The 111,925-nt window shown below is 68.2% G+C and carries 118 protein-coding genes, 3 tRNA genes, 1 other RNA gene and 1 pseudogene (2 of these 123 only partly in view); 78 read left to right on the top strand and 45 right to left on the bottom strand.

All coding sequences use genetic code 11. From position 1 onward, the window contains the following. On the top strand, positions 1-4 hold the 3' portion of the coding sequence (locus tag TPAU_RS14085) for a fumarylacetoacetate hydrolase family protein (protein ID WP_013127427.1). The gene continues 935 nt to the left of window position 1, outside the view; only the last 4 of its 939 coding nucleotides appear in the window; its start codon lies beyond the left edge, outside the window; it ends in the stop codon at positions 2-4. Then, the gene (gene mhpA, locus TPAU_RS14080; RefSeq protein ID WP_013127426.1) at positions 1-1,614 is read left to right on the top strand and encodes a bifunctional 3-(3-hydroxy-phenyl)propionate/3-hydroxycinnamic acid hydroxylase MhpA; all 1,614 of its coding nucleotides are present in this window, start codon (positions 1-3) and stop codon (positions 1,612-1,614) included. Before TPAU_RS14085 ends, mhpA begins: the two co-directional genes overlap by 4 nt. After that, positions 1,611-2,885: a glutamate-5-semialdehyde dehydrogenase gene (locus tag TPAU_RS14075; RefSeq protein ID WP_013127425.1), complete on the top strand. Its 1,275-nt coding sequence runs from the start codon at positions 1,611-1,613 to the stop codon at positions 2,883-2,885. Before mhpA ends, TPAU_RS14075 begins: the two co-directional genes overlap by 4 nt. Before the next feature lie 31 nt (positions 2,886-2,916). Further along, positions 2,917-3,366: an SRPBCC family protein gene (locus tag TPAU_RS14070; RefSeq protein ID WP_013127424.1), complete on the top strand. Its 450-nt coding sequence runs from the start codon at positions 2,917-2,919 to the stop codon at positions 3,364-3,366. 58 nt (positions 3,367-3,424) lie between these two features. Further along, positions 3,425-3,877 (top strand): SRPBCC family protein, encoded by a 453-nt coding sequence (locus TPAU_RS23580; protein ID WP_013127423.1) that lies wholly within the window; start codon positions 3,425-3,427, stop codon positions 3,875-3,877. Beyond that, positions 3,874-4,773 carry an AAA family ATPase gene (locus TPAU_RS14060; protein WP_013127422.1) on the top strand — a complete coding sequence of 300 codons (900 nt, stop codon included), beginning with the start codon at positions 3,874-3,876 and terminating at the stop codon, positions 4,771-4,773. Before TPAU_RS23580 ends, TPAU_RS14060 begins: the two co-directional genes overlap by 4 nt. Before the next feature lie 4 nt (positions 4,774-4,777). Continuing rightward, positions 4,778-6,256, top strand: a complete 1,479-nt coding sequence (locus TPAU_RS14055) for a vWA domain-containing protein (RefSeq protein ID WP_013127421.1) — start codon at positions 4,778-4,780, stop codon at positions 6,254-6,256. A 34-nt stretch (positions 6,257-6,290) separates the two neighbouring features. Then, positions 6,291-6,974, top strand: a complete 684-nt coding sequence (gene nadD, locus TPAU_RS14050; RefSeq protein ID WP_013127420.1) for a nicotinate-nucleotide adenylyltransferase — start codon at positions 6,291-6,293, stop codon at positions 6,972-6,974. Continuing rightward, positions 6,971-7,378 carry a ribosome silencing factor gene (gene rsfS / locus TPAU_RS14045; RefSeq protein WP_013127419.1) on the top strand — a complete coding sequence of 136 codons (408 nt, stop codon included), beginning with the start codon at positions 6,971-6,973 and terminating at the stop codon, positions 7,376-7,378. Before nadD ends, rsfS begins: the two co-directional genes overlap by 4 nt. Next, positions 7,378-8,082: a histidine phosphatase family protein gene (locus TPAU_RS14040; protein ID WP_013127418.1), complete on the top strand. Its 705-nt coding sequence runs from the start codon at positions 7,378-7,380 to the stop codon at positions 8,080-8,082. The genes rsfS and TPAU_RS14040 overlap by 1 nt, the downstream gene beginning before the upstream one ends. Next, complete coding sequence (octT, locus tag TPAU_RS14035) at positions 8,079-8,795, top strand: diglucosylglycerate octanoyltransferase (protein WP_013127417.1); 717 nt, start codon at positions 8,079-8,081, stop codon at positions 8,793-8,795. The genes TPAU_RS14040 and octT overlap by 4 nt, the downstream gene beginning before the upstream one ends. A 3-nt stretch (positions 8,796-8,798) precedes the next feature. Next, positions 8,799-9,638, top strand: a complete 840-nt coding sequence (locus TPAU_RS14030) for a DegV family protein (protein ID WP_013127416.1) — start codon at positions 8,799-8,801, stop codon at positions 9,636-9,638. 126 nt (positions 9,639-9,764) lie between these two features. Then, positions 9,765-10,598, top strand: a complete 834-nt coding sequence (locus TPAU_RS14025; RefSeq protein WP_013127415.1) for a helix-hairpin-helix domain-containing protein — start codon at positions 9,765-9,767, stop codon at positions 10,596-10,598. 1 nt (position 10,599) lies between these two features. Continuing rightward, the gene (locus TPAU_RS14020; protein ID WP_013127414.1) at positions 10,600-12,174 is read left to right on the top strand and encodes a ComEC/Rec2 family competence protein; all 1,575 of its coding nucleotides are present in this window, start codon (positions 10,600-10,602) and stop codon (positions 12,172-12,174) included. After that, a complete protein-coding gene (gene holA / locus TPAU_RS14015) occupies positions 12,071-13,051 on the top strand; it encodes a DNA polymerase III subunit delta (RefSeq protein WP_083773852.1) in 981 nt (326 codons plus the stop codon). The genes TPAU_RS14020 and holA overlap by 104 nt, the downstream gene beginning before the upstream one ends. A 130-nt stretch (positions 13,052-13,181) precedes the next feature. Here the strand turns inward: holA and rpsT are convergent, their stop codons facing one another. After that, positions 13,182-13,442 carry a 30S ribosomal protein S20 gene (gene rpsT / locus TPAU_RS14010; protein ID WP_013127412.1) on the bottom strand — a complete coding sequence of 87 codons (261 nt, stop codon included), beginning with the start codon at positions 13,440-13,442 and terminating at the stop codon, positions 13,182-13,184. 313 nt (positions 13,443-13,755) lie between these two features. Between rpsT and TPAU_RS14005 the strand changes: the two genes are divergently transcribed. From TPAU_RS14005 to TPAU_RS13990, 4 genes are read left to right on the top strand one after another with little or no spacing between them, the layout of a single operon-like run. Continuing rightward, positions 13,756-15,294, top strand: a complete 1,539-nt coding sequence (locus tag TPAU_RS14005; protein ID WP_245537927.1) for a circularly permuted type 2 ATP-grasp protein — start codon at positions 13,756-13,758, stop codon at positions 15,292-15,294. Continuing rightward, positions 15,281-16,264 (top strand): alpha-E domain-containing protein, encoded by a 984-nt coding sequence (locus TPAU_RS14000; RefSeq protein WP_013127410.1) that lies wholly within the window; start codon positions 15,281-15,283, stop codon positions 16,262-16,264. The genes TPAU_RS14005 and TPAU_RS14000 overlap by 14 nt, the downstream gene beginning before the upstream one ends. Continuing rightward, entirely contained in the window at positions 16,261-17,103 is an 843-nt protein-coding gene (locus tag TPAU_RS13995) for a transglutaminase family protein (protein WP_013127409.1), read from the top strand. The genes TPAU_RS14000 and TPAU_RS13995 overlap by 4 nt, the downstream gene beginning before the upstream one ends. Continuing rightward, positions 17,100-17,504, top strand: coding sequence for a RidA family protein (locus TPAU_RS13990; RefSeq protein ID WP_041944442.1), 405 nt, complete (start codon positions 17,100-17,102; stop codon positions 17,502-17,504). The genes TPAU_RS13995 and TPAU_RS13990 overlap by 4 nt, the downstream gene beginning before the upstream one ends. Position 17,505: 1 nt before the next feature. On the opposite strand, the gene TPAU_RS13985 is transcribed toward TPAU_RS13990, so the two are convergent. From TPAU_RS13985 to betT, 4 genes are read right to left on the bottom strand one after another with little or no spacing between them, the layout of a single operon-like run. Further along, positions 17,506-18,123 (bottom strand): type II toxin-antitoxin system PemK/MazF family toxin, encoded by a 618-nt coding sequence (locus TPAU_RS13985; RefSeq protein WP_013127407.1) that lies wholly within the window; start codon positions 18,121-18,123, stop codon positions 17,506-17,508. A 20-nt stretch (positions 18,124-18,143) separates the two neighbouring features. Further along, on the bottom strand, positions 18,144-19,721 hold the full coding sequence (locus TPAU_RS13980; RefSeq protein ID WP_013127406.1) for a GMC family oxidoreductase: 1,578 nt from the start codon (positions 19,719-19,721) through the stop codon (positions 18,144-18,146). Continuing rightward, positions 19,718-21,235: an aldehyde dehydrogenase family protein gene (locus TPAU_RS13975; RefSeq protein WP_013127405.1), complete on the bottom strand. Its 1,518-nt coding sequence runs from the start codon at positions 21,233-21,235 to the stop codon at positions 19,718-19,720. The genes TPAU_RS13980 and TPAU_RS13975 overlap by 4 nt, the downstream gene beginning before the upstream one ends. Then, a complete protein-coding gene (betT, locus tag TPAU_RS13970; RefSeq protein WP_013127404.1) occupies positions 21,232-23,367 on the bottom strand; it encodes a choline BCCT transporter BetT in 2,136 nt (711 codons plus the stop codon). Before betT ends, TPAU_RS13975 begins: the two co-directional genes overlap by 4 nt. Positions 23,368-23,442: 75 nt before the next feature. Between betT and TPAU_RS13965 the strand changes: the two genes are divergently transcribed. The 3 genes from TPAU_RS13965 to TPAU_RS13955 all read left to right on the top strand — a co-directional run bounded on the left by TPAU_RS13965 (position 23,443) and on the right by TPAU_RS13955 (position 26,764). Further along, positions 23,443-24,081: a GNAT family N-acetyltransferase gene (locus tag TPAU_RS13965; RefSeq protein WP_013127403.1), complete on the top strand. Its 639-nt coding sequence runs from the start codon at positions 23,443-23,445 to the stop codon at positions 24,079-24,081. Between the two features lie 48 nt (positions 24,082-24,129). Beyond that, a complete protein-coding gene (lepA, locus tag TPAU_RS13960; protein WP_147291095.1) occupies positions 24,130-25,983 on the top strand; it encodes a translation elongation factor 4 in 1,854 nt (617 codons plus the stop codon). 382 nt (positions 25,984-26,365) lie between these two features. After that, entirely contained in the window at positions 26,366-26,764 is a 399-nt protein-coding gene (locus TPAU_RS13955) for a hypothetical protein (protein ID WP_013127401.1), read from the top strand. A gap of 59 nt (positions 26,765-26,823) precedes the next feature. Here TPAU_RS13955 and TPAU_RS13950 read toward each other — a convergent pair whose 3' ends face one another. Further along, positions 26,824-27,933 (bottom strand): winged helix DNA-binding domain-containing protein, encoded by a 1,110-nt coding sequence (locus tag TPAU_RS13950; RefSeq protein ID WP_013127400.1) that lies wholly within the window; start codon positions 27,931-27,933, stop codon positions 26,824-26,826. Between TPAU_RS13950 and TPAU_RS13945 the strand changes: the two genes are divergently transcribed. Beyond that, a complete protein-coding gene (locus TPAU_RS13945) occupies positions 27,932-28,948 on the top strand; it encodes an NAD(P)H-dependent flavin oxidoreductase (RefSeq protein ID WP_049825997.1) in 1,017 nt (338 codons plus the stop codon). The genes TPAU_RS13950 and TPAU_RS13945 overlap by 2 nt on opposite strands. After that, positions 28,945-29,598 (top strand): pentapeptide repeat-containing protein, encoded by a 654-nt coding sequence (locus TPAU_RS13940; RefSeq protein ID WP_013127398.1) that lies wholly within the window; start codon positions 28,945-28,947, stop codon positions 29,596-29,598. The genes TPAU_RS13945 and TPAU_RS13940 overlap by 4 nt, the downstream gene beginning before the upstream one ends. A 7-nt stretch (positions 29,599-29,605) precedes the next feature. Here TPAU_RS13940 and TPAU_RS13935 read toward each other — a convergent pair whose 3' ends face one another. Then, positions 29,606-29,998, bottom strand: coding sequence for a hypothetical protein (locus tag TPAU_RS13935; RefSeq protein ID WP_115329642.1), 393 nt, complete (start codon positions 29,996-29,998; stop codon positions 29,606-29,608). A 75-nt stretch (positions 29,999-30,073) separates the two neighbouring features. Here TPAU_RS13935 and TPAU_RS13930 point away from each other — a divergent pair, with 75 nt between their 5' ends. Beyond that, complete coding sequence (locus TPAU_RS13930) at positions 30,074-32,104, top strand: M3 family metallopeptidase (protein ID WP_013127396.1); 2,031 nt, start codon at positions 30,074-30,076, stop codon at positions 32,102-32,104. A gap of 4 nt (positions 32,105-32,108) precedes the next feature. Here TPAU_RS13930 and TPAU_RS13925 read toward each other — a convergent pair whose 3' ends face one another. Next, positions 32,109-34,097: a glycoside hydrolase family 15 protein gene (locus tag TPAU_RS13925; protein WP_013127395.1), complete on the bottom strand. Its 1,989-nt coding sequence runs from the start codon at positions 34,095-34,097 to the stop codon at positions 32,109-32,111. Between the two features lie 58 nt (positions 34,098-34,155). Here TPAU_RS13925 and TPAU_RS13920 point away from each other — a divergent pair, with 58 nt between their 5' ends. The 7 genes from TPAU_RS13920 to TPAU_RS13890 all read left to right on the top strand — a co-directional run bounded on the left by TPAU_RS13920 (position 34,156) and on the right by TPAU_RS13890 (position 39,943). Beyond that, complete coding sequence (locus tag TPAU_RS13920; RefSeq protein WP_013127394.1) at positions 34,156-34,392, top strand: hypothetical protein; 237 nt, start codon at positions 34,156-34,158, stop codon at positions 34,390-34,392. Between the two features lie 155 nt (positions 34,393-34,547). Then, entirely contained in the window at positions 34,548-35,666 is a 1,119-nt protein-coding gene (locus TPAU_RS13915; protein ID WP_013127392.1) for a sulfate ABC transporter substrate-binding protein, read from the top strand. Next, a complete protein-coding gene (cysT, locus tag TPAU_RS13910) occupies positions 35,666-36,457 on the top strand; it encodes a sulfate ABC transporter permease subunit CysT (protein ID WP_013127391.1) in 792 nt (263 codons plus the stop codon). The genes TPAU_RS13915 and cysT overlap by 1 nt, the downstream gene beginning before the upstream one ends. Then, on the top strand, positions 36,454-37,272 hold the full coding sequence (gene cysW / locus TPAU_RS13905) for a sulfate ABC transporter permease subunit CysW (protein WP_013127390.1): 819 nt from the start codon (positions 36,454-36,456) through the stop codon (positions 37,270-37,272). The genes cysT and cysW overlap by 4 nt, the downstream gene beginning before the upstream one ends. Beyond that, complete coding sequence (locus TPAU_RS13900) at positions 37,262-38,260, top strand: sulfate/molybdate ABC transporter ATP-binding protein (RefSeq protein ID WP_013127389.1); 999 nt, start codon at positions 37,262-37,264, stop codon at positions 38,258-38,260. Before cysW ends, TPAU_RS13900 begins: the two co-directional genes overlap by 11 nt. Positions 38,261-38,300: 40 nt before the next feature. Beyond that, positions 38,301-39,539: a GNAT family N-acetyltransferase gene (locus tag TPAU_RS13895; RefSeq protein WP_013127388.1), complete on the top strand. Its 1,239-nt coding sequence runs from the start codon at positions 38,301-38,303 to the stop codon at positions 39,537-39,539. Further along, a complete protein-coding gene (locus tag TPAU_RS13890) occupies positions 39,539-39,943 on the top strand; it encodes a hypothetical protein (RefSeq protein ID WP_013127387.1) in 405 nt (134 codons plus the stop codon). The genes TPAU_RS13895 and TPAU_RS13890 overlap by 1 nt, the downstream gene beginning before the upstream one ends. 189 nt (positions 39,944-40,132) lie before the next feature. On the opposite strand, the gene TPAU_RS13885 is transcribed toward TPAU_RS13890, so the two are convergent. Genes TPAU_RS13885 through TPAU_RS13870 form a run of 4 tightly spaced genes read right to left on the bottom strand, consistent with a single transcriptional unit; the run spans position 40,133 to position 44,773 of the window. After that, entirely contained in the window at positions 40,133-41,410 is a 1,278-nt protein-coding gene (locus TPAU_RS13885) for a sulfate adenylyltransferase subunit 1 (protein WP_013127386.1), read from the bottom strand. Further along, on the bottom strand, positions 41,410-42,354 hold the full coding sequence (gene cysD, locus TPAU_RS13880; protein ID WP_086012707.1) for a sulfate adenylyltransferase subunit CysD: 945 nt from the start codon (positions 42,352-42,354) through the stop codon (positions 41,410-41,412). Before cysD ends, TPAU_RS13885 begins: the two co-directional genes overlap by 1 nt. Next, the gene (locus tag TPAU_RS13875; RefSeq protein ID WP_013127384.1) at positions 42,333-43,055 is read right to left on the bottom strand and encodes a phosphoadenylyl-sulfate reductase; all 723 of its coding nucleotides are present in this window, start codon (positions 43,053-43,055) and stop codon (positions 42,333-42,335) included. The genes cysD and TPAU_RS13875 overlap by 22 nt, the downstream gene beginning before the upstream one ends. Continuing rightward, on the bottom strand, positions 43,052-44,773 hold the full coding sequence (locus TPAU_RS13870; protein ID WP_013127383.1) for a nitrite/sulfite reductase: 1,722 nt from the start codon (positions 44,771-44,773) through the stop codon (positions 43,052-43,054). Before TPAU_RS13870 ends, TPAU_RS13875 begins: the two co-directional genes overlap by 4 nt. Positions 44,774-45,047: 274 nt before the next feature. Here TPAU_RS13870 and hemW point away from each other — a divergent pair, with 274 nt between their 5' ends. Beyond that, entirely contained in the window at positions 45,048-46,223 is a 1,176-nt protein-coding gene (gene hemW, locus TPAU_RS13865) for a radical SAM family heme chaperone HemW (protein WP_013127382.1), read from the top strand. A gap of 3 nt (positions 46,224-46,226) precedes the next feature. On the opposite strand, the gene TPAU_RS13860 is transcribed toward hemW, so the two are convergent. The 3 genes from TPAU_RS13860 to TPAU_RS13850 form a co-directional block, all read right to left on the bottom strand. Continuing rightward, a complete protein-coding gene (locus tag TPAU_RS13860) occupies positions 46,227-46,970 on the bottom strand; it encodes an SIMPL domain-containing protein (protein ID WP_013127381.1) in 744 nt (247 codons plus the stop codon). Positions 46,971-47,031: 61 nt separating this feature from the next. Continuing rightward, entirely contained in the window at positions 47,032-47,664 is a 633-nt protein-coding gene (locus TPAU_RS13855) for an SIMPL domain-containing protein (protein ID WP_013127380.1), read from the bottom strand. 11 nt (positions 47,665-47,675) lie between these two features. Beyond that, complete coding sequence (locus tag TPAU_RS13850; protein WP_013127379.1) at positions 47,676-48,029, bottom strand: type II toxin-antitoxin system VapB family antitoxin; 354 nt, start codon at positions 48,027-48,029, stop codon at positions 47,676-47,678. Between the two features lie 70 nt (positions 48,030-48,099). On the opposite strand from TPAU_RS13850, the gene hrcA reads away from it, so the two are divergent. The 12 genes from hrcA (at position 48,100) to TPAU_RS13790 (ending at position 58,342) form a co-directional block, all read left to right on the top strand. Beyond that, positions 48,100-49,134: a heat-inducible transcriptional repressor HrcA gene (gene hrcA / locus TPAU_RS13845; protein WP_013127378.1), complete on the top strand. Its 1,035-nt coding sequence runs from the start codon at positions 48,100-48,102 to the stop codon at positions 49,132-49,134. Positions 49,135-49,247: 113 nt separating this feature from the next. Then, a complete protein-coding gene (gene dnaJ, locus TPAU_RS13840; RefSeq protein ID WP_013127377.1) occupies positions 49,248-50,417 on the top strand; it encodes a molecular chaperone DnaJ in 1,170 nt (389 codons plus the stop codon). Positions 50,418-50,423: 6 nt separating this feature from the next. Continuing rightward, positions 50,424-51,182, top strand: a complete 759-nt coding sequence (locus TPAU_RS13835; protein WP_013127376.1) for a 16S rRNA (uracil(1498)-N(3))-methyltransferase — start codon at positions 50,424-50,426, stop codon at positions 51,180-51,182. A 28-nt stretch (positions 51,183-51,210) separates the two neighbouring features. Continuing rightward, entirely contained in the window at positions 51,211-51,927 is a 717-nt protein-coding gene (locus TPAU_RS21975; RefSeq protein ID WP_013127375.1) for an alpha/beta hydrolase family protein, read from the top strand. 113 nt (positions 51,928-52,040) lie between these two features. Then, positions 52,041-53,090 carry a PhoH family protein gene (locus TPAU_RS13825; protein ID WP_086012724.1) on the top strand — a complete coding sequence of 350 codons (1,050 nt, stop codon included), beginning with the start codon at positions 52,041-52,043 and terminating at the stop codon, positions 53,088-53,090. Then, complete coding sequence (ybeY, locus tag TPAU_RS13820) at positions 53,087-53,626, top strand: rRNA maturation RNase YbeY (protein WP_013127373.1); 540 nt, start codon at positions 53,087-53,089, stop codon at positions 53,624-53,626. Before TPAU_RS13825 ends, ybeY begins: the two co-directional genes overlap by 4 nt. A gap of 3 nt (positions 53,627-53,629) precedes the next feature. Next, entirely contained in the window at positions 53,630-54,943 is a 1,314-nt protein-coding gene (locus TPAU_RS13815) for a hemolysin family protein (RefSeq protein ID WP_013127372.1), read from the top strand. Then, positions 54,940-55,263, top strand: a complete 324-nt coding sequence (locus tag TPAU_RS13810; RefSeq protein ID WP_013127371.1) for a hypothetical protein — start codon at positions 54,940-54,942, stop codon at positions 55,261-55,263. Before TPAU_RS13815 ends, TPAU_RS13810 begins: the two co-directional genes overlap by 4 nt. Further along, positions 55,260-56,216 carry a GTPase Era gene (gene era, locus TPAU_RS13805; RefSeq protein WP_013127370.1) on the top strand — a complete coding sequence of 319 codons (957 nt, stop codon included), beginning with the start codon at positions 55,260-55,262 and terminating at the stop codon, positions 56,214-56,216. The genes TPAU_RS13810 and era overlap by 4 nt, the downstream gene beginning before the upstream one ends. A gap of 125 nt (positions 56,217-56,341) precedes the next feature. Continuing rightward, complete coding sequence (recO, locus tag TPAU_RS13800; RefSeq protein WP_041945080.1) at positions 56,342-57,145, top strand: DNA repair protein RecO; 804 nt, start codon at positions 56,342-56,344, stop codon at positions 57,143-57,145. Further along, positions 57,123-57,938, top strand: a complete 816-nt coding sequence (locus tag TPAU_RS13795; RefSeq protein ID WP_013127368.1) for an isoprenyl transferase — start codon at positions 57,123-57,125, stop codon at positions 57,936-57,938. Before recO ends, TPAU_RS13795 begins: the two co-directional genes overlap by 23 nt. After that, on the top strand, positions 57,935-58,342 hold the full coding sequence (locus tag TPAU_RS13790) for a hypothetical protein (RefSeq protein WP_013127367.1): 408 nt from the start codon (positions 57,935-57,937) through the stop codon (positions 58,340-58,342). The genes TPAU_RS13795 and TPAU_RS13790 overlap by 4 nt, the downstream gene beginning before the upstream one ends. Position 58,343: 1 nt before the next feature. On the opposite strand, the gene TPAU_RS13785 is transcribed toward TPAU_RS13790, so the two are convergent. From TPAU_RS13785 to TPAU_RS13770, 4 genes are read right to left on the bottom strand one after another with little or no spacing between them, the layout of a single operon-like run. Continuing rightward, positions 58,344-59,126 carry a class I SAM-dependent methyltransferase gene (locus tag TPAU_RS13785; RefSeq protein WP_013127366.1) on the bottom strand — a complete coding sequence of 261 codons (783 nt, stop codon included), beginning with the start codon at positions 59,124-59,126 and terminating at the stop codon, positions 58,344-58,346. 50 nt (positions 59,127-59,176) lie between these two features. Beyond that, positions 59,177-60,172, bottom strand: a complete 996-nt coding sequence (locus TPAU_RS13780; RefSeq protein WP_013127365.1) for a zinc-binding dehydrogenase — start codon at positions 60,170-60,172, stop codon at positions 59,177-59,179. A gap of 29 nt (positions 60,173-60,201) precedes the next feature. Further along, positions 60,202-60,624 (bottom strand): organic hydroperoxide resistance protein, encoded by a 423-nt coding sequence (locus tag TPAU_RS13775; protein WP_041945077.1) that lies wholly within the window; start codon positions 60,622-60,624, stop codon positions 60,202-60,204. Positions 60,625-60,660: 36 nt separating this feature from the next. After that, positions 60,661-61,086: a MarR family winged helix-turn-helix transcriptional regulator gene (locus TPAU_RS13770; RefSeq protein WP_013127363.1), complete on the bottom strand. Its 426-nt coding sequence runs from the start codon at positions 61,084-61,086 to the stop codon at positions 60,661-60,663. A gap of 197 nt (positions 61,087-61,283) precedes the next feature. On the opposite strand from TPAU_RS13770, the gene TPAU_RS13765 reads away from it, so the two are divergent. Genes TPAU_RS13765 through TPAU_RS13745 form a run of 5 tightly spaced genes read left to right on the top strand, consistent with a single transcriptional unit; the run spans position 61,284 to position 64,696 of the window. Continuing rightward, the gene (locus TPAU_RS13765) at positions 61,284-62,546 is read left to right on the top strand and encodes an alkane 1-monooxygenase (RefSeq protein ID WP_013127362.1); all 1,263 of its coding nucleotides are present in this window, start codon (positions 61,284-61,286) and stop codon (positions 62,544-62,546) included. Beyond that, complete coding sequence (locus TPAU_RS13760) at positions 62,543-62,704, top strand: rubredoxin (RefSeq protein ID WP_013127361.1); 162 nt, start codon at positions 62,543-62,545, stop codon at positions 62,702-62,704. Before TPAU_RS13765 ends, TPAU_RS13760 begins: the two co-directional genes overlap by 4 nt. Positions 62,705-62,727: 23 nt before the next feature. Next, complete coding sequence (locus TPAU_RS13755; RefSeq protein WP_013127360.1) at positions 62,728-62,916, top strand: rubredoxin; 189 nt, start codon at positions 62,728-62,730, stop codon at positions 62,914-62,916. Continuing rightward, on the top strand, positions 62,913-64,094 hold the full coding sequence (locus tag TPAU_RS13750) for an NAD(P)/FAD-dependent oxidoreductase (protein WP_013127359.1): 1,182 nt from the start codon (positions 62,913-62,915) through the stop codon (positions 64,092-64,094). Before TPAU_RS13755 ends, TPAU_RS13750 begins: the two co-directional genes overlap by 4 nt. Next, a complete protein-coding gene (locus TPAU_RS13745) occupies positions 64,091-64,696 on the top strand; it encodes a TetR/AcrR family transcriptional regulator (RefSeq protein ID WP_013127358.1) in 606 nt (201 codons plus the stop codon). Before TPAU_RS13750 ends, TPAU_RS13745 begins: the two co-directional genes overlap by 4 nt. A 7-nt stretch (positions 64,697-64,703) precedes the next feature. On the opposite strand, the gene TPAU_RS13740 is transcribed toward TPAU_RS13745, so the two are convergent. Both TPAU_RS13740 and TPAU_RS13735 read right to left on the bottom strand, forming a co-directional pair. Then, entirely contained in the window at positions 64,704-65,120 is a 417-nt protein-coding gene (locus TPAU_RS13740) for a Fur family transcriptional regulator (protein ID WP_013127357.1), read from the bottom strand. Next, the gene (locus TPAU_RS13735) at positions 65,117-65,491 is read right to left on the bottom strand and encodes an ArsR/SmtB family transcription factor (RefSeq protein WP_013127356.1); all 375 of its coding nucleotides are present in this window, start codon (positions 65,489-65,491) and stop codon (positions 65,117-65,119) included. Before TPAU_RS13735 ends, TPAU_RS13740 begins: the two co-directional genes overlap by 4 nt. A 102-nt stretch (positions 65,492-65,593) precedes the next feature. Here TPAU_RS13735 and TPAU_RS13730 point away from each other — a divergent pair, with 102 nt between their 5' ends. Further along, positions 65,594-67,009 carry a glycine--tRNA ligase gene (locus tag TPAU_RS13730; protein ID WP_086012706.1) on the top strand — a complete coding sequence of 472 codons (1,416 nt, stop codon included), beginning with the start codon at positions 65,594-65,596 and terminating at the stop codon, positions 67,007-67,009. A 52-nt stretch (positions 67,010-67,061) separates the two neighbouring features. On the opposite strand, the gene TPAU_RS13725 is transcribed toward TPAU_RS13730, so the two are convergent. Further along, complete coding sequence (locus TPAU_RS13725; protein WP_013127354.1) at positions 67,062-67,493, bottom strand: lipoprotein LpqH; 432 nt, start codon at positions 67,491-67,493, stop codon at positions 67,062-67,064. 32 nt (positions 67,494-67,525) lie between these two features. Between TPAU_RS13725 and TPAU_RS13720 the strand changes: the two genes are divergently transcribed. The 3 genes from TPAU_RS13720 to dnaG are packed head-to-tail and all read left to right on the top strand — an operon-like array spanning position 67,526 to position 71,249. Further along, positions 67,526-67,984: a cold-shock protein gene (locus tag TPAU_RS13720; protein ID WP_013127353.1), complete on the top strand. Its 459-nt coding sequence runs from the start codon at positions 67,526-67,528 to the stop codon at positions 67,982-67,984. Positions 67,985-67,987: 3 nt separating this feature from the next. Next, positions 67,988-69,304 (top strand): deoxyguanosinetriphosphate triphosphohydrolase, encoded by a 1,317-nt coding sequence (locus TPAU_RS13715; RefSeq protein ID WP_013127352.1) that lies wholly within the window; start codon positions 67,988-67,990, stop codon positions 69,302-69,304. 19 nt (positions 69,305-69,323) lie between these two features. Then, the gene (dnaG, locus tag TPAU_RS13710; RefSeq protein WP_013127351.1) at positions 69,324-71,249 is read left to right on the top strand and encodes a DNA primase; all 1,926 of its coding nucleotides are present in this window, start codon (positions 69,324-69,326) and stop codon (positions 71,247-71,249) included. Here the strand turns inward: dnaG and TPAU_RS13705 are convergent. Beyond that, positions 71,246-71,488 carry a hypothetical protein gene (locus TPAU_RS13705; protein ID WP_013127350.1) on the bottom strand — a complete coding sequence of 81 codons (243 nt, stop codon included), beginning with the start codon at positions 71,486-71,488 and terminating at the stop codon, positions 71,246-71,248. The two genes, dnaG and TPAU_RS13705, sit on opposite strands and share 4 nt — an antisense overlap. Before the next feature lie 34 nt (positions 71,489-71,522). Here TPAU_RS13705 and TPAU_RS13700 point away from each other — a divergent pair, with 34 nt between their 5' ends. Both TPAU_RS13700 and TPAU_RS13695 read left to right on the top strand, forming a co-directional pair. Further along, entirely contained in the window at positions 71,523-72,266 is a 744-nt protein-coding gene (locus TPAU_RS13700) for a YggS family pyridoxal phosphate-dependent enzyme (RefSeq protein WP_041945072.1), read from the top strand. Between the two features lie 52 nt (positions 72,267-72,318). After that, positions 72,319-72,392: transfer RNA gene (locus TPAU_RS13695), tRNA-Ile, on the top strand. An 8-nt stretch (positions 72,393-72,400) separates the two neighbouring features. Here the strand turns inward: TPAU_RS13695 and TPAU_RS13690 are convergent. Next, positions 72,401-72,754: a hemophore-related protein gene (locus TPAU_RS13690; RefSeq protein WP_013127348.1), complete on the bottom strand. Its 354-nt coding sequence runs from the start codon at positions 72,752-72,754 to the stop codon at positions 72,401-72,403. A gap of 317 nt (positions 72,755-73,071) precedes the next feature. On the opposite strand from TPAU_RS13690, the gene TPAU_RS13685 reads away from it, so the two are divergent. From TPAU_RS13685 to TPAU_RS13670, 4 genes are all read left to right on the top strand, one after another. Continuing rightward, complete coding sequence (locus TPAU_RS13685; RefSeq protein ID WP_013127347.1) at positions 73,072-73,251, top strand: hypothetical protein; 180 nt, start codon at positions 73,072-73,074, stop codon at positions 73,249-73,251. A gap of 60 nt (positions 73,252-73,311) precedes the next feature. Beyond that, positions 73,312-74,139, top strand: a complete 828-nt coding sequence (locus tag TPAU_RS13680) for an adenylate/guanylate cyclase domain-containing protein (RefSeq protein ID WP_013127346.1) — start codon at positions 73,312-73,314, stop codon at positions 74,137-74,139. A gap of 143 nt (positions 74,140-74,282) precedes the next feature. Beyond that, complete coding sequence (locus TPAU_RS13675) at positions 74,283-75,869, top strand: hypothetical protein (protein WP_013127345.1); 1,587 nt, start codon at positions 74,283-74,285, stop codon at positions 75,867-75,869. A gap of 91 nt (positions 75,870-75,960) precedes the next feature. Beyond that, positions 75,961-76,033, top strand: a tRNA-Asn gene (locus TPAU_RS13670). 108 nt (positions 76,034-76,141) lie between these two features. Here TPAU_RS13670 and TPAU_RS13665 read toward each other — a convergent pair. Further along, positions 76,142-76,504 carry a hypothetical protein gene (locus tag TPAU_RS13665; RefSeq protein WP_041945071.1) on the bottom strand — a complete coding sequence of 121 codons (363 nt, stop codon included), beginning with the start codon at positions 76,502-76,504 and terminating at the stop codon, positions 76,142-76,144. A gap of 46 nt (positions 76,505-76,550) precedes the next feature. Here TPAU_RS13665 and TPAU_RS13660 point away from each other — a divergent pair, with 46 nt between their 5' ends. Next, positions 76,551-77,336 (top strand): AraC family transcriptional regulator, encoded by a 786-nt coding sequence (locus TPAU_RS13660; protein ID WP_013127343.1) that lies wholly within the window; start codon positions 76,551-76,553, stop codon positions 77,334-77,336. A 4-nt stretch (positions 77,337-77,340) separates the two neighbouring features. On the opposite strand, the gene TPAU_RS13655 is transcribed toward TPAU_RS13660, so the two are convergent. Then, positions 77,341-79,326 carry a hypothetical protein gene (locus TPAU_RS13655; protein WP_013127342.1) on the bottom strand — a complete coding sequence of 662 codons (1,986 nt, stop codon included), beginning with the start codon at positions 79,324-79,326 and terminating at the stop codon, positions 77,341-77,343. A 206-nt stretch (positions 79,327-79,532) separates the two neighbouring features. On the opposite strand from TPAU_RS13655, the gene TPAU_RS13650 reads away from it, so the two are divergent. The 3 genes from TPAU_RS13650 (at position 79,533) to TPAU_RS13640 (ending at position 81,551) form a co-directional block, all read left to right on the top strand. Then, positions 79,533-80,354, top strand: a complete 822-nt coding sequence (locus TPAU_RS13650; RefSeq protein WP_013127341.1) for a serine hydrolase domain-containing protein — start codon at positions 79,533-79,535, stop codon at positions 80,352-80,354. A gap of 135 nt (positions 80,355-80,489) precedes the next feature. After that, positions 80,490-81,005, top strand: coding sequence for a DUF3145 domain-containing protein (locus TPAU_RS13645; protein WP_013127340.1), 516 nt, complete (start codon positions 80,490-80,492; stop codon positions 81,003-81,005). Between the two features lie 129 nt (positions 81,006-81,134). Beyond that, positions 81,135-81,551: a pyridoxamine 5'-phosphate oxidase family protein gene (locus TPAU_RS13640; protein WP_013127339.1), complete on the top strand. Its 417-nt coding sequence runs from the start codon at positions 81,135-81,137 to the stop codon at positions 81,549-81,551. A gap of 76 nt (positions 81,552-81,627) precedes the next feature. Here TPAU_RS13640 and TPAU_RS13635 read toward each other — a convergent pair whose 3' ends face one another. The 5 genes from TPAU_RS13635 to aceE form a co-directional block, all read right to left on the bottom strand. Continuing rightward, positions 81,628-82,935, bottom strand: a complete 1,308-nt coding sequence (locus tag TPAU_RS13635; RefSeq protein WP_013127338.1) for a KasA/KasB family beta-ketoacyl-ACP synthase — start codon at positions 82,933-82,935, stop codon at positions 81,628-81,630. Between the two features lie 3 nt (positions 82,936-82,938). After that, positions 82,939-83,244, bottom strand: a complete 306-nt coding sequence (gene acpM, locus TPAU_RS13630; RefSeq protein ID WP_013127337.1) for a meromycolate extension acyl carrier protein AcpM — start codon at positions 83,242-83,244, stop codon at positions 82,939-82,941. Positions 83,245-83,368: 124 nt separating this feature from the next. Continuing rightward, positions 83,369-84,271 (bottom strand): ACP S-malonyltransferase, encoded by a 903-nt coding sequence (locus TPAU_RS13625; RefSeq protein ID WP_013127336.1) that lies wholly within the window; start codon positions 84,269-84,271, stop codon positions 83,369-83,371. Between the two features lie 137 nt (positions 84,272-84,408). Continuing rightward, positions 84,409-85,698 (bottom strand): PucR family transcriptional regulator, encoded by a 1,290-nt coding sequence (locus TPAU_RS13620; protein ID WP_013127335.1) that lies wholly within the window; start codon positions 85,696-85,698, stop codon positions 84,409-84,411. Positions 85,699-85,704: 6 nt separating this feature from the next. Then, the gene (aceE, locus tag TPAU_RS13615; RefSeq protein ID WP_013127334.1) at positions 85,705-88,518 is read right to left on the bottom strand and encodes a pyruvate dehydrogenase (acetyl-transferring), homodimeric type; all 2,814 of its coding nucleotides are present in this window, start codon (positions 88,516-88,518) and stop codon (positions 85,705-85,707) included. Positions 88,519-88,787: 269 nt separating this feature from the next. Here aceE and TPAU_RS13610 point away from each other — a divergent pair, with 269 nt between their 5' ends. From TPAU_RS13610 to TPAU_RS13605, 3 genes are all read left to right on the top strand, one after another. Further along, on the top strand, positions 88,788-89,174 hold the full coding sequence (locus tag TPAU_RS13610) for a DUF3052 domain-containing protein (RefSeq protein WP_049825849.1): 387 nt from the start codon (positions 88,788-88,790) through the stop codon (positions 89,172-89,174). Continuing rightward, positions 89,171-89,668 carry a peroxiredoxin gene (locus TPAU_RS21970; protein ID WP_013127332.1) on the top strand — a complete coding sequence of 166 codons (498 nt, stop codon included), beginning with the start codon at positions 89,171-89,173 and terminating at the stop codon, positions 89,666-89,668. The genes TPAU_RS13610 and TPAU_RS21970 overlap by 4 nt, the downstream gene beginning before the upstream one ends. Then, a tRNA-Val gene (locus TPAU_RS13605) sits at positions 89,659-89,732 on the top strand. Before TPAU_RS21970 ends, TPAU_RS13605 begins: the two co-directional genes overlap by 10 nt. Before the next feature lie 43 nt (positions 89,733-89,775). On the opposite strand, the gene TPAU_RS13600 is transcribed toward TPAU_RS13605, so the two are convergent. Continuing rightward, positions 89,776-90,138: a hypothetical protein gene (locus tag TPAU_RS13600; protein ID WP_013127331.1), complete on the bottom strand. Its 363-nt coding sequence runs from the start codon at positions 90,136-90,138 to the stop codon at positions 89,776-89,778. A gap of 121 nt (positions 90,139-90,259) precedes the next feature. Here TPAU_RS13600 and TPAU_RS13595 point away from each other — a divergent pair, with 121 nt between their 5' ends. Continuing rightward, a complete protein-coding gene (locus TPAU_RS13595; protein ID WP_013127330.1) occupies positions 90,260-90,874 on the top strand; it encodes a class I SAM-dependent DNA methyltransferase in 615 nt (204 codons plus the stop codon). A gap of 3 nt (positions 90,875-90,877) precedes the next feature. On the opposite strand, the gene TPAU_RS13590 is transcribed toward TPAU_RS13595, so the two are convergent. Then, positions 90,878-92,296: a dihydrolipoyl dehydrogenase family protein gene (locus TPAU_RS13590; protein ID WP_013127329.1), complete on the bottom strand. Its 1,419-nt coding sequence runs from the start codon at positions 92,294-92,296 to the stop codon at positions 90,878-90,880. Positions 92,297-92,642: 346 nt separating this feature from the next. Here TPAU_RS13590 and TPAU_RS13580 point away from each other — a divergent pair, with 346 nt between their 5' ends. Continuing rightward, positions 92,643-93,257 (top strand): VOC family protein, encoded by a 615-nt coding sequence (locus tag TPAU_RS13580; protein WP_013127328.1) that lies wholly within the window; start codon positions 92,643-92,645, stop codon positions 93,255-93,257. Between the two features lie 14 nt (positions 93,258-93,271). Further along, positions 93,272-94,204 (top strand): cobalamin biosynthesis protein, encoded by a 933-nt coding sequence (locus TPAU_RS13575; RefSeq protein ID WP_013127327.1) that lies wholly within the window; start codon positions 93,272-93,274, stop codon positions 94,202-94,204. Here the strand turns inward: TPAU_RS13575 and TPAU_RS13570 are convergent. After that, a complete protein-coding gene (locus TPAU_RS13570; protein ID WP_013127326.1) occupies positions 94,146-95,030 on the bottom strand; it encodes an SURF1 family cytochrome oxidase biogenesis protein in 885 nt (294 codons plus the stop codon). The two genes, TPAU_RS13575 and TPAU_RS13570, sit on opposite strands and share 59 nt — an antisense overlap. Next, a complete protein-coding gene (locus tag TPAU_RS13565) occupies positions 95,023-95,490 on the bottom strand; it encodes a low molecular weight protein-tyrosine-phosphatase (protein ID WP_013127325.1) in 468 nt (155 codons plus the stop codon). Before TPAU_RS13565 ends, TPAU_RS13570 begins: the two co-directional genes overlap by 8 nt. Positions 95,491-95,556: 66 nt before the next feature. Between TPAU_RS13565 and TPAU_RS13560 the strand changes: the two genes are divergently transcribed. From TPAU_RS13560 to TPAU_RS13535, 7 genes and pseudogenes are all read left to right on the top strand, one after another. Next, positions 95,557-96,678, top strand: coding sequence for a Nif3-like dinuclear metal center hexameric protein (locus TPAU_RS13560; protein WP_013127324.1), 1,122 nt, complete (start codon positions 95,557-95,559; stop codon positions 96,676-96,678). Positions 96,679-96,683: 5 nt separating this feature from the next. Further along, on the top strand, positions 96,684-97,424 hold the full coding sequence (locus TPAU_RS13555) for a zinc ribbon domain-containing protein (protein ID WP_013127323.1): 741 nt from the start codon (positions 96,684-96,686) through the stop codon (positions 97,422-97,424). Next, positions 97,421-98,068 carry a histidine phosphatase family protein gene (locus TPAU_RS13550; RefSeq protein ID WP_013127322.1) on the top strand — a complete coding sequence of 216 codons (648 nt, stop codon included), beginning with the start codon at positions 97,421-97,423 and terminating at the stop codon, positions 98,066-98,068. Before TPAU_RS13555 ends, TPAU_RS13550 begins: the two co-directional genes overlap by 4 nt. Before the next feature lie 25 nt (positions 98,069-98,093). Continuing rightward, an RNA gene (rnpB, locus tag TPAU_RS22120) (RNase P RNA component class A) lies at positions 98,094-98,507 on the top strand. Positions 98,508-98,545: 38 nt separating this feature from the next. Beyond that, on the top strand, positions 98,546-99,295 hold the full coding sequence (locus TPAU_RS13545; RefSeq protein ID WP_013127321.1) for a DUF2127 domain-containing protein: 750 nt from the start codon (positions 98,546-98,548) through the stop codon (positions 99,293-99,295). A gap of 70 nt (positions 99,296-99,365) precedes the next feature. Beyond that, on the top strand, positions 99,366-100,355 hold the full coding sequence (locus tag TPAU_RS13540; protein WP_013127320.1) for an ATP-binding cassette domain-containing protein: 990 nt from the start codon (positions 99,366-99,368) through the stop codon (positions 100,353-100,355). Continuing rightward, positions 100,352-100,822, top strand: a pseudogene (locus tag TPAU_RS13535) (ABC transporter permease); the annotation flags it as partial. The gene TPAU_RS13540 and the pseudogene TPAU_RS13535, both read left to right, overlap by 4 nt. A 31-nt stretch (positions 100,823-100,853) precedes the next feature. Here TPAU_RS13535 and TPAU_RS13530 read toward each other — a convergent pair. The 8 genes from TPAU_RS13530 to TPAU_RS13490 all read right to left on the bottom strand — a co-directional run bounded on the left by TPAU_RS13530 (position 100,854) and on the right by TPAU_RS13490 (position 109,706). Next, a protein-coding gene (locus TPAU_RS13530) for an IS3 family transposase (RefSeq protein WP_245537794.1) occupies positions 100,854-102,046 on the bottom strand; the annotation gives its coding sequence in 2 pieces (ribosomal slippage) (positions 100,854-101,759 and positions 101,762-102,046; 1,191 coding nt in all). Positions 102,047-102,189: 143 nt separating this feature from the next. After that, positions 102,190-102,996 carry a fumarylacetoacetate hydrolase family protein gene (locus TPAU_RS13520; protein ID WP_013127319.1) on the bottom strand — a complete coding sequence of 269 codons (807 nt, stop codon included), beginning with the start codon at positions 102,994-102,996 and terminating at the stop codon, positions 102,190-102,192. After that, a complete protein-coding gene (locus TPAU_RS13515) occupies positions 102,996-104,177 on the bottom strand; it encodes an MFS transporter (RefSeq protein WP_041944433.1) in 1,182 nt (393 codons plus the stop codon). Before TPAU_RS13515 ends, TPAU_RS13520 begins: the two co-directional genes overlap by 1 nt. Then, a complete protein-coding gene (locus TPAU_RS13510) occupies positions 104,174-105,643 on the bottom strand; it encodes an FAD-dependent oxidoreductase (protein WP_013127317.1) in 1,470 nt (489 codons plus the stop codon). Before TPAU_RS13510 ends, TPAU_RS13515 begins: the two co-directional genes overlap by 4 nt. Before the next feature lie 31 nt (positions 105,644-105,674). Beyond that, positions 105,675-106,430, bottom strand: coding sequence for an SDR family NAD(P)-dependent oxidoreductase (locus TPAU_RS13505; protein WP_013127316.1), 756 nt, complete (start codon positions 106,428-106,430; stop codon positions 105,675-105,677). Beyond that, entirely contained in the window at positions 106,427-107,617 is a 1,191-nt protein-coding gene (locus TPAU_RS13500; RefSeq protein ID WP_013127315.1) for an enolase C-terminal domain-like protein, read from the bottom strand. The genes TPAU_RS13505 and TPAU_RS13500 overlap by 4 nt, the downstream gene beginning before the upstream one ends. Further along, complete coding sequence (locus TPAU_RS13495; protein WP_013127314.1) at positions 107,614-108,456, bottom strand: alpha/beta hydrolase; 843 nt, start codon at positions 108,454-108,456, stop codon at positions 107,614-107,616. The genes TPAU_RS13500 and TPAU_RS13495 overlap by 4 nt, the downstream gene beginning before the upstream one ends. After that, on the bottom strand, positions 108,453-109,706 hold the full coding sequence (locus tag TPAU_RS13490; protein ID WP_013127313.1) for a GH3 family acyl-acid amido synthetase: 1,254 nt from the start codon (positions 109,704-109,706) through the stop codon (positions 108,453-108,455). Before TPAU_RS13490 ends, TPAU_RS13495 begins: the two co-directional genes overlap by 4 nt. A 214-nt stretch (positions 109,707-109,920) precedes the next feature. Here TPAU_RS13490 and TPAU_RS13485 point away from each other — a divergent pair, with 214 nt between their 5' ends. After that, on the top strand, positions 109,921-111,180 hold the full coding sequence (locus TPAU_RS13485; protein ID WP_425358565.1) for an IS30 family transposase: 1,260 nt from the start codon (positions 109,921-109,923) through the stop codon (positions 111,178-111,180). 53 nt (positions 111,181-111,233) lie between these two features. Here the strand turns inward: TPAU_RS13485 and TPAU_RS22420 are convergent, their stop codons facing one another. Next, positions 111,234-111,386: a hypothetical protein gene (locus tag TPAU_RS22420; protein ID WP_041944754.1), complete on the bottom strand. Its 153-nt coding sequence runs from the start codon at positions 111,384-111,386 to the stop codon at positions 111,234-111,236. Positions 111,387-111,566: 180 nt separating this feature from the next. Then, on the bottom strand, positions 111,567-111,925 hold the final stretch of the coding sequence (gene qcrB, locus TPAU_RS13480; RefSeq protein WP_013127312.1) for a cytochrome bc1 complex cytochrome b subunit. Its footprint extends 1,267 nt past the window's final position; the window shows 359 of its 1,626 coding nt (coding positions 1,268-1,626); the start codon falls outside the window, past its right edge; the stop codon is at positions 111,567-111,569.

Raw genomic sequence — 111,925 nt, 5'->3', positions numbered from 1 at the left:
ATGACCGTGCCGCACGCGACCGTCGTCATCATCGGTGCGGGGCCGACCGGACTCACCGCTGCGGCGCTACTCGCCGACTACGGGGTGGCCTCCGTCATCATCGAGCGCTGGGACGACGTCTACCCGCAGCCCCGCGCCGTCCATCTCGACGATGAGGTCTATCGGGTTCTCGCGCGACTCGGCCTCGCAGAGGAATTCGCCGCGATCTCCCGTCCGGCCCATGGCCTCCGCCTGGTGGGCGGCGCCCTCGACCTCATCGCCGAATTCCCGCGCAACCCCGGGGTGGGCGTGCACGGATACCCCGCCGCGTCGATGTTCGACCAACCCGAACTCGAACGGCTGCTTCGCAGTGCGGTGGCGCAACGCAGCGGTTTGGTCGCGCTGCGCAGCGGTGCGGAGGTCCACGGCATCACTCAGAGTGATACGTCGGTGACCGTCCACGCCACCGATCGCGCCACGGGCGCATCCTTCTCCGTCGAGGGCTCCTACGTCCTCGGTTGCGACGGTGCAGGGAGCACGACGCGGTCGGTCATCGATACGTGTTGGCGGGACCTCGGATTCAGTCAGCGATGGCTGGTGATCGACATCGAGACCACCGCCGACCTCCAGCAATGGGACGGCATACAACAGGTCTGCGATGCCCGGCGTGCGGCTACGTACATGCGTATCGGAGACACCCGGTACCGGTGGGAGTTCCAACTCCTCGCCGGAGAAACCGCCTCTGATTTCCCTGATCTCGACGCAGTACTCCCGCTGATGAGCCCGTGGCTGGACGGTCTGGTCGACCCCGACCTGCGGCTGGTCCGCTGCGCGGAGTACACGTTCACCGCCCGCGTGGCGCAGCGGTGGCGTGAACGCCGCATCTTCCTACTCGGTGACGCCGCCCACCTCACCCCGCCGTTCATCGGACAGGGAATGGGAGCGGGTATCCGGGATGCGATGAACCTCAGCTGGAAGCTTGCCGCCGTCCTCAACGGAGGTGTGGAGCAGGCGAGCCTCGACAGTTACGAGGACGAACGGAAACCACACGCCGTCGGTCTGATCCGGATGGCCAAAGCCACGGGCGTGCTCATGACGGGTGGCGGGCGCTGCGGCGACCGCCTGCGACGCCATGTCGCCCCGATCCTCGCGCGGGTGCCCGCCATCGCCACTCGCCTCACCACCAGCGCCACACCACCGCTCCGGCGGTCTTACTACGTCCGTGGCGGCGCCTCGTTGACGGGAACGCTCGCTCCGAACGTCCCGGTGGACGAGGAAGGGCGTCGGCTCGACACCAGCTCGCCCGGGTTCATCATCGTGACCCGGCACGAGCCGACGGCCGAGCAACGATTCGAGATCACCCGGCGTGGCGCCGCGATCATCGTCGAATCCGAAGGCGGGCTGAGTCACTGGTTGGCAGACAACGGCGCGATCGCCGCTCTGGTGAGACCCGACGGCACCGTCATGATCGCCGGTCGCTCCCTCGGCGAGATCTACACCCACATACCTGTCATGTCCGCCGCACCAGGTCAGAGAGTCGGGAGCGGGCTCGTCCCGTCCACGAGACCGGTTCCAGTTCCCTCGTCCGTACCGCGGCCCGGCGGGATCAGCCGGACACGTATTCTCGGACCATGAGCACGCCCACCGCGCAGGACGCCGATCTCACCGTCGCGACGGAGGCGGTCCAGGAGGCGGCCCGCGCCGCCCGCGCCGCGTCCAAGCAGTTGGTCACCCTGACCACCGAGCAGAAGAACGCCGCCCTGCACGCCGCGGCCGACGCGCTGCTCGCGAACAAGGAGCGCATCCTCGCAGCGAACGCCGAGGACATCGACCGGGCTCGCGCCACCGGCACCGAGGAGTCGCTCATCGATCGCCTGGCGCTCAACGCCTCCCGCGTCGACGGCATCGCCTCCGGGCTGCGTCAGGTGGCCGGACTGCCCGATCCGATCGGCACCGTCCTGCGCGGCTCCACCCTGCCCAACGGTCTCGAGCTGCGGCAGGTCGCCGTGCCGCTCGGCGTCGTCGGCATCGTCTACGAGGCGCGGCCGAACGTCACCGTCGACGCCTTCGGACTGACCCTCAAGTCCGGCAATGCCGTGCTGCTCCGCGGTTCCAGCTCGGCGGCCTCGTCGAACGCCGCCCTGGTCGCCGTGCTCCGCGAGTCCCTCCAGGCCAGTGGCATCACCCCCGATGCGGTCTCCCTCCTCTCCGCCGCGTCCCGAGCCACCGTCACCGCGCTGATCCGCGCCCGCGGCCTGGTCGATGTGGTGATCCCGCGCGGCGGCGCGGGCCTCATCGCCGCCGTCGTCCGCGACGCCACCGTTCCCACCATCGAGACCGGCGTCGGCAACTGCCACATCTACGTGCACTCGGCCGCAGACCTGGATATGGCCGAACGCCTAGTGGTGAACGCCAAGACCCGCCGCCCCAGCGTGTGCAACACCGTGGAGACCGTGCTCATCGATTCCGCTGTGAAGGACTCGTTCTTGCCGCGCTTGCTGGGCACCTTCCAGGCCGAGGGGGTGATCGTGCACGGCGACGAGGCCGAGATGGTGCCCGCCACCGAGTCCGACTGGGCCGACGAGTACCTCAGCCTCGATGTCGCGGTGAAACTGGTCGACGGTCTCGATGCCGCGATCGAGCACATCGACCGCTACGGCACCGGTCACACCGAGGCGATCGTGACCGGCGATCTCGCCGCGGCTCGCGCGTTCAGCGCCCGCGTCGACGCCGCCGCCGTCATGGTGAACGCGTCGACCGCCTTCACCGACGGCGAACAGTTCGGCTTCGGCGCCGAGATCGGAATCTCCACCCAGAAGCTGCATGCCCGCGGCCCGATGGGCCTGCCGGAGCTCACGTCGACCAAGTGGATCGCCTGGGGCGACGGACATATCCGACCCCGCTAACAGCGGGCTCCTTGCGCGGTAGGTTGTCGGCATGGCGATCAACGAGTCCCTGGAATTCGATATCGACGCGCCGGTGTCGCTCGTGTTGGACACCCTGGCCGACGTCGAGGCGCTGCCGGACTGGTCGTCCGCACACAGCAACGTCACCGTCGTCGAGCGGGACGCCAACGGCCGGCCCAGCGTGGTCGACGCCTCGGTGGGATTGTTGATGTTCAGCGACGACCTCACCTTCGACTACGTCTTCACCGATACCAGTTGCAAGTGGGACACCCGCAACGAGGGCACCGCGGTACGCAGCCAGGGCGGCATCTACGAGTTGTCCAGCGCGGGCGATGCCCAGACCCACGTCAAGGTCACCATGTACCTCGATCCGAAGGTCAAAGCGCCCGGCTTCGTGGTGAAGAAGGGCATCAAGATCGCGATGGACATCATCAAGAACGGCCTGAGCAAGGAAGTCCTCAAGCGCAAGGCCGCCGCCTGACCCGAGATCCGGGCGGCTGCGGATGAACGGGTTCTCGACACGGGGGTAGGTTGTCGCCATGGCAATCAACGAGAAGGTCGAGTTCGACATCGACGCCCCCGCCTCGCTCGCGTACGCGACGCTGCTGGACGTCGAGGCGCTCCCCGAGTGGTCGTCCTCCCACAAGAGCGCGACGGTCGTCGAGCGCGATGCCGCGGGCAACCCGAGTCTGGTGAAGGTCGAGGCCGGACTGATGGGCATCAGCGACAGCCTCACGTTCCGCTACGAGTTCACCCCGGAGACGAAGGTGGCATGGCAGTCCGAGGGCGAGGGTATGGCGGTGAAGTCGCAGGGCGGCTTCTACCAGCTCACGCCGATCGGCGACGACAAGGTGCACGTCGTGGTCGACATGCACATCGATCTCAAGGTCAAGCTGCCCGGCTTCGTCGTGAAGAAGGGCGTGAAGATGTCCGCCGAGATCGCCTCGAAGGGCTTCACCAAGGAGGTCCTCAAGCGGAAGGCAGCGCAGTGACCGCGGCGGTCACACCCGCACCCACGGCGCTGTTCAGCAGCGTCGACGATGTGGCCGCCGCCCTGCGCGAGACCGGCTACATCCCGTCGACCGCCACCGCGACGGCCGTCTTCCTCGCTGACCGCCTCGGCAAACCGTTGCTCGTCGAGGGACCGGCGGGTGTCGGTAAGACCGAACTCGCCCGCGCCTGCGCCCAGGCCCGCGCGGCCCGGTTCGTGCGGCTGCAGTGCTACGAGGGCATCGACGAGGCGCGTGCCCTGTACGAGTGGAACCACGCCAAGCAGATCCTCCGCATCCAGTCCTCCGGCAACGGCGGTGATTGGGACGACACCAAACAGGACGTCTTCTCCGAGGAGTTCTTGCTCCCGCGGCCGCTGCTGCAGGCGGTCCGGGAGAGCGGGCCGTCGGTGCTCCTGATCGACGAGGCCGATAAGGCCGATCTCGAGTTCGAGGGATTGCTGCTGGAGGTGCTCTCCGACTACGCGGTGACGGTGCCCGAACTGGGCACCATCGTCGCCGAACGTAAACCGCTGGTGTTCCTCACTTCCAATGCCACCCGCGAGCTGTCCGAGGCGCTCAAGCGGCGTTGCCTGTACCTGCACATCGATTTCCCCGACGCCGAGTTGGAGCTGTCGATCATCCGCAGCCGGGTGCCCGATCTCTCCACCGAGGTGGCGCAGCAGTTGCTCCGGGTGATCGCCACACTGCGTGGTCTCGACCTGAAGAAGAAGCCCTCGGTCTCCGAAACCCTCGACTGGTGCCGCACCCTGCTCGCGCTCGGCGTCACCGGCTCCGCCAACGGTTCCATCGACAAGGCCGCGCTCGCCGCGACGCTCGGTGTGGTGCTCAAGCACCAGGTCGACATCGAGACCGCGTCGGCCGCATTGGGGTTGTAAAGCGATGACCACACACGCCGGGACCCCGCTCGACGGCCACCTGCACGCGTTCGTACGCGCGCTGCGCGGCAAGGGCATGTCGATCGGGCCCGGTGAGGCCATCACCGCGGCCGAGGTGCTGACGGTGCTCGACCTCGCGGACCGCAGCCAGCTCCGTGAAGGCCTCGCGGCGGTGCTGCTGCGGGAGCAGATGCACCGCAAGTCGTTCGACGTGATCTTCGATCTGTACTTCCCGGTCCGTGGGGGCATCGGTTTCCCCGCCGCCGGGAGCGGGAACGGCTCCGGGGGTGAGGGATGCGCAGGCGCGCCCGGCGAACCGGACCCGATGCGGATGCCCGCCGCCGATACTCCGCCCGACCCCGACGCGGTGCGTGAGGCACTGCGGCAGGAGGCCGTCGCGGCCCTCGTCGCGGGCGGCGATCACGACGGCATCGCCAGCCAGATCGTCGAGCAGCTGGGGGAGTACCAATCCGCCACCGGGACCGCGTTCTCCTCGTATCAGGCGCTCAAGGCGCTCAACCCGCAGACGCTGATCGCGGCCATCGCCAACGGCATGCTCTCGGCCGCGGGCGAAGACGGTGCCCAGCCGGGCAGCTTCGAGTACGAGTCCGCCCGCCGCGTCGCGCGCGACCGCGTCGCCGGTCTATCCGAGCGGGTCCGGGAGTTGACCTCCGTCGCCATGGCCGCCCGACGGGGCCCGGAGGCCGTCGTCGACTACGCCGCGCCGCAGCTGCCGGAGAACGTCGCCTTCTTCGCCGCCACCCGCAGCGAGCTGCATCGTATGGAGCAGACGGTGCGCCCGCTGGCCCGGCAGCTCTCCACCCGGCTGCTGGTGCGCCGGCGCCGCGCCCGCCGCGGCCCGATCGACCTGCGGCGCACGCTCCGCAAGTCCATGTCGACCGGCGGCGTACCGATCGATCTGGCGCACCGTCGGCCCCGGCCCACCAAGCCCGAACTGGTACTGCTGTGCGATCTGTCCGGCTCGGTCGCCGGCTTCTCCAACTTCACGCTGCTACTCACGCACGCGCTCAGTGCCGAGTTCTCCAAGATCCGGGTGTTCGGCTTCGTCGATTCCGTGGACGAGATCACCGACTACATCGACACCAGCCGCACGCTGACCGTGGACACCGTGGTCGACATGTTCGATCGGGTGATCCGGGAGACGAAGGTGGCACGGTTCGGCGGCTCGGACTACGGGAACATGCTGCGCACCTTCCTGAGCGACTTCCCCGACGCCGTCACCCACCGCGGCACTCTGCTCATCCTCGGCGACGCGCGCAGCAATCACACCGACCCCGCGCTGGCCGAGCTGAACGAGCTCGTCGAGCGCGCGCGGCACGCGTTCTGGCTCAATCCCGAACGAAAAGTGTCGTGGGGGACCGGTGATTCCGTTGCCGACAGGTACCGGACCGTCATCGACATGTACGAGTGCCGCACCGCGGGCCAGCTCGCGGATGTGATCGGTCGGTTGCTGCCGGTCTGAACCGGCGCCGTCGCACGCAATAGGATCAACTCTCATGCCCACCGCACGCGAGTCCAGCGCCGCCGGTAGCCGCCGCGCCGGTGACACCCGACGCCGCCGCGTCGGTGTCATGGGCGGGACCTTCGACCCGATCCACAACGGCCACCTGGTCGCGGCCAGCGAGGTGGCGGATCGGTTCGATCTCGACGAGGTGGTGTTCGTGCCCACCGGCAAGCCCTGGCAGAAGAGCGGGGTGACGCCGGCCGAGGACCGCTACCTGATGACGGTGATCGCGACCGCGTCGAACCCGCGGTTCTCGGTGAGCCGCGTCGACATCGACCGCGGCGGCGATACCTACACCGTGGATACGCTGCGCGATCTGCGGGCGCAGGCACCCGACACCGATCTCTACTTCATCACCGGTGCTGACGCGCTCGCATCGATCCTCAGCTGGCAGGACTGGGAGGAGCTGTTCGGGCTCGCCACGTTCGTCGGTGTCTCCCGGCCGGGCTACCAGCTGGCGGCCGATCACCTGACGAACGTGCCGCGGGATAGATTGTTCCTCGTGGAGGTGCCCGCGCTGGCCATCTCGTCCACCGAGTGTCGCGCGCGCGCCGACGCCGGGAGGCCGGTGTGGTACCTCGTGCCCGACGGCGTCGTGCAGTACATCGCCAAGCGCCGGCTGTACGAGAGCGACCCGGAGAACCCGGGCAGCACGCTGAACCCAGGAGGATCATGACCGCATCCGAGAACGCCCGCCGACTGTCTGCCGTGGCCGCGCTGGCCGCCGACGACAAGCTCGCCACCGACGTCGTGGTGCTCGACGTCTCCGAACAGCTCGTACTGACCGAGGCCTTCGTGATCGCCTCGGCGAGCAATGAGCGGCAGGTGAACGCCATCGTCGAGGAGGTCGAGGACAAGCTCCGCGAGATCGGCGTCAAACCCACCCGCCGCGAGGGCACCCGGGAGGGTCGGTGGGCCCTGTTGGACTTCCTCGATATCGTCGTGCACGTCTTCCACCAGGAGGAGCGTGAGTACTACGCCCTCGAGAAGCTGTGGAAGGACTGCCCGCACATCGAGGTCGAAGGGCTCGGAGAACGCACCGCGGCCGGGGACGCCGGAGACGCGCCCGAGGGCGAGTGATGCGGGTGGAGGACGGGCTCGACTCGTCGGTCGAGCGGCTCACCCCGACGGTGCGCCGGCTCATCCTGCTGCGCCACGGCCAGACCGCATCGAACGCCGAGGGGCGGATGCAGGGCCAGCTCGACACGGATCTCACCGAGCTCGGCCGCAGACAGGCCGTCGCCGCAGCCGGGGCGCTGGCCGACCGGGAGCCACTCACCATCATCAGCTCCGATCTGCGGCGGGCCCGCGATACCGCCGAGGCGCTCAGCGTGGCCACCGGTGTCGGTGTGGAGACGGACCCGCGCCTGCGCGAGACGATGCTCGGCGAGTGGCAGGGCCTGACCCACACCGAGGTCGACGCCTACATGCCCGGTGCTCGGCTGCGCTGGCGCGATGCCCCCGAGTGGGCGCCGCCCGGCGGCGAGGCCCGGGTCGACGTGGCTGCTCGGTCGTATCCCGTGGTCACCGAGCTCATCGACGCCCTGCCCGAATGGGGCGAGGCGGAACGCCCCGTGGTGCTCGTGGCGCACGGCGGCCTCGTCGCCGCCCTGACCGCCCGCCTGCTGGACCTGCCCGTATCGTCGTGGCCGGTGCTCGGGGGCCTCGGGAATTGCAGTTGGGTGCAACTCAGCGGTCACGGCGACGCGCCCCGCTGGCGGCTGGACGTATGGAATGCGTCTGCGGACGTCGAAACCGCCGCCCCCGTGCCCGAGGTCCAATGACGGAATCCACGTCGACGCTGTTCGTGCTCAGCGATTCGCTCGGCTTCTACGGCCCCGAGGGGGCGCTGCCCACCTCGGATCCGCGGATCTGGCCCAATCTGGTGGCCGCCGAGCTCGGCATGCGGTGCGAGCTGTTCGGACGCGTCGGCTGGACCACCCGGGACGGCTGGTGGTGCGTGAGCCAGGACCCGCGGGTGTGGGCAGCGATCCCGGGCGTCGATGCCGTGGTCCTCGCTCTCGGCGGTATGGACTCGCTACCCTCGCCGATCCCCACTGCCCTCCGCGAGCAGATCCGGTACCTGCGGCCCGCGTCGCTGCGCGCGCGTGCCCGCGACGGTTACGCGGTGGTGCAACGCCTCTTCGCGCCCGTCGGCTGGCCGATGGCGCTGCCGCCCGAGGTGACCGTCGACTACCTGGATCGGACTCACGCGTCGATCACCGCGCTCCGCCCGCACGCGAGCACCGCCGTGCTAGGTCCGGCGGTGCACCGCACGCGCGCCTACGCCTTCGCGCAGCCCGGCTGGACGCGTACCGACGCCGCCATGCGCGCGTGGGCCGACGATGCCGACGTGCCCTACGTGCCGGTCCGTGACCTGTGCGAGTGGTCGTTCGACCTGGGGATCAATAACATCGACGGGATCCACTGGTCGTTCGAGATGCACGAGCAGGTGGCGCAGCGGGTGCTGCGCTCGCTGCGCGCGGGAGGGGAGTAGGGCATGAGCGTGGTCGTCGTGACCGACGCCTCCGCGGCGATCGCACCGGAGCGGGTGCGCGAGGCGGGAATCCACATCCTGCCGCTGCATGTGCTCTCTTCCGAGGGCGAATTCATCGACCACGGCACCGGGTACGAGGCCGAGCGCTTCGTCAAGGAGGGGGTGACCACCTCGGGGCCGTCGGTCGGTGAGGTCCGTGAGGTGCTGGAGGCCGCGGTGGCCGAGGCGAACGGCGACGGCGTCGTCGTGATCACCATGAGCTCGCACCTGAGTTCCACGTATTCGACGGCGGTCTCGCAGGCCGCCCTCATCGACGACTCGATCACCGTGATCGACTCCCGTTGCATCGATATGGCGATGGGATTCGGCGTGCTGGAAGCCGCGCGGCTCGCCTCCACGGGCGCCACCGCCGACGAGGTGGCCGAGGCCGCGCACGCGGTGCTGGGCTCGGCGGAGGGCTTCTTCTGCGTCGCGACGTTGGACCACCTGCGCGCGGGGGGCCGGGTCAGCGCGCTCGCGGCACTGCTCGGCGGTGCCCTGCAGATCGTCCCGGTACTGCGGCTCGCGGATGGTCGCATCGTCTCCGAGCGTAAGACCCGCACCGTGAGTCGCGCCCGGGATCAGTTGGCGGCCTTGGCCTCCCAGCATCTCGGCGATCGCCCAGCCCGGGTGGCGGTGCATCATGTGGAGGCGCCCGATGCGGCGGCGAAGGTGGCCGATCAGGTGCGCTCCGAGTTCCCCCAGTTGGTGGAGTTGGTGATCGGGCCCTTCGGCGGCACGATCGCCGCGCACCTCGGTCCCGGCGCCGTGGGTGTGGCGGTGGCGCCGGCCCTCGCCGACTAACACGTCGGGCCGATAGCTCTTGCCGGAATCGGCGGGTTATCCACAGGTTCGGGGTTATCCACAGGCAGCATCGTTTCGCGCCTCGTGTTCGGGGGCCTCGGTGGGGGCCGGCCCTAGCGTGCGGGCATGGACGGCATACGGGATGGGCGCGACGGTGACGAGACGCGCGAGCATGCATACGCACGGCCCGAGTGGCTCGACGAGTTCGCGGACCCGCCGCGCGGTGCCCGCACCGACGATGACGACCCGTGGGATGCCGAACCCACGGGATGGCGTTCCACGGTCGACCGGGTGCGCACCACGCCGCGTGCGGCGCTGGCCCTGTGCGCAGTCGGCCTGGTCGCGGCTGTCGTTGCCGCGGTCGCGGTGTTCGGGTCCTCCGATGGCGGGAAGACGGGCGCGTACCCGGTGGTGGACTTCGCCGGGGCCTCGGCCTCGGCTGCACCCCGTTCCTCCGCCTCTGCGGCGGCTTCGACGTCCGCCTCGCCGCGGGAGTTGGTGGTGGCGGTGGTCGGTCTGGTCCGCGCGCCCGGCCTGCACCGGATCGCGCCCGGCTCACGGGTGGCCGATGCGCTCACCGCGGCACGCGGAACACTCGCCGATGCCGATACGGCGAGTCTGAACCTCGCTCAGCTACTCCGCGACGGCGACCAGGTGGTGGTCGGGGTCGCGGACGGCAAATCCCCGGTGAAGCTCCGGAGCTCGGTAGTGCCGGCGGGGACGGGCTCCGCGGCCGGTGGGGCATCGGCGAGCGGGCCGGCGCCGAGCGCGCAGGTGAATATCAATACCGCGAGCGCCGCGGAGCTCGACCGATTGCCCGGTGTGGGGCCGGCGACGGCTGCCGCGATCATCGCCTACCGGGAGCAGAACGGGCCCTTCAAGACCGTCGACGATCTCGGCAAGGTCGCGGGTATCGGCGACGCGAAACTCGCGAAGATCACACCGATGGCCACGGTGTGAGATGCGCGAGCACATCGACGTGCGGCTGGTGCCCGCCGCGGTGGTGGTCTGGCCGGCGACGGCCGTCGCACTGCGGTCAGTGGCCGCGGCGTGGGCCACGGCAGGTTTCCTGGTCGTCGTGGCTTCGGCTGCGGCGGTACTCGGCCGATCCTCGTCCACGGTTCGCACCGCCTGCCTCGTGCTCGTGGCCGCGACGGGTCTCGGCGCTGGAGCCGCCGCCGCGGTGGCGGTACGGGTGCACGATCGCGAGCGCGCTCCGATCGCTCACTTCGACGGCGCGGGAAGCGTTCTCGTGACGCTGGACATCGACGAGTGGCCGCGCCAGCGCAGCGGCGATCCGGGCGGTCACCTCGATGCGTCGCGGGTGCTGGTGCCCGCGACAGCCGTGTCGGTCCAGACATCCGCGACGGTGCCCGCTCGCGGCTCGGTGCTGCTGCTCGGATCCACGGTCGACCTCGGCTCCGTGGTGCCGGGAGAGCGGATCGCGATGCGCGCCACCGTGCTCCGCAGCACTCGGCCGGGGCTGGTGGCCGCCGTGCTCGTCGGTTCAGGGGAGCCGACGGTCCTCGAACGCGCCCCGCCGCATTTCCGAGCCGCCGCTCGGGTGCGTCGCGATTTCGCGGAGGTCTCGGCCGAGGCGCTCGCCGTCGATGCCGCGGGCCTGCTCCCGGCACTCGTGCTGGGCGACGAATCGCGCACCCTGCCCACGGTGCGCGCCGATTTCCAGGACTCCGGCCTCACCCACCTCACCGCGGTCTCGGGTGCGAACTTCGCCATCGTCGCGCTCTGTGTGTTGGGGATGTGTGCCGTGCTGGGGTTGTCGGTATCCGCGCGGGCCGCGGTGACCGCGGTGGCGATCGTCGCGTTCGTCGGGTTGGTGGGGCCGACGGGGTCGGTGGTGCGGGCGGCGGTGATGGGTTTGCTCGGTATCGCGGCGCTGGCATTGCGGCGTGGCAGGCAGCCGTTCTCGGCGCTGCTCGCGGCGATCGTGATACTGCTGCTGGTGCGGCCCCCACTGGCGCTGGACATCGGGTTCGCGTTGTCGGTGGCGGCGACGGCGGGCCTGATCGTATGGGCACCGGTGGTGCGGGATCGACTGGTGGTGCGGCGGGTTCCGGACACCCTCGCGGGGTTGCTGGCGGTGACGGTGGTGGCACAGGTGGTCACGCTGCCGTTGGTGCTGGCGTTGTCGGGGAGGGTGCCGCTGGGCGCGCTGCCCGCGAATCTGCTCGCGGGCCCGGTGGTTCCGGTGATCACGGTGGTGGGCACCGTGGCGGCGATGTGGTCGCCGGTGGCGCCGTTGCTTGCGGAGGTGGGGGCGCGGGCGACGGGGCCGGAGCTGTGGTGGGTGCTGCATGTCGCGCGATGGTGCGCGGAGTTGCCGGTGTTGGTCGTCCCTGGAGGGACGGTGGCGGGCCTGCTGCTGGTCGTAGGGTTCGGCCTCGTCGGTGCGATCTGGCAGCATGTGGGGCGTGGCAGAGAGCGCGCGGGTGCACGTGGTGGTGGGGACCGAGGACCTCCTGGTCGAGCGGGCCGTCTCCGCGATCGTGGAGGACGCGCGGGCGAACGCCGGTGACGGGGGAGGTCTGGGCGGTGAAGCCGTGCCGGTCACTCGTCTGCGCGCCGGCGATGTCGATCAGTCTGAGCTCGCCGAGCTGCTGAGCCCTTCGCTGTTCGCGGAGGAGCGGATCGTGGTGCTGGAGTCGGCGGCAGAGGCCGGGAAGGCGCCGGTCGATCTCATCGTCGAGGCGGCGCAGAACCCGCCGGACGGCATCACGCTGGTGATCGAGCACAGTGGCGGCGGTCGCGCGAAATCGATGGTCGCGGCACTCAAGAAGGCCGGCGCCACCATGGTCGAGGTGCCCGCCATCAGCAACGCCCGTGACCGTATGGACTTCGCGAAATCCGAGTTCCGGGCGCAGAAGGTGCGGGTCTCCGACGAGCTCGTCGAGCTGCTCGTCGACTCCGTCGGTAAAGATCTGCGCGAACTCGCCGCGGCCATCGCGCAGCTCGTCGCTGATACCGGCGGCCGGGTCGATCTGGCGGCGGTGAACCGCTACTACGCGGGCCGCGCCGAGGTCACCGGCTTCGAGATCGCCGACAAGGCCGTCGCCGGACAGGTGTCTGCGGCCATGGAGGCCCTGCGCTGGGCGCAGCACCGCGGCACGCCCCACGTGCTCATCGCCGACGCGCTCGCCGATGCGGTGCACTCCGTGGCCCGCATCCGGGGACTCGGTCGCACCCCCGATCAGTACCGGGACGCGGGGGAGCTGGGCATGGCCCCGTGGAAAGTCAAGAAGATGACTCAGGTGGCTCGCCGCTGGCGCGCCGAGAACGTAGCGCAGGCGCTCGACGCCGTGGCGAATGCGAATGCCGATGTGAAAGGGCAGGCGGCCGATCCGGACTACGCCCTCGAACTCGCGGTCCGCAGGGTTGCCACCCTCGCGAGCTGACGGTCGCCGTACCGAATCACAGGAGCCGCACCGTCGGCCCCGGATACGCGAAAACCGCGCCGATCCGGTCCCGGCTCGCGTGGTGCCGGGGGGACGGTTCGGCGCGGTGATACGCGCGTCTAGCGGAGGATCAGAGCTTGTTCAGCGCCAGTGCCAGGGCCGACTTCTTGTTGGCCGCCTGGTTGGCGTGAATGATGCCCTTGCTCGCGGCCTTGTCCAGCTGCTGGCTGGTGCTTGCGAGAAGGGTGGTGGCCTTGTCCTTGTCGCCCGCATCCACGGCTTCGCGGAAGTGGCGGATGGCGGTACGCAGCGACGACTTCGCCGACTGGTTGCGCAGGCGGTTGCGCTCGTTGGTCTTGATCCGCTTCATCTGGGACTTGATGTTGGCCACGCGTCAAACTCTCTTGTCACTCGAAAGGCAATAGAACAGTCGGTACTGACTGCCGACGTACCAGGTTACCAGCGCGGCGGGGACAACCCAAATCGCAGCGCTGCCGGGGCGAACGCCGCCTAGCCGAAACCTTGCCACGGCATGAACGAGTGCGCTGCCGAATCGGGCGTAGTACGGCACGATATGGCGAGTGACCCCGCAGAAACAGGCCAAGTCCCATACCCGGCGACCGGCCGCCCCCCGACTGTCCGACGACGCGCGGCTGTTCGCGGGATACGACGACGCCCCGTCGTTCGGCGCCGCCTTCGATGAGATGTTCGCCGATGACGGCACGGTCCGCTCGCCCTACAAGCGAGTCTTCGAGGCACTCTCGTCGGCCGACGAGTCCGACCTCGCCGCCCGCGTCGATGCCCTCGGTGCCGCGTTCATCGACCAGGGTGTGACCTTCTCGCTCGAGGGCCGCGAGCGCCCCTTCCCGCTCGACCTGGTGCCCCGCGTGATCGCCGCCGGCGAATGGAACCGGCTGGAGAAGGGCATCAAACAGCGCGTTCGGGCGCTGGAGATGTTCCTTGACGACATCTACTCCGAGCAGGAGATCCTGCGCGACCAGGTGGTGCCCAAACGCCTGGTCACCTCGTGCGCGCACTTCCATCGCCAGGCAGCCGGCATCCGCCCGCCGAACGGCGTGCGGATCCACGTCGCGGGTATCGACCTCATCCGCGACGCCGAGGGCACTTTCCGCGTGCTGGAGGACAATCTGCGCTCCCCGTCGGGCGTGAGCTACGTGATGGAGAACCGCCGAACCATGGCGCAGGTCTTCCCCGACCTGTTCCTGCGCCACCGGGTGCGTGCCGTCGGCGACTACAGCTCCCACCTGTTGCGCGCGCTGCGCCGCTCCGCCGCCTCGAACGAGGCCGACCCCACGGTCGTGGTGCTCACGCCGGGTATGGCGAATTCCGCCTACTTCGAGCACTCCCTGCTCGCCCGGCAGATGGGTGTCGAACTGGTCGAGGGCCGCGACCTGTTCTGCCGCGACAACGTGGTCTACATGCGCACCACCGGCGGTGAGCAACAGGTGGACGTGATCTACCGTCGCATCGACGACGATTTCCTCGACCCCATGCAGTTCCGGCCCGACTCGGTGCTCGGCGTGGCAGGCCTGCTCAATGCCGCCCGCGCGGGCAATGTGGTGATCAGCTCGGCGGTCGGCAACGGCGTGGGCGACGACAAACTCACCTACACCTACGTGCCCGAGATCATCGACTACTACCTCGGCGAGAAGCCCCTGCTGCAGAACGTCGACACGCTGCGCTGTTGGCTCGACGAGGAACGCGAAGAGGTGCTCGACCGGATCGACGAACTGGTGATCAAACCGGTCGAGGGGTCCGGCGGCTACGGCATCGTCTTCGGCCCCGACGCCAGCGACAAGGAGCTTGCGACCATGCGGCGCAAGGTCGCCGCCGATCCGCGCGGCTGGATCGCGCAGCCGGTCGTCCAACTCTCGACGGTGCCCACCAAGATCGGGGAGAGCGCCCGTCCGCGTCACGTGGACCTGCGCCCGTTCGCGGTCAACGACGGAGACGATGTGTGGGTGCTGCCCGGCGGCCTCACCCGCGTCGCCCTCCCCGAGGGCTCGCTGGTGGTGAACTCCTCGCAGGGCGGTGGCTCCAAGGACACCTGGGTGCTCGCGGCGCGATCGTCCGTCGCGGAGGCCGAGCTGGAGGGCGAGGCGCTGGTGCCCTCCCGCGATCTGGCCGAGCAGCCGCACGTGGAATTGGGGCCCGATCTGAGCCAGCAGGATCAGCAACAGCAACAGGCGACCTGGACGGAGGCACCGCATGCTCGCGCGTAACGCCGAAGCGCTGTACTGGATCGGCCGGTATTCCGAACGCGCCGACGACACCGCCCGGATGCTGGACGTGACCGCCCACCAATTCCTGGAGGACGCCACCGTCGACGAGGACCGGGTCTCACGACAGTTGGTGCGCGTGTTGGGCATTCCGGAGCCGCCCGCCGATCAACCCCTCGACCTGCGGTCGGTGACCGAGGTGGTGGCCTACAACCGGGATCCGGGCAGCGGTTCGATCGCCGCCACCATCTACGCGGCGCGCGAGAACGCCCGTGGCGCGCGGGAGGTCACCAGTTCGGAGATGTGGGAGTGCCTGAACTCCACGTACAACGGGCTCGCCGAACGTGAGCGCGCGGCGCGGCGCCTGGGCCCGCACGAGTTCCTCAACTACATCAAGAATCGGGCCGCCATGTTCTCCGGCCTCACCGACTCCACGCTCTCGCGAGACGAGGGCTATCGGTTCTTGTTGCTGGGCAGGTCGATCGAGCGGATGGACATGGCGATCCGGCTGCTGCTCTCCCGCGCCGGCGACCGCGCCAGCTCGCCCACCTGGGTCACGGTGCTCCGCGCCACCGGCGCGCACGACACCTACCTGCGCACCTACCGCGGCGTCCTGGACGCCAGCCGGGTAGTGGAGTTCATCCTGGTGGACAGGTTGTTCCCCCGTTCGGTGATCCACGCGCTCACCACCGCCGAGGATTGCCTCAGCGCCATCGAGGGCGGCCGCGAAGGTCGGCTCGGAACCCGCACCGAGGCTCAGCGTCTCCTGGGGCGGGCGCGTGGTGAGCTCGAATTCCTCGCTCCCGGTGAACTACTCGATGACCTGCAGCGGCGCCTCGTCGCTCTGCAGGAACTGGGACATGAGGCCGGTGAGGCGATCACCGCCCGCTATTTCCACGTGACGCCGTACGTGGCGTGGACCGATGCCCGCGCCCGCGGCGACATCGACACCATCCTGGAGGGGGAGCTATGAGCTGGCGTCTTCGCGTGGTGCACTCCACCGGATTCGGTTACAACGCGCCCGTCACCTCGTCGTACAACGAGGCCCGGCTCACGCCGCGCAGCGACCAGCGGCAGAACGTGATCCTCAATCGCGTGGAGACCGTGCCCGCCACGCGTGCGTATCGGTACACCGATTACTGGGGCACTGCCGTCACCGCGTTCGACCTGCACGCCCCGCACACCGCGCTGGAAGTGACGGGTGCGTCGGTGGTCGAGACCGAGGCACCCGAGCCCGCCGAGGAGTCGGTGGGCTGGGACGAGCTGCAATCGGCTCGCGTGCGCGACCGCTACGACGAGCTGCTGGGCTTCACCGATTATGTTCCGCGGCATCGCAAGCTGGGTGCGCAGGCGAAGAAGCTGGTGAAGGGGCTCAGCCCGGATGAGGCGGTGCTGGAGCTGTGTCGCTGGGTGCACGGCGAATTGGACTACGTGCCAGGTACCACCGGCGTGCATTCCTCGGCGATCGACGCCTGGGACGAACGCAAGGGCGTGTGCCAGGACTACGCCCACCTCACGCTGCTCATGCTGCGTAGCGTGGGCATCCCCGGCCGCTACGTCTCCGGCTATCTGCACCCGCATCGGGAGGCTGAGATCGGCTCGACGGTGGCGGGGGAGTCACACGCCTGGATCGAGGCATGGACGGGGCATTGGAACGCCTACGACCCCACCAACGACGTCCCGATCGGCGAACGCCACGTGTCCGTGGGTGTGGGCCGCGATTACGCGGATGTGCCGCCGCTCAAAGGCATCATCGCCGGCGGTGGCGCTTCCGATCTCGATGTGGTCGTGGAGATCACCCGCCTCGCATGAGCGCCGTGACGATGATCCGGACGGCCGCGCTGAGCGGTGTCGCCGACTACGCCTACGCCGCCACCGCGCCGAAGGACGCTCGCCTGATCTTCCTCGCGGGTGCCTGCCCGCTCGAGCTCGACGGCAGTACGGCCGCGGTGGGTGACTACGCCGGGCAGGCGGCGAAATGCGTGGACAACCTGCGCACCGCACTCGATGCGGCGGGCGCCACGCTCGCGGACGTGATCACCACCCGCGTCCTGGTGGCGTCGTCACAGCAGGCGGACCTCGTAGCCGCCTGGGAAGTGGTGCGAGCAGCGTTCGGCGACCACGATGTGCCGAGCACGCTGATGGGCGTCACCGTGCTCGGCTACGACGACCAATTGGTCGAGATCGAGGCCGTCGCGGCCGTGGTGGACTGACTCAGCTCCAGCCGTAGTCCGCACGCAGCCGGGCGGCCACCAACTCGAACCGGGTGCGGTCGAGCACCGAGCCTTCTCGGCGGATGCCGTCCTCGGGAACGTCGAGAACGCGGTCCAGGCGCACCCAGGAGGGACGCCGATCGTCGTCCCAGGTGCCGGTGCCGATCGACACCCACTCGGGGTCGCCATCGTGTTTGGCCTGGCTGGACAGCATGAGACCGAGCAGCGACGCACCCGATCGCCCGACCACCAGCACGGGGCGGTCCTTGCCCTGGCCCGCGTTGGGGCCGGTGGTCTCCTCGAACTCCACCCAGGTCCACACCACCTCACCCGGATCGGCCCGGCCATCGAGCTGCGGTGCGTAGGCGATGGCACGCGCCATCAGCTCGGTCCGCGTGGACGTGCGGGTCACCGGCCGCCCCGGGGTGAACTCCTTCGCCGGAGCGGCCGGCTGCTCCAGCCCGAGCGCCTGGTTCACGGTCTGCGTCACCACCTGCGTGAGCGCCTCGCGTCCCGCCCGCACGGGGGCGCTGTCGAGGACCTGGCCTGCGAGCCGGGGGCCGTGCTCGCGGGCGAGCTTGCGGGCTACGGCCGCGAACCTCGTGAAATCGTTCGCCATGATCCCCAGGATAGGACCAATCAGCCCGCGGTGATCAGCTCCGCGCAACGCTCGCCCACGAGCATCACCGTGATGTTCGGATTCACCGTGGTGTGCTCGGGGAACACGGACGCGTCCGCGACCCGCAGGCCCGCGGTGCCCTTGACCCGGAGCTCGGGATCCAGTGGGGAGAGCGGATCGTCGGCCGCGCCCATCCGAACCGTGCCCACCGGGTGGTAGACGGTGTTGTGCGTGCGCCGGATGTAGTCTGCCAATTCCTCGTCGGTCTGCGCCGCCGGACCGGGGTACAACTCTCGCTTGACCCACTCGGTCAACGGTGCCGACGCCGCGATCTCGCGGGCCTTGCGGATGCCGGCGATCATGACCCGCAGGTCGTGCCCCTCCGGGTCGGTGAAGTAGCGCGGATCCACCCGGGGTTTATCCCGGAAGTCCCGGGTCCGGAGCCGGACGGTGCCGCGCGAGCGCGCGTGCGTCACATTCGGGGTGAGGCAGAAGGTGTTCTCCGCGGTCGGGTATCCCTGGCGCACGGTGTGCATATCGAACGGGACGCTGCCGTAGTGCATCATCAGATCGGGCCGATCCAATCCGTCCTCGGTGGTGGTGAAGATGCCGATCTCCCACCACTGCGTGGATTCACGCACCATGGGCATGGTGGTTTCGAAGCCGATGACCCCCTCGGGATGGTCCTGCAGATGCGAGCCCACCCCGGGCGAATCGACCAATACATCGATGCCGTTCTCGCGCAGGTGATCCGCCGGACCGATGCCCGATAGCATGAGCAGCTTCGGCGAGTCGATGGCGCCGGCGCTGAGTACCACCTCACGGTCGGCGTGTACCCGGGTGGTGCGGCCGAAGGCGTTGTCGGTGATGTCCACACCGGTCGCGCGTGGTGTCTCGCCGGAGGTGTCGAACACGATCTCCTTGGCCCACGCTCCGGTGCGGATCGTCAAGTTCGGGCGGTCGAGCGCGGGGTGCAGATAACTCACCGACGACGACGAGCGGGTACCGTCGGCACGGCGGTTGATCTGGAAGAAGTTGGCGCCGTTGGTCACCGTGTGGTCATCGTTGAAGGTGGTACGTGGAATACCCACGCGCTCACAGGCATCGAGCAGGGCCACGCCGCACGGATCGTTCGGCGGTACCGTCATGATGTGTACCGGACCCGACCGGCCGTGGTGCTCACCCGGCGCGTCGTTGGTCTCGATCTGGGGATAGATCCGGTACACCGAGTCCGCACCCCAGCCGACCGCGCCGTGATCACGTTCCCACGCGTCGAGGTCCTCGCGCGGCGCCCAGAAGGCGATGCAACTGTTGTGGGAGCTGCAGCCGCCCAGCACCTTCGCGCGGGCATGCCGCATGAAGGAGTTGCCGTTCTCCTGCGGCTCGATGGGGTAGTCCCAGTCGTAGCCGGACTCCAGCAGCTCCATCCACCGGTCCAGCCGCAGGATCGCCTCGTCGCCGACGTCCGAGGGCCCCGCCTCCAGCAGGCACACGGTGACCGCGGGATCCTCCGACAGCCGGGATGCGACCGCAGCGCCGGCCGAGCCGGCGCCGATCACCACGTAGTCGTAGGTCTCGTTGGCGTGGGTCGAGCTCACAGATCATCCTTCCGCTCGGCGAACCATCCGGTCACGGACGGCCGCAGGTTCTCGTACACGTGCTTGGCCTCCAGGTACTCCCCGAGACCGGTGGGCCCGAGCTCCCGGCCGATGCCGGAGGCGCCGAATCCGCCCCATTCGGCCTGGGGCAGATAGGGCCCGAAGTCGTTGATCCACACCGTGCCGTGCCGCAGCCGCCGGGCCACACGGCGTGCGCGGCCGCCGTCGGCGGACCACACCGCCCCGGCGAGGCCGTACTCGGTGTCGTTGGCGATGGCCACGGCCTCGTCCTCCGTGCGGAAGGTCTCGACGGTGACGGTGGGACCGAAGGCCTCATCGTGGACGCAGGCCATCGAGGGATCGCAGCGATCGAGGATGGTCGGCAGGTAGAAGAAGCCGTCGTCGAGCGCGCCCGACCCCTGATCGCCCGTGGCGAAGGCCCCACCGGTGCGCACCACGGCACCGTCGGCACGGGCCCGCTCGACGTAGGCGTGCACCTTGTCCCGATGCGCCGCCGAGATCAGCGGCCCGGTCTCGGTGCCGTCGGCGAACGGTAGGCCCTGGCGAATGCCCTCGGCCCGACGCACGAGTTCGTCGACGAAGACGTCGTGCACCGTCTCCTCGATCACCAGGCGGGCGCCCGCGGAACAGACCTGGCCCGAGTGCAGGAAGGCGGCGTTGAGCGCGTTGTCGACCGCGGCGGCCAAGCCCTCCGGGGTGGCGCAGGAGTCCGCGAAGATCACGTTCGGGTTCTTGCCACCCAGTTCCAGCGCGACCTTCTTCACGGTGCCCGCGGCGTTCGCGGCGATGAGCCGGCCGGTCACCAGCCCGCCGGTGAACGAGACGAGATCGACGTCGGGGTGCGTGGACAGCGGCGCACCGGCGCCGGCTCCCGCACCGAGCACCAGGTTCGCCACCCCGTCCGGCAGGCCTACCGTCTGCAACACCTGCATCAGCAGGATCGAAGTGTGCGGGGTGAGCTCGGAGGGCTTGAGCACGAAGGTGTCTCCCGCAGCGAGGGCCGGTGCGACCTTCCACGCGGCCTGCAACAGCGGGTAGTTCCACGGCGTGATCAGCCCGCACACGCCCACCGGCTCGTACACGATCTGAGAGCTCACATCGGCCGAGCCGGCGTCGACCACCCGGCCGGCGTCCTGCGCGGCGAGCTTGCCGAAGTAGCGGAAGCAGGCGGCGATATCGGCCATGTCGATCTCCGATTCGGAGAGCCTCTTGCCGGTATCCAAGGTTTCGGCGCGGGCGAAATCCGCCACGCGGCGGTCGATCTCGTCGGCGACGCGGAGCAGCAGGTCGCCGCGCTCGGCAGCCGGAGTATGCGGCCACGGCCCGGTGTCGAAGGCGCGACGGGCCGCGGTGATCGCTGCCTCGGTGTCGACGGCGGTGGCTTCGTCGACGACGGCGACCTCGGTGCCGTCGGCAGGGCACACGATCGTGCGGGTGCCGCCCTCGGCGGCGTTGCGCCATATCCCGTCGATGAAGAGTGTGGGTTCGGTCATGCGGGTGTCCCTTCCGGTTCGGTGCTGGACTCGGGAGTGGAGTCGCTGGATTCGGAGTAGTGATCGACGGCGGACCGCCGCAGGTGGAGATATCCGAGGTGACGCTCGTACTGGTCGAGGATGTCGCCGATGATCTGCTCGCGGGTATAGCCGTTGAGCGTGTAGCCCTGCGAGCCCTCGGCCAGATAAACCTCACAGCGGAAGTACCGGTCGGCGGAGCGCTGCGCGAGCACCGCGTAGCTCGGCGCCGGCGCCGAGACGGGCCAGACGCAGTACTCGAAGTGCGGTTCACCGGCGAGATCGACGCGGAGCGTCGGCGACGGCAGCGATTCGCTGCGCCCGGATTCGTCGACGGTGGCGGTCATCCCCTCACCGTCGAAGACCGCGCGCACTTCCCGCATGGCCGGAGCCACGGTGTTCTCCAGGAAGCGTTGCGTCGCTGCGCGTCCCGGATAGTGGATGGTCGACAACAGCCGACGCCGCCAGCTTCCCGGTTCGGTGGGTCCGCGGCCCGCGGCCAGCGACTTCGGCAGGGCTGCACGGTAACTGTCCAGCTTGTAGGACTCGGTGTGCAGCGCGCGCACGAGGGACAGTCCCACCAGCCCGAGGATGAACGAGAACGGCAGGCCCATGATGATCGTGGCCTTCTGCAGTGTCTCGATCGATCCTTCGTTGCCGGCGAACAGCATCGAGAGGGTGAGCAGGCCGATCGCGAACGACCAGAAGATGCGGGTGCTCCGGGCACAGTCGGCCATGGGGTCGGACAGTTTCGAGGTGAAGTTGCCCATCACCAGTGATCCCGAGTCGGCGCTGGTCACGTAGAACAGCAGTCCCGTGAAAGTGGCGATGGCCAGCAGAATCGGTGCGCCGGGGTATTTCTCGAGCAGCGAGTAGAAGCCGACCTCGGGTGCGGAGGCGGTGGCCTCGGCGAAGTCCTTATCGCCGCGCGCCACCTCGAGAGCGCTGTTGCCGAATACCGAGATCCACACCAGGATGAAGCTGAACGGCACCACGAGTACACCGAAGATGAACTGGCGCAGAGTACGTCCGCGCGAGATCCGTGCCAGGAACAGGCCCACGAACGGCGCCCAGGCCACCCACCAGGCCCAGAAGAACAGGGTCCACGAGTTCAGCCAGCCGCGCGCATCGCCCGCGGTCTCCGGGTTGACCTGGTCCCAGGCGAAGGTGTCCATGGTGCGATCGAGGAACGTGGACAGGTAGTCGCCGGTGTTCTGCACCAGTCCGTTGAGCAGGAAGTCGGCTCGCCCGGCTACCAGGATGTACACCAGCATCGCGACCGCCATGATCACGTTGAGCTCGCTGAGCCGCCGGATTCCCTTGTCCACGCCCGTCGTCGCGGAGACCGTGGCGATCACCACCGACAGCACGATGAGACCGATCTGCGCCGCTTTGCCCTGCGGAATGCCGAACAGCTGGTGCAGACCGTAGTTGAGCTGCACGATGCCGATACCCAGCGATGTGGCGATCCCGAAGATCGTGCCGAGCACGGCGGCCACATCGACCGCGTCGCCGAACCGGCCGTGCACGCGCTTGCCCAGGATCGGATACAGCGCTGCGCGGATGGTGAGCGGAAGGTTATGCCGGAAGGCGAAATACGCGAGGGCTCCGCCCATCAGCGCGTACATCGCCCATCCGGTGAGGCCGTAGTGGAACACCGTCCAGGTGACCGCCTCGCGCGCCGCGTGGTTGGTTTCGCCAGCGCCCACCGGCGGATTCAGGTAGTTGCTCACCGGTTCCGCGACCGAGAAGAACATCAGGTCGATGCCGATACCCGCCGCGAACAGCATCGCGGTCCAGGTGAACAGGTTGTATTCGGGTCGTGATTCCTCGGGGCCCAGGCGGTATCTGCCGTACCGACTCACCGCGATGAACACCACCACGCCCACGATCACCGTGGCCAGCAGGAAGTACCACCAGCCGAACCAGGTGGTGATGAAGTCGACCACGCCGCTGATCACGCCCTCCGCGGTCCCGGGAGAGGCGAGCGCCCAGAGGGCGAAGGCCAGAACCGAGCCGGCGGCGGCGAAGAAGACTCGGCGGTTCAAGGAGCTCGTCGGTGTCGAATCGTCGTCTACTGGTTTCGATGTGTGTGAGGATTCAGGATCACTCATGTGGTTCAACGCTACCGTGGTTGGTGTGCACCCGGACCTACTCGGGGGTTCTCCCCACAGTTCAGGCGGCGCGTCGTGACGGAGATCCGCAGGTACCGTGCCTCCGATCGAGCCGCGCTCGACGCCCTCTTCCTGCGCGCCGGCGCCGGATCGCCGTCCGGGGTGCTGTGGGGCCACGCGGAGTCCGAACGCGCGGTCTATCTCGACCCGTACATCGATCACTGCGCCGACACGGTGTACGTCGCCGAGGACCGCGGCGACATGGTCGGATACCTCACTGGATGCCCACCCGGGTCGACTCTGCCACCGGAGGACGACCGGATCGTCGGCGCGCTGATGCGCCCCGCCGTACTCCTGCGACCCGCAACAATGCGCTTCCTCGGACGTGCCGCCGTCGATGCACTGCGATCCCGGGGTGAGGGGGCGTCGTCGGGTGAGCTGCGAGACCCGCGCTGGCCCGCACACCTGCACATCGACCTCCTACCCGAGGCTCGCGGGACCGGGGCGGCGCAGGCGCTCATGGACGCGTGGCTGGCACGGCTGGACGGTGCCGGCTGCTACCTCCAGACGCTCGTCGAGAACCCGCGGGCGGTGCGCTTCTTCGACCGTGCGGGGTTCGTCCCGCACGGTCCGACACCGACGGTGCCGGGCGTGCGATACCTCGGTGCGCGCGTGCACCAGCTCACCATGGTGCGGCCGTCAGGCGGGGCATGAGAAACTGGAGGGTGACCTGTGCCGGGAAACCGGCCCACCGCCCGAGGAGTGAGTCAGATTCCCAGCTTCGCCGACGAGACGTTCACGGACCCCGCACGGATCCGTAACTTCTGCATCATCGCCCACATCGACCACGGGAAGTCCACCCTGGCCGACAGGATGCTGCAGCTCACGGGCGTGGTGGAGGAACGCGCCATGCGGGCCCAGTACCTCGACCGGATGGATATCGAGCGCGAGCGCGGCATCACCATCAAGGCGCAGAACGTCCGCCTGCCGTGGAAGGTGGGGGATGAGCAGTACGTCCTCCATCTCATCGACACCCCCGGCCACGTGGACTTCACCTACGAGGTCTCCCGCGCGCTGGAGGCCTGCGAGGGTGCCGTGCTGTTGGTGGACGCGGCCCAGGGCATCGAGGCGCAGACGCTGGCCAACCTGTATCTGGCGATGGACAAGGACCTGGAGATCATTCCGGTTCTCAACAAGATCGACCTTCCCGCTGCTGATCCGGATCGCTACGCCGACGAGATCGCGCACATCATCGGCTGCGAGCCCGACGACGTCCTGCGCGTCTCCGGTAAGACCGGCGAGGGCGTGGGTGCGCTGCTGGACCGCGTGATCGAGCGGGTGCCCGCGCCTGTGGGCGATCCCGATGCGCCGGCCCGGGCGATGATCTTCGATTCGGTCTACGACACCTACCGCGGCGTGGTCACCTACATCCGTGTGGTCGACGGCAAGATCATCCCGCGCGAGAAGATCAAGATGATGTCGACCGGGGCGACGCATGAGCTGCTGGAGGTGGGCATCGTCTCACCGGAACCGAAGGCGACCAAGGGGCTCGGCGTCGGTGAGGTCGGCTATTTGATCACCGGCGTGAAGGACGTGCGGCAGTCGAAGGTCGGTGACACCGTGACCACCGCGCGGGGCGGCGCCGAGGAGGCGCTGACCGGGTATCAGGAGCCGCGACCGATGGTCTACTCGGGCCTGTATCCGGTGGACGGGTCCGATTACCCGGCGCTGCGCGAGGCGCTGGACAAGCTACAGCTCAACGACGCCGCGCTGACCTACGAGCCGGAGACCTCCGTGGCGCTCGGCTTCGGATTCCGGTGCGGCTTCCTGGGCCTGCTGCACATGGAGATCACTCGCGAGCGGCTGCAGCGCGAGTTCGGGCTCGACCTGATCTCCACCTCGCCGAACGTGGTCTACCGCGTGGTCGGCGAGGACGGCAAGGAGCAGATCGTCACCAATCCATCGGACTGGCCCGACGGCAAGCTGCGCGAGACCTACGAGCCGATCACCAAGACCACGATCATTGCGCCCAGCGAGTTCGTCGGCACGATCATGGAGCTGTGCCAGGCGCGCCGGGGCGAGCTCGGAGGCATGGACTATCTGTCGGAGAGTCGCGTCGAGCTGCGCTACACGCTGCCGATGGCCGAGATCATCTTCGACTTCTTCGATTCGCTGAAGTCGCGCACCCGCGGTTACGCCTCGCTCGACTACGAGGAGGCCGGTGAGCAGCAGTCCGATCTGGTCAAGGTCGACATCTTGCTGCAGGGTGAGGCCGTCGACGCGTTCAGTGCGATCGTGCACCGCGACGGCGCACAGGCCTACGGCAACAAGATGACGGTCAAGCTCAAGGAGCTGATCCCGCGCCAGCAATTCGAGGTGCCGGTGCAGGCCGCGATCGGCTCGAAGATCATCGCCCGTGAGAACATCCGGGCGATCCGCAAGGACGTGCTGGCCAAGTGCTACGGCGGCGATATCAGCCGTAAGCGCAAGCTGCTCGAGAAGCAGAAGGAAGGCAAGAAGCGGATGAAGACGATCGGCCGGGTCGACGTCCCGCAGGAAGCTTTCGTAGCGGCGCTGTCTTCGGATGCCTCCGCGGATAAGCCGAAGGGCAAGTAACCGCCTCCTGTGTCCCGGCGGTGGACGTACGCCACTCAGGCCCTCTCATGCCTCGGCGCCTGGACGTTCAGCCCATTGCGGGCATATCGTGATCTACGTCACATTGGCCGACCGCGGAGGCGGCGGCCGATCGGACAGGGTGAGTATCGCGCGGAAGTGATCCGGGCACACCGGCAATGCCGATCCGCCGGTGCGGGTCGGCGTTCTCGTCTGTGCATCCTCTGCGGTTCCTCAGGGTAACCCGTGATGAACTAACTCCATCGGCCATTCGGATGGGTGGTAACGATCTGTTTCCGTTGTGCGACAAGGTGATCAGCGTCATACGACGCGGGCCGTCACGCAACGGCGGCCGTCCGAGATCGACGGAACGGGGAGTTTCATCATGAGGAAGATTGCACTGGCGGCGGCATCCATCGCAGTGGCGAGCGCCGCATCATTGATCGCGTCCCCCGCGGCGAACGCGGTATTCATTCCGGTGGTCGACTTGCAGGTGACGGGTGGAATCTCGTGCGGCGGACAGCTGCCCGGACGGGCCGAGACCAACTCGCAAACCGATCACGGCTACGTTCGCAATAACGGCAACGTGCCAGCGCAGAACGTATGGCTGGGCTTCGGCGGAGGCGGTGGCGACGGTCGCGCGAGCCTGGCGCCCGGACAGGGCTTCGCGGTGACGCGCACCGTGCCCACCTGGGGATGCCCCTTCCGGGCTACCTGGGCGCACACCGCTACCAGCTCGTTCGACATCAACTATTCGAACAACTACTTCGTCGCGCGGAACTGACCGGCTCTCCGGGCGCCGCCTCGGACCGCGTCTCACCGACGGAAGGTCCGAGGCGTCGGTCAGGCCAGCACCGCCTCCAGGCCGAGGAATTCGCCGTACCCGCGCGCGACCCGGCTCAACCCCCGCATGTTCGCGGCGGAGATCCTGGTGAACGGCTCGACGGTGATGGACACCCGTGTGGTCGTGGCCTTGCGACTCCAGGTTCCCACGATCTCGCCGTCGATCACGACGATCGGCTTGAACACGCCGTTGCGGCCGGGAACGATCCGGCTGAAGAAGGATTCGTCCAACTGCGGTGCCCGCGAGCCGTATCCGATGATGTACTCATCGAACCCGGGAAGCAGGAGAGGCGTGCGGAGCGCTTCCGACACCTGGTCGTCGTCAATGTCGGCCGCGCCCGCAGCTAGCAGGTACTCGGTACCGGCGAGGGTGATTCGCTCCAGGGCCGAGCCCGCCGCCTCCAGTCCTGCGTCGACGCTGCCCATGGCGAGGTAACACCATTTGCCGATGTCCTGCCGGGTCACGGGGCCGCGGCCTCGAACGAACCGGGTCACCGCCTCGCCCAGGGCGTGTTCCGGTTCTCGGCGGTCGGTGATCCACTCGTCCGCCAGGGCGAAGCTGTCCGCCTTCGAGCGAGGATCGGCGAACACGATCGCCATGAGCTCGGTCAGGTCCCGCAGGACGTGACCGGTCTGCGTACCGTCGAGCTCGATTCCCGCTGTGGCGCAGGCCTCGACGAGCTCCGGCCGGGTCCGGGTGCGCCCGCCGGCCAGTGCCGCACGGATCACCCGCTCGGCGTTCGCCATCGTGGTCTCGGAGATCCCGAGGTCGGGGCGCCGCTTCTTCGCCTCCGCACGGGAGCGCTCGGTGAGCAACGCGCTGAGCCAGTGCAGGTCTTCCGGCGCCGCAACCTGGAGAGTGCCGCGGGCGGGCCGGTTCCGCACGATCCGCCGCTCCGCGAGATCGGCGAGCACTGCGGCATCGTCGGGACGATCGGCGGCCCGCAAGGACAGTCCGAAACGCACGGCCGCGGCATCCTGGGCCTGCATGGCGAGCATTCCGCGCGCTACATCGGGCGCGGTGCGCCACTGCCGCACGCCCGGCACGAGTCCCTGCGCGCGCAGTCGGAGGGCGCGGATCATCCGGATCTCGGGATCGACGGTGGCCATGGATCCGGATCATGCCACGGTGTCGGCCGGGCGTAGCGTGGAAGGCGTGTGGAACACCTGGCTCACGCGCGCACTGGACATCGATCTGCCGATCCTCGGAGCACCGATGGGTGGCCGGGCGGGCGGGGAACTCGCGGGACAGGTGACCGCCGCGGGCGGTCTGGGCATGATCGGGGCCGCCCGGTACGCCACGCCCGGGTGGATCGGCGAACAACTGCGAGTGATCGGCGCGGCCGCCGGCGACGATGCGCCGCTCGCCTTCGGCTTGCAGACCTGGTCGCTCGGCGACGGCGAGCTACTGGACGCCGTGCTGGCGGCGAAGCCGAAACTGGTGTCCCTGTCGTTCGGTGACCCGGCGCCCTACGTGGAGCGCGTCAAAGATTCCGGTGCCGTGGTGATCTCGCAGATCAATACGGTCGAAGACCTACGTGAGGTCGAAGCGGCCGGAGTCGACGCCGTGGTGGCGCAAGGCGGTGAAGCCGGCGGTCACACGGGCCGGATCGCCACGCTCCCGCTCCTGCAGGAGGTGCTGGGTGCCACCGACCTTCCGGTGCTCGCCGCGGGCGGTATCGGCACCGGCGCGGGCCTCGCCGCGGTACTCGCTGCGGGCGCACAGGGAGCGTTGGTCGGCACCGCGTTGCTGGCGTCGCCGGAGACCGTCGGACCCGATTACGCGATCAAGGCGCTTCTCGAAGCACGGAGCACGGACACGGTGTACACCGATGTCTTCGATAAGGCTCGGCACCAGCCCTGGCCCACCCGGTGGTTCGGGCGCGCGCTCAGCAACGACTTCACCGACCGGTGGCACGACGGCGACGGAGTCGAGGCCTCGTCCGGCGCGGAGGAGGAGATCAGTGCCAGCTACGACGGTGACGATCCCCGCAACGGTGTCGTCTATGCCGGCCAAGGTGCGGGGCTGGTCGACTCGGTGAGACCCGCACGCGAGGTGATCGAGTCGATCGTGGCCGATGCCGAGCGCCGGCTGCGGGCCACAGCGGAATTGTTCGACGCGTGATCAACCCGGTGGCGCCCAAGGTGCCCGCGGTGAAACTCGCGGCACTCGACGACGGAGACGTCGCGGACCTGGTTCCGGGAGAGACCTACGACCGGGTGCGGTTCGCGGACGCGGTGGTCGAGGATCGCGACCTCGGCGGGATCACGTTCAGCGAGTGCGAACTCGCCGACTGGGAACTGCGCGACACTGCGCTCGCCGATGCGGCCCTGTTGGAGACGCGCATCGCGCGGATCTTCGCGACGGGATTCTCGGCGCCGCGGGCATCGTTGCGGCAGGTGGAGTTCGACGGTGCGCGAATCGGCGCGATGGAGTTGTTCGACGCCAAGATCCGGTCGGTCACCGTGCGCGACAGCCGACTCGGATTCCTGAACCTTCGCGGCGCCGACATCCGCGATGTGCGGTTCGTCGACTGCGTGCTGGACGGGCTCGATCTCGGCGATGCTTCCGCGATCCGGGTCTCGTTCGACGGATGCTCGGTGGGGGATCTGGATGTGACCCGGGCGACGCTGCAGCACGTGGATCTGCGCGGCCTGCGGATCGAGCGGATCCGCGGTGTGGAGGGCATCGCCGGTGCCACGATGTCGCCGATGCAGGTGATGGGGCTCGCCGAATCGTTCGCCGCCCACCTCGGAATCTCCGTCACCGATTGACCACAGATCACAGTCCACCTGCCTGGTCCGCCAGGTAGACCCCGAGATACATGGCGCCCGCGACGATCACCATGCCGATCAGCGGCCAGTAGCTGACGTACCGCCGGCGTACGGCGCACACGATGGTCCCGATCAGGGCCACCACCAGCGCCAGGGTGACGCCGCCCCACACCGTCCAGGTAGCGCGCAGGACCTGATCCCACTGCGGACAGTCCCGGTTCGCCTGGCATCCGTTGAGATTCATCCCGAAGAACAGGCTGAAGAACGCGCAGATCCCTCCGCCGGTGAGCAGCACCATCCACAGCACGCCCGCGACCACGGAGTCGAGGAGGACGAGTGCCGAGGAGCGGTTGTGTGCGGGAGGCACAGCGGGTGCGGCGAAGGCGGCAGTGGGGGTCATACACGTCAGCATGGCCGTCGCCGTGAGCCCGCGGATCCGTGGAACTACTCACACCCGCCCGGGTACTTTCGAGGGGTGACCGTCGATGCCGTTCTCGCACCCAGCACCCTGCCCTTCGCTCTCCCGGACTTCGCGGCCTTCGCTGCCGCCGACTACGAGGCGGCCTTCACGGAGGGTTTCGCGCGGCATCGCGCCGAGGTCGCGACGATCGCCCAGAACCCCGATCCGGCGACCTTCACGAACACCGTCGAGGCCATGGAACGCGCCGGAATGGAGTTAGGACGTGTTGCGGCCGTGTTCTTCTCGATCATCTCCACCGACCGCACCGATGAACTCGAGGACGTTCAGGCGAAGGTCTCGCCCGCGTGGTCGGCACACTACGATGCGATCCTGATGGATCGCGAACTGTTCGCACGGATCGACGATCTGTACCACCGGCGGGCGGCACTCGACCTCGACCCGGAGTCTCTCCGGTTGCTGGAGCGATACCACTCCCGGTTCACCCGTGCGGGCGCCGCGCTGGGCGCCGACGCCCAGGATCGGCTCAAGCAGATCAATACCCACCTGGCCGAGCTCACCACCGAGTTCTCCCGCCGCACACTCGCCGATACCAACGCGTGCGCCGTCCACTTCGACTCCGCGGACGATCTCGATGGCCTCGACCCCGATGCCGTGGCCGCCGCGAGGAAGGCTGCCGAGGACGCAGGGACAACGGGCTACGTACTCGCCCTGGGGTATCCGCTCAACCAGCCGAACCTGGCCCGGCTCACGAACCGTGAGGCGCGGCGCCGGGTGTTCGAAGCATCGTCGGGCCGTAACACGCGCGGCGATGACAATGACACCCGCGAACTGATCGCCCGGATCGCCGGCCTCCGGGCAGAACGCGCTGCCCTGTTCGGCTACCCGCATCACGCGGCGTATCAGATCGCCGACCAGACCGCCGGGACCGCCGAAGCGGCACAGCGCATGCTGCTCGACCTGGCCGCGCCGGCGGCACGCAACGCCCGCGCCGAGCGCGCCGAACTGGAGGCGATCGCCGGGCACCCCGTCGAAGCCTGGGACTGGCCGTTCTACGCCCGACTCGCCGAGCAGCGCGCCCAGGCCGGCGAGGGCGAGCCGGGCCCCGCCCTCAGCGACTACCTCGCACTCGACACCGTGATCACCCTCGGCATCTTCGCGGCTGCGACCGGCATGTACGGCATCACCTTCACCGAACGCAGCGATCTCACCCTGCATACCGCCGACGCCCGCGCGTGGCAGGTGGACGGGCCCGACGGCACACCGATCGGTTTGTTCGTGGGCGACTACTTCGCGCGCCCCAGCAAGCGCGGGGGAGCGTGGATGACCAGCTTCGTCGATCAATCCCACCTCCTCGATGCCCTGCCGGTGGTGATCAACGTCTGCAACTTCGTGGCGCCGCCCCCGGGACGTCCCGCGCTGCTCACCCGCGACGAGGTGCGCACCGTCTTTCACGAGTTCGGCCACGCCCTCCATGGGCTGCTCTCGGACGTGACGTATCCGTACTTCTCTGGAACCAGCGTGCCCCGCGACTTCGTCGAGTTCCCCTCCCAGTTCAATGAGATGTTCGCCGCCTGGCCGACAGTCCTGGACGGGTACGCCCGGCATCACGCGACCGGTGAGCCCCTGCCTCAGCGGCTGCGCGAATCCATCCTCGAACCCGGAACCCGCGGTGAGGGATTCAGCACCGTCGAGTATCTCGGTGCCGCGATCATCGACATGGCGTGGCACACCATCGCCCCGGGCACGGTGGTCGACGATGTGGCCGCGTTCGAAGCCGAGGCGCTCGCGGCCGCCGGACTCGATGTTCCCGGTGTACCGCCCCGCTACCGCGGGCCGTTCTTCAACCACATCTTCTCCGGCGGCTACAGCGCCGGGTACTACAGCTACATCTGGTCCGAAGTACTCGACGCCGACGCCGCTGCCTGGTTCACCGCGCATGACGGACCGACTCGGGAGAACGGGGAGCGCCTACGAGCCTCCGTGCTCTCGCGTGGCGGCAGCGTCGACGCCTCGCAGGCCTACCGCGACTTCCGCGGCGCCGACCCGGAGATCGGCCCGCTGCTGGCGCGCCGCGGCCTGAACTGATGCGCTACGGCGTGTGATGCGCCGGGAGGAACGCCGACGCGTCGTGCGCGGTGTCCTCGGCGCGGATCACGTGCACCACGGCGTTGATCAGTGCCAGATGCGTGAACGCCTGCGGGAAGTTGCCCAGGTGTTTGCCGGACTTCGGGTCGATCTCCTCGGCGTACAGCTTCAGCGGTGACGAGTAGGCCAGCAGCCGCTCGCACAGCGCCCGGCCGCGGGCCACCTCGCCGATCTCCACCAACGCCGACACCAGCCAGAACGAGCAGATCGTGAAGGTTCCCTCCTCGCCGGAGAGTCCGTCGTCGGTCTCCTCCACGCGGTACCGCAGCACCAGGCCGTCCTCGGTGAGCTCGTCGGCGATGGCGATCACCGTCGCCCGCACCCGCGGATCGTCGGAGGGCAGGAAGCGCAGCAGCGGCACCAGTAGCAGCGAGGCATCGAGCGCGTCGTTGCCGTACCGCTGGGTGAACACCCCGCGCTCGTCCACGCCGTGTTCGAGGATGTCTTCCTTGATGACGTCGGCCTGCTCGGCCCACTTGCGGGCGTAATCGTCCTCACCGTGCATCGCCGCCAGCTTGGCGCCGCGATCGAGCGCCACCCAGCACATCACCTTCGACGAGGTGAAGTGCTGCGGTTCGCCCCGCACCTCCCAGATGCCACGGTCGGGCTCACGCCAATGCTTGAGCGTCTCCTCGACCTGCTCCTTGAGCACTGGCCACAGGGTCTCCGGGATGCGCTCACTGGACTTGGTGTTCAGGTACACCGAGTCCAGCATCGTGCCCCAGATGTCGTGCTGGCGTTGGTTGTACGCGCCGTTGCCGATCCGGACGGGCTGCGCACCGTCGTACCCCGACAGGTGCGGGAGCTCCTCCTCGATCAGCGTGCGTTCGCCGCCCACGCCGTACATCACCTGCAACGGATGTCGCTCACCGTTGTTCGCCCCCGAGACGTCGGCGATGAACGCGAAGAAGTCCTCGGCCTCCCGGTCCAAGCCCAGTGTGTACAGGCCCCACAGTGCGAACGTCGAGTCGCGCACCCAGGCGTAGCGGTAGTCCCAGTTCCGCTCCCCGTGCGGGGTCTCGGGCAGCGACGTGGTCGACGCCGCGAGCAAGGCACCCGTCGGCGAGTAGGTGAGCCCCTTGAGTGTGAGCGCCGAACGCTGCAGATACGAGCGCCACGGGTGGTCGGGGAACTGGCCCCGGTTGATCCACTGCCGCCACGACTCCGCCGTCGACCACATCTTCTTCGCAGCCTCCGCGAAGGTCTGCGGCACCGGATGCTTGCTCCACGACAGTGCGACGAATGCCTCGTCGCCCTCCTGCATCCTGGTGTGCGCGCGGGCCTCCCTGCCCTCCAGGCCGAGCCGCATGTTGGTGGTGAGCTTCAGCTCGGGATGCAGGTCCGTCTCCGATCGCGCGCGGGCGATCGCCTCGCCGTAGCCGTCCGAGGAGTACTCCCATTTCGCGCCCGCCCGGTTGTAATCGAAGGCCGGCTCGCAGTTGAGCTGCAACTCCACCGTGCCCGAAACGCACCGAACGGTGCGCAGCAGGATGTGCTCGGCATCCCAGTCGGTGGGAGTGCGACGGTGCGTGCGGGACCGTGTCTGGGTGTCGTGCCACGGCCCCATGACCAGGGCGTCCCGCACGATGAGCCAGCCTGTGGAGGTCTGCCACGTGGTCTCCAACATCAGGCTGCCGGGCAGGTAGCGGCGGTCGACCGGGACTCGCACCCCGTACGGGGCGAGCCGGAACGATCCCGCACCGCGATCCAGGATGGCGCCGAACACGCTGGGGGAGTCCGGGCGAGGGATGCACATCCACTCGACGCTGCCGTCCCGCGCGATCAGGCAGGTGTTCTCGCAGTCCGAGAGGAAGGCGTAGTCGTGGATCGGCGGGAAGGCGTTGTCGCCGACGACCACCGCCGCGACCTCGGCTGCCGCTGCCGTGACGACGGCATCGGCGCTGTCTGCTACTGCGTTCTGCTTCGGGGCCATGCAGACAATGATGAGGCACGACCACCGTCCTGTGCGCGTCGGGCGCTAGGCTGGCCCGGTGGACGTGCTGGCGCGATCGGTCGATGCGGTGGAGTTGTGGCTCACCGGTCTGCCCTTTGTCCTGCAGGTTTCCCTGGTGCTGGTTGTACTCTCGATGATCGCAATGCTGGTGGTACAGGTGCTCACCGCACTCATCAATCGGGTGGGCGACGCCCTCCACGGCCCGCTGGGGTCGGCGGGGGAGGAAGAAGACGCAGGTCACGTCCCTGCGGAAGAGGAGCGAAGCGGTGTCTGACAGCGGTGGCGGGTGGCGGTCCTACCTGCCCAAATCGAAGGTCACCCTCGCGCTGATCGCCCTGCTGATCCTGCTCGTGGTCGCGTGGGCATTCACCCGCTGATCTGACTCCGTACGATTCTCGCCTGTCCAGCCCGACGACGAGAACGGCGAGCATGATCGATAAGACCCGCCGCGGCGCCGCCGCACTGTCGCAGCGCGGCCGAGCGCAGGGCATCGTGGTGATCGCCCTCAGCCTGCTGCTCGCAGCGTGCGGAGGCGGATCCACCGATGTACCGCACGGTGCCGACATCTCCAGCGGCCGCTACCAGGTGAACCTCGTCGGTTTCGCCGCCGCTAAGCCGGCCTTCGACGTGGCGATCCCGCTGTTCCGGGCGACCAACCCCGATGTGGGTTTCTCCCAGTCGTACGGCGCCTCCGGCGACCAGAGCCGGAAGGTGGCGCGGCACGTCCCCGCCGACGTGGTGAACTTCTCCGTCCAGCCGGACGTGACCCGCGATGTCAAGGCCGGCGTGATCGACAAGACGTGGGAAAAGGCCTATCCCTACGATTCGGTGCCCTTCACCTCGCTGGTCGCGGTGGTCGTGCGTCCGGGCAATCCGAAGAACATCCGGGACTGGAAGGACCTTCTCAAGCCCGGAGTCGAGGTGGTCACCCCGAACCCCGCCAGCTCCGGATCGGCCAAATGGAACCTGCTCGCGCCCTACGCCGCGCTGTCCGACGGCGGTAAGAACCCCAAGCAGGGCCTCGACTTCGTCAAGGAACTCATCCGCGACCACACCACTGTGAGTCCCGGCTCCGGACGCGATGCCACCGCTGCCTTCGACTCCGGGCAGGGCGATGTCCTGCTGAGCTACGAGAGCGAAGCGGTACTGATGCAGCGGCAGAACAAGGCGGACGGTAAGCCGCCCGTCGAGTACCTCTTCCCGCCGCAGACCTTCCGGATCGAGTTGCCGGTCGCCGTGGTGAACACCGCACAGGATCCCGACGCCGCCGAGCGGTTCGTGAAATTCCTGTTCACACCGGAGGCGCAGCGCGCACTCCCCGAATCGGGGTTCCGGGCCTCCGATCCGGAGGTGGCCGCCGCCACCAGCGGGCTCTTCGGTGCGCAGCCGCAGCAGGTGTGGACCATCAAGCAGCTCGGCGCCGAGCTGGGGAAGGGCACCGCCGCCAAGAACAATGGCAAGGATCTCGCGGGATGGCCCGCCGTGGACGCGGCACTGTTCGGCGAGAAGGGCACCATCGCCGCCGCCTACAAGTCCGGGGGCAAGTGATGCGCACGATCAATCCGCTCCGTATCGGCGTCGCGTGGCTGTGGGTCTCGCTCATCGTGCTGCTGCCGATCGCCGCGATCACCGCCACCGCCTTCGACAACGGCTGGTCGGGGTTCTGGGCGGCGCTCACTGCCAAGAACGCGGTATCGACCCTAGCGATCACGGTCTGGGTCTCGCTCCTCGTCACGCTGATCAACGTGGTGATGGGAACCATCATCGCCTGGGTGCTGGTGCGTGATGACTTCCCCGGTAAGGGCATCGTCAACGCCCTCATCGACCTTCCCTTCGCCCTTCCCACGATCGTGGCCTCGATCGTCCTGCTCTCGCTGTACGGGCCGGACAGTCCGATCGGGTTGACTCTCAACGCCACGCAGCCGGCCCTGGTCATCGCACTGGCCTTCGTCACCCTCCCGTTCGTGGTCCGGCAGGTGCAGCCCGTGCTCATCGAGCTCGACCGAGAAGTGGAGGAAGCGGCGGCATCGCTCGGCGCTCCGAACCGGATCATCGTGCGCAAGATCATCATCCCCACGCTGCTGCCCGCGATCCTCTCGGGTGCCGGACTCGCCTTCACGCGGGCCATCGGTGAGTTCGGTTCCGTGGTCCTGGTCGGCGGCAACATCCCGGGTGAAACGCAAGTGGCCTCGCAGTACATCCAGCAGCAGCTCGAAATCGACAATCAGACCGCCGCGTCCGCGGTCTCGGTGGCGCTGCTCGCCATCGCGTTCGTCCTGCTCGCGGTGATGCGGTTCGTCGGCGGTCGCAGCGCCAAGCGGGAGGAGACGGCCGAATGAGACTGTCCACCAAATCCGTACTCGGACTGCGCACCATCGCGCTGGTGTACCTGTTCCTGCTGCTGGTGCTTCCGATCGCGATCATTCTGTACCGATCGTTCGAGCGTGGTCTCGGCGAGTTCTGGTCCTGGATCACCACACCCGCTGCGATCTCCGCTCTGCAATTGTCACTGCTGATCGTTGCGATCGTGGTGCCGCTCAACGTGATCTTCGGTGTGTTCACCGCACTTGCACTGGCCCGCGGCACGTTTCGTGGGAAGGCAGCGCTTCAGGCAGCGGTCGACCTGCCCTTCGCCGTCTCGCCCGTCGTGGTCGGCGTCGCCCTGATCATGCTGTGGGGCGTCGGTGGCTGGTTCGGCGGCATCGAGTCGCTCGGCTTCCGGGTGATCTTCGGTCTTCCCGGCATGGTGCTGGCCACCGTGTTCGTGACACTTCCCTTCGTGGTGCGCGAGGTGGAGCCGGTGTTGCACGAGATCGGCACCGAACAGGAGCAAGCCGCCGCGACCCTGGGAGCCAACGGCTGGCAGACCTTCTGGCGGATCACGCTGCCCGCGATTCGCTGGGGCCTGACCTACGGCGTCGTCCTGACGGTGGCGCGCGCACTCGGTGAATACGGTGCGGTGCTCATGGTCTCGTCGAATTTCCCGGGCATCTCCCAGACCCTCACCCTGTTGGTGAGCTCCCGCAACCACGACGACTACAACACCTTCGGTGCGTACGCGGCGGCGACGCTGCTGATGGGCCTCGCGCTCGTCACGCTCGTGGTGATGACCCTGCTCGAAGCGACCCGGCGGAGGAACCGAGATGACGATTAACGTGGTGGGCGCGAACAAGCGCTACGGCGACTTCGCCGCCCTGGACGATGTGTCGCTGGAGATTCCGGACGGCTCCCTGACCGCGCTGCTCGGCCCCTCGGGCTCCGGCAAGTCAACGCTGTTGCGGTCCATCGCCGGCCTCGATCGTCTCGATTCCGGTCGGGTCGAGATCGACGGGCGCGATGTGACCGACGCGTCGCCGCAGCACCGTGACATCGGATTCGTCTTCCAGCACTACGCGGCCTTCAAGCACATGACGGTCCGCGAGAACGTGGCCTTCGGCCTGAAGATCCGCAAGCGTCCGGCAGCCGAGGTCAACGCCAAGGTCGATGAACTACTCGAGGTGGTGGGGCTCGCCGGCTTCCAGAAGCGCTACCCGGCACAGTTGTCCGGCGGCCAGCGCCAGCGCATGGCGCTCGCCCGCGCCCTCGCGGTCGATCCGAAGGTGTTGCTGCTCGATGAGCCCTTCGGCGCGCTCGATGCGAAGGTCCGCGATGAGCTGCGGGCCTGGCTGCGCCGCCTGCACGACGAGGTGCACGTGACCACCGTGATCGTCACGCACGATCAGCAGGAGGCGCTCGATATCGCCGACCGGATCGCCGTGCTCAACCGCGGCCGGATCGAGCAGGTCGGCACCCCGGGTGATGTCTACGACCGTCCCGAGACACCGTTCGTGATGTCCTTCCTCGGCTCCGTCGCCAAACTCAACGGGATCATGGTGCGTCCCCACGACATCCGCGTGGGTCGCACCCCCGAATTGGCCCGCCAGGGCGAGCAGACCTCCGAGGAGGCGGGCGTACTGCGGGCCGAAGTCGAGCGCGTGGTGTACCTCGGCTTCGAGGTGCGGGTCGAGTTGAAGAATTCGGCGACGGGGGAACGGTTCCACGCTCAGATCACCCGTGGTGACGCGGCCGCTCTCGATCTGTCCGATGGCGACATCGTGTACGTCCGCGCCACCCACGTCCCGGAGATACCCACAGCCTCGTAACCGCCGAAAACCGTTTGCGGACGCAGGTAACGTGGGCGGTATGACCGGATCCTCTGCCATCAAGTTCCAGCGCGTGACCACTCGCGAGCAGTTGGAGGGCTTTCAGCAGTGCGCGTCGATCGGCTTCCAAGGGCACATGCCCGATCAGGAGTCGTGGATGGAAGCGGTATCGGCGCAGCTGGATTCGCTCGACTTTCGGATCGCCATGGACGGCGACCGCACGGTGGGAACCTTCCTGTCGTTCGATCAGGGGCTCACCGCGGTCGGCGGTGCAACGGTGCCCGTGCGTGCGATATCGGCAGTCACCGTACTGCCTACTCATCGCCGACGCGGAATTCTCGGTAACCACATGCGCGACTGTCTCGACGAGGCCCGCGCCAACGGTGTCGCGGCTGCCACTTTGATCGCGGCGGAGTTCGCGATCTACGGTCGTTATGGTTTCGGGCAGAGCACCGAGACCGTCGACTACCGGATCGCCGTCGACCGCGCTGCGCTGCCGAATCCGCCTGTTGACCAGGTGCTGTACGTCGACGGCGAGGAGTACCTGGCGGCCTCCACGCGGATCCGCGAGGTGCTCGCCTTCGCGGGGAGGGTATCCAAGCTCGATATCAACCAGCGGCGGACTGCCGGGCTGATCCGAGGCGACGGCCCTGACACGACGCTGCGCGTGGTCCTTCGGCGCGGTGTTGAGGTGGCGGGCGTGCTGGTGTACACGGTCGAGAACAAGTGGACCGACGGTAGGCCTGATTCCACGCTCAAGATCACCGAGTTGCTCGGAATCGACGCTGCCGCTGAGCGTGACCTGTGGGCCTTCGCGATGAGCATCGACTGGGTGCGATGGGTCGAGGCAGCCCAGCGGCCACTGGACGACCTCGTGACCACCGTGCCCGCGGACCCGCGCGCGGTGCAGGTGTCTAACCGCACCGATTTCCTGTGGATCCGGCCCTTCGACGTCCCCGCGCTGTTCTCGTCGCGCACATACGCCACGGACGATCGGCTGGTACTGGAGGTAACCGACCCCGGATACGACGGTTCCAACCCCGGCCCGGCGCAGGGCCGTTTCCTTATCGACGGTGCGGCCGGAACCTGTACGCCCACAAACGAATCTGCCGATCTCGCCGTCGACGTCGCAGACCTGGGACGGTTGTGGTTGTCCGACGAGCCGGTGTCGCGACGGGTCGCGATCGGTGCGATCCGTGAGCAGGCCGACGGTGCCGCCGCCCGCGCGGATCTGCTGTTGTTCAGCCCGCGGCGTCCGTGGACCGTCGAGATGTTCTGATGACCGATCCTTCGATCTCACCCGAGTACGTGCGGGTGGAGCGGGACATGCACGTCAGCGGTCTGCGCTACGAGTTCGGACCGCCGAACGCGGACCTGCTGCCCCGGGGTGCGCCGATCGACGTCGCGCAATCGCGTGGACTGTGGTTGTCGATTCCGGGCGCGGGCATCGTGGGGATCGGATTCGATGACGGCGGTGACGAGGAGGAGCGAACCCACCGAGTCGCGGATCAGGTGCAGGTCGCCGTCCTCGACTCCGGGCAGGTCGCCACACTGCGTACCTGGCCGCGTGCCGAGCGCGGCGGAAGTCCGCTGTGGGCGCGACTGCGCGACGGTCTCGCCGTATGGGAAAGCACGGATGGCACGGAGCTCCACCGCATCGGCGAGTTGCCGGCCGGACGATAGCTGTTCCCGCGGAGGCTCCTGCCTCGCGCGGAGGATGCAACTCGATGAGGAGTGGGAAACCTCCGCGCGAACGAGGGGATCATCGGGCAGCTGCTTGCGGGCGGGCCTTTGGGGCACACGTCCTCGGCTCTGCCCCGGGTCGGCGTTCCGTAGGAGACCGAGCGCGACCTGGGCCACCGTCTGAGAAGGTCAGACGAGATGCGCGAGTGCGTCACCGACAAGGCCGGCGGCGAGGGTGTTTCCACTCTGTGGATCGATCAGCAGGAAACTGCCCATCTCGCGGTTCTTGTCGTAGTCGTCGGCCACGATCGGCTCCGCCGTCTGCACGCCGATCCGACCGATCTGGTTGAGCTCCAGTCCTTCTCCCGGAACAACCTTGAGGTTCTGCTCGTCGAAGACCGCATCGACCCCGCCGATGATCGCCTGCGTGGTCTTCGTTCCGTGCTTGAGCAGAAGTCGGGCGCCGATGCGCAGCGGCTTCTCGGCCAGCCAGCACACCGTTGCCTCGAACTGCTGTCGGGGCTCGGGAGCGTCTGCGGCGGAGACGATCACGTCGCCGCGAGAGACATCGACGTCATCGGCGAGGATCACCGTCACCGACCGGCCGGTGTGCGCGGACGCGAGCTCGCCGTCGGGAGTGTCGATCCGCTCGACTCGGCTGCGTGTACCCGCGGGCAGTACCAACACCTCGTCGCCCACATCGACCGTTCCGGCCGCCACCTGCCCGGCATACCCGCGGTAGTCGGGGTACTCGGGGGTGCGGGGCCGGATCACGTACTGCACCGGGAAGCGGAAACCGATCGGCGTGATATCCGGATCCGTGGGGATCGACTCCAGGTGTTCGATGAGCGACGGACCGTCGTAGTACGGAGTGGTCTCCGAGCGCGATGCCACGTTGTCGCCGTGCAGCGCCGAGACCGGGATGGCGTGCACCGAATCGTCGGACCAGCCCAATGAAGCTGTCAGCGACCGGAATTCGGCCGAGATCTCGTGGAACACCGAAGCCGGATCGTCGACCAGATCGATCTTGTTGACCGCCAAGACCACGCGCGGCACACCCAGCAGAGACAGCACCGCGGCGTGCCGGCGGGTCTGCTCGATGACACCCTTGCGCGCATCGGTCAGCAGGATCACCACTTGCGCGGTGGACGCGCCCGACACCGTGTTCCGGGTGTACTGCACGTGCCCCGGAGTGTCGGCGAGGATGAACGACCGATTGGGTGTGGCGAAGTACCGGTAGGCCACGTCGATGGTGATGCCCTGTTCGCGCTCGGCGCGCAGACCGTCGACCAACAGCGACAGGTCGGGGGTGTCGAGGCCCTTATCGACCGACGCGCGAGTCACGGCGTCGATCTGATCGGCGAGTACCGACTTCGTGTCGTACAGCAATCGCCCGACCAGGGTCGACTTACCGTCATCGACCGAACCGGCCGTCGCGAGACGCAGAAGCGCGGGGGCGCTGCTCATCAGAAGTAGCCCTCTTTCTTACGGTCTTCCATCGCGGCCTCGGAGACCCGGTCGTCGCCGCGGGTGGCACCGCGCTCGGTGAGGCGCGATGCCGCGACCTCGGCCATGATCTGCTCGTTCGTCGAGGCGGTCGACTCGATCGCGCCGGTGGTGGAACCGTCGCCCACGGTGCGGTACCGCACCGACAGGGTGCGCACCTGCTCGCCGTCGCGCGGGCCGCCCCACACGCCCGAGGTCATGAGCATGCCGTCACGGTCGAACACCTCGCGCTCGTGCGCGTAGTAGATCGAGGCCAGCTCGATGTCCTCGCGGGCGATGTAACGCCAGATGTCGAGCTCGGTGAAGTTGCTGATCGGGAACACCCGCACGTGCTCACCCGGTGCGTGCCGCCCGTTGTACAGGTTCCACAGTTCGGGCCGCTGCTTCTTCGGATCCCACTGGCCGAAAGCGTTGCGCAGCGAGAAGATCCGCTCCTTGGCGCGGGCCCGCTCCTCGTCACGGCGGCCGCCGCCGAACACCGCATCGAAGCGGTTCTCGGTGATCGCATCCAGCAGCGGCACCGTCTGCAGCGGATTGCGGATGCCATCGGCGCGCTCTTCGAGCCGGCCATCGGCGAGGTAGTCCTCCACCGACGCCACGTGCAGGCGGAGGTTGTACTTCTCGACCATCTTGTCGCGGAAGGCCAGCACCTCCGGCAGATTGTGACCGGTGTCCACGTGCAGCAGGGCGAAGGGCAGCGGCGCCGGCCAGAAGGCCTTGACCGCGAGGTGCAGCAGCACGGTCGAGTCCTTGCCACCGGAGAACAGGATCACCGGACGCTCGAACTCGCCGGCCACCTCGCGGAAGATGTGGATCGCCTCCGACTCGAGCGCGTCGAGGGTGCTGAATTCGGTGCTCGTAGCCGGAGGATTCTCGGAAATGGTCATGAGGCGTGCAGTCCGCATTCTGTCTTGGTCGAACCGGCCCAGCGGCCGCTTCGAGGATCGGATCCGGGAGCCGGCTTCTTCGTGCAGGGCTGGCACCCGATCGACGGATAGCCCTCGTCGACCAGCGGATTCACCAGGACACCGTTCGCGTCGATGAACTGCTGCATCTGCTCGTCGGACCAGTCGACGATCGGATTCACCTTGAGCAGGCCGAAGCCCTCGTCGAACGAGATGAACGGCGCGTTCGCGCGCGTCGGCGACTCCACCCGGCGAATACCGGTGACCCAGGCGCGGTAGCCCTTGAGAGTCTCCCGCAGCGGCACCACCTTGCGCAGGTTGCAGCACTGCGCCGGATCGCTCGCGAACAGGTCCTTGCCGAGCAGAGCGTCCTGCTCGCCGACGCTGTGCTCCGGTGTCACGTTGAGCAACTCGACGTCGTAGACCGCCTCGACCGCATCACGCATGCCGATGGTCTCGGGGAAGTGGTAGCCCGTGTCCAGGAACAGCACCTTCGGCCGGTCCTGGACCTGCTTCGCGAGGTGCACGAGCACCCCGTCCTGCATGTTCGACGCGACCACGAAGTCCTCGCCGAAGGTATCCAGTGTCCACCGCAGCAGGGTGAGTGCATCGGCGCCCTCCAGCTCCTTCGAGGCGCGTTCCGCGAGGGCGCGCAGCTCGTCAGCAGTGGCGTCGGTCAGGGAATTCGATGGGGCAGTCACCGTAGATCCTCCTCGGCGGCCCGGAGCGTCCACTGCGCGAAGCGTTCGTCGCCCTCGCGCTGTGCCACGAAGTTCCGCACCACTCGCTCGATGTAGTCCCCGAGCTCCGTCGACAGCACCTTGTGTTGGCGCAGCTTACGGCCGAACCCGCTGTCGAGCCCGAGGCTTCCACCAAGGTGAACCTGGAAGCCCTCGACTTGATTCCCCTCGTGGTCGTCCACGAGCTGGCCCTTGAAGCCGATGTCGGCGATCTGGGACCGGCCGCACGAGTTGGGGCAGCCGTTGATGTTCACCGTGATCGGGACGTCCAGCTGGGCGTTGATGTCGGCGAGTCGCTGCTCCAGTTCGGGCACCAGCACCTGCGAGCGCTTGCGGGTCTCGACGAAGGAAAGCTTGCAGAACTCGATGCCGCTGCACGCGATCAGGTTGCGCCGCCAGATCGACGGGCGCCCCTGCAGGCCCACCGGCGCCAGCTCGTCGATCAGAGAGTCGACCTGGTCGTCGGGGACGTCGAGCACGATCAACTTCTGATACGGCGTGAACGAGGCCCGGTCCGAGCCGACCCGCTCCATCGCATCGGCCACCTTGCTCAGCACCGTGCCCGAGACGCGGCCGGCGATGGGGGAGAAGCCGACGGCGTTGAGGCCGTTGCGCAGCTTCTGCACGCCGATGTGGTCGATGGGACGCTCCGGCTGTGCGGGAGCGGGGCCGTCGATCAGCGTGCGGCCGAGGTACTCGTCCTCCAGGACCTGGCGGAACTTCTCGATCCCCCAGTCCTTGACCAGGAACTTCAGTCGCGCCTTCGAGCGCAGCCGGCGGTAGCCATAGTCGCGGAAGATCGAGACCACGCCCTCCCAGACGTCGGGCACCTCGTCGAGCGGGATCCAGGCGCCCACCCGCTGCGCGAGCATCGGATTCGTCGACAGGCCACCGCCGACCCACAGATCCAGGCCGGGGCCGTGCTCGGGGTGCACCACGCCGACGAAGGCCACGTCGTTGATCTCATGGACCACGTCCTGCTGGCCCGAGATCGCGGTCTTGAACTTGCGGGGAAGGTTCGAGTACTTCGGATCGCCGATGTAGCGGCGCACGATCTCGTCGATCGCCGGCGACGGATCGAGGACCTCGCCGAAGGACTCGCCCGCCAGCGGCGAGCCGAGCACCACGCGCGGGCAATCGCCGCAGGCCTCGGTGGTCTTGAGGCCCACGGCCTCCAGGCGCTTCCATATCTCGGGTACGTTCTCGATCTCGATCCAGTGGTACTGGACGTTCTCGCGGTCGGAGAGATCGGCGGTATCGCGGGCGAATTCCGTCGAGATCTCGCCCAACACCCGCATCTGCTCGGCGTTGAGCTTCCCGCCGTCGCAGCGCACCCGCATCATGAAATACGGGGCTTCGAGCAGGTCGATGTTCTCGTCGCCGGTGTAGGTGCCGTCGTATCCCTGCTCGCGCTGGGTGTACAGGCCCCACCAGCGCATCCGGCCGCGTAGGTCCGACTTGTCGATCGAATCGAACCCCTGCTTGGAGTAGATGTTCTCGATCCGGGCCCGCACGTTGAGCGGGTTGTCGTCCTTCTTGGTCTGCTCGTTCGCGTTCAGCGGTTCGCGGTAGCCCAGCTTCCACTGGCCCTCGGACTTCCGCTGTGCCGGGCGCTTGCGAGCGGGCCGCGCGGGAGCGGCGTCAGCGGAGGAAAGGGGAGCGTCGGCAGTCGACGTCATGAAGACTCCTGTGGATTAACGAAGATGGCGCGCCGGGCTGTGGCGCAAGAGCGGTGCGGCGCGCAGAAACGCCTTCAATCAGGCCTGACAGCTGCTGCTGCAGACCCGCAGGTAGTCAATGTGCCGGCGCGAAGCCAGCAGCTCACCCTGTCCATCCATCGGGATCATTGTGCCACCGGCTGGACGAAAGTTGGAATCGGGGTGGTTCGAACCACACTGCGCTCGCGCCACCGACCGGTTCGGCCCTGGCCGCCGCGACTGCCAGACTGAAGGGATGACGCAGTCCCTCGCCGCCCCCACTCTGCCCTCGCTGGAGGGCAGCTCTGCGCCGTTCGGGCTCTATCTGCACGTTCCGTTCTGCGCCACCCGCTGCGGATACTGCGATTTCAATACCTACACCGCGGGTGAGTTGGGCGGATCCTCGTCGCCGCAGGCGTGGGCCGAAGCCATCGACGGGGAACTGGCGCTGGCGCGTGCGACCGTCGGCGATGTGCCGGTGCACACGGTGTTCGTGGGCGGCGGCACACCGTCGTTGCTCGGCGGAGACGGCCTCGCCGCGCTGCTCGACACCGCCCGCCGCCACTTCCGGTTCGTCGACAACGCCGAGATCACCACCGAATCGAACCCGGAATCCACCTCACCCGAGTTCTTCCGACGGCTCCGCGATGCGGGGTTCACTCGCGTCTCGTTGGGCATGCAGTCGGCGGCCGCTCACGTGCTCACCGTGCTCGACCGGACGCACACACCGGGACGCGCGGTCGCGGCGGCGAAGGAGGCCCGCGCGGCGGGCTTCGAGCACGTGAACCTCGACCTGATCTACGGCACCCCCGGGGAAACCGATGCCGATCTCGCGGCCTCGTTGGATGCGGTGCTCGATGCGGGCGTGGACCACGTCTCGGCGTATGCGCTCATCGTCGAGGACGGAACCGCCTTGGCCCGCCGGATCCGCCGCGGCGAATTGCCCGACACCGATGACGACGTCTTGGCGCGGCGCTACGAGCAGGTGGACGGCGCGCTGCGCGGCGCCGGCTTCGACTGGTACGAGGTGTCGAACTGGGCGCGCAGCGACGCCGCACGGTGCCACCACAACGAGTTGTACTGGGAGGGCGCCAACTGGTGGGGAGCCGGCCCGGGCGCCCACGGGCACATCGCCGGGACCCGCGTGTGGAACATCAAGCACCCCGCCCGCTACGCCGATGCCGTCGGCCGCGGCGAACTGCCACTGGCCGGGCACGAGACACTCACCGCGGAGCAACAGCACGTCGAGGACGTGATGCTGCGGGTGCGGATGCGGTCGGGCCTGCCGCTCGCGGTCCTCCGCCCTGCGGAGCGCGAACGCGCCGACGCCGAGGCCGCCGAGGGCAACCTCGACCGCGTCGGTGCGGCCTACGTGCTCACCGACGCCGGGCGACTCCTCGCCGATGGCGTGGTACGCCGCATCCTCGACTGACGATCAGGCCAGCGACCACACCACGGTGACGGTCACACTCAGCGACTGTTCGCCGGATTCGATCGGAACCGGCGCCGCAGCCGTGCCCTGGAGGCCGCCCGGTGCCGAGAAGTCGCGGGTGCCCGGCGCGCGCGCCGACGGGACCTCGCTCACCGTCCGGACCTCGCCGAGCTTGCCTCCCGCCAGCTTCGCGTACTGCTCCGCGCGGGTCTTGGCCGCGGCGAAGGCCTTATCGCGAGCGGTGGCCTTGAGGGCGTCGTCGTTCTCGATGTCGAAACCCACCGAGTTGATCCGAGTGCCGTTCCCGCCCGCGGTCGCGAGATCGCCGAGCAGCTTCGACGCGGTGTCGAGCTTGCGCACCTTGATGGTCAGCGATTGCGTCGCCTCGTAGGCCGTGATCGCCTGGTCCGGACCGGTCCGGGCGGAGACGTCGACGTTCGCGGTGGAGATGTCCTTGCGATCCACGCCGTTCGCGGCGGCAGTATCGATCACCTTCTGGGCGCCCTCGGAAGACTGGTTCAGGGCGGACGAGACATCGCCCGCCTGATGCTGGACTGCCATCTTCACCGTGAGCACATCGGGTTTGCCGCTGGCCTCGCCGGTTCCGACCGCGGTGATCTCGCGGGGGGAGCCGTTCGAGTCGCCCGACGAACAGGCCGCCACGGAGCCGGCCGCCGCGACGGAGACGAGCGCAACGGCCCCGGCGGTCCGCCACCGACGCACCGTGCTGGATTTCGAGTTCGACATGATCTCGATGGTGCCAGCGCCGTCGCCGTCCCGCGCGGGTTCGGCCGTTACCTCAACGCACCTATCGCTGAGCCAACTCCCATTCCACGACGACGCGTGCGCTGACCGACCGCTCGCCCACGGCCATCGCCGGTCCGCTGTCGGCGGCCTGGCGCGCGGCGAACATCACCTCGGGCACCGGTCCGTGCCCGGACGGCTCGTCCGCGATCGACACCACGGCGCCCAGCGTGACGCCGGCCAGAGAGGCGTAGTGCTCGGCCTTGCGCCGGGCATCGGCGAACGCGGCCTCCCGGGCCCGGTCCAGCGGGCCCGCACCGTCGGAGACCGCGAAGCTCACCGATTCGATCCGGGCCGCGTCACCCGCCGCTGTCGCGGCGGCCTGCAGTACCGCGGCCGCGCGGTCGGTGTCCCGAATCGTGACGGTGAGGGACTCGGTCGCGGCGTAACCCTCCAGCCGCCGGTCCTCCCATGGCCCCGTTTCGACCGGCTGCAGGCCGACGTCGGTGGTGGCGATATCGGCGTCGGCGACGCCTGCCCGGTGGACCGCCGAGACCACGGCGTGGGCCGCACCCGATGCGCCGGAGAAGGCGGAGGCCACGTCCCCCGCGCGGCTCTGTACCCCGATCCGGGCGATCACGACGTCGGGGATCGCGGGGGCCGAACCGGAGCCGGTCTGACGGATGGAACGGGTCATGTCTGTGCCTTTCAGTCGCGCCGCGCGTGCTTGCCGTGCTTCACCGAGGATGCCGGACGGGGCGGGGTACCGGGCGCGAGCACGTGCACGCGGCAATGCAGCACCTGCCGGCCGCGCAGCGCGGCGCGGACCGCCCGGTGCAGGCCGTCCTCGAGATACAGGTCGCCGTTCCACTCGACAGCGTGCGGGAACAGGTCGCCGTAGAACGTCGAGTCCTCGGAGAGCAGCCGGTCGAGAGCGAGGACCGCGGTCGTGGTGACCAGCTGGTCGAGGCGCACTCTGTGCGGCGGGATCTTCGACCATTCGCGATGAGTGAGGCCGTGATCGGGGTACGGCTTTTCGTCGAGAACGCCCTTGAAGATCACCGTTCGACTCTAGCCCGCGTAAGCTGGACCTTCGAAGAAGAACCCAGCCCGAACGGAGGTGACGCGCTCGATGTCGAGCACCGAGGACCGGCGTTTCGAGGTACTGCGCGCGATCGTCGCCGATTACGTCGAGACGCAGGAACCCGTGGGATCGAAGGCTCTCGTGGATCGGCACCAACTCGGTGTGTCCAGCGCGACCGTGCGCAACGACATGGCGGTGCTCGAGGCGGAGGGCTACATCACCCAGCAACACACCAGCTCGGGCCGCATCCCCACCGAGAAGGGCTACCGGCAGTTCGTCGACCGCATCGCACAGGTCAAGCCGCTGTCGTCGGCGGAGCGTCGGGCGATCCTCCAATTCCTGGAGACCGGTGTCGACCTCGATGACGTGCTGCAGCGGTCGGTGCGGCTGCTGGCGCAGCTCACCCGGCAGGTCGCCGTGATCCAGTACCCGGTGATCAGTTCGGCGCGGGTGCGGCACCTCGAAGTGGTGGCGCTGGCCCCCACGCGGCTGCTGCTCGTGGTGATCCTGGACTCCGGGCGGGTGGAGCAGCGGCTGGTCGAGCTGGGCGACGCCGCGTCCGACGAGGAACTCGCACGGCTGCGCGATCTGTTCGGCGCCGCCGTGCACGGCAAGGTGATCCCCGATGCGTCGATGGCGGTCGCCGACTTGGCCCCGCTCGCCCCGCGCGATATGCGCGATGCCGTGATCCGGATCTCGACGGTGCTGGTGGAGACCTTGGTCGAGCGTGCGGACGACCGCCTCGTGCTGGGTGGCACCGCGAACCTCACCCGGAACGCCGGTGATTTCGACGCCGTCTCCGGATCGCTGCGCAGCGTGCTGGAGACGCTGGAGGAACAGGTCGTGGTGCTCAAGCTCCTCACCGCCCGCCAGCAGCCCGGCATGGTCTCGGTGGCCATCGGCTCCGAGACGCAGGACGAGAATCTGCGGGGCGCCTCCGTGGTGTCCACGGGCTACGGCTCGTCGGGCGCCGTGTTCGGCGGCGTCGGCGTGCTCGGGCCGACGCGGATGGACTATCCAGGCACGATCGCATCCGTCGCCGCCGTTGCCCGGTACGTCGGAGAGGTGCTGGGAGCTCGCTGACCAGCCCGAATGGTCCCATCGCCAGACGTGGTGGAATCATGAGTTGAGTGGAGCCCGCTCTGGTCTCCACGCTCGAAAGACCTGTACGAGTTCGTTGTGAGGAATTAGCTGCTGTGGCCCGTGACTACTACCGCATCCTGGGCGTCGATTCGAAGGCCTCCGACCAGGAGATCAAGCGCGCGTACCGGAAGCTGGCCCGCGAGCTGCACCCGGATGTGAACCCCGACGATGCGGCGCAAGAGAAGTTCCGCGACGTCTCCGACGCCTACGAGGTGCTCAGCGACCCCGAGAAGCGGCGGGTGGTCGACATGGGCGGCGATCCGCTCGACAGCTCTCCGGGTGGGTTCGGGGGAGGCGCCGGCGGCTTCGGTGCCGGCGGCTTCACCGGTGGGCTCGGCGACGTCTTCGAAGCGTTCTTCGGCGGCGGAATGGGTGGTGGCGGTCGCGGCCCGCGTGGCCGGGTGCGTCCCGGGGATGACGCCCTCATCCGCATGGAACTCGATCTGGAGGAGTGCGCCACCGGCGTGAGCCGCGAGATCACCGTCGACACCGCCGTGCTCTGCGACAAGTGCCAGGGTGCCGGTACCGAGGGCGACTCGAAGCCCACGACCTGCCCCACCTGCCAGGGGGCGGGCGAGGTCCAGTCGGTTCAGCGGTCCTTCCTCGGCCAGGTGATGACCTCACGTCCGTGCCCCACCTGCTCCGGTGCCGGTGAGGTCATCCAGAATCCCTGCTCCAAGTGCGCCGGTGACGGCCGTGTACGCAGCCGCCGCACCCTCACGGTGAAGATCCCGGCGGGTGTCGGCGACGGTATGCGCGTGCGGCTCGCCGGCCAGGGTGAGGTCGGCCCCGGTGGCGGTCCCGCCGGAGATCTGTACGTCGAGGTCACCGAACGAGAACACGAATTCCTCGTGCGTGACGGCAACACACTGCACGTCACGGCGCGGGTTCCGATGTTCGACGCTGCACTCGGCGGTGCGGTCACCATGCCCACCGTGATCGACGGTGAGCTCAGCGTCGAGATCCCCGCCGGTATTCAGCCCGGCGATACCAAGGTGCTGCGCGGGCACGGTATGCCGCAGGTCAACACCCAGAACCGGGGCAACCTGGTGGTGCACTTCGATGTGGTCGTCCCGGCTCGCCTGGACAAGAAGCAGGCCGAGAAGCTGCGTGAGTTCAAGGCGTTGTTCCCGGGCGAGGAACCCCACGTGGCCCGTCGCGGCGGACCGGATCAGTCCAGCGGGCTGTTCTCCCGGCTCCGCGACACGTTCGCCGGACGGTAACCGCAGGTGGCGGCCACCGTCTTCCTCGCGGAGGTGTTGCCGGCGCCCGGCGAGGAGTACCTGCTCGACGGTGACGAGGGGCGGCACGCTGCCGCAGTGCGCAGGATCCGGGTAGGGGAGGAGCTGGTGCTCTCCGACGGTGCCGGAGGCTTCGCCCGGTGCGCGGCCGAGGCGGTCGGAAAGTCCGATGTCACGGTGCGGTGTGCGCAGACCTGGACGGTTCCCGCGCCCTCACCACGGGTGATCGTGGTGCAGGCCCTCCCGAAGTCCGATCGCGCCGAACTCGCCGTCGAATTGGCCACCGAGGCCGGTGCCGATGAGATCGTGCCGTGGCAGGCAGCACGATGCGTCGCGCGGTGGGACGGTGCGAAGAGCAAGGCCGAGAAGGGGGTCGCACGCTGGCGTGCGGTGGCCCGGTCCGCCGCGAAACAGGCTCGCAGAGCGTATGTTCCGCGAGTCCACGATCTGGTGACCGGTCGCGAACTCATCCCGCTACTCACCAGTATGGATGCGAATGTAGTTGTCTTGCATGAAGGTTCAGCGGTGCCTTTGGGTGAGGTTGACTTCTCAGTAACAACAACCGTCGTTATTGTGGTGGGACCGGAGGGCGGAATCAGCCCCGAGGAATTGGACGCCCTGGTCGCGATGGGTGCGCAGCCCGCACTCCTCGGCCCCACGGTGCTGCGGACTTCGACCGCGGCGGCGGTGGCACTCGGGGCCATCGGCGTCCTGACCGACAGGTGGGCGCAGACCCCGCCGGCTTGAGGGCTCGACCACGGAAGGCACCTACACGATGGCGCGTCGCATCTTCTACGGCAGCGAGGAATCGCAGCACGGGCACTTCTACCCGGGCGACGATGCGAAGCCGCTGATCACGCTGGTGCACGGCGGCTACTGGCGGAACCTGTATTCGATGACGATGGAGTCCAAGGTCGCGAAGGATCTCAACGACCGCGGCTATCCGGTGTGGAACGTCGAGTACCGGCGCGTAGGCGAGCCCGGCGTGGTGTGGCCCATCCCGGGCGATGATGTGCTTGCCGCCATCGACTACGGCACCCAGAAGCTGGCCAAGAGCGGCCACATCGTCGCGGCGCACAGCGCCGGGGCCACGCTGGCCGTGTGGGCGGCGGCGCAGCGCCCCGACCTGCTGGGTGTCATCTCCCGCGGCGGTGTGCTCGACCTCATCGAGCGTGGCGACGGCGATCAGTCGATGCGGCTGCTCTTCGATCTGGGACCGAACGCGAACCCACGGCTGATCAAGCGCACCTTCGCGCAGGCCAGCCCCGTCGCTCAGATGCCTTTCAAGACCCCGGTCCGGGCGCTGCACGGCCGCCTCGACGAGCAGGTGCCCTATCAGCTTTCGGAGTGGTTCCTCTCGCAGGCGCAGGAGAACGGCATGGACGCCACTCTGACCATGATCGAGGGCGAGGGACACGACGATTTCCTCGAGCCCGGCTCGAAGGGGCATGCGGCCACGGTCGCCGCGATCGAGGAGCTCTCCGCGCGCTGACGGTCCGCCACGCGAATCTCAGAGGCGGTACCACCCTCCGGGGGACTAAACTGGAGATATCCGCCCCGGCAGGGGCGGTGTCCCACCTCTCCGACGAAGGATTGACCCACCGCGTGGTAGATCGAACCAGTTCCGAAACCCGTACCGAGGCCGTCGGCCGGGCGCGGTCGACGATCGAGATCCCCATCGAGCTCACGTTCGGGCTGCTCGGCCCCGCGGACGCGAATCTTCGTGCCCTCGAATCGGCCCTGACCGCCGACATCCACGCCCGCGGCAATGTCATCAACCTCTCCGGCGCGCCCGCCGATGTCGCGCTCGCCGAGCGCGTGATCGCCGAGTTGCTCGCGGCGGTGCGCAGCGGTGTCGCGGTGAGCCCGGAGGAGGTCCGCCGTTCGATCGGCATGATGACCGACGGCTCGGGGGAGTCGCCCGCCGAGGTCCTCACGCTCGACATCATCTCGCGCCGCGGGAAGACGGTGCGCCCGAAGACCGTCAACCAGAAGAAGTACGTCGACGCGATCGACGAGCACACCATCGTGTTCGGCGTCGGTCCTGCCGGTACCGGCAAGACGTATCTGGCGATGGCGAAGGCAGTCCAAGCGCTCCAGTCCAAGCAAGTCAGCCGCATCATCCTGACCCGGCCTGCGGTCGAGGCCGGCGAACGGCTGGGCTTCCTACCCGGCACGCTCAACGACAAGATCGACCCGTATCTGCGACCGCTGTACGACGCGCTGCACGACATGATGGATCCCGAGGCGATCCCGAAGCTGATGGCGGCGGGCGTGATCGAGGTGGCCCCGCTGGCGTACATGCGCGGCCGCACGCTCAACGACGCGTTCATCATCCTCGACGAGGCGCAGAACACCACGGCCGAGCAGATGAAGATGTTCCTCACCCGTCTCGGGTTCGGCTCGAAGATCGTGGTGACCGGCGATGCGACGCAGGTCGACCTGCCGGGCGGCGCCACCAGCGGCCTGCGTGCGGCAGTCAACATCCTGCGCGGTATCGACGACATCCATATCGCCGAGCTGTCCAGTGCCGACGTGGTGCGCCACCGCCTGGTCGCCGAGATCGTGGACGCCTACTCCGAATTCGAGGAGCAACTCGCCTCCAGCAAGGTGCGCCCCCAACTGGGTGCGCGCCGGATACCGGGCCGCCGATGAGTATCGAATTCGCCAACGAGTCGGGTTTCGACGTCGACGAGGCCGAGCTGGTTGCGGTGGCCGCCTTCGCCATCGCCGCGATGGACGTGCACCCCGGCGCCGAGCTGAACATGCTCGCCGTGGATCTGGACACCATGGCCGATCTGCACGTGAAGTGGATGGATCTGCCCGGTCCTACCGACGTGATGAGCTTTCCGATGGACGAGCTCACCCCGGGCGGGCGGCCGGATATGGTCGACGCGGGCCCGGCCACCCTCGGCGATATCGTGCTGTGCCCACAATTCGCGGCCGAACAGGCCGAGGCCGCCGGGCATTCCACCGCCCACGAGCTGAACGTGCTCACCGTGCACGGCGTGCTGCACCTGCTCGGCTTCGATCACGCGGAGCCCGAAGAGGAGCGTGAGATGTTCGGCCTGCAGGACAGCATTCTCGCCGAGTACTACGCGGAGCTGCGCGAGAACGAGCGACGCGCCAAGCAGAGCGCCCGTGATGACAAACTGCTGGGCCGCACCGGCTTCCTCGGCCGGCGGGACTGATCCGTGAGCTCGTCGATCCTCCTGGTCATCGGCGTCGTCGCACTGGTCCTGCTGGGAGGCTTGTTCGCCGCCGTCGACGCCGCGTTACTCACCGTTTCGCCGGCCCGCGTCGAAGACCTGGTCGAGGACAACCGACCGGGCGCGAAGCGATTGCAACGGGTCTTGCAGAACCGCCCGCTCTACGTGAATCTCGCTGTGCTGCTTCGGACCGCCTGCGAGATCTCGGCCACCGTACTGATGTTCATGGTGCTCGATCGCTACCTGTCCACCGCGTGGACGGCCGTGATCACCGCCGTCACCATGACTGTCGTCAGCTACGTCCTGATCGGCGTGGGGCCGCGCACCCTCGGCCGCCAGCACGCCTATTCGCTCGGTTGCGCGGCGGCATTGCCCATGCAGGTGATCGCGACACTGATGGGCCCGATCACCAGGCTGCTCATCCTGCTCGGTAACGCCGTCACCCCCGGTCGCGGATTCCGCAACGGCCCGTTCGCGACCGAAGTCGAACTGCGTGAGCTCGTCGATATGGCGCAGCAGCGCGGAGTGGTCGATGCGGACGAGGGCAAGATGATCCAGTCGGTCTTCGAACTCGGCGATACCGCCGCCCGCGAGGTGATGGTGCCACGCCCCGAGATCGTGTGGATCGAATCCGATAAGACGGTCTCCCAGGCGATTCGGCTCGCCGTGCGCTCGGGCCACTCCCGGATACCGGTGATCGGCGAGAACGTCGACGATGTGCGGGGCGTGGTCTACCTCAAAGACCTCGTCGCGCTGCCCGACGGTGCCGATCGGCATGCCATCGAGGTGGGCACGATGGCCCGCGACGCGGTTTTCGTGCCGGACTCGAAGCCGGTGGACGCGCTGCTGCGCGAGATGCAGTTGACCAACAACCACATGGCCGTGCTGGTCAACGAATACGGTTCCATCGCCGGCCTGGTGACCATCGAGGACGTGCTGGAGGAGATCGTCGGCGAAATCACCGACGAGTACGACGCCGACGAGATCGCTCCCATCGAGGACCTCGGCGGCGGCGTGTACCGGGTGTCCGCGCGGCTCGACCTGGAGTCGCTGGGCGAGCTGTACGACAAGGACATCGAGGAGGACGAGGTCGACACGGTCGGTGGCCTGCTCGGACTCGTGCTCGGGCGCGTCCCGCTGCCCGGCAGCGAGGCGCAGGCGCACGGCCTGTTGCTGGAGGCCGAGGGGTCCACGGATCGTCGTGGGAGGATGCGGATTACCACCGTCGTGGTGCGCCGCGCCGACGACGAAGATGACGAGGTCGCCTCCGATGAGGCGGACGAGAAGGAGAGCGTGTGAGTGAGATCGGCGAGGAGGACCGCAAACTGATGACCCTGGCGCGCGGCGCGATGGCTCGTGCGGGCGCCGATCACGGTGCCGCCGTGCGGGATCTGGATGGCCGCAGCTATGCCGGTGCACCGGTGGCGTTGGCGGCGTTGTCGCTCACCGCGCTGCAGGTGGCGGTGGCGACCGCCGTCAGTTCCGGTGCGCAGGGCTTCGAGGCCGCCGTCCTGATCGGCGAAGTCGACGGTGCCGACCCGGGCGTCGCGGCTCTGCGCGAGGTGACGCACGAGGCGCACGTCCTGCTCGTCGATGCGGCGGGGGAGGCGCGACGATGACCGATACCCCCGAGAACATCGGCCCCGCCGATACAGATTTCCGTTCCGGGTTCGTGTGCTTCGTGGGCCGGCCGAACACCGGCAAATCCACGCTGACCAACGCGCTGGTGGGTTCCAAGGTGGCGATCACCAGCTCGCGGCCGCAGACCACCCGGTCGACGATCCGCGGGATCGTCAACCGACCGAACTGCCAGCTGGTGCTCGTGGACACGCCCGGTCTGCACCGTCCCCGGACACTACTGGGGCAGCGGCTCAACGATCTGGTGCGCGACACCTACTCCGAGGTCGACATCATCTGCCTCACCATCCCCGCCGACGAGAAGATCGGTCCCGGCGACAAGTACATCCTGGATCAGGTGCGGCACATGGCACCCCGGACGCCGCTGTTGGGTGTGGTCACCAAGATCGACAAGGTGGGCCGCGACAAGGTGGCCGAACAACTACTCGCCGTCTCGAAGTTCCTGGGCGAGAACAGCGATGTGATCCCGGTGTCGGCGGCGTCGGGCGAGCAGGTCGAGGACTTGGTGCAGTTGCTCGCATCGAAGATGCAGCCCGGTCCGGCGTTCTACCCGGACGGCGAGGTCACCGATACCGACGACGACACCATGATGGCCGAGCTGATCCGCGAGGCCGCTCTGGAAGGCGTGCGCGACGAATTGCCGCACTCGTTGGCCGTGGTGATCGAGGAGGTCATCGAGCGCGAGCAGACCGAGGCGCAGGTTAAGGCAGACAAGCCCGGGATGCTCGATGTGCACGCGCTGCTGTACGTGGAGCGCCCCTCGCAGAAGGCGATCATCATCGGCAAGGGCGGTTCACGCCTGAAGTCCGTGGGCACCGAGGCCCGTACCGAGATCGAGAAGCTGTTGGGCCGCAAGGTGTACCTGTCACTGCATGTGAAGGTAGCCAAGGACTGGCAGCGTGACCCGAAGCAGCTGGGCCGCCTGGGCTTCTAGCGCTCGGTGAGCCGGGCCCGCCGGCCTCCGTGTCGATGACGGTCGCTCGACCCTGTGCCAGGAGTACGCGCGACACGACGGTGACGAGGGGACTGTTGTCGGCGTGGGGTGGGATGATGGAGGGTATGAGGTCGTACCGGGACAGCGCTGTGGTGCTGCGGCAGCACAAGCTGGGGGAGGCCGATTACATCCTCACGCTGCTCACCCGGGAGAACGGCTTGGTCCGGGCCGTCGCCAAGGGGGTGCGGCGCCCGCGGTCCCGGTTCGGGGCACGGCTGGAACTGTTCGCCCACGTCGACCTGCAGCTCTACCCCGGCCGCAATCTCGATACCGTGACTCAGGTGCACTCCATCGCCGCCTACTCCGGCGATCTGGCCGGCGACTACGGCCGGTACACCACCGCCTGCGCCGTGATCGAGACCGCCGAACGGCTCGCCGGTGAGGAGCGCGCCCCGGCGCCCGAGTTGCACCGGCTCACCGTCGGCGCTCTGCGCGCCATCGCCGCGGGCCTGCGCGATCGCGATCTGATCCTCATCTCCTTCCTGCTCCGTGCGATGGATGCCGCGGGCTGGGCGCCCGCGCTCGACCTGTGCGCCCGCTGCGGCGATACCGGGCCGCATCGTGCCTTCCACGTCGCGGCCGGTGGAGCGGTCTGCGTGCACTGCCGCCCCGCGGGGTCGGCGGTCCCGGCGCACGGCGTGCTGGATCTGCTCGCCGCCCTGGCCAGGGCCGACTTCGATTTCGCCGAGACCACGGGCGATCGAGTCCGTCGCCAGGCGAACGGCCTCGCCGCGGCGCACCTACAGTGGCATGTGGGACGGCAGCTGCGATCGCTGCCCATGATCGAGCGGCACGCGCCGCACAGCCAGGTCTCGGCGATGGGCGCCGGGGGAACGGAGGTCGACGGTGCCGGGACTGCGACGGGGTAGGGCCGCCAAGGCCACGTCCACTGCGCCACCGAGCACCGTCCGCCCGCCGGACCCGCACCCGTCGGGAGCCACGCCCCCGGCGATCCCCGCCGAACTGGTACCCAACCACGTCGCGCTGGTGATGGACGGCAACGGGCGCTGGGCCCAGGAGCGCGGGCTTCCCCGCACCAAGGGCCACGAGCAGGGCGAAGCCGTGCTGATGGACACCGTGTGCGGGTGTATCGAGATGGGCGTGAAGAACCTGTCCGCGTACGCCTTCTCCACGGAGAACTGGACCCGCAGCCCGGACGAGGTCCGCTTCCTGATGGGCTTCAATCGTGATGTGATCCGCCGCCGCCGCGACGAGATGAACGAGATGGGTGTGCGGGTGCGCTGGGCCGGGCGCCGACCGCGCCTGTGGCGCAGCGTGATCAAGGAGCTCGAGGTCGCCGAGGAGCTCACGAAGGACAACTCCGTGATGACGCTGACCATGTGCGTCAACTACGGAGGCCGAGCCGAGATCGTCGACGCGACGAGGGAGATCGCCCGACGGGTGGCCGCCGGCGAGATCAGCCCGGATCGGATCACCGAGCAGTCCTTCGCGCACTACCTCTATCTGCCTGATATGCCCGATGTGGACCTGTTTCTGCGGCCGTCGGGTGAGAAGCGTTCATCGAACTTCCTGCTGTGGGAGAGCGCGTACGCCGAGTACGTGTATCAGGACACGCTGTTTCCGGATTTCGACCGTCGTAACCTGTGGGAGGCGTGCCTCGAATACGCCAAGCGGGACCGGCGATTCGGCGGTACCAAGTGAGTGATCCGGGCGCACGGTTCGATGTCCTGCGCAGGCGGCTCGAATCAGCGCTCGGGACCGTCGTCCCGCTGCGCCGGGACGGCGAGGGCACGATCCGTATCGAATTCGGTGAGGCGCCCGCATCCGTGCAGGTCTACGAACTCACCGACGGAATCGACGTCTACGCGGTGACGCAGGTGATCGCGCTGGACCTTCCGCTCACCGACCAGCTGGTCTCCGATGTCGAGGCGGCGGGAGAATCGGTGCAATTCGGCACACTGCGGCTGATGCGCCGCGAGGTATCGGCAGATCTGGTGTTGCAGTACACGTTCCCGGCGAGCGAACTCGGTGGCGATGCGCTGCGCGACTTCGTGGCCTTTCTGCTCTCGCAGGGATTGAACGCGCGCAAGCGTCTCGTCGCCTGATTCAGGGGAGGCGCGCCGAGGTCGTCACGATCAGCTGCGGCGCCACGTACATCCCAGGATCTGCAGCGGCGGAGAAGAACTCATCGAGGTCTGCGTCGTGCACACCGGACGCGCGCAGCTGGCCGGCGAAAGGACCGATGAGCGCCGCCCATCGGTCCACACCGGGGCCGCCGCCGAACCGTGAGACGCGGGTCTCCACCACGATATCGGTGCCGCCGACCGCCCCGATGAGGCCCGGGGCAGCCGCGGCGAAAGTGAGCGACATGCCGCCGCGCTCGGCCCACGAGTGGTAGCCGTCGAAGACTCGTCGTACCGCGCGCGGCGTCGCCGGGTCCAGCGGCAGCGCCAGCGGCTCGGTGATCACGATGTGACCGTCCGCCCGGACCCACGAGCAGACCCGGGCCAGGGCCTCTGCCGCGTCAGCGACGTGCGCGAGCACGTACCGGGCGTGCACGACGTCGTAGGAGACGTCCTCGGGAGGCCGCCACGCCGTGAGATCCGCCGCCACCACGTCGATCTCGCAGGTATCGGGTCCGATCGCGGAGACGTCCCGATCGAGCGCAGTGACGCTGCCGCGGGGCACCACCTCGCGCGCCAGCCGTCGTGCGAGGTCGCCCGTCCCGCAGCCCACGTCGAGGATGTTCCCGCTCGACGGTGGGCGCAGGCGGGCGATCGTCGCCACCGAGAAGTCATCCGAGGACCGGCCTATCGCGGCCAGACGTGTCCGGTCACGGGTGCCGCCCCGAGCGAGCGTGCGCGATTCGTTCTCGGTCCTGGTGCTCACGGGCGACTCCCACTCTCGCGGTTCGTTGCCTAAGCATAGGACCTAGTGGCTCACGGGCGAAGCAGAATCTTGCCGGATCGTCCCGGCCGGGTGTTCGCCGTCGCCGCGTCGGCGATGCGGTCGAACTCGTAGACACCGTCGACCGGGAGCTTCAGCGTGCCCCCGGCCGCGCCGCGGACGATCTCCTCGACCAGTTCGCGGCGCTTGGCCGGCGCCATCTCCTGGCTCACTGTGCGGCCCCAGAACCCCTTGACGGTGAGCTCCTTGAAGATCACGTCGTTCACCGGGATCTCCAGGAGGGCGGTCTGGCCCGCCCCGGCCGCGCTCATCGCACCGAACGAGACCAAGGTGCCGTGGCGGCCGAGTAGCGCTGCGAGATCGGTGCTCGCCGAGCCACCGACGGAATCGATCGCTGCGGCGTAGCCGTCGGCACCGGCCAGGGCCGCAGCGCGCTCGCGCCAGCCGTCAGTGTCGGTGGCGATCACGTTGGCGATGCCGAGGCCGGCCAACTCATCGACGGCTGCCGACCGCCGGACCAGGCCGGTGACGTTGATGCCTCGTGCAGCGGCCAGCTGTGCGAGCAACCCGCCCACCATCCCGTTGGCGGCGTTCTGCACGATCCAGCTGCCCGGTTGCACCTGGAGGTACTCGAGCAGTGAGGCCGCGCTGAAGGGCATCGCGAACAGTTGCGCTGCCATTTCATCGGGGATCGAGTCGGGGACGGGGAGCAGGGTCTCGGCGTTCGCGACGAAGTACTCGGCCCAGGTACCGAACGCGCCGCCGGTCATCACCCGCTGGCCCACCTCCAAGCCCGTGACGCCGTCGCCGAGCTTCTCGATGACGCCGACCGCCTCGGAACCGCTGCGGGCCGGCATCGACGGCTTGTACCCGTAGTCGCCTTTCACGGTCCACAGATCGTGGTTGTGGATCGAGGCGAGCAGGGTGCGGATCAGCACCTGACCGGACCGGGGCTCCGGTACGGGGATCTCTCGGACGGTGAGCACGGTTGCGGGATCGCCGAATTCGTCGTGCATGAGTGCGCGCATGGGAAGTTTCTCCTGATCGGATCGGGTGGTTAGTCGTCGGCGACGGTCACGGTGACGTCGACGTTGCCGCGGACGGCGTTCGAGTACGGGCACACCTGGTGGGCCGCGTCCGCGAGCTCCTGCGCGGTGGTGGCGTCGAGCTCGGGTATCACGACCTCGAGGGTGACGGTCAGCCCGAATCCCCCGTCGCCGTTCGGACCGATGCCGACACGCGCCCCGACACTCGAGCCGTCGATGGCGACCTTCCGGGTGCGCGCGACCAACTGCAGCGCGGAGTGGAAGCACGCGGCGTAGCCGGAGGCGAAGAGCTGCTCGGGGTTCGAACCCTCGCCGCTGCCCCCCATGCCCACAGGGATCGCGAGATCCAGGTCGACCCGTCCGTCGTCGCTGCGGACGTGGCCGTCGCGCCCGGCTCCGGTGGCGATGGCTTCGGCGGTGTACTTGACGTCGATCATGGTGATACTCCTAAGGTTTCGAGTCTCGTGGGGCTATTCGTGGGCATCGCAGAAGCGTTTGGCCAGATCGCGGAGCAGCACGGCCTCGTCGGGGGAGAGGTTGAACTTCTCGCGGACCTCGCGTTGCACCGCTGATACTCGCGGTCGCAGCGCGCGGCCGCTGTCGGTGACGTGCACGGTGACCATGCGCTCATCGGCCTGGTCGCGCCGGCGTTCCACCAGGTCCATCGCCTCCAGGCGCCGGATCAGAGGGGAGAGTGTGCCGCTGTCGAGCCGGAGCCGTTCGCCGAGTGCCGAGACGCTGATCCCGTCGCGCTCCCAGAGCGCCAGCAGCGTCACGTACTGCGTGTACGTGAGTCCCAGTGCGGCCAGCCCGTCCCGATACGCGTTCGAGGCGACCCGGGATGCGGAGTACAGCGCGAAGCACACCTGTGAGTCCAGCAGCTCTTCGATTTCCACCCCTCGAATATTGCACGCAATTCAATTGTGCGCAACATAAATGCGGCTCTCGGTGTACCGTCCAGCCTCGGGCTTTACATATTCTGAAGATATGTCCATCGATCGCTTGACATTTGATGGATAAGTGTCAAATACTGGCGATAGAGCTTATGACCTCAGTCACAGCCCCGCGAGGGGCTATCAGTAAGGAGGGCACCGTGAAGGGCCTGGCTTATATCGACGCCGACGGCAGGGAAGCCGTCTGGACCGACCACAAGAAGCGGCTCTGGCTGTGGGGGCTGTTCGTTCCCACCGCCTTGTTCTTCGCCGTGGGCGTGATGTGGCTGCTCGGCCTCGGGCAGACCCCGCTGATGTACCTCGCTCCGGTGCTGTGGTGGATCGGCCCGCTGTTGCTGTACGTGATCCTCCCGATCGTCGACATCAAGGCCGGCGACGACGGCGAGAACCCGCCGGAAGAGGTGATGGAAGCGCTCGAGAACTCCCGGTACTACCGCTGGCTGACCTACATCTTCCTGCCCTTCCAGCTCGCCTCGCTGGTGGCCATGTGCTACTTCCTCACGGCCGACAACCTCACGTGGCTCGGCGGCGTCTACGCCAGCGGAGGGGGCCTGAGCCTGATCAGTCAGATCGGTCTTACTCTCAGTCTCGGCGTGGTCGCGGGTATCGGCATCAACACCGGCCACGAACTCGGCCACAAGAAGCCGGAGAACGAGCGCTGGATCGCCAAACTCACCCTGGCGCCGGCGATGTACGGCCACTTCTTCATCGAGCACAACCGCGGCCACCACGTGCGCGTCGCCACTCCCGAGGACCCGGCGAGCGGCCGGTTCGGCGAGACCTTCTGGGAGTTCTTGCCGCGCAGCGTGTGGGGCAGCCTGAAGTCCTCGTGGGAGCTGGAGAAGACCCGCCTGCACCGGCTCGGCAAGAGCCCGTGGACGCTGAAGAACGATGTGCTCAACGCCTGGCTCATGACCGTGGTCCTCTACGGCGCGCTGACCGCGATCTTCGGCTGGTACGTGCTGCCCTTCCTGATCATTCAGGGCGTCTACGGCTTCAGCCTGCTCGAATCCGTCAACTACCTGGAGCACTACGGGCTCATGCGGCAGAAGACCGCGTCCGGCCGGTACGAGCGCTGCGCCCCGCGGCACTCCTGGAACTCCGATCGCATCATCACCAACGTCTTCCTCTACCACCTGCAGCGGCACAGCGACCATCACGCCAACCCCACCCGTCGCTATCAGACGCTGCGGTCCTTCGAGGAGGCCCCGTCGCTGCCTCAGGGCTACGCCACGCTGATCGGCCTCACCTACTTCCCGCCGCTCTGGCGCAAGATGATGGACCATCGCGTGCTGGAGCACTACAACGGCGATATCACCAAGGTGAACGTCCACCCCCGCGTGCGTGACAAGGTGTTCGCCAAGTACGGCGCGACGTCGGCCGGAGAGCAGGCCGCCGCATGAGCGCCTTCCAGTGCCCGGTGTGCGACTACGTCTACGACGAGACCACCGGAGCTCCCAGGGAGGGCTGGCCCGCAGGTACCGCCTGGGCCGATATCCCGGATGACTGGAACTGCCCCGACTGCGGGGTCCGAGACAAGATCGACTTCGAACCGGTTTAGGCCGGGAGAGTGAGGATTCCACGATGAGCGACGCACCCTTCAAGCTGTTCCGCTGCCTCCAGTGCGGCTTCGAGTACGACGAGGCCGAGGGCTGGCCCGAGGACGGCATCGAGCCTGGAACCCGCTGGGACGACATCCCCGAGGACTGGTCCTGCCCCGACTGCGGCGCCGCCAAGGCCGATTTCGAGATGGTCGAGGTGGCGCGGGGATGAGCGACGGCGTGGTGATCGTCGGTACGGGCGTCGCGGGCGCCACCGCGGCGCTCGCGCTGCGGTCCGGCGGATACGACGGTGCGATCACGCTCGTCGGGCGCGAGCCGCACCTGCCGTACCGGCGGCCCACGCTCAGCAAGGACGTGTTGCTCGCCGGGATGGAGGTCGAGAAGGCACTGCTCAAGCCCGCGGCGCACTGGGACGAAGCGGGGATCAGCATACGGACGTCCGTGTCCGCGACCGGTGGCGACACCGCGGCGCACACGCTGGAGCTCTCGGACGGCAGCACGCTCGGATACCGGTCCCTCGTGCTCGCGACCGGCGGTACACCCCGCCACCTCGCGGGCCTGGAGCCGGGCCCGCGCGTGAAGTACCTGCGCGAGTTCGCCGATGCGCTCGCGCTGCGCGACGAGCTGGGGCGCGCAGGGAGCGTGATCGTGCTCGGGGCCGGACTCATCGGCTCCGAGGTCGCTTCCGCCGCTGCGAAACTGGGAGTGAAGGTCACGGTCGTCGAACCGGCGCCACTGCCGCTCGCGCGGGTGGTGCCGCCCGCAGTGGGAGAACGACTCGGGGCATTGCAGCGCGGAGCCGGGGTCGAACTGCTGCTCGGGGTGCGGCCGGGGGAGATCGGCATCGACCCCGAGCAGGTGGCGGTCAGCCTCCCCGGCCGGGGTGTGCTGGTGGCCGACCTGCTGGTGGTCGCGGTGGGCAGCTCCGCCGACACGGGGCTGGCCGAGCGACTCGCGCTGCGGGTCGACGACGGTATCGTGGTCGACGAGCGGTACCGCAGTTCGGCCGAGGACGTCTACGCGATCGGTGACTGCGCCCGAGTGCCCAACCCCATCGAGGGCGGCACCTACCGCGCCGAGAACTGGTCGGCGGCACAGGATCAGGGCACGGCGCTCGCGCAGGTGCTCCTCGGCGGGAACCCGGCGCCGACGGTGCCCTGGGGCTGGTCGAACCAGTTCGGGGCGGTGCTGCAGTTCGCGGGATGGCCCGCGGCCGATGACGCGCTGGAGGTGGACGGAACGGTGGAACCGGTGGAGGGCGGAACCTTCGTGGCACGGTGCAGCCGGGACGGCTCGCTGGTGGGCGCTGTCGCGATGGGAAGGCCGAAAGAGCTCCGTGCCGTCCGCGGCGAGCTGGCCGAGATGATCACGGCGGCAGGCGTGCCGTGACCGCCCTCGCGACCGGTAACGACCTCCCCGCCGCCAAGCCCACCGCGCGTGACCAGGCGCTCGACGCGGTGAGCGCGGTGCTGCGCGGCAACGAGTGGTCGGCGGTCACGATGGCCGCGGTCGCACGCACGGCCGGCGTCAGCCGGCAGACGCTCTACAACGAGTTCGGCTCCCGCAAGGGGCTCGCCGTCGCCTACGTGACCAGGTTCGTCGACGGGCTGCTGGCGTTCGTGCGGCAGCGCGTCGAGGCCCACCCCGGCGATATCGACGCGGCCATCGAGGACGCCATGCGGGGCGTCTTCGAGATCGGTATGGGGGATCCGGTCGTGGTCAACATCGCCGGGCCCAACCCGCATCGCGACCTCGTCGGGATCGTCACCGTGGACGGCACCCCGATCCTCAAACGTGCTTCCGAAGGGCTCGCCGAGATCCTCGCGTTGAGCTGGGCACAGGTACGCCGTGCCGACGCTCAGGTCGCGGCCGGCGTGCTCGTCCGCCTCGCCTTCAGCCACCTGACGATGCCGCTGGAGGGGCCCGAGGACGCCGCGCATGAGGTGGCGACGGCGCTCTCGCCCTTCTTCGATCGCGCTCTGCGGGCCTGACGGGGCGTCAGCTGCAACACTCGCCGCAGCGCCCGAAGATCTCCAGGGTGTGCGTGACGTCGGTGAAGCCGTGTGCCGCAGCGGTCTTCGCCGACCACGACTCCACCGCGCGGTCGGTCACCTCGACGGTGCGTCCGCAGTCGCGGCACACCAGGTGGTGGTGATGATGCTCGCCCGAGCACAACCGGAACAGGGCCTCGCCGCTGTCGGTGCGCAGCGTATCCACCACGCCCGCCTCCGCCATCGCCTGGAGGTTGCGATACACGGTGGTCAGTCCGATCGATTCGCCGTCGTTGCGCAGCATCTCGTGCAGATCCTGCGCAGACTTGAACTCCGAGACCGACCGCAGCGCGTGCGTGATGGCGCCGCGCTGCTTCGTCGCCCGGACGCCGGTCGCCTTCGCGGTGTTGCCGGCCACCGTCATGCCCCCTGCCGCTCCGTGGCGTGCGCCACCGCATCGACCACGATGTGAGCGAGGTGATCGTCGACCAGGCGGTAGACGATCTCCCGGCCGTTGCGCTCACCGCGCACCACACCGGCGGATTTGAGCACTCGCAAGTGCTGGCTCACGAGCGGTTGGGTCACGCCGAGTAGGTCGACCAGTTGGTGCACGCACAGCTCGGTGCGCATCAATTGGAGCACGATCGAGATCCGCACCGGCGCCGCGAGGGCGCGGAGCAGGTCGCCGGTAGCGGCGAGGATCTCGGGCTCGGGCTGGGCACTCGCCTCGTCGACCGGGCAGTCTGCGATGTCGGTGGGAATGGGACACCTCCTGTTATCGCCAACCATTTTCATATGCGGAATCGACTACGTCAAGCCGCGCTGGTGGGCGCACCGTCGTGAGGTGATCGACCGGTAGAGTCGATACGTTCATACATGCCTGTCTATACGTCGGAGATGAAGCGCGCCGTGGCCAAAGCAACCAAAGTGGATACCGTCGCCAACCTGTGCAAGCGCAGGGGTCTGGTCTACCCGTGCGGCGAGATCTACGGCGGCACGAAGTCGGCCTGGGATTACGGGCCACTGGGTGTGGAGCTCAAGGAGAACATCAAGAAGCAGTGGTGGCGCAACATGGTCACCAGCCGTGACGATGTGGTCGGCCTCGACAGCTCCGTGATCCTGCCTCGGCAGGTATGGGTGGCCTCCGGTCACGTGTCGGTCTTCAACGATCCGCTGGTGGAGTGCCTGAACTGCCACAAGCGGCACCGTCAGGATCACCTGCAGGAGGCCTACGCCGAGAAGCGTGCCGCCAAGGGCGAGACCGTCGAGCCGGACGACGTCCCCATGTCCGAGATCGTCTGCCCCGATTGCGGCACCAAGGGCCAGTGGACCGAGCCCCGCGACTTCAACATGATGCTCAAGACCTACCTCGGTCCGATCGAGTCCGAAGACGGCTTGCACTACCTCCGCCCGGAGACCGCGCAGGGCATCTTCGTCAACTTCAAGAACGTGATGACCACGGCGCGCAAGAAGCCGCCGTTCGGTATCGGCCAGATCGGTAAGAGCTTCCGCAACGAGATCACGCCCGGCAACTTCATCTTCCGGACCCGTGAGTTCGAGCAGATGGAGATGGAATTCTTCGTCAAGCCCGGCGAGGATGAGACCTGGCATCAGTACTGGATCGACTACCGCCTCCAGTGGTACACCGATCTGGGTATCAAGCCGGAGAACCTGCGCCTGTTCACGCACCCGCAGGAGAAGCTGAGCCACTACTCGAAGGGCACCGTCGACATCGAGTACAGGTTCGAGTTCGCGGGCAGCGAATTCGGCGAACTCGAGGGTATCGCCAACCGCACCGACTTCGACCTCGGCACGCACTCGAAGCACTCAGGAGAGTCGCTGGAGTACTTCGATCAGCAGAGCGGAGAGCGGTACATCCCCTACGTGATCGAGCCCGCAGCTGGCCTCACTCGCTCGCTGATGGCCTTCCTGGTGGACGCCTACACCGAAGAGGAGGTGCCGAAGGCCAACGGCGGCACCGACACCCGCGTGGTGCTCAAACTCGACCGTCGTCTCGCGCCGGTCAAGGCCGCGGTGCTGCCGCTGTCTCGGGACGAGAAGCTCTCGCCCAAGGCTCGTGAGCTGGCTGCCGACCTGCGCCAGTTCTGGAACGTGGAGTTCGATGACGCGCAGGGCATCGGCAAGCGCTACCGCCGCCAGGACGAGATCGGTACGCCGTTCTGTATCACCGTCGACTTCGACACGCTCGAGGACGATTCGGTGACGGTCCGGGAGCGCGACACCATGGCGCAGGAGCGCGTGCCACTCGCCGAGGTCCGCGAGTACCTCGCCGCCCGCCTGCTGGGCTGCTGAACCACTGAGGAACGTGGCCGGTCACCGTAACGGTGGCCGGCCACGAGTCGCATCAGCTGCAGGTGACCTCGACCCGGAATTTCTTGGTGCTCAGATCCGCCGCGCGAGCCTCACCGGTGATGGTGTAGCGGTTGCCGGCGCGTGAGGCGGTCGCCGAACCGATCTGTCCCACAGGGGTGCTCGTCACCGTCATCACATTGCTGCCGGTAGCGATGAACAGGGTGTTCACCCGCGGCGGATTGCCGTCGGTGATCATCGCACCGACACCGCGCGCCGTCTGCACGCTGCCCGACCCGATGGTGATCGAGTCTCCGGTGCGCGAGCAGCCGGCGTTGACGTACTCGGCGGCGTCCTGCCGCTTCCCGTCCACCTCGACCACGGTGCTGGAGTCGATGTTGGGAGACGTACACGCCGATGCTCCGACGAGGGCGCCGGCGAGAACGGTGCACGCCGCGACGCGGGCGGTCAGGGGACGGATTCGCATGAAGACAAGGTACCCGTGGGATACTCGTGAGCATGACGAGCGGCAAGGTTGTTCATTTCGATACCCAGCGTGGCTTCGGCTTCCTCGCCCCGGCGGACGGTGGCGAGGATGTCTTCCTCCACGTCAACGACATCGACTTCGACGAGTCGGCGCTCCGTCCCGGGACCGAGGTGACCTTCGATGTGGAGAAGGGCGATAAGGGACTCAAGGCCGTCAACGTGGCCGTCGTCGGCGGAGCGCCCGCGGCGGCACCGCGGCGCGACCACCGGGACTCCCGTCCCGACCACCGGAGTGACCGGCCGGACCGCCGCGAGGCGCCCCGTCGCGATGCTGCCCCGCGGGCTGCCGGAACACTCGGCATGCAGGCCTTCCTGGACGAGATCACCGAGCAGCTGCTCGATTCCTCCGACGACCTGACCGCCGGCCAGATCATCGCGATCCGGCAGCGCTTCGCGGACTTCGCGTTCGCGCGCGGCTGGGTCACCGAGTAGCCGGTGCCGCCGCTGCCCGGTCCCGCCGCGTACCAGCCGGCCGACGTCGAGCGCATCGTCTCCGAGGCGCCCAAGACGGCGGGCCTGGAGGCGGAATCCGAACCCGCGCTGTTCTCCGGTCCGCAATGGGAGGCACCGCGGTGGGAGGGACACAGCTCTGCGTTCGCCCGCGATCGCGCGCGTGTCCTGCACTCCGCCGCCCTGCGAAGGCTGGCCGATAAGACCCAGGTGGTGGGCCCGCGCGAGGGCGACACTCCACGCACCCGTCTGACCCACTCGCTGGAGGTCAGCCAGATCGGCCGCGGAATCGCGCTCGGTATCGGCTGCGACCCCGATCTCGTGGATCTCGCGGGCCTGGCCCATGACATCGGGCATCCGCCATACGGACACAACGGCGAGCGCGCGCTCGATGAGGTGGCCACCCACATCGGCGGCTTCGAGGGCAACGCGCAGAACCTGCGCATCCTCACCCGGCTCGAGCCCAAAGTGCTCGATTCCGACGGCGCCTCCGTCGGCTTGAACCTCACCCGTGCAGCCCTCGATGCGGCGACCAAGTACCCGTGGCTGCGGCGCGAGCCCGGCGGCAAGTTCGGCGTCTACGACGACGACGCGCACGTCCTGGACTGGATGCGGGGCGGCGAGAACGGACCGCATGGCCGCCGACAGTGTCTCGAATCCCAGGTCATGGACTGGTCCGACGATGTGGCCTACTCGGTGCACGACGTGGAGGACGGCGTGCTCTCGGGCCGCCTCGATCTGCGCGCGCTCTCCTCGGCGGAGGAGGTGCGCAACCTCTCCGGGTTCGGCGCCACCAGCTTCCGCGGCGTCGAGGCAGCCGAACTGGAGGAGGCCGGCGCCCGGCTGGCTTCCTTCGATGTGGTCGCCGACGCCACCGAATACGACGGCGGGCTGGCGTCGTCGGTGGCACTGAAACGGATGACCAGCGAACTGGTCGGCCGGTTCGCCTCCGCCGCGATCGACGCCACCCGTTCCGCTACCGGTGACCGCCCCGTATGCCGTTACCAGGCCGATCTCGCGGTGCCTCGAACCGTGCTGGCCGAGGTGGTTCTACTCAAGACGATGGCGCTGCAGTACATCTACTCGAACCAGCGGCACCTCGCGATCCAGGAGGGCCAGCGGATGCGGATCCACCGCGTGGCCGACTGGCTCATGGGGGCGTCACCGTCGAACATCGACCCGCTGTACTCACCGGCCTACCTGGCCGCCGATACCGACGCCGCCCGATTGCGCGTGGTCATCGATCAGATCGCGTCCATGACGGAGACGCGCCTGGAGCGCCTCGATGAGGCCATCGGCTGATCGCGACTAGACTCATCATGTGGTCGGCAGAATCCCGGAGCGTGACATCGCGGCGATCCGCGACCGCGCGCGCATCGAGGACGTGGTCGGTGAGTACGTAGCGTTGCGCCCCGCGGGCGTCGGCTCGATGAAGGGTCTGTGCCCGTTCCACGACGAGAAGACCCCGTCGTTCCACGTGCGACCTACCCAGGGATTCTTCCACTGCTTCGGCTGTGGCGAGGGCGGCGACGTCATCTCCTTCCTGCAGAAGATCGAGCACGTGCCCTTCGTGGAGGCCGTCGAACAGCTCGCTGACAAGGTCGGCATCCAGATCAGCTACGAGGGCGGGACTCCCGGCCCGAAGCAGGACCGCGGCACTCGGATGCGGCTCGTGGCCGCCAACGCCGCCGCCCAGAAGTTCTACGCCGAGCAGCTCCGCACTCCCGAAGCGGAGACGGCTCGCCAGTACCTCCAGGATCGCGACTTCACCGCCGAGGATGCCGAGTTCTACGGGTGCGGTTACGCGCCGTCGGGCTGGGACACGATGACGAAAGCGTTGCTGCGCCAGGGCTTCGAGGTCAAGGAGCTCGAGGCGGCCGGGTTGACGAAGCAGGGGCAGCGCGGGCCGATCGACCGGTTCCACCGCCGGCTGCTCTGGCCGATCAAGAACCTCGGCGGCGACGTGATCGGCTTCGGTGCGCGCAAGCTGTTCGACGACGACAACCTGGGCAAGTACATGAACACCACCGAGACCATGCTGTACAAGAAGTCTCAGGTGTTGTTCGGCCTCGATCACGCCAAGAAGCACATCGCCAAGGGGCATCAGGTGGTGGTGGTCGAGGGTTACACCGACGTGATGGCCATGCACGCCGCGGGGGTGGAGACCGCGGTCGCATCGTGCGGTACCGCGTTCGGCGAGGATCACGTCTCACTGGTGCGGCGACTGATGATGGACGACAGCTACTTCCGTGGCGAAGTGATCTACACCTTCGACGGCGACGAGGCCGGTCGCGCCGCCGCGATGAAGGCCTTCGACGGTGACCAGAAGATCGCCGGGCGGACCTTCGTGGCCGTCGCTCCCGACGGGATGGACCCGTGCGAGCTGCGCCAGAAGCACGGCGACGAGGCCGTCCGCGATCTGATCGCGCAGCGGGTTCCGATGTTCGAGTTCGCCGTGAAGACGCTGATCTCCGAGTTCGACCTCGATACCGCCGAGGGACGCGTGCACGCGCTGCGCCGCTCGGTCCCCGTGGTGGCGCGCATCAAAGACATGGCGCTGCGAGACGAGTACGCCCGTCAACTCGCCGGGTGGGTCGGCTGGGACGATGTGGGCCAGGTGCTGCGCCGGGTCCGTGAGGAATCCGCACGGATCCGCCGCGGTGAGGGGCGCCCCGGACCGGGCGCTCCGGCACCGTCGAACAACCGGTTCCGCGAGCCCGAGAACCCGGTCCCGCAGGCCCGCCCGACGGGACCGCAGCGGCCCAACCCCACCGATCCCGTGCTGTGGGTGCAGCGCGAGGTGCTCAAGTGCGCTTTGCAGGCACCGGCGTTGGCGGGCACCGTCTTCGACGCACTGTCCGACGACATGTTCACCGATCCCGCCTACCGCGCGATCCGCCTCGCGATCGAGGGCGCCGGCGGGATCGCGGCCGGCCTCGGCGGAGCGGAATGGGTCGACACCGTGGTCCGGCACGCCGACGGGCCGGTGCTGGAGGCGCTCGTCACCGAACTCGCCGTCGAACCACTGGAAGTTCAGGGTGAGCCCTCGCCGCGGTACGTCGAGAGTGTGCTGGCGCGGTTGCAGGAGGTGTGGGTCGGCGGTCAGGTGGCCGATCTGAAGTCGAAGCTCAAGCGCATGTCGCCCAACGCCGACGACGACTACAACCGGCTGTTCGGTGATCTGGTGGCGCTGGAGTCGTACCGGCAGAGCCTGCTGAAGCTGGCCGTGGGCGATACCGGGTACTAGTCCAGGTCGGTCTTGGGGGAGTAGACCACCGTCTCCGCGTCGATCTCGCGCAGCGTGCGCATCTTCGGATCGGGATTGAGCGAGTCGGAGAGCTTGCGGCGCCCCACCTCGACGGCCTTCTTGGTGACCGGGCTGGTGGCGATCGCCTTCGCGGTGCGATTGATCTGCTCGTACCGGCGGCGACCGGCCTTGGTGCCCAGCACGTAACCGGCACCTGCTGCGATAACCAGACGGATCATGGGGCCACTGTACCCGGCGGATACTCTGACGCTCATGACCTCGTACCCACCCGCGCAGACCGTCGGCGAGTTCGCGGCGAACCTCGCCGCGGTGCGGGCGCGGATCGACGCGGCGGCTACCCGAGCCGGTCGCGCACCGTCGGACGTGCGGTTGCTCCCGGTGAGCAAGACGGTGCCGCAGGACCGGCTGCGTCTCGCGGTAGCGGCGGGCTGTACTGAGCTGGGGGAGAACAAGGTTCAGGAGGCCAAACGGAAGTCGGAGGAGCTGGCCGACCTGGCTGTGGCGTGGGCGGTGATCGGGCACCTGCAGACCAACAAGGCGAAAGACGTGGCCGCGTTCGCCGCAGAGTTCCAGGCTCTCGACAGTGTGCGCGTGGCCGAAGCGCTCGATCGCCGGCTGCAAGCGGCCGGACGCGGCCTCGATGTGTATGTGCAGGTGAACACTTCGGCGGAGGAGTCGAAGTATGGGCTCAGCCCCGGCGCGGTGCCCGATTTCCTGCGCGAACTGCCCGCGTTCGCGTCGCTGCGCGTACGCGGATTCATGACCCTGGCCGAGTTCTCGGCCGACGAGGCCCGCGTACGCAAATGCTTCCGGGTGTTGCGCCGCGTACGGGACCGCGCCCTCGACGTGGACTCAGGGCTGACGGAGTTGTCGATGGGAATGTCGGGCGATTACGAGATCGCCATCGAGGAGGGTGCGACCTGCGTACGCGTGGGGCAGGCGATCTTCGGTTCCCGCTCCCTCCCCGACAGTCACTACTGGCCCACCGGCGGCTGAACCGGACCGCCGCGCCGAGTATCGTGTGGCACGCCGACGGTGCGTCGGCGCTGGGGCAGTAGCTCAGTCGGTTAGAGCCGCGGACTCATAATCCGCTGGTCGTGGGTTCGAGCCCCACCTGCCCCACTGATCTGTCAGTACTTCGCGCAGTTGCTCACGACCAGGTTGATCCGCTTGTTGATCTCGCCCTGGTTCGCGTTGTAGAACGCGGCGAGCTGGGGATTCTGGTTCGCGAGTTGGTGCAGGCGGGCATTGCGCTCGGCCGGCGGGAGGGTGAGCACCTGCTCGGCGGTGGCGCGGCCACCCGGAACCTGGTTCAGCATCGGGATCGCCTCGGGTGCGAGATCGGTCACCGCTCGCTCGACCTGCGCGACGGTGCACTGCGTGCCGGGGACGGGATCGGCGGGGGCGGCTGCGGCGGTGGCCACGGGGGCGGCGATCAGAGTGCCGGTGAACGCGGTAGCGGCGGCGAATTTCCAAGTCTGCATGGTGATTTCCTTTCGTCATGCTCGGCCCTTGATGGGGCGTCGCCACGAAGCTACCGCTCATCCGCTGAGGATCGTCCGAGAGATTTCTCAGGTATTCACAGTCGATTTCGGTAACGCTCGCCGTTTCCACCGCCGCACCTGCGACCCCTAGCTGAGGACACGGCTCATTGTTTGCAGAACCAATGCGCAGGCGGCCGTGGCGATGCATCCCGAGTGGTACGCGTTCCCTCAGCGTGTCGTCGCCGAATCGCCGACGCCACGCCGAAACGAGTCCTACGGTGTGTCCTAGGTCACGAAACGGGTCGAGGAGGCGTGAGATGTTGGATCACTACGACGTACGCGGCGGAGACTTCCGGCTGGGAATCCGGCCCCCGGCGGCGCGCCGCGCCGGTCTGGGCGTGTGGCGTGCCGTCAAAGCCGTACTCAATGCAGCGGCCGACCTCGACGCCCAGGTCTACGGTGCGCGCTTGCACGCTCGGATGAACATGCAGCCGTAGCCGCTGCGGTCGGGGACTACTGTTACGTTGCGGAACGACCGCGACGGGAGAACAGCTGCCATGGCCGACGACGCACTCGACGTGCCCGCTCACGACTCCGGTGATGCGGCGCCCGAGCCGAAGAAGTCCGTCTTCGCCGCGGGGGCCCGCGCCGCCCACGCGGCCAATCACAGCAAGACGGTCGCCGGCATCGTCCGGGTCGCCCGCGAGAACCTGCCCGGTGGTCCCAAGAAGGATCTGTTCCACCCTGATGCCGAATCCACCGAACGGCTCTCGAACCTCATCGACCGCATCGTCGGCGACGAACCCACCGTCACCCGGGAACTCGGCAATCTGGCCACCGCGACCTGGCAGGCGCTGATCAGCCGTCGCGACCGCGACTACTTGCCGCCGCGTCCGGTCACCATCATGTTCACCGACCTCGTGAGTTTCTCGACCTGGGCTCTGCATCGCGATGACGACGACATCGTCCGGCTGCTGCACGCCGTCAACAAGACCACCAAGGACCTCGTGGAGCGCCACGGCGGCGTCATCGTCAAGACCATGGGCGACGGGGCCCTCGCCGCCTTCGACGGCGATACCGCTATCGAAGCGGCGTACGAGGTGATCGAAGCGGTCGGAATGATCGACGTGGCCGACGGCTACCGGCCGACCCTGCGCGCGGGCCTGCACACCGGCACGCCACGACAGGTGAAGGGCGACCTCATCGGTGTCGACGTCAACATCGCGGCCCGGGTCGCCGAGGCCGCGAACGGGGGAGAAGTGCTCGCCTCCGAGACGGTCTTCACCGTCGCAGAAAGGGATCGCTACCAGGTGCGACCTCGCCGATTCAAGGCGAAAGGGGCCCCGCAGAAGCTCCAGGTCTTCTCTGTGCGCCCCCTGTACTGACCCTGCGGGAAAACCCTGAACTTTCGGCTCCGAGGTGACATCGCTGTAACGAACAGCGCGGTTGCCGAGATACAGCCTGTGACTTGAGTCGAAGACACACAGGGGGCTCCGCGGCCCCGTCGCAACCCAAGGATGGGAACCGCATGAACACGAAGAAGATCGGTGCAGCCTCGTTCGCCGTGATCGCCGCCGCCAGCGTCCTCGCAGGCTGCAGCAAGTCGACCGAGGGCGACAGCCCCGTCGCATTCTCCCCGGTGACCGGTGACCAGTTCACCGCCAACCCCGGCGCCTTCCAGACCGACGGCATCGCCGTCCCGCCGTCCGGCGTCACGATGGTGGGCAACCCCGTCGCTGCGCAGGCCGTCGCCAACTCCGGCCTGCCGCAGGGCACCATCACCTCGACCAGCAAGAACACCACGGTCTACTACCCGCCTGCCCCCGCGATCCCCGGCCTGCGGCCGGCGCCGCAGCCCGCGCCGCCCGCGCCGATGGTGCGGCCCGCCGACTACCGCCCGTGGCGTTACACGCCGCAGGAGATCGCGGTCTACCAGCAGATCTGTGAGACCGGTCGGTGGAACAACTACCGCGCCGGCATCGAGGTGCAGAGCCAGACCTGCTACACCCTGTACGGACGCCAGCTCGGTGTGAAGCCGTGGGTCCCCGGTCAGCCCAAGCCCTGGCAGCGCCCGGACTACCCGAAGCCGTGGTTCGAGGCGAACTTCAAGGTCGACGTGCCCGTCATGTGGATCTACCCGCCGAGCTGGACCCAGCCGCGTCCGCAGCCGCTGATCTCGGTGTCGATCGGCATCAACCTGCCCGGTAACCCGTACGTCCGGGTGAACCCGCGCTACAACGAGCCCTACTACCCCGTGTGGGCAGTGACCCCCGGCCGCGTGGTCGACGTTCGTGACCAGGCCCGCATCGTCGCGCCGGTCTACACGACCACCACCACGACGACCACGACCACCACTACGACGACCACGACCACCGCTCCGGTGGCTCCCGGTGTCGTGCTGGCGCCCCTTCCGACCTCGGCCAAGGTCGAGGCCCTGACCGCGGTGCCCGGCGCCAAGGTTGCCGGCAACGTCAACCTCGACGCCTCCGTGACCGCCCCGACCGCCGCTGCGGTGAAGGGCGCGACCATCCAGGCCGGCACCAAGGCCTCGCTGGACGCGGGCGTCGGCTCGAAGGTCGATGCCACCGTCGCCAAGCCGGACGTCGCCGCGGGTAACGCGGGCGCTGCGGTGAGTGCGGGTGCGGGAGCCACCGTCGGTACCGGCGGGGTGACCGGTGGTGCCAACGGCGGCGCAACCGCCACCGTTCCGGGTGCGACCGCCGGAGCGACGGCGACCGGTGGTGCGACCGCCGGAGCGACGGCGACCGGTGGTGCGACCGCCGGCACCACCGCACCGAAGGACACGGCGACCAAGGCTCCGACGCAGACCGAGACCAAGGCTCCGACGCAGACGGAGACGAAGGCTCCGGCGCAGACCGAGACCAAGGCTCCGACGCAGACGCAGACCCAGGCGCCTACCCAGACGCAGACGCAGGCTCCGGCCACGACCACCACGCCGCCCGTTACCCCGCAGGCATCCGTGTCGACCGTGGCTCCGAAGCAGGCGACGCGTACCCAGCCGGCGCAGGAGCCGACCGTGACCAAGCCCGCTACGGGCGCCGCCACGGCCACCTGCACCCCGGAGCAGGCTGCCGAGGGCACCTGCAAGCTGTAATCCGCTGACGCCTCGGGGGGACCTTCGGTAGGCCTCTGACCTGCCGATTGGTCTCCCCGAGTGCGTTGCGCTAAAGTTCTCTCTCGGTCAATCCCCCATAGCTCAATTGGCAGAGCATTCGACTGTTAATCGAAGGGTTACTGGTTCGAGTCCAGTTGGGGGAGCAAGCAAACCGCCTCTTCGGAGGCGGTTTTCTGCTTTCTTGAGCGTATCTGCAATAGCGGTTCGGGGCGCGCGCTTGCGGCTACCCTTCAGCGCAGAGCCGCTAGGCGTCAGCGAGTCAGTGCCGCCGCTGCGCTGAGAGCGGCAAGGAGACCGACGTCCAGTCGCTTCACCTGCATCAGCCGCGGACCCGCTCCGATCGACTGTGCGAGGGCGAGATACGAGCCCAGCGACACGGCTCCAGCGGTGATCGCAGGGCCACGGTATCGCGGCTCCGCAGCGGCGTAGATCAGGCCGCAGCCGAGTAGCCCGAAGAAGGTGGCGCGGTGCCGCAGCAGCAGCTCGGTGTCCGAGTCCGAGACGGTGATGCCGTAGCTGCGTTCGAGTCGATCGCGGGAGACGATCGCGACCGCGGGGGCCAGGTGCGCCATCCCGACGCCCGCGAGCAGCGCGCGCCCCAGCTTCTGTTTCACCACGAGTTCCTCCGATGCGTGAGAATGTCCACCTAGCATCGACCCTGTGACCGCCACCGCGCTTCCAGAAACGTGCGCTACCGCGAGCACCCTGTGGGTCTCGCCGGCCACTGCGGTCTACCTCGGCGCTTCGCTCGGTCTGGCGCCCCATTCGACCTCGGTGCACTGCCTGGTGCTCGGCGTCGACGGCCCGGTCACGGTGCGAGTCGATGGGCGCGAGGACGTGGTTGCACGCAGCGTGCTCGTGCCGCCCCGCGTGGTCCACCGGGTGGTGATCGCGCCCGGCTCCCGAATCCTCTTCTGCTACAACGATGCGAACGCCGATCACAGTCGGACGCTGGTTCACACGATGCGCGAGCGGTCCGGAGGATTCGGCCTGCATCACTCCGATGAGCGGCGCCTGCTCGACCTCTGCGCGGCCCCGGAACCCGATGGTGCGCGAATTCTGGCGACCGCCTTCCCGTCGCTGGGCGGAGCGCTCGACGAGCGGATTGCGCGGACCGTCGAACGAATTCTGCACGACCCCACGCGCCACGCCGCCGATGCTCTGGCCCAGGCGGAGAACCTCTCGCGCGCCCATTTCCTGCGTCTGTTCGGAGGCCAGACCGGAACCAGCTTCCGGCGCTACCGACTCTGGGCCCGGATGCTGCACGCCGCCGCCGCGATCGCCGACGGTGCCGACCTCACCCGCGCCGCCGCCGAGGCCGGCTTCGCCTCGCCATCGCACTTCAGCGACTCGTTTCTCCGGATGTTCGGGCTGACCGCCACGACTCTCACCCGGTCCGGGGCGAGGCTCGTGGTGAGCGACGCCCCGGCCGGGTGGAGATCGTGATCGCCTAGGCCGCTGACTTCTCGCTCGACGCGGTGTCGGTGGAGCCGGCAGAGCCCGACGCGGTGTCCTTCGCCGCGTCGGAGGTGGAAGCCGCCGGGGCCTCGGCCTTGTCGGTCGCGGACCCCGACGAGTTGCCCGCCGTGGAGTCGTTCGTCCCGGTCGTCGAACCGGCACCGGTGGAACCGGATTCGGCCGCCGTCGTCGGGGTGGACGGTGTCTCCACGGTGGTGCTGGGCGTTGACGGGGACGTGGGCTCCGCCTTCGTCGGTGTAGCGGGCGATGAGGCATCGCTCGCGGTCGCCGTAGCCTTCTCCTTCGGAGCCGGCTGGTCGTTGGCGCCGATCCGCGCCGTGAGCGCCGAGACCGACTCGCCGCCGTTCTCCAAGGCATGCGCTCCCGTCGTCGGCGCGGTGGTCGTGGCCGACGGTGATCCGGACGCCGCCGGTGCGGTGGCGTCCGCGGCCCGCTTCGACAGGTCGAGGATTCCCGCCGCCGTCCCGTTGACGACGGTGCCGTACTGGCTGGTGGCGAAGTCCGAGATGGGCTTGAGTGCGAAGTCCGAGAAGCCCTTGTAAATGGGCGTCAACAATCCGGTCAGTGGATTGATGATCAGGGCGTCGATACCGAGGATCTGCGTCAGCGAGCCCACCCCGAGACCGCCGGTGATAGTGGAGATGATGCCGTTCATCGGATCCGTCGGCAGGATGCCGGGCGGGATCAATCCCGCGCTGGAGTTCGGCCCTACGGTGTCGCCGATCTTGATATCGGTGAACAGTTTGATCCCGAACAGTGACGGCGAGGCGATCCCCATCCCCGCGGTACCGAAGCTGAATCCACCGAGACCGTAGATCAGCGGCAGCGGGATGCCGAGCGGGTTCTGCAGCAGCATCAGGTTCTGGCCGTTGTTGACGTTGATTCCGTTGGTGCCGAGGTAGTTCCCGGTGGTCACGTTGAGGTGGGTGAGTCCGAAGCCGATCGGGGTGTTGATGTTGTTCAGCGTGAAGCCGATGGGGTTGTAGACACCGTTCTGCGTGGGCAGCAGGACGTTCGCGCCCAGCGTCCCGGCCGACAGGAGGTTGAGCGGGAGTTTGAAGCCGGCCGCCCCGATCGGCACCGAGATCACGGTGTCCGAGCCGCCGAGCAGTGCGGGAAGTTTCACCGCAGCAGTGGGAGCGGCGCCCCACCAGCCGATCTGGCCGCCGAGCGGGAAGTTGTAGGTGCCGTCACCCTGAGGTACCCAGATGCTGCCCTGCGGCAGGGTGCCGTTCGGTAGCACCGGGATATCGGGCAGGGTGATCGGCGGCAGCCCGGGGAGGCCGGGCAGCGTGATGCCGTTGAGCGTGAGGCCGCTGGGGGTCTTGACGAAGGTGTTGAGGAAGTTGGTCTGACCCGACAGGCCGAGCAGGCCCCAGTTGTACGCGCTCGTGTACTTGCTCTGGCTGGCTTCCAGGCCATCGATGAGCTGGCTCAACGGTGGGAGCTGATTGAGAACCGGGCCGACGAGCGGGTTGTTGACCAGCCCGTCGAGCGCGTTGCCGGCGGTCACCAGCAGGCCGCCGCCGGGAAGTGTGGCGGGCAGCGGGAGCGTCACCGTCTGTCCGCCGGGTAGCACGATGTTCGGGACCACACCGGGGACACCGGTGGGCAGCGTGAGACCGCCGATGTTCCTGAGGATCTCGGGCAGCTGGGTGATCTTCGTGGCGTCGGATGTGACGAAGCTCGAACCGAAGGACGGCAGGATCGCGCCACTGCCGGCGCTGATCGGACCCCACACGGTGTTCACGTTCTTCTGCGCGCCGTCAGCAGCCTTGAGGAAGTTGTCGAGCGCATGCGAGTAGTCGCTGATCGCCTGGCTGTAGTTCGGTGCGGTCGCGGCCTGCGCAGGCGCACCCATCATGCTGATTCCTGCGGTGGCGCCTACCGCGCCGGCGGCGAACGCGGCGCGCTTGGCGGCCAGCCTCTTCGACGATTTACGGTGCTTCGCTGACATGGGTCGGGTCCTTCCTGGCGAATGCAGACGCGTGAACGGCGTCCATGCCGGCGAGCCTAAATCCGTTCAAGGCTTAATAAAGCCTGAATGTGCGACCGCAAACAAATCGACATATTTGCTGGTCGGGTGCCGCGCGCAGCGAACGCTCGGTTCCCGGGGCGGGAGACGCTTCCGGGTACGGTTGACGAGTCGAACCGAGGAGGGAAATGAGTCTCGCGGAACTGGCGCAGTGGCCGGTGGAGAATGCAGCCGGAGCGCTGTTGCGCACGGACGATGCGCGCACCGTCGACGGCTACGGCGATCTCGACGCGGAGTATGAACTCGCTTCTGTCACCAAGCTTCTCGTGGCCTACGGGATCCTCGTCGCGATCGAAGAGGAGGCGATCCGGCTGGACCAGCCGGTGGGGCCGCCGGGGAGTACCGTCGAGCACCTGCTGGCCCACGCCTCTGGGCTCGCGTTCGATTCCGACGAAGTGGTGGCCGCGCCGGCGACACAACGGATCTACAGCTCCTACGGCTACGAGCTGGTGGCCCGTCTGGTGGAGGAGGAGACCGGTATCGGATTCCCCGACTACCTCCGCGAGGCCGTCTTCGGCCCCCTCGGAATGACTCGCAGCAGCCTGCCCGGCCCCGCAGGCCACGGAGCCCGCTCGACGGTGGCCGACCTGACGCGCTTCGCTGCCGAGGTGGCCGCCCCTACTTTGCTGGACCCGCGCACCGTCGGGGGTGCGTGCACGGTCCACTTCCCAGGCCTCGCCGGCTTCGTCCCCGGATACGGCAAATTCATCCAGAACACCTGGGGGCTCGGCTTCGAGATCAAGGGCGACAAACGCCCGCACTGGACGGGAACCCGGAACTCGCCGCGCACCGTCGGGCACTTCGGGCAGGCGGGGACGTATCTGTGGATCGACCCCGATCTGCAGCTCGCAGCGGTGATCCTCACCGACCGGCCGTTCGGTGCGTGGGCTAAACCCCTGTGGTCCGAGTTCAACGACCGCCTGATTTCTCAGGAACTACAAGGCGTGTAACTGGCGCAACACGCGCATCATGGTGCACAATGGCTTCATAACTACATCGGTGTGATAAGGCAGCAGCGGGTAGCCACCCGGTTCGACAGACGGCTTGGGGAAGACGTTCTCGTCGAAACGAAGAAGGTGGCAACCATGCAGCAGCTGAGTCAGTTTGCAGAGGTGACGACGGGTGTCGTCTGGATTCACGCCGCACCTGCTGCACTGTGCCCGCACGTGGAGTGGGCACTGTCGAGGACCCTCGATGCGCGAGCCACGCTCAAGTGGACCGCGCAGGAGGCCGTCCCCGGTATGCAGCGCGCCGTCGTCGACTGGGTTGGCCCGGTCGGCTCCGGTGCGCGGATGGCGAACACGCTCCGGGAGTGGAACTCCCTGCGGTTCGAGGTCACCGAAGATCCCTCCGAGGGGGTCGACGGTGAGCGGTTCTGCTATGCCCCGGGTCTGGGCCTGTGGCGTGGCACGATGAGCGCGTCGGGTGACACGTTGCTCGGCGAGGCCCAGTTGCGCTCGCTCATGCTCGAACAGGGCGGCGAGGGGCTGCAGACCGCCATCGATTCCCTCCTGGGCACCGCCTGGGACGACGCACTCGAGCCCTTCCGCATGGGTGGACAGGGCGCCGAGGTCACCTGGCTGTCGCAGGCCGTCGGCTGATCCTCACCAGACCTGCCTGAAACCCGGCCCTGGCGGGCGAGCGCGGCGCGCGAGTGACGGCGCCCCGCCGGGACCGGGACTCCTGTCGAAGCGGCGCGATACGTCGGACCCCTCTGCCACCATGGGGCCATGGCACTCACCGCATCGGAGAAGCAGCACTTCCTCGCAGAACCGCACGTCGCGGCGTTTTCCATCGCGGAGCAGGGCCGCGGCCCGCTTACCGTGCCGGTCTGGTACGCCTACGAACCGGGCGGCAAACCGTGGATCACGATCAGCCCGCACTCCCGGAAGATGCGCGCGATCAGTGATGCCGGACGGTTCTCGCTCATGGTCGATACCGTCACTCCTCGCACCATGTACGTCACCGTGGAGGGCCCCGTCTCAGAGTTGCGTCCCTCGACGGACGAGGAGATCTACGCCATGGCCGCCCGATACCTCCAGGGCGCTGAACTCGACGGCTACCTCGCGTTCGCCGACCAATTGGGGGAGCACGCCACCGTGGTGCTCGAACCCGAGCACTGGCTCGGCGCCGACCTCACGATGTAGCGCCCGCACGTCGGTTGTCGGGAAAGACGAAACCGGCCGCCGGGAAGATCCCGACGGCCGGCCTCTGGAGTGGAGCTCAGTACTTGCCGAACGCCAGCGCCACGTTGTGGCCGCCGAACCCGAAGGAGTTGTTCAGCGCGTAGTTGATCTCGCCCTTGCGTGCCTCGCCGTGCACCACATCCAGATTGATCTCCGGATCCTGGTTCTCGAGGTTGAGCGTGGGCGGGATGACGCCATCGCGGATGGAGAGCACCGTCAGTGCTGCCTCCAGCGCGCCGACCGCGCCGATCGAGTGGCCCAGTGCACCCTTGGGTGCATAGACCGCCGCGTCGGTGCCGACGACCGCGTTGATCGCCTTCGACTCCGCCGCATCACCGATCGGCGTCGCCGTCGCGTGCGCGTTGATGAAGTCGATGTCCGACCGCGAGAGGCCGGCCGTCTCCATCGCCCGCTTCATGGCGCGAGCGGCACCGCCGCCCTCCACATCCGGCGACACCATGTGGTAGCCGTCGGAGGTGATGCCGGCGCCGAGGAGGCGGGCGATCGGTGTGGCGCCGCGTGCCAGGGCGTGTTCCTCGGTTTCGATGATCATCAGGGCCTGGGCTTCGCCGAAGACGAAGCCGTCGCGGTCCTTGTCGAACGGGCGTGATGCCGCGGCCGGATCGTCGTTGCGGGTGGAGAGGGCGCGCATCATCGAGAACGGTGCGATGACTGGGCTGTCGATGCGTCCTTCGATGCCGCCGCAGACGGCGATGTCGGCGTCGCCGAGCACGATCTGGCGCCAGGCGTGGGCGATGGCCTCGTTGCCGGTGGAGCAGGCGGAGACCGGTGCGATGGCTCCGGCGCGGGCGCCGATTTCCAGTGCCGAGACGGCGCAGGCGCCGTTGGGCATGGACATCTGGACCGCGAAGGGGGAGACCTTGCGGACGCCGTGATCGCGCAGTGCGTCGACGGCTTCGACCATCGATTCGCCGCCGCCGAGGCCGGTGCCGACGACCGCTGCGAGGCGGGCCGGGTCGACGTCGGGTCGGCCGGCCTTGTCCCACAGGCGCTTGGTCATCACGTGCGAGGCCTGCTCGACGTAGGACATGCGGCGCTTGGAGACGTGCTGTTTGCTCACGTCACCGGCGTACTTGCGGTCCGGACGTTCGGGCACCTCGGAGGTCGGATCCTCGAGCAGCTGCCCGCCGAAGCGGACGGGCAGGTCGGGGATCTGCACACCGATGAAATCGCCCTCGAGCGGACGGATACCACTCTTGCCGTCGAGCAGACCACTCCAGGTCGACTCGGTATCAGTGCCGATGGAGGTGGTCAGCTCGATGGCTGTGACGACGACGCTGGGGAACTGTCCGCCAAGCGTCGAGAAATTCCTCAGCGAAGGCACGTCTTACTTGTTCTTCTCGGCCTCGTACTTGCCCTTGAGCTCGGCCGCCAGATCAGCGTTCTCGGCCTCGAGCTTCTGGATGTAGGCAACGGCGTCGCCGACGGTCTTCAGGCCCGCGAGATCCTCGTCCGGCACCTTGACGCCGTACTTGTCCTCGAGCTGCACGGCGATCTCAACCATCGACAGCGAGTCGATGTCCAGGTCGTCGATGAAGGCCTTGTCGGGGGTCACCTCGGAAGGCTCGATACCGGTGACCTCCTCGATGATCTCGGCGATGGCGGCGACGATTTCGTCCTGGCTGGTGGCCACAGTGGGTCCCTTTCCTTGAGTGACCCGACCCGCGATACCGCGGAGACGGGAGTCTTGATGGTGCGACGGCGAACGCCGCTGGCTGGACGGTACCGGTCGGCACCGTCGGTGGTCTGAGTCGTTGCTAGCGTGCGGCGACGAGCAGCTCGGCCAGATCGGCCGGGGTCTTCACGGCGACCTGCGGCACGCCCTTGAGCTCGCGCTTGGCAATGCCCACCAGGGTGCCGGCCGGGGGCAGCTCGACGACCGTCGAGACCTCGGCGGCGCGCATGGTGGCGGTGCAGAGGTCCCACCGCACCGGCAGCGTCACCTGCGCGATGATCTGCGACAGCGCGGCCTCGCCGGTGGTGACGGGCTGACCGTCCCGGTTCGACAGCAGCGTGAGCTGCGGATCACGCGGGGTGATCTGGGCGGCGGCGGCCGCGACGGCCTCCTGGGCCGGGGCCATGAATGCGGTGTGGAAGGCACCGGCGACGGCGAGCGGACGCAGGCGCGCCTTCTCCGGCGCGTTGTCGGCCAGCTTCTGCAGGTTCTCGACAGCGCCCGCGGCCACGATCTGACCGGTCGCGTTCATGTTCGCCGGGACCAGGTCGTAGTCGGCCAGGCGCTGCAGGACCTCGGCCTCGTCGCCGCCGAGCACGGCGGTCATCGAGGTGGGGACCAGGGCGCAGGCGGCGGCCATCGCGCGGCCACGGATCGCGGCCAGGCGCACGGCCTCGTCGGCGGTGATGACGCCCGCCACCGCGGCGGCGGCGAGCTCTCCCACGGAGTGCCCGGCGACGATGGTGTCGGCCGGCTGGGCGCCCATCTGCTCGAACGCGAGCAGTGCGGCGGCGACCACGAGGGGCTGGGTCACGGCGGTATCGGTGATCTCGTCGGCCTCGGCGACGGTGCCGAGGCGGACCAGGTCGAGATCGGCGATCTCGGACCATGCGCGCAAACGGTCCACGGCAGCCGGCTGGTCGAGCCATGCCGTCAGCATGCCGGGCTTCTGGGAACCCTGTCCGGGGGCGAGCAATGCAATCACGTGTTCCAGGAAACACCGTGGGAACCTGAAAGGAAGGTGTTGTGGGCTGAGAAGCTTCCTCATGTCTTTTGTGGGGTTCCCACAAAAGCCCAGCTCAGCGCGCAGGGCCTGTTATCAGAGTGTTACCTGATACGGGGTTAGTTCAGTGTGACATCTGTGGTTCGGGCCATCGCAGCGGGGGTGAATCGCTCCGGATTGGCCGCCGCGAGCCGGCCGATCGTGGCCGCCACCCGGAGAACGAACGCGTCGCGGGGGTCCTGCGGATCGCGCCCCGTGATCTCCGCGATCTTCTTCAGGCGGTAGCGCACGGTATTGGGGTGTACGAACAGTTCGCGGGCGCAGGATTCGACGGCGCCGCCCGAATCGATGTAGGCGTCGAGGGTGTCCGACAGTGCCGATCCCGCCTCTTCGAGAGGCTGGACCAGGAGCTCGTACAAGGTGCGACCGGCATGCGTGTCACCGATCAGGGCGCGTTCCGGAAGCAACTCCCAGCTGTGCACGGGGCGAGGTGCTCCCGGCCAGCCCGCGACCGCGTTGACGCCGGCGATCGCCTCGACCGCCGAGGCATGCGCATCCTCCAGCGTGGGTGTGGTGTGACCGATCACGACCGGCCCGTCGGCGAAGTGCCGCATCAGGGCCTCCGTGAACGGGTGCCCACTGTCGAGTGCGCCGCTGGCGATGACCACCAATTTGGTCCCCTGGACAACCGCGAGCGCCGACCGGCCGTGTGACCGCGCCGTATCGTGCACCGATCCGGCGACCGAGACGTTCTGATCCGGTGGGGGCGAACCGACCACCACGGTGGCCGTCGCCACCGGGTCCCAGTTCAGGGCAGCGGCGCGGGAGAGGAGATTGGCGCCGGTGTCGCCGCGGACCACCGCGTCGACCACCAGCGCCTCCATCCGCGAATCCCACGCGCCACGCGCCTCCGCCGCCGAGGCGTAGATCGCAGCGGCGCCGAAACCGATCTCGCGGCCGTACCGGAGTACGGCCTCGGTCAGCGCGATCAGCTGATCCTCGTTCCGGGCGAGCAGCGGCAGCCACTTCTCGAAGAACTCCATCGCCACCCGGACCATCTCGACGGTCTGCAGCAGCGACACCCGCCGGGCCAGATCCTGCGGGACCGACTGGAACGCGGCCACCGTGTACTCCGACTCGTCCGGGTTCTCGATCCACTCCGCGAAGTTGACCACCGCCGTCTGGACGATCAGCTGGATCGACGCCCGCTGGTTCGCCTCGAGATCGGCGAAATAGGGGAGTTGGACCTCCATGGACCGCACGGCCTCCGTCGCGACGCGGCCCGAGTACTGGCGGATCCGGGAGAGGATCGCTTCCGGGAGCACGTCGCGAGGCTCGGGGCGCTTCCTGGTGAAGCTGCCCTTGCCCGGTTTCCCCGGAAGGGGGAACGAGCCCGTATCGGCGGTCATGGATCCCTAGGCTACGCCGGGGTCCGACGTCTGCTTCGGCGCGGCGAGCACGTCGTCGATCCGGTACCGCTTCGCGGCCTCCGCGGCGACGGAGAAGTCGAGCTCCCCGTCCCGGGCGAGTGCCAGCAGAACCCCTACGACGATCGACTGCGCGTCCACGTTGAAGTAGCGACGCGCCGCCGGCCGGGTGTCGGAGAAGCCGAAGCCGTCGGTGCCCAGGGTGAGATAGGTGCCGGGAACCCACGCACGGATCAGGTCCTGGGTGCCGCGCATGAAGTCCGATGCCGCCACCGTCGGGCCCTGGGCATCGGCGAGCACCTTGGTCACGTGCGGCGTGCGAGCCGGCGCCGCCGGATCGCGCAGCGCCGCCTTCTCCGCCTCGATGCCGTCCCGGGACAGCTCCACCCAGCTCGTGACCGAGTAGACCGATGCATCCACGCCCCATTCCTGTGCGAGCAGTTCCTGCGCGACCAGGGCATCGGGCATCGTCACACCGGACGCGAGGATGCTGGCCTTCCTCGCGTGCCCCGCCGATGCCGGACGATAGAGGTACATCCCCTTGAGCAGACCCTCGACGTCGAGGTTCTCCGGCTCGGCCGGCTGATGGATGGGCTCGTTGTACACGGTGACGTAGTAGTAGATGTTCTCCGGGTTCTCGCCGTACATCCGGCGCAGGCCGTCGATGACGATGTGCGCGAGCTCGTAACCGAAGGCCGGGTCGTAGGCGACCACGGCGGGATTGGTCGAAGCCAGGACGTGACTGTGACCGTCGGCGTGCTGCAGTCCCTCACCGGTCAGCGTGGTGCGCCCAGCGGTGGCGCCGAGCACGAACCCGCGGGCCATCTGATCGGCCGCGGCCCACAGGCCGTCGCCCGTGCGCTGGAAACCGAACATCGAATAGAAGATGTACAGCGGGATCATGGGCACGTCGTGCGTGGCGTAGGAGGTGCCGACGGCGGTGAACGACGCCGTGGATCCGGCCTCGTTGATGCCCTCGTGCAGGATCACGCCCTGCGGGTTCTCCTTGTAGGCCAGCATCAGCTGCGCATCGACCGATGTGTAGGTCTGTCCCAGGCGGTTGTAGATCTTCAGCGACGGGAACCAGCTGTCCATGCCGAAGGTGCGGGCCTCGTCGGGAATGATCGGGACGATGCGGTGCCCGACCTCGGGGTCGCGCAGCAGCTCCTTGAAGATCCGGACCACCGCCATTGTGGTGGCCACCTGTTGCTTACCGGAGCCCTTGCGCATCACATCGAGCGCGGTGATGTCCGGCGTCGTGAGTGCCTGCGCCTCGGTACGGCGGGCGGGCAGGAAGCCGCCGAGCGTCTTGCGACGCTCCAGCATGTACTGGATCTCCTTCGACTCCGGTCCGGGGTTGTAGTACGGGGGAAGGTAGGGATCCTTCTCCAGCTCCTCGTCGGTGATCGGGATGCGGAGCTCGTCGCGGAACTGCTTGAGATCGTCGAGCGTGAGCTTCTTCATCTGGTGCGTGGCGTTACGGCCCTCGAAGTTGTGGCCCAGGCCGAAGCCCTTGATGGTGTGCGCCAGGATCACGGTGGGCTGGCCCTTGTGTTCCATCGCCGACTTGTACGCGGCGTACACCTTGCGGTAGTCGTGACCGCCACGCCGCAGGCCCCAGATCTGCTCGTCGGTCATGTCCTTGACCAGTTCCTTGGTCCGCGGATCGCGGCCGAAGAAGTGCTCACGGACGAAGGCGCCGTCGTTCGCCTTGAAGGTCTGGTAGTCGCCGTCCGGCGTGGTGTTCATGATGTTCACCAGCGCGCCGTCGCGGTCCTTGTGCAGCAGCTCGTCCCACTCGCGACCCCAGATCACCTTGATCACGTTCCAGCCGGCACCGCGGAAGAAGGACTCCAACTCCTGGATGATCTTGCCGTTGCCCCGCACCGGCCCGTCGAGTCGCTGCAGGTTGCAGTTGACCACGAAGGTCAGGTTGTCGAGGCCCTCGGTCGCGGCGATCTGAATCTGGCCGCGCGATTCGGGTTCGTCCATCTCACCGTCGCCCAGGAACGCCCAGACGTGCTGATCCGACGTGTCCTTGATGCCGCGGTCGTGCAGGTAATGATTGAAGCGCGCCTGCATGATCGCGTTCATCGGGCCCAGACCCATCGACACCGTCGGGAACTCCCAGAAGTTCGACAGCAGACGGGGGTGCGGGTACGAGGGAAGGCCCTTGCCCTTGTCCTCGTGCGACTTCTCCTGGCGGAAGCCGTCCATCCGCTCAGCCGGGATACGGCCTTCGAGGAACGCGCGGGCGTAGATGCCGGGGGAGGCGTGACCCTGAATGAACACCTGGTCGCCGCCGCCCGGGTGCTCCTTGCCCCGGAAGAAGTGGTTGAAGCCCACCTCGTACAGCGCCGCCGAGCTGGCGTAGGTGGAGATGTGCCCGCCGACGCCCACGCCGGGGCGCTGGGCGCGGTGGACCATGATCGCGGCGTTCCATCGGATCCAGGCGCGGTACCGGCGCTCGATCTCCTCGTCGCCGGGGAACCACGGCTCGAGATCGGTGGGGATGGTGTTCACGTAATCCGTGGACGTGAGCGACGGGATCGACACCCGGTTCTCGCTGGCGCGCTCCAAGAGTCGCAGCATCAGGTAGCGGGCGCGGGCCGGCCCGTGGGTGGCTATCAGGTCGTCGAACGACTCGAGCCATTCGCCGGTCTCCTCCGGGTCGATGTCCGGAAGGTAGGACGCCACCCCCTCGCGGATCACGCGGACCCGGTCCGGGCGACCGTCGTTCGACGGTGCGGGTCCCTGTCCCGATGATGCGGGTGCCGGGGTGGAGGCGGTCGGGTCGGTCACGTGTGCTCCTCACGGGTCGCGAGCGCGTAATTAGGGGGTGCGGTGTGTCGCAGGTCCCATCCTGCCGCAATCGGAAGTTACTCAACAGTTGAAAACCGGTAGCCGATTTCGGCGTACCACTTGCGCAAGTTCGGCATAGCGGGTCTGCTGTAGGGCAGCGATACCGTAAGTTCGGTATCGACTGAATCGAGAACGGCGGCAGCCCGCCGCCGTCCACGGCCTGAAGGAGGCTCCCACCGGTGTCCACGAATGGGTCATTCGCCCAGAAGATGGGCCTGCAGCCCGGCAACATCGTGCAGGAGATCGGTTGGGACGAAGACACCGACGACGATCTGCGGCTGTCCATCGAGGAGCTGATCGGCGGCGAGATGCTCGACGAGGACACCGATGAGGTCGTGGACGTGGTCGTGCTGTGGTGGCGCGACGACGACGGCGATCTCGTCGATACGCTCATGGATGTGATCACCCCGCTGTCCGACGACGGCTACGTGTGGGTGTTGAGCCCGAAGACGGGACAGGACGGGCACGTCCAGCCCAGTGAGATCGCCGAGGCCGCTCCTACCGCCGGACTGACCCAGACCTCGTCGACCAACCTCGGTACGTGGATCGGCTCACGGTTGGTGCAGCCGAAGTCCGGTCGCGCGGCGAAGCGGTGACTGACCTGCCCGAAGGTCCGCTGCCGGTCGGCAGCATCGCACCCGATTTCACCCTGCGCGACCAGAACAACCGGCCCGTCTCCCTCTCCTCGTACCGCGGTGAGAAGAACGTGCTGCTGGTGTTCTTCCCGCTCGCGTTCACCGGAACCTGTGAGAGCGAGCTCGGCGGGATCCGCGATTCGCTGCAGCTGTTCGAGAACGACGATGCTGCCGTCATCGCGATCTCGGTGGGGCCTCCGCCGACCCACAAGGTGTGGTCCGGTTCGCAGGGCTACCTGTTCCCCGTGGTCAGCGATTTCTGGCCGCATGGGGCGGTCTCGCGCGCATACGGCGTGCTCAACGAGAAGAACGGTTACCCCAATCGCGGCACCTTCGTCGTCGACCGCGACGGGGTGATCCGATTCGCCGAGATGAACGAGCCGGGCGTCCCGCGCGATCAGTCGCTTTGGGAACACGCGCTCGCTGCGCTAGCCTCTACCGGTCGGCGCGTGTAGCTCAGTTGGTTAGAGTCCCGGTCTTACACACCGGTTGTCGGGGGTTCGAGTCCCTCCGCGCGCACTTCTGATACCGGATCGGCGCAGCTCATCGACCATGCGGTGATTCACTCCCACAACGCGGCCCGTGCCGACCAGGGGAATTCGTCCGCGGTAGCGGTCGCTGCGCGGCCCGCGCTGACGGCGGCGTCCTCCGCCCGGGCATGCGGCGAGATGATGTCGATGATCGTCTCGGCTGTCCGCTGGTCATCGGCGTCGTTGTCCGACACGACGATTCCACGGCACCGCCGGTCGCCGAGGCTTTCGTGGGGGTGCTCGATCGACCACTGCTCCGTGAGAGTCGGATCGTCCCGGGAATCGACGAACTCGACACGGGAACCGACGCCGAGTGCGGCGCGGATCGCAGCGCGGACCCGGGGCTCGTCGAAGGGGCGGATCAACACCGTGACCAGGGGGTCGTGCGCATTCATGGGGTGACGGTATCGATGTCGAGGGGACCGGTGCATCGGGGATCGCCCGGAAATCCGGGATCGGATACCGGCAGATCGAGACGCCACTCGGTGATGTCAGATGCGGGTGCGAGAGTGAGGCATGACCACACAGCCGGGCTACGACGCGCTTGCCGATCAGTACGCCGATATGTTCACCGGTGCCTATCAATACCCCATCGAGCAGTACGCGATGGCCGCGTTCGTGGACCGCATCGGTGCTGATCGCGATGGTGTCGTACTCGATGTCGGGTGCGGTATCGGCCACGTCGCCGGGGATCTGTCGCGGCGGGGGCTCACGGTCCTGGGCGTCGAGCCGAGCGTCGCGATGCTAGGACACGCCCGCAGGGCGTACCCGGACATCGCCTTCGTCGAGGGCGACGCGTTCCTGGCCGCGGTGCCCGCCGAGCAGGACATCGCCGCGATCCTCGCACGGTTCAGCCTGATCCATGTCGATCCGCCGACGGTCGCTGCGATCCTCCGCAGCTGGGCGGAGCGGCTCGATACCGGTGTACCCGTGCTGATCGCCACGCAGGCCAGTGACGAACCGGGCGAACCGGTCCCGTTCGATCACGCCGTCGCCCCGGCATGGCGCTGGCACCCCGACCGGCTGGCGCGAGTTCTCGGCGAGAACGGATTCGATGAGGAGTGGCGGATCGTGTACCGCGACGCCGGATACCGGTTCCCGATGGTGCAACTGCTCGCGCACCGCCGGTGAGGATCATCGGTCGCGATAGGTCTCCAGCAGGCGCAGCCACACCTCGCTGATCGTCGGGTAGGCGGGAACCGCGTGCCAGAGCCGATCTATCGGTACCTCGCCGACGACGGCGATCGTGGCGGCGTGCAGGAGTTCCGCGACCGCCGAACCCACCAACGTGGCGCCGAGCAGTACGCCTCGCTCACCGTCGACGATCATCCGTGCGCGTCCGGCGTATCCGTCCGCGTACAGGCTCGCCCCGGCGACCCAGCCGAGGTCGTAGTCCGCGACCGTCACCGAGTGCCCCGCTGCGCGGGCCGCGGCCTCGGTGAGGCCGACCGAGGCCACCTCCGGATCGGTGAACACCACCTGCGGTACGGCGGTGTGGTCCGCGGTGGCGGCATGCGTACCCCACGGACCGTCGCAGACCTGCTCGCCGTTCGCCCGTGCGGCGATCACATCACCGGCGGCGCGGGCCTGATACTTGCCCTGATGGGTGAGCAACGCACGATGGTTCACATCGCCCACTGCGTACAGCCAGTCGAATCCGTCGACGAGCATCGTCTCGTCGACGCTGAGCCACGAACCCGGTTCCAGCCCTACTGATTCGAGCCCGATGTCCGCGGTGCGTGGGCTGCGGCCGGTGGCCACCAGTACCTCGTCGGCGACGATCGAGCGGCCGTCGGAGGTCTCGATGGTCACCTCCTCGCCCGCGCGGGTGACCCGGCTCGGTGAGGTGCCGAGCAGCACTTCGACGCCCTGCTCCCGCAGGGCATCGCCGACGAGTGCGCCGACGAAGGGCTCCATGTTCGCGAGGAGGCCACTGCGCACCACCATGGTGACGGTCGAGCCCAGAGACGCGTAGGCGGTGGCCATTTCGGCTGCGACCACCCCGCCTCCGATCACGGCGAGGCGGCCCGGGACCTGCTTCGCGCTGGTCGCCTCCCGGCTCGTCCACGGCCGGACGTCGCGGAGCCCGTCGACGGGCGGCACGGTGGCATCGGTGCCGGTGGCGACGACCACCGCATGGCGGGCGGCGAGCGTGGACTCGGTGCCGTCCGCAGCGGTGACCGTCACGGTCTTCGGCCCGGAGAGCCGACCACGGCCGCGGATCACGGAGATCCCGGCGCCCTCTGCCCAGCCCACCTGCCCTTCGTCAGACCAATCGTGCACCACTGTGTTCCGGCGTGCGAGCACCGCGATCGGGTCGACGGTGCCGATGACCGCTTCGGCGGCGCCGCGTACGCGCCGCGCCTCGGCGACCGCTTGGCCGGGGCGCAGCAGGGCCTTCGACGGCATGCACGCCCAATAGGAGCATTCTCCGCCGACCAGTTCGCTCTCGATCAGGACGGCGCTGAGTCCGCCCCGCACCGCACGATCGGCCACGTTCTCGCCGACGGGACCGGCTCCGATCACGATGACGTCGTAGGCGTGTGCACTCATGGCTTCACCGTACGCGCGCTCGGGATGTCGGCCGACGGTTCATCGGCTACGCGCGTGCGAGACGGCGACTACGGCTGGTACATCGATAGCCCGTGCTGCAACGGTCAGATCTTGACGGATGCCCGTGACCGGCCGCAGGCCGTTCTGAACAAGGGAGGCCGCCGCGCACGCCGTCTCCGGCCGATCGTGGACGAGCTCGATGCCCGCTTCCGCGCGGTCACGACGGTCTATCCGCACGCATGGCGGACGGAGCCGTGGTGGCACCGCAGATTGCCTCACGTATAGGCGCACACTTCGATCAGGAATCGAGAAGCGGCCGGTGGGCGGCCGTCGTAGCGTCATCGCCATGACAAGCTCACCGACCCCGATTCGATCCGTCACGCTGGAGGTCGCGGACACCGCCGACGCGCAGGACTTCTACGCCACCGCCATCGGCCCCGACGAGCGCATCCGCTTCGCCGAGGCCACCCCGGACACCGCCGGGTTCCGCGGCTTCGTGCTCTCGCTCGTGGTCGCGGAACCCGCGGTCGTGGACTCCTTCTACGACGCCGCGATCGCCGCGGGTGCGCAGTCCACGAAGCCGGCGCAGAAGTCGCTGTGGGGCTACGGCGGGGCCTTCCGCGCGCCCGACGGAACCGTGTGGACCATCGCGAGTTCGTCGAAGAAGAACACCGGTGCCCCGCTGCGGGTGATCGATGATCTGGTGCTGCAACTCGGCGTGGACGATGTGGCGGCCACCAAGAACTTCTACACCGACCACGGGCTCAGCGTGGCGAAGTCCTTCGGCCGCAAGTACGTCGAGTTCGAGTCTTCGCCCGGCTCGGTGACGCTCGCGCTCTCGGGCCGGAAACTGGCGGCCAAGAACGCGGGCGTCGCGCACGAGGGCGGCGGTGCGCATCGGCTGCGGATCGACGGAGCCATCGGCCGGGCCACCGATCCCAACGGCTTCGCCTGGTCGTAGTAGCGTCGTCGCTCGTGAACCGGTCCGCTGAACTCGCGCTCGGCGTGCTCGCCGACGAGGTCTTCGGTGATCCCCGCAGCTACCACCCCGTCGCCGGATTCGGTACGGCCGCGGTCGCAGTCGAGCGGGTGATGTACGCACCCTCGAAGGTCCGAGGCATCGCGTACACGGCGATCCTCGTGGGCGGTGCGACCACGCTCGGCTACGCACTGCGGAACGTTCCCGGTGCGACCGCACTCGGTACCTGGGCGGTGGTCGGCGGGGCGGGGCTGCGCGGGGTGGGATCGGACCTGGGGCGGCATCTGGAAGTCGGCGACGACACCGCCGCGCGCGGGCTGCTCCCGTCGCTGTGCGGCCGGGACCCGTCGGTGCTCGATGTCGCCGGGATGGCCCGTGCGGCCACCGAATCCGTGGCCGAGAACACCTCCGACGCCGCGGTCGCGCCACTGTTCTGGGGTGCCCTCGCCGGGCTGCCGGGGCTGCTCGGGTACCGCGCCGCGAACACCCTGGACGCGATGGTCGGCTATCGCAACGACCGCTATGCCGACTTCGGGTGGGCCTCGGCGCGGCTCGACGATGCGCTCAACTACCTGCCCGCCCGGCTCACCGGCGCGGTCACCGTGGCGGCGGCACCGGTGGTCGATGGCGCACCGTCGGACGCGATCCGGGCCTGGCGCAACGACGCCGCCAAGCACCCGAGCCCGAATGCGGGAGTCGCGGAGGCGACCGCCGCGGGGGCGCTCGGCCTGCGACTGGGCGGACGCACGCAGTACGCCCACGGCGTGGAACAGCGGCCCACCTTAGGTGATGGCCGGGCCCCCGGACCGGGCGACCTGGCGCGGGCCGCGGCGTTGTCGCGCACCGTGGAACTCGGTGCGCTGGCGGTGACTATCCTCGCCGTCCGTATCGGTCGGCGAGCCTGGCGGCGCGCGCGGCTTCGGGACTGACCGCCTCGGGTGCGTCCGGCTGATCGGCGTCCGGCTCGCCGGGCTCGGCCGGTGCGGCAGTGGTTCCGGCCGCGATCACGGCGCGGTCCTCACGTCGGCGCCGCAGTTCCGCATACACGAAGTAGCCCAACGCGAGCGGCGCCATCACGCCGAACGCCAGCCACTGCAGACCGTACGAGAGGTACGGCCCGGCGTCGAGCATCGGCAACGGCACCGGTGCCAGCCCGCCCGGCTGATTCTCCGTGAGGTTGAGATACCCCGGCGCGAAGGTGATGCCCTGGGCGGGCCCGATGGCGCGCGGATCGATCGCGTACACCTGCAGATAGCTGCCTTCGACGCGTGGCCCGCGATCGGCGGAGGTGGTCTCCGGTGCGCGGATGCGGGCGACCACCGTCACCACGTCCGATGGCGCCGGTGCGATGTCCGGGATCACGCCGCCCGTCGGGGTGCGGACGAAGCCGCGGTCCACGAGGTAGGTGGCGCCGTCGTTCGCGGCGAACGGCACCAGTACCTCGTACGCCGGGTTGCCGTCCTGATTGCGGAGCCGGGCCAGCGACTGCTTGTCGACCAGGTACCGGCCGGTGAGTGTGACCTTGCGCCACTCCGCGTCCTTGGGCACCTCGGTGCGGCCGCCGAGCAACTGCGCGGCCGGTACGGGATCGGCATTGACCGAATCACTGATCTGCTGGTTGCGGTGACTCGTCGACGAGTTCTTGTTCAGTTGCCACGGCGCGAGCACCGACCAACAGAGAGCGGTGAATGCGAGCACCGCCACCGCGAGGGCGATCCAGCGCGGCTGGAAGACCACCTTCACCCAGTTAGGCATGCCGGCGGGTCCATTCGATCAGGCCCGGCATCGCGGCCTCGACCTGCGTGAGGGTCTGCCGGAAATCGTCCAGGTCGCCGTAGTACGGATCGGCGACGCTCTCCGTCGGCGCGTCGGGGTCGAAGGCGCGCAACAACTCCAGGCGCTCCGCGGGCACCCCGAGGCCGCGCAGCGGCTCGACGTGCGATCGGTGCAGGGCGACCACCAGATCGGCGCCCAAGTGATCGGCGGTGACCTCGGCAGCGGCGTGATCGGTGGGGTAGCCCGCCTCGGCGAGGACAGCGCGGGCCCGGTGATCCGCCGGGTCGCCCTCGTGCCAGCCGCCGGTGCCGGCGCTGGTGACGCGCACCCGGTCGGCCAGTCCCGCTTCCGCCACCGCACGCTCGTACACGATGCGGGCTATCGGAGACCGGCAGATGTTGCCGGTGCACACGAAGGTGACATGCAGCGGGGTATTCACGCCTCCATCTTGCCCGAAGGCTCTCCCTCAGGGCCCGCTCGCTCGGCGCCGCCTACGCTGACACCCATGCTGCTCGTGGACGTGATCCGGATTCTGGAGAAGGCCTACCCGCCGCGGCTCGCCGAGGGCTGGGACAGCGTGGGCCTGGTCTGCGGTGACCCTGCCGCCGAGGTCACCCGCGTGCTGGCCTGCGTCGATGTGACCGCGGACGTGGTCGATGCCGCGCTGGAACAGGGTGCCCAACTGATCGTCGCGCACCATCCGTTGCTGTTGCGCGGCGTCGATACCGTGGCCGCGAGCACCCCGAAGGGAGCGCTGATCCACCGCCTGATCGCCGGTGGGTGCGCGCTGTTCACCGCGCACACCAACGCCGACCGCGCCCGCGGGGGCGTCAACGACGCCCTCGCAGCGGTGCTCGGACTCACCGTCACCGGCCCCGTCGAGTACCTGGAGCCGGTGCGGTCGCTGGACCGGTGGGGCGTGATGGTCCCGCCGGACCAGGCCGACGGGGTGCTGGCCGCGCTGTTCGCTGCCGGTGCCGGCCACGTGGGGGACTACTCGGAGTGCGCCTGGCGGGTGGACGGCACCGGCCAGTTCCGGCCCGGTGCCGCCGCGAATCCGGCGATCGGCACCGTCGGCGAGCCGACGACGGTGCGTGAGACCCGAGTCGAGCTGGTCGCCGACCGATCGGCCCGCGCCGCCGTCGCGGCGGCGCTGCGGGACGCGCATCCGTACGAGGAGCCGGCCTTCGACATCATCGAACTCGTCGGCGGTGAGCGGGAGTGGGGCCTCGGCCGCATCGGCACTCTGCCCGCACCGCTGAGCCTGGCTGAGTTCACCGAGCGGGTCGCAGGCGCACTGGGAGCCCCGGCCCGTGCAGCGGGGGATCCGGACGCGCGGATCCGCACGGTCGCGGTGTGCGGTGGCGCCGGAGACTCCCTGCTGGGCACCGTCTCCCGGCTCGGTGTGGATGCCTACGTGACCGGAGATCTGCGTCATCATCCGGTCGACGAGCACCTGCGTGCCGGCGGCCCGGCAGTGATCGACGCCGGGCACTGGGGAACCGAGTTCCCGTGGTGCGCAGCGGTGGCCCGGCTGCTCGCAGACCGCCTCGATGTGCGCGTCTTCGATCGACCCACGGATCCGTTCACGGTTCGCGCCTCACCCGCGGGCGGATGCGTAGAGTGACGCAGATGAACGCTGATCCGGGCGCCCAACGCTCCCTGCTGGACCTCGCCGAGGTGGATGCGGAGATCTCGCGGCTCGCGCACCGCGTCACGCATCTTCCCGAGGACGCCGAGATCGCCGAGCTCGAAAAGCAGGCGAGTACCGAACGCGATGACTCCGTGCGGGTGTCGATCCTGGTCGAAGACCTCGACCGCGACATCGCCAAGCTGGAGACCGAGGTCAATCAGACTCGGTTGCGCGAGGAGAAGGATCGCGAACTGATGGCCTCCGGCAGGGTTGCCGCGAAGCAGCTCACCGAGCTCGAACACGAGCTCAAGGGCCTTGAGCGTCGCCAGTCGGTGTTGGAGGACGAGCAGCTCGAGTTGATGGAGCGCCGGGAGGCCGTGGAGCTCGACCAACAGCGCGCCGAGGCCACCGTGAACGCCACCGCCGAGAAGATCACGGCCGCCCAGCGCCGCCGCGAGGAGGCCCTCAAGGACATCGGGGTCGCCCGCACCCGCACCGCGGCGCGACGCGACGAGGTGGTGTCCACCCTGCCCGACGATCTCTACGCCGAATACGAGCGCTGCCGGCAGGCGTCCGGTGTGGGTGCCGGCCTGCTCCAGGCGCGACGCTGCGGCGCGTGCCGCCTGGAGCTCGACCGCGGGTTCCTCGATACCGTCGCGCGCACCACCTCCGACGTGGTGGTGCATTGCGATGAGTGCGGCGCCATCCTGGTCCGGACGAACGAGTCCGGACTGCCGTGACGGGCCCGCAGCGCGGCGGCTGGACGGCCTCGGTGGGAGAACCGACCCGGCTGATCCTGCTGCGGCACGGGCAGACCCCGTCGTCGGTGCGGCGGTTGTACTCCGGACGTGGGAATCCTGCGCTCACCGAAATCGGGCACGCGCAGGCCGCGGGCGCGGCCGGGCTGCTGGCGAGCACCGGGATCGATGCGATCGTCTGCTCGCCGCTCGATCGCGCGCGACAGACCGCCGACGAGGTGAACGTGGGCCGCGGTCTCGACTTCCGGATCGATGAGGGGCTGATCGAGACGGACTTCGGCGAATGGGAGGGGCTCACCTTCGGCCAGGCCCGCGATCGCGATCCGGAGCTCCACGGCCGCTGGCTCGGTGACACCTCTGTCGCGGCTCCCGGTGGCGAGAGTTTCGACGAGGTGCACGCCCGGGTGGAGGCCGCGCTGCGCCGCATCCTCGCCGAGCGGCCCGGCGGTACCGTGCTCGTGGTCTCGCACGTCACGCCGATCAAGACGTTGCTGCGTATCGCCCTCGACGCCGGTCCGCAGCTGCTCTACCGGCTGCACCTGGATCTGGCGTCCATCTCGATAGCCGACTTCTACCCCGACGGCGGTGCCTCGGTGCGCCTGGTCAACCGCACCGCCCAGCTCTAACGCGGGGTACCCTGTACGACGCGGACGAGCTGACCGGGCGGCCGCGGCGTCGGGAACGGCTGGGTGACCAGTGCCGCCCGCGTCGAGGAAAGTCCGGACTCCACAGGGCAGGGTGGTTGCTAACGGCAACCCGGGGTGACCCGCGGGACAGTGCCACAGAGAACAGACCGCCCGGGCTTCGGCCCGGGTAAGGGTGAAACGGTGCGGTAAGAGCGCACCAGCGCGGCGGGTGACCGTCGCGGCTCGGTAAACCCCACCCGGAGCAAGGTCGAAGGCGGAACCTCACGGTTCCGCTGCGCACGTGATCGAGGGCTGCTCGCCTGAGCGTGCGGGTAGACCGCTTGAGGCACCCGGCGACGGTGTGTCCAGATGGATGGTCGCCCCCGTGCCACGGTGACGTGGCGCGGGACAGGATCCGGCTTACACGTCAGCTCGTCCGCCCCACCGGATTCCGCCGTTCGGCGCTAGCCTGAGCGGATGAACCTCTCCGTGCTGTGGTGTGGCGTGCGCGGCCACGTCACCTACGCGCCCGACGAGGGCGACCTCCGTGGGCGCATCCACGCCGAGACACCGGAGGGGTCGGCGTGGCGGTGCCTGCGGTGCGACGACTACGTGGTCGGTGAGCCGGTCGGTTCCGGCCCCGCCGCGGAGGCGCCGACGGTTCCGCGCGGTCGTGCGCTTCGTGACGAGCTGATCATGCGATTCCTCGCCGTCGAACGGTTTCTGCGCGGCCTCGTGTTCGTCGCCGCGGGCTTCGCCGTGTGGAAGGTCCGCGATTCCCGCGGTCATCTCCGGGAGATCTTCGACTCCGAGCTCCCCGTGCTGCGCGCGTTGGGCGAGCAACTCGGTTGGAATCCGGACGACTCCCGCATCATCCGGGCGCTCGACCAGGCGCTCGACCTGTCCGGGACCACTCTGCTCTGGGTGGCCGCGGGGCTTTTCGCGTACGCGGTGATCGAGTTCGTCGAGGCCGTGGGGCTCTGGCGCGGCGCACGGTGGGGCGAGTACTTCGCGGTGATCGCCACCTCGGCGTTCCTGCCGCTGGAAATCTACGAGATCAGCGAGAAGGTCACCGTGCTGCGTGCCGGTGCACTGCTGGTCAACATCGCCGCCGTCGCGTGGCTGCTCTGGAGCAAACGGCTGTTCGGGCTCAACGGGGGAGCCGAGGCCTACTACGCCGAACGGCAATCGGAGAGCGTCCTGACGGTGCGGCGCGCGGGTCAGTAGCCGTCCCTCCGGTCCGGTTCGTGCCGAAAATGCCTAGAACTCGTCAGTGGGTCGCACTACCGTCGTCCCCATGACCGACTCAGCCCCGGGCGATTGGGCCATCGAGGCCATCGACCTCGTCAAACGATTCGACGATTTCACCGCCGTGGACGGCGTGAGCTTCCGGGTTCCCACGGGAAGCGTGCTCGGCATGCTCGGACCGAACGGTGCGGGCAAGACGACCACGGTCCGGATGATGACCACGCTGTCGCCGCCCACCTCGGGTACCGCCCGCATCGCGGGATACGACGTGATCGACGATCCCGCACAGGTCCGGCGCAACATGGGCCTCACCGGCCAGGCGGCGACGGTCGACGAGATCCTCACGGGCCGCGAGAACCTGCGCATGATCGGTGGCCTCTACGGCATTCCCAAGGCCGTGCTGAAGGGGCGCAGCGACGACCTATTGGAGCAATTCTCCCTGACCGACGCGGGGGACAAGCAGGTCAAGGCGTATTCCGGCGGTATGCGGCGCCGGCTCGATCTGGCGGTCAGCCTGCTCACCGCTCCGCCGGTGCTGTTTCTCGACGAGCCCACCACGGGCCTCGATCCGCGCGCCCGCTCCGAGCTGTGGGACGTGTTGCGCGACCTGGTCGCACAAGGCACCACCCTTCTGCTGACCACCCAATACCTGGAGGAGGCCGATCAGCTCGCGGACGACATCGTGGTGATCGACAAGGGCAAGGTGATCGCCCAGGGCACTCCGCTGCAACTCAAGGAGCGGGCCGGGGCGGCCAGCCTGGTGATCACCGTGTCCTCCGCGGCGGACATACCCCGCGCCCGCGAGATACTCGCCGGGCTCGGCAGCGAGGTGTACGTCGACGAGGGCGCCCGCCGGGTCAGCAGCTCCGCCAACGGCCTGGCCGATCTGAACCGGGTCGCGGCGCTCTTCGAGGACAGCGGCATCGATGTCGACGATCTCGGGCTCGCCCGGCCCAGCCTCGATGACGTCTTCCTCTCGCTCACCGGCCAACGCGCCGAACCCAGCCAGCAGCTCGATGCCGAGGAGATGAACCCGTGACCGCCACCGTCGAGACGCACCAGACGAGCATCTGGCAACAGTCTTGGATCATGGTCAAACGCAGCATGATCCACACCAAACGGATGCCCGAGATGCTCTCGGACGTCACCATTCAGCCGATCATGTTCACGGTGCTGTTCGCGTTCGTCTTCGGTGCTGCCATCCCCACCCAAGGCGTCTCTTACCGCGAGTACCTGTTGCCCGGCATCCTCGGACAGACGATGGTGTTCACCTGCTTCGTGGTCGCGGGCGGCCTCACCACCGATCTGGACAAGGGCATCATCGACCGGTTCCGGTCGCTACCGATCAGCCGTGCCTCCGTGCTCATCGGCCGTAGCATCGCCAGCCTGTTGCACTCATCGATCGGCGTCGTGGTCATGTGCCTGACCGGACTGGCGATCGGGTGGCGCATCCGCACGAACCCGGTCGACGCGATCCTCGGCTTCGCGGTGCTGCTGCTGTTCGGAGGGCCTGCTGCACGGGTAGGTGACAAGTTGGTCAGGCCGCGTGTGGCGCGGCCGGGTTCATGGTGGACTCGAATGCGATGGGTGTCAATCGTCCAAGGCGGCGTTGTCGGCGCCGGCGGTGGTAGGTCCGTTCGATCCAGGTGATGATCGCGGTCCGCAGTTCCTGCCGGGTGGCCCAGCAGTGGCGGTCGAGGACGTTGTTCTGCAGCAGGCTGAAGAACGACTCCATCGCGGCATTGTCGCCGCAGGAGGCGACTCGGCCCATTGATCCGCGTAGTCCGTGATATTCCAAGGCACGTCGGAATTTTCGGCTCCGGAATTGCGATCCTCTGTCACTATGAACTATGCATCCGGTGACATCACCGCGCATCGCGACAGCGTTGTTGAGGGCGTTGACGGCGAGCCGGGCCTTCATCCTCGAGTCGACGGAGTAGCCGACGATCCGCCCGGAGTAGGCATCTTTGATCGCACACAGATACAGCTTCCCTTCCCGAGCCCTGTGTTCAGTGATATCTGTGAGCCACAACCGATTCGGTGCATCTGCGGTGAACCGGTGACGAGTCCTGCCGTGCTCGTCGGTGACGGTGCATAGATCGTCGTGGACCGCGGGCCCGGGTTTGCCGCCCTTGCTCGAGCGTTTCTTTCCGAAGACGCTCCACCACCGGTTGTCGCGGCAGATCCGCCACGCAGTGCGGTCCGCCATAGGCTCACCGGCAGCGCGGGCCTCGTCTGCGAGTAACCGGTGACCGAACTCCGGATCATCAACGCTGGCGTCGAACAGGGCGTTCGCGCGATACGCCTCGACCAGCTCCGTCGCGGGGACCGGGGCGGCGAGCCAACGGTAGTAAGGCTGACGGGAGAGCTTCAAAACCCGGCACGACACCGTGACGGGAACACCGTCGTCGGCGAGCTCTTTCACGAGCGGGTACATCATTTTCCCGGCAGGTTCGCCTGCGACAGATACGCAGCCGCACGACGCAGGACCTCATTCTCCTGCTCAAGGAGCCGAATCCGCTTACGCATTTGCCTCTCGGTCGCCGACTGCGCCGCACTGCTCCCGGACTTGGAGCCGGCCTCGACATCGGCGGTCTTCACCCAGTTCATCAGGCACGACTCGCTAATGCCGAAGTCGGCAGCGATCTGCTTGAGACGGACTCCCGGCTCACGATTACGCGCGACACGGACCACATCGTCGCGGAACTCCTTCGGATACGGCTTAGGCACAGTGCACATCCTTCCAGCGGCACCCCTCGGCACCACAGATCAGATGTCACCTACCCGTGCAGCAGGCCCTTCCCGCTCTCCGAGAAGGTCGAGGTTGGGTCCGTTCAGCAGCAGCAAACGGGGGCGGCCAAGGGTTTCGGTAGTCATGTGCGGGTCCTTTCGTAGTGCGGGGAGCGGTCGAACGACTCGCCTGGGGTCGGGAGCGGCGCGACTACGTGATTGGTGAGGGTGCCGATCCGGTCTATCGTGACTGACACGGTCTCGCCGGCCGACAGCGCAGCTCCGCCTGGAGGAGTGCCCGTGAGGATCACGTCGCCGGGCAGGAGCGTCATTTCGGCCGTGATGAGTGCGATCAGCTCGCCGACGGACCGGATCATCGCTGACGTATCGCCGCGCTGTACGACCCGGTGATTGACGACTGTAGTGATGGCAAGGTGGTCCGGGTCGATGTCGGTGCAGATGACCGGGCCAAGAGGGCAGAACGAGTCCCGGCTCTTGGCGCGGGTCCAGTGGCCGGTGGTGAGGCCGATCGCCCAGTCAGTGACATCGTTCGCACAGGTGTATCCGAACACCGCCCCCTGCGGGATGAATCTGCTTCCCATCGGTATGCGCTGCCCGATCACCACGGCGAGTTCGCCCTCGTACTGGACATCGTGGGGTGGGCCCGGAAGCCGGATCGAGTCAGCCGGTCCGATCGCCGACGTCGAGGGCTTCAGGTTCAGCACCAGCGGCGTCGCCGAGTCGGCGGGCGGGTAGTTCTTGCCGACCACGACGATCTTGCCCGGGATCACCGGAGCCAGTAACCGATCGATCGCGATCTCGGGGCCCGCGAGCCGGTCGAGGAAGCCTGGTGCGAACGGATCTCCGTCGACCAGCGTCCCGGAGCGGAGGTCGGGCCCAACCGCGACATACCGCGGCCAGCCTTCGTGGAGCACGCGGCCGAGGCGCATCAGAGAGTCTCCTTGGTGGGCAAGGAATCGATCGGGGCGGTACGTATCCTCGGCAGTGCGGCCAGGGCAGGGATCGCGATCAGTACCGAACACCCCGCGACCAGGAAGGCGGTAGTCGCGTTTCCGGTGTAGATCGGTAGCCAGAGGAGCGGAGCTATCGCCGCCCCCGAGAACCTGAACGCGGACACTATCGAGAGGGCGCCGCCCTTGTTCTCGGGGATCGCGCGGACGGTTAGGTTCTGCATGGCCACGGTCATCATCGACGCGCCACATCCCGCGGCGGTCCAGATCGCAGCGAGCTCGATCGAGTTCGTCACGAGACCGACGGCGGACACGCACGCCGCGGTCGCCACCGAGGCGACGATCCCGCACCGGACGGCGCCGAAGCGGTCCGTCAAGGCGCCCCAGTAGGTTCCGAGCAGGAGGCCAGCGAGTCCGAAACCGAGCAGCAGGGTGCCGGTCTGCGCTTCGCCGACCCCGAGGTGGCCCTCGGCGAAGAGCGCCACGAGGAAGGGGAGCGACGACGCGCCGAGGTAGGAGACGAGTGCTCCCAGGGACAGTAGCCCGATCGTCGGCGTGAGCAGTTTGCGGAAGGGCGGTGCGGTCGCGCCCGGTCGCGGACCACCGTTGGGAGGGAGGGCCGCCAGGCCGCACGCCACGACGGCGACGACGACGAAGCCCCATTGCCAGCCCACCTCGGCCGCCAGGCCGCCCACGAGCGGAGCGAAGGACTGTCCCGCCGCGAGGCAGCTGGAGAAGAGCCCGACGGCGCGGCTGAGGCGGTCGGTGGGTACCAGGTCGGCGAGCGAGGCGAGGAGGAGCGGGGTGGTGAACGCATTGGCCGATCCCATCACTACGCGGGCGACCAGGAAGACGGTGATGTTCGGGGCGACCGCACAGACGAGGGCGGCGACGGCGTAGGTGAGGAATGCGGTCCGCACGGAACGTCGGCGTCCCCACCGTTCACCGAGGGTTCCCGAGATCAGTTGCAGCGCGGCGAAGGGCACGAAGTAGGCGGTCAGTGCGGCGGCCGCGGCCGAGGTACTGGTGTGGAGCGTGTGACCGATGTTGGAGAGCATCGGCGAGATCACGGTGCCGCCGAGCGGCCCGAGTCCCGCGCCGAGGTACATCGCGATGCGCGTGAGCCGCGTCCGGGTCCTCGCTGAGGCGGGGGCGGTCACGCCGTCACCGTGCGGGCGTCGGCGAGCACGTTCCGGCCCGAGATCCGGCCGAAGGTCAGGCATTCCGTGATGTTGCTGGCGCCCTGGTAGAGGAATCCCCAGATCGAGCCGAATTCACCGGCAGAGTAGAGGCCGCGAATGGGACGGCCGGCGAAGTCCAGGACGCTGCCGCGCTCGTCGCGGCGCGCCCCGCCCTGCGTGTTCAGGATCGTGGGGTGCAGCTTGATCGCATACAGTCGCCCGGTGAGCGGTTCCAGCGTCCCCGGCGCGCGCCGGTGGTCGAGATCGGTGCCGATGTCGCAGTACTGGTTGTACCGAGCGACCGTCTCCGCGAGGTCCGGGGTCCCGATCGTGCTCGCCAACTGCGTTGCGTCGTCGGCGGTGTGGATCCATCCCTTGGCGATCTCGGCGGAGTTGTCCTCGCTCCATTGGTATAGCTCGCGGTTGTAGCCGCTGGAGCGCCACGTCAGCGGGCCTGCGAGACGCGTGCTGTGGGTGAAGATTCCCCACGCCGGGATGCGGGGATACTCGACCCGTTCGGTGTCGAATTCCGACAGCGAACGGTAGAACTCGTGTAGTTCGATCCCGGTCTCGTCGACGAAGCGTTTGCCGTACTGGTCCACGTAGATGAATCCCGGTGCGGGGAAGAAGATGCCGAATGCGGCCTCGAACTCATCGGTCTGATGGCCGATGATGCACGACGTCCGGCCCATGTGCCAGATGTCGCCGCCGATCTCCTGCACCAGGCGGTTGCCGTCGCCGGTGTTGCCCGGATTGCCCGCGAACTTCATGGCGGTACTGGGCAGATGTTCGGTCCGCATCTCCGGGTTGTTCTCGAACCCGCCGCACGTCAGGACCACGCCGGCGCGGGCGCGGATCTCGCGGGCGTCGGCATCGTCCTCGGTCCGGACGCCGATCACTGTGCCCGAGCCGTCCCGCAGCAGCTTCGTCACCCGGCTGTTGTAGCGCACCTCGACTCCGGCGTCGGCGACCTTGGCCGACAGGAACTCCCACATGCGACGGCTCGGCGGGACGTCGGCCGGACCGGGCACGCAGTACTTGGCGAAGGTCCCGATCCCGCCCGGCGCTGCGGGGAAGCCTGGTCCCTTGATCGTGCGCGGATAGGTATTCGCCACGATCAGTTGATCGGGAACAGTCAGAGAGCTCCCCAGCTCGGCGAACCACGCGGGGAGGCTGCGTGATTCGCGGACCAGCGCCTCGATCACCGGCCGGCCGGTGGTGCCGAAGCACAGCCTGTCCAGGTACTCGACGAATCCGGCCGCGTCCTCGTCGTTGTCGTTGGCGATCACGCAATTGCCTCCGCTGACCCGCGAGTTGCCGCCCCCGTGCGGCATCTTCTCGAGGATGAGGACCGAGGCGCCCTCCTCCCGTGCCGTCAGGGCCGTCGCCGCCCCCGCGAACCCGTACCCGACGACGATGACGTCAACGGTGTCGATCTCACTCATGGTGTTTCCTCTCGCTTGGTTGGCCGGTCGACTAGATGTGCATGCCGCCGTTGATGTCGAGCACCGCGCCCGTGGTGTACGCAGCCGACTCCAGGCAGAACGGGAGCACCATGTCGGCGGCGTCGGCAATGGATCCCAGGTGCCCCACGGGGATCCGCCCCAGGATGGACTCGCGATCCCGCTGCGGCTTGTCTGCCCACGACGCCAGGATCCGCTCGGTCATGATCGGCCCGTGGGCCACGGCGTTCACGGTGACGCCGAACGGCGCTAGCTCGTACGCCGCCTGTTTCGTGAGTCCGATCACCGCGGCCTTGGCTGCGACGTAGCCCGTGTTGCTGAAGACGCTGTAGGTGCGGCCCGCGATCGAGCCGAAGTTGACCACGCGTCCCCACCGCGAGTCCTTCATCGCGGGAACGCAGTGACGCAGCATGGTGAAGACCGTCTCGAGGTTGTGTGCGTACGACGCCCACAGATCGGCCGACTCCAGGTCCGCCAGGTCGATCCGCCGCGTATCGCCGCCGACGCCGTTGACCAGGACGATCCGGCGGCCGGTGAGGTCCACGCGGGCGAACCGTTCGGCGACGGCGTCGGCGTCGCGCACATCGATCGGCCACGTGGTGACGGCCGCGCCCGCGGGCATCGTTGCCGACGCGGCGTCGAGTGCCCCGGAGTCGGAGTCGATCGCGATCAGCTCGTGTCCGCGTTCGACGAGGGCCGCCGCGATGTAGCCGGGGATCCCGGACGCGGCGCCTGTCACGATGGCGAGGGGTGCGGTGGTGGTCGTCATCGGGCCGCCTTCCGGGAGTTGGTCGACAGGGTGGTCCAGCCGTCGCCGAGGGTCCAGCCGACGGCGGGGGTCAGTTGCGACGACAGCCACGCCGTCGGTCGCACTCCGTGGCCGGACCCGACCACGGGTGCGGCCAGGCCGTGTTCGCGGTCGACGTGGTATCCGGGGGAGGTGAGCGGCTGCGCGAACCACTCGTCCTGGCGGCCCACCTCCACCGCCGCGGCGTCGGTGGCGACGGCAGCCAGGGCCCGGCCGGTGGCCCACAGCGGTCCGACTTCGCCGACCTGGACACCGATCTGGTAGTCGAGCCCGCCGGCGCGGATGTCCCGGATCGCCGCCGCCGCTCGGAGAGGGCCGCCGACCTTCGAGACTCGCACGTTCATGTGGGTCGCGGCCTGGAACCGGATTGAGGTGGCGAGGTCGTCGGGGCCGCAGAACGATTCGTCCAGCATGACCGGGAGACCTGCCTCGCCGAGGGTACGGAGGCCGGACCAGTCCCGGGCCGCGAGCGGCTCCTCGAGCCATCCGATGCCCGCATCGGAGAAGGTCGCGGCCTCTGCCAGCACGTCGGCCAGCGCCCACGAGTTGTTCGCGTCGACCGAGATGGTGGCGTCGGGCCGGAGCCGTCGCACGAGTCGTGCCGTGTACGCAGCGGCGGCGACGTCGCGATCAGCCTTGATTTTGATGTGCGGGGCCCTTTTCCGGGGCAGCGCTCCGACCGCTCGGTGGATGTCGGCGGTGAGGTCGATCGTGGTGGTGTAGCCGAAGCCGGCGGCGGGTGCGGTGCCGAGGGCGGTGCTGAGTGCAGACACCATGGACCGGTCGTGGCGCCGGCACAGCGCGTCGAGCAGCGCGGTCTCCACGGCCGCCGCGGTCGCGTGGCCGCGGACGCCGCCGAGTCGCTCGGTCAGGTTCAATGCGGAGAGGGCGGTGAGGTCGCGGCCGAAGTCGCCAGAGCGCATGCCGGTGAGTTCCTCGGGCCGCCACGCAGTGAGTATCGCGATCACGGTGTCGATGTCCTCGCCCGTCACGTACGGCCGCGGCGCGGCCTCACCCCACCCGATCTCGCCGTCTTCGGTGTGCACCGTCACTAGCACCGAGGCGGATCGCCGCCGGGTCTTGGTGGCGTGGCTGAAGGCGGTGCGGAAGCCGATCTCGGCGATCGCGACATCGATGCGTTCGATCATGCGCTCGCTCTGATCGTCGCGGTGAGCGCGGTGTCGGCGAGCCAGTCCCAGTATGCGCGGCGGGCGCCGGTGAACTCGAGGTAGTGGTGGTCGGTTCCGAACGTCGACGACCGCACCACGGGCACGCGCGCCGCCAACACGGACGCGGCTGCTGCCAGGTCGATGATCGGATCCGTGCGCGGCACGGCGAGGTGCACGATGCGCGGGACTGACCAGCGCGGCGCGGCGATGTACCGATCCTCAAGGGCGACCATCGTCGCGAAGGTTCGCGCCGGCACTCGGCGGACCATGAGGGGATCCTCCGCCATGTACGCGAGCCGCTCCGGATCGTCGGTGTAGTCCCGATCCTCCAACGGAACGGCCCGCTCGTCGATGGAGTCCTCCGCGCGCCGCTCCGCGAGCGCCGCCTCGCGCAGCCGGGCCCGCTGCTGGCCGAGCGCGGGGGCAATGAAGGCGACCCCGTCGAACAGCGGCGCCTGGTCGGCGACCAGGGCGGCGAGAACGCTGCCGCCGAAGCTCTGGCCGGCGCCTGTCAGCGGAGCGTCCGTGTGGGCGCGGATCGTCGCCACGCCGCGGCGATAGTCGTTGAGCACCAGGCCGGCCGTGGGCAGGTCGCCCCGCGGCCCCCCGCTGGAGCCCGAGCCGCGGCGATCCAGCGCGAACACCGATACGCCGCGAGCCGCGATTTCGGGTCCCGTCTCGGAGAGCCATCCGGCGTGCGATTGCAGTCCGTGCACGTAGGCCACCGCAGCCCGCTCGTCGGCCGCCCGCCAGTGGTGCAGCGTCAGCTCGATCCCGTCCCGCGCGGGCACGGGGTAGGTCACACGACTGGTGCTCATGAGCGGCCGACCAGGGTACCCGCGGACACCACGCCGATCTCGTTGAGAATCGACAGCACCGCCGAATCCGACTGGAGCCAGTGGTGTTTGATCTGCGCGGGCGCAGCCCCCTGCGCGAGGCGATACTCGGTGAGCTCCTTGAACGCCCCGCTGCGCAGCGGAACCACCTCGATCGATGAGAGTCGCTGGGACTTGCGCTTCTCGCCGTATTCGATGTTCACCTCCTGCAGGACCGCGTCGAGGCGGGGCGCGAGGTCGATCAGCGACTTCGCGTCGAGAACCTCGCTGGACTCCATCGCGACGACGTAGCGCGGCGGCGTGCCCCACACCGGAATCGCGGTGAAGAAGGGGAGCCGTCCGCAGCCGCTGGTCGTCCGTGCGACTGTTGTGTGGAGGTCGGAGTCAGTGAGCTTCTCGCCGGTGAACGAACTGCGCACGCCTGCGCGGCCCTGGAACTCCAGTCGCGGGGTGCCTCCGACGTGACCGACCACCCGGTAGTTGTCGCCCACGTCGTATCGGTACAGACCGTTGGCCTGACTCATGACCAGCCGGTACTGTCCGCCGCGCTCGAGGTGCTCCATCGGGACCGATTCGCCGGTCGTCTCGCCCTCGTCGTCGATCGAGAAGAATTCGTACAGACCCTGATTCGTCGCGAGCGGGCCCGCAGTGGTGTGGCCGTCGATGGGTAGGGTCACGATGCCCTCGGTCCCGGTAGTGCTGAACGGGAGGATCGCCACATCGGGGATCAGGTCACGCATCCACGCCTCGTAGAACCGGGCAGATCCAGACATCCAGCAGACGACAAGGTCGAGTCGCGCGAAGACGTCGGTCAGTCGCAGCGGGCGCCGTTCACGTCCCCGCAGGACGGATAGGCGCGCGGCGAGCTCGCGGTCGGGGGAGACGGCGGGATGCGGTCGGCCGAGGAGGGCGCCTCCGCGGATGTCGTCGATCAGTTCGTCGCTCCGGTCGCGCAGTTGCTCGGCTAGCATCACGATCTTCGATGGGTTCACCGAGACGATCATCCGGACGTCCTTGCCAGCGAGCAGCCGCATTTTCGCGTAGAGGCGGTCCGCGCTGTCGAGGGAGTTGACATCGTCGGTGAACCAGGGGGCGGAGAACCACGGCGGTGTCCAGTCGTTGCCGCCCAGCGACTCCCAGCGCTGCGATATCCCGTAGACGGGGAACGCGCCGTGGGTCTCGGTGCTGGCGGTCCGGTCCCAGGAGAGGTCGAGCGCGGTCCATGGTTCCACCCGCCTCAGGCCGAGCAATTGGAAGTACAGGCCCCACTGGGCGTATCGTGGGTTCTAGCGATCCCCGCAACACCGCGGATAGCAAGGAGTTGCGGGGATCGTGCATTCACCGATGGTGAAGAAGAGGTTCTTCAAGGAATTGGACGTGTCTGACGGCAATGTGTCGGTCGCTGCTAGGGCGGCGGGGGTGACAGTGAATACGGCGTTTGGATGGATGCGCAGGGCGGGCCTGCGTGGACGTGGGAGCACTAGCAATGGTGGTCATCCCGGCCGGGCCGAGTACGACCGGCTTCGCCGTGAGGGGGTGCTGCGGCCGGACGCTGCTCGGCGTGTCGGTGTCAGCGTTCGCACTGCTGGGGACTGGGATCGAGGGGTGCGCAAGATTGGCGATACTCGTATCCATCCCGACGGACGCAAGATCGATTACCTGACAGGTGCGGTCACGTGGGTCGGAGTGGAATCGGATGCACCGAGGCAGCGGAGCCTGCATCCACGGTTTCTGACCTTGACCGAGCGGGAAACTATCGCTGACATGCGCCGCGAGGGGGCATCGCTGCGGGCCATCGGCAGGGAGCTCGGCCGGCCAGCATCGACGATCAAACGGGAGATCGACGCTGGCGTTGTCAACGGTGCCTATCGCCCGCATCAGGCGCACCGCAGGTGGGAAAAGAGCCGGTCACGGCCGAAGCCAGCGAAACTGGCCCAGGCCGGTCCGCTGCGGGACTACGTCGAGAACAAACTGCAGGACCAGTGGTCCCCAGAGCAGATATGTCACTCTCTAGTGACCGAGTTCCCCAACGAGCAAAGTATGCGTGTGAGCGTCGAGACGATCTACCAGTCGATCTACGTTCAGGCTCGGGGCGGCCTGCGCCGTGAAGTCGCGATGGCCTTGCGAACGGGCCGCACCCGCCGCAAGCCCCACCGCCGCGCCGAACATCGCACCAGACGATTCGTCGACAAGATGGTGATGATCTCCGACCGGCCCGCCGAGGTCGAGGATCGAGCCGTGCCAGGCCACTGGGAAGGTGACCTGATCGTCGGTACTCGCAGCGAGTCCGCGATCGTCACACTCGTCGAACGCTCCACCCGCTACGTCATGCTCGGCCACCTGCCTGGCGGCCACTCCGCCGAAGAAGTCCGTGACGTGCTGGTTTCGTTGATCGGAAATCTCCCAGGACATTTGCGGGGATCACTGACCTGGGACCAGGGCTGCGAGATGGCCGCCCACCAACAATTCACGGTCGCCACCGGGGTTCCGGTCTACTTCTGCGATCCCCACTCACCCTGGCAGCGCGGAAGCAACGAGAACACCAATGGACTACTGCGCCAGTACTTCCCGAAAGGCACCGACCTGAGCGCCTACGGCCGCGAAGACCTCGAACTCGTCGCCCAGAAACTCAATCGCCGACCACGCAAAACGCTCGGCTGGAAGACACCAGCCGAGCGTTTGCGTGACCTCATTACAGCTCGCTAGCACCGATGCCCCGCGCTCGTATCGCGAGCGTAGGACATCGTGCGGCGTTTGGATCAGTGCTCGTCGTAGTGGTCACCATGCGGAGCGTGACGGTGCCCATCGTGGACGTAGTCCACGTGATCGCCGTGCTGGATAGCCTCGTGGCCGCAGTCGGGTCCATGGGCATGGTCGGAGTGGTCGTGTGCCAGGTGCTCAGTGCGCGTCATCGTCATAGGCATGATTATATGCGAATGCGTGCACGTAATGCAACGAGCACCGCGGATCCCAGAAGCGCTCCGCTGGAATACTCAGCGGAGCACTTCCGTATGGTGGGCCCTACCAGGCTCGGTGTTGCGACGATCCCTAGAATCCGCCGTGGGGGAGGGGCCGCAGTCGTTGCTGTGGACTTACTCGACGTCGATCTTGCCGCCGTTGTCCTGCACCTTCTTCAGGGCCTCGAGCGCCTTGACCTCGTTCTCGTGGTCGCGCTCGGCGTTGGCCCGCTGCTCGTCGGCGGGGTCGGCCCGCAGGAACGAACCCGTTCCCGGCTGGCCGGCAGCACCGAGCTGGTTCGCCTTGGTCGGGACGACCGCACCCTCGTAGGGGAGCGGAACGGCGTGACCGTGGTCGTCGACCGGTCCGAGCGGCTGGTGCAGCTCGATGAACTCACCGTTCGGGCGGCGCACGATGATGCCGGTCTCGATACCGTGCTTGAGCACCGCGCGGTCGGCGCGCTGCAGGCCGATGCAGAATCGGTAGGTCAGCC

It is taken from the genome of Tsukamurella paurometabola DSM 20162 (genome assembly GCF_000092225.1).
In the GTDB taxonomy this organism is placed as follows: domain Bacteria; phylum Actinomycetota; class Actinomycetes; order Mycobacteriales; family Mycobacteriaceae; genus Tsukamurella; species Tsukamurella paurometabola.
Note: the sequence above shows the minus strand (reverse complement) of the source record. Positions and strands in the feature narration are given on the sequence as shown.

Coding starts and splice junctions, on each gene's coding strand:
- mhpA (WP_013127426.1), top strand. CDS start 1: ATGACCGTGCCGCACGCGACCGTCGTCATCATCGGTGCGGGGCCGACC.
- TPAU_RS14075 (WP_013127425.1), top strand. CDS start 1,611: ATGAGCACGCCCACCGCGCAGGACGCCGATCTCACCGTCGCGACGGAG.
- TPAU_RS14070 (WP_013127424.1), top strand. CDS start 2,917: ATGGCGATCAACGAGTCCCTGGAATTCGATATCGACGCGCCGGTGTCG.
- TPAU_RS23580 (WP_013127423.1), top strand. CDS start 3,425: ATGGCAATCAACGAGAAGGTCGAGTTCGACATCGACGCCCCCGCCTCG.
- TPAU_RS14055 (WP_013127421.1), top strand. CDS start 4,778: ATGACCACACACGCCGGGACCCCGCTCGACGGCCACCTGCACGCGTTC.
- nadD (WP_013127420.1), top strand. CDS start 6,291: ATGCCCACCGCACGCGAGTCCAGCGCCGCCGGTAGCCGCCGCGCCGGT.
- rsfS (WP_013127419.1), top strand. CDS start 6,971: ATGACCGCATCCGAGAACGCCCGCCGACTGTCTGCCGTGGCCGCGCTG.
- TPAU_RS14040 (WP_013127418.1), top strand. CDS start 7,378: ATGCGGGTGGAGGACGGGCTCGACTCGTCGGTCGAGCGGCTCACCCCG.
- octT (WP_013127417.1), top strand. CDS start 8,079: ATGACGGAATCCACGTCGACGCTGTTCGTGCTCAGCGATTCGCTCGGC.
- TPAU_RS14030 (WP_013127416.1), top strand. CDS start 8,799: ATGAGCGTGGTCGTCGTGACCGACGCCTCCGCGGCGATCGCACCGGAG.
- TPAU_RS14025 (WP_013127415.1), top strand. CDS start 9,765: ATGGACGGCATACGGGATGGGCGCGACGGTGACGAGACGCGCGAGCAT.
- TPAU_RS14020 (WP_013127414.1), top strand. CDS start 10,600: ATGCGCGAGCACATCGACGTGCGGCTGGTGCCCGCCGCGGTGGTGGTC.
- TPAU_RS14005 (WP_245537927.1), top strand. CDS start 13,756: ATGTTCGCCGATGACGGCACGGTCCGCTCGCCCTACAAGCGAGTCTTC.
- TPAU_RS14000 (WP_013127410.1), top strand. CDS start 15,281: ATGCTCGCGCGTAACGCCGAAGCGCTGTACTGGATCGGCCGGTATTCC.
- TPAU_RS13995 (WP_013127409.1), top strand. CDS start 16,261: ATGAGCTGGCGTCTTCGCGTGGTGCACTCCACCGGATTCGGTTACAAC.
- TPAU_RS13990 (WP_041944442.1), top strand. CDS start 17,100: ATGAGCGCCGTGACGATGATCCGGACGGCCGCGCTGAGCGGTGTCGCC.
- TPAU_RS13985 (WP_013127407.1), bottom strand. CDS start 18,123: ATGGCGAACGATTTCACGAGGTTCGCGGCCGTAGCCCGCAAGCTCGCC.
- TPAU_RS13975 (WP_013127405.1), bottom strand. CDS start 21,235: ATGACCGAACCCACACTCTTCATCGACGGGATATGGCGCAACGCCGCC.
- betT (WP_013127404.1), bottom strand. CDS start 23,367: ATGAGTGATCCTGAATCCTCACACACATCGAAACCAGTAGACGACGAT.
- TPAU_RS13955 (WP_013127401.1), top strand. CDS start 26,366: ATGAGGAAGATTGCACTGGCGGCGGCATCCATCGCAGTGGCGAGCGCC.
- TPAU_RS13945 (WP_049825997.1), top strand. CDS start 27,932: ATGGATCCGGATCATGCCACGGTGTCGGCCGGGCGTAGCGTGGAAGGC.
- TPAU_RS13950 (WP_013127400.1), bottom strand. CDS start 27,933: ATGGCCACCGTCGATCCCGAGATCCGGATGATCCGCGCCCTCCGACTG.
- TPAU_RS13935 (WP_115329642.1), bottom strand. CDS start 29,998: ATGACCCCCACTGCCGCCTTCGCCGCACCCGCTGTGCCTCCCGCACAC.
- TPAU_RS13925 (WP_013127395.1), bottom strand. CDS start 34,097: ATGGCCCCGAAGCAGAACGCAGTAGCAGACAGCGCCGATGCCGTCGTC.
- TPAU_RS13915 (WP_013127392.1), top strand. CDS start 34,548: ATGATCGATAAGACCCGCCGCGGCGCCGCCGCACTGTCGCAGCGCGGC.
- cysT (WP_013127391.1), top strand. CDS start 35,666: ATGCGCACGATCAATCCGCTCCGTATCGGCGTCGCGTGGCTGTGGGTC.
- cysW (WP_013127390.1), top strand. CDS start 36,454: ATGAGACTGTCCACCAAATCCGTACTCGGACTGCGCACCATCGCGCTG.
- TPAU_RS13900 (WP_013127389.1), top strand. CDS start 37,262: ATGACGATTAACGTGGTGGGCGCGAACAAGCGCTACGGCGACTTCGCC.
- TPAU_RS13895 (WP_013127388.1), top strand. CDS start 38,301: ATGACCGGATCCTCTGCCATCAAGTTCCAGCGCGTGACCACTCGCGAG.
- TPAU_RS13890 (WP_013127387.1), top strand. CDS start 39,539: ATGACCGATCCTTCGATCTCACCCGAGTACGTGCGGGTGGAGCGGGAC.
- TPAU_RS13885 (WP_013127386.1), bottom strand. CDS start 41,410: ATGAGCAGCGCCCCCGCGCTTCTGCGTCTCGCGACGGCCGGTTCGGTC.
- cysD (WP_086012707.1), bottom strand. CDS start 42,354: ATGCGGACTGCACGCCTCATGACCATTTCCGAGAATCCTCCGGCTACG.
- TPAU_RS13870 (WP_013127383.1), bottom strand. CDS start 44,773: ATGACGTCGACTGCCGACGCTCCCCTTTCCTCCGCTGACGCCGCTCCC.
- hemW (WP_013127382.1), top strand. CDS start 45,048: ATGACGCAGTCCCTCGCCGCCCCCACTCTGCCCTCGCTGGAGGGCAGC.
- TPAU_RS13860 (WP_013127381.1), bottom strand. CDS start 46,970: ATGTCGAACTCGAAATCCAGCACGGTGCGTCGGTGGCGGACCGCCGGG.
- TPAU_RS13855 (WP_013127380.1), bottom strand. CDS start 47,664: ATGACCCGTTCCATCCGTCAGACCGGCTCCGGTTCGGCCCCCGCGATC.
- hrcA (WP_013127378.1), top strand. CDS start 48,100: ATGTCGAGCACCGAGGACCGGCGTTTCGAGGTACTGCGCGCGATCGTC.
- TPAU_RS21975 (WP_013127375.1), top strand. CDS start 51,211: ATGGCGCGTCGCATCTTCTACGGCAGCGAGGAATCGCAGCACGGGCAC.
- ybeY (WP_013127373.1), top strand. CDS start 53,087: ATGAGTATCGAATTCGCCAACGAGTCGGGTTTCGACGTCGACGAGGCC.
- era (WP_013127370.1), top strand. CDS start 55,260: ATGACCGATACCCCCGAGAACATCGGCCCCGCCGATACAGATTTCCGT.
- recO (WP_041945080.1), top strand. CDS start 56,342: ATGAGGTCGTACCGGGACAGCGCTGTGGTGCTGCGGCAGCACAAGCTG.
- TPAU_RS13780 (WP_013127365.1), bottom strand. CDS start 60,172: ATGCGCGCACTCATGCACGACGAATTCGGCGATCCCGCAACCGTGCTC.
- TPAU_RS13760 (WP_013127361.1), top strand. CDS start 62,543: ATGAGCGCCTTCCAGTGCCCGGTGTGCGACTACGTCTACGACGAGACC.
- TPAU_RS13755 (WP_013127360.1), top strand. CDS start 62,728: ATGAGCGACGCACCCTTCAAGCTGTTCCGCTGCCTCCAGTGCGGCTTC.
- TPAU_RS13750 (WP_013127359.1), top strand. CDS start 62,913: ATGAGCGACGGCGTGGTGATCGTCGGTACGGGCGTCGCGGGCGCCACC.
- TPAU_RS13740 (WP_013127357.1), bottom strand. CDS start 65,120: ATGACGGTGGCCGGCAACACCGCGAAGGCGACCGGCGTCCGGGCGACG.
- TPAU_RS13735 (WP_013127356.1), bottom strand. CDS start 65,491: ATGAAAATGGTTGGCGATAACAGGAGGTGTCCCATTCCCACCGACATC.
- TPAU_RS13730 (WP_086012706.1), top strand. CDS start 65,594: ATGAAGCGCGCCGTGGCCAAAGCAACCAAAGTGGATACCGTCGCCAAC.
- TPAU_RS13725 (WP_013127354.1), bottom strand. CDS start 67,493: ATGCGAATCCGTCCCCTGACCGCCCGCGTCGCGGCGTGCACCGTTCTC.
- TPAU_RS13720 (WP_013127353.1), top strand. CDS start 67,526: ATGACGAGCGGCAAGGTTGTTCATTTCGATACCCAGCGTGGCTTCGGC.
- TPAU_RS13705 (WP_013127350.1), bottom strand. CDS start 71,488: ATGATCCGTCTGGTTATCGCAGCAGGTGCCGGTTACGTGCTGGGCACC.
- TPAU_RS13700 (WP_041945072.1), top strand. CDS start 71,523: ATGACCTCGTACCCACCCGCGCAGACCGTCGGCGAGTTCGCGGCGAAC.
- TPAU_RS13690 (WP_013127348.1), bottom strand. CDS start 72,754: ATGCAGACTTGGAAATTCGCCGCCGCTACCGCGTTCACCGGCACTCTG.
- TPAU_RS13685 (WP_013127347.1), top strand. CDS start 73,072: ATGTTGGATCACTACGACGTACGCGGCGGAGACTTCCGGCTGGGAATC.
- TPAU_RS13680 (WP_013127346.1), top strand. CDS start 73,312: ATGGCCGACGACGCACTCGACGTGCCCGCTCACGACTCCGGTGATGCG.
- TPAU_RS13675 (WP_013127345.1), top strand. CDS start 74,283: ATGAACACGAAGAAGATCGGTGCAGCCTCGTTCGCCGTGATCGCCGCC.
- TPAU_RS13655 (WP_013127342.1), bottom strand. CDS start 79,326: ATGTCAGCGAAGCACCGTAAATCGTCGAAGAGGCTGGCCGCCAAGCGC.
- TPAU_RS13650 (WP_013127341.1), top strand. CDS start 79,533: ATGAGTCTCGCGGAACTGGCGCAGTGGCCGGTGGAGAATGCAGCCGGA.
- TPAU_RS13645 (WP_013127340.1), top strand. CDS start 80,490: ATGCAGCAGCTGAGTCAGTTTGCAGAGGTGACGACGGGTGTCGTCTGG.
- TPAU_RS13640 (WP_013127339.1), top strand. CDS start 81,135: ATGGCACTCACCGCATCGGAGAAGCAGCACTTCCTCGCAGAACCGCAC.
- TPAU_RS13620 (WP_013127335.1), bottom strand. CDS start 85,698: ATGACCGCCGATACGGGCTCGTTCCCCCTTCCGGGGAAACCGGGCAAG.
- TPAU_RS13610 (WP_049825849.1), top strand. CDS start 88,788: ATGGGCCTGCAGCCCGGCAACATCGTGCAGGAGATCGGTTGGGACGAA.
- TPAU_RS13600 (WP_013127331.1), bottom strand. CDS start 90,138: ATGAATGCGCACGACCCCCTGGTCACGGTGTTGATCCGCCCCTTCGAC.
- TPAU_RS13595 (WP_013127330.1), top strand. CDS start 90,260: ATGACCACACAGCCGGGCTACGACGCGCTTGCCGATCAGTACGCCGAT.
- TPAU_RS13590 (WP_013127329.1), bottom strand. CDS start 92,296: ATGAGTGCACACGCCTACGACGTCATCGTGATCGGAGCCGGTCCCGTC.
- TPAU_RS13580 (WP_013127328.1), top strand. CDS start 92,643: ATGACAAGCTCACCGACCCCGATTCGATCCGTCACGCTGGAGGTCGCG.
- TPAU_RS13570 (WP_013127326.1), bottom strand. CDS start 95,030: ATGCCTAACTGGGTGAAGGTGGTCTTCCAGCCGCGCTGGATCGCCCTC.
- TPAU_RS13560 (WP_013127324.1), top strand. CDS start 95,557: ATGCTGCTCGTGGACGTGATCCGGATTCTGGAGAAGGCCTACCCGCCG.
- TPAU_RS13555 (WP_013127323.1), top strand. CDS start 96,684: ATGAACGCTGATCCGGGCGCCCAACGCTCCCTGCTGGACCTCGCCGAG.
- TPAU_RS13545 (WP_013127321.1), top strand. CDS start 98,546: ATGAACCTCTCCGTGCTGTGGTGTGGCGTGCGCGGCCACGTCACCTAC.
- TPAU_RS13540 (WP_013127320.1), top strand. CDS start 99,366: ATGACCGACTCAGCCCCGGGCGATTGGGCCATCGAGGCCATCGACCTC.
- TPAU_RS13520 (WP_013127319.1), bottom strand. CDS start 102,996: ATGCGCCTCGGCCGCGTGCTCCACGAAGGCTGGCCGCGGTATGTCGCG.
- TPAU_RS13510 (WP_013127317.1), bottom strand. CDS start 105,643: ATGAGTGAGATCGACACCGTTGACGTCATCGTCGTCGGGTACGGGTTC.
- TPAU_RS13505 (WP_013127316.1), bottom strand. CDS start 106,430: ATGACGACCACCACCGCACCCCTCGCCATCGTGACAGGCGCCGCGTCC.
- TPAU_RS13500 (WP_013127315.1), bottom strand. CDS start 107,617: ATGATCGAACGCATCGATGTCGCGATCGCCGAGATCGGCTTCCGCACC.
- TPAU_RS13495 (WP_013127314.1), bottom strand. CDS start 108,456: ATGAGCACCAGTCGTGTGACCTACCCCGTGCCCGCGCGGGACGGGATC.
- TPAU_RS13485 (WP_425358565.1), top strand. CDS start 109,921: ATGCGCAGGGCGGGCCTGCGTGGACGTGGGAGCACTAGCAATGGTGGT.
- TPAU_RS22420 (WP_041944754.1), bottom strand. CDS start 111,386: ATGACGCGCACTGAGCACCTGGCACACGACCACTCCGACCATGCCCAT.